99 protein-coding genes, 2 tRNA genes and 1 riboswitch (1 of these 102 running past the window's edge) are annotated in these 115343 nt (G+C 39.2%); of the genes, 83 read left to right on the top strand and 18 right to left on the bottom strand.

Features of this window, described 5'->3' with window-relative positions; translation table 11 throughout:
- Both G592_RS16775 and G592_RS15175 read left to right on the top strand, forming a co-directional pair.
- Positions 1-1266, top strand: the 3' portion of a protein-coding gene (locus tag G592_RS16775; RefSeq protein WP_051194681.1) for a polysaccharide pyruvyl transferase family protein. It extends 954 nt beyond the left edge of the window; only the last 1266 of its 2220 coding nucleotides appear in the window; its start codon lies off the left edge, out of view; the stop codon is at positions 1264-1266.
- Positions 1267-1270: 4 nt separating this feature from the next.
- A complete protein-coding gene (locus G592_RS15175) occupies positions 1271-2716 on the top strand; it encodes a flippase (RefSeq protein ID WP_051194680.1) in 1446 nt (481 codons plus the stop codon).
- Between the two features lie 62 nt (positions 2717-2778).
- On the opposite strand, the gene G592_RS0100500 is transcribed toward G592_RS15175, so the two are convergent.
- The 3 genes from G592_RS0100500 to G592_RS0100490 all read right to left on the bottom strand — a co-directional run bounded on the left by G592_RS0100500 (position 2779) and on the right by G592_RS0100490 (position 8317).
- Positions 2779-4836, bottom strand: a complete 2058-nt coding sequence (locus G592_RS0100500) for a hypothetical protein (RefSeq protein ID WP_028246089.1) — start codon at positions 4834-4836, stop codon at positions 2779-2781.
- Positions 4837-5003: 167 nt separating this feature from the next.
- Positions 5004-6896 carry a hypothetical protein gene (locus tag G592_RS0100495; RefSeq protein ID WP_028246088.1) on the bottom strand — a complete coding sequence of 631 codons (1893 nt, stop codon included), beginning with the start codon at positions 6894-6896 and terminating at the stop codon, positions 5004-5006.
- Between the two features lie 68 nt (positions 6897-6964).
- Positions 6965-8317, bottom strand: a complete 1353-nt coding sequence (locus G592_RS0100490; RefSeq protein WP_028246087.1) for an O-antigen ligase family protein — start codon at positions 8315-8317, stop codon at positions 6965-6967.
- Between the two features lie 467 nt (positions 8318-8784).
- Between G592_RS0100490 and G592_RS0100485 the strand changes: the two genes are divergently transcribed.
- Genes G592_RS0100485 through G592_RS0100460 form a run of 6 tightly spaced genes read left to right on the top strand, consistent with a single transcriptional unit; the run spans position 8785 to position 15454 of the window.
- Positions 8785-9501, top strand: a complete 717-nt coding sequence (locus G592_RS0100485; protein WP_028246086.1) for a Wzz/FepE/Etk N-terminal domain-containing protein — start codon at positions 8785-8787, stop codon at positions 9499-9501.
- Positions 9502-9513: 12 nt separating this feature from the next.
- The gene (locus tag G592_RS0100480) at positions 9514-10212 is read left to right on the top strand and encodes a CpsD/CapB family tyrosine-protein kinase (RefSeq protein WP_028246085.1); all 699 of its coding nucleotides are present in this window, start codon (positions 9514-9516) and stop codon (positions 10210-10212) included.
- A gap of 11 nt (positions 10213-10223) precedes the next feature.
- Positions 10224-11135, top strand: coding sequence for a hypothetical protein (locus tag G592_RS0100475; RefSeq protein WP_028246084.1), 912 nt, complete (start codon positions 10224-10226; stop codon positions 11133-11135).
- Positions 11136-11164: 29 nt separating this feature from the next.
- Positions 11165-12295: a glycosyltransferase family 4 protein gene (locus G592_RS0100470; RefSeq protein WP_036951310.1), complete on the top strand. Its 1131-nt coding sequence runs from the start codon at positions 11165-11167 to the stop codon at positions 12293-12295.
- A 6-nt stretch (positions 12296-12301) separates the two neighbouring features.
- Positions 12302-14401 carry a glycosyltransferase gene (locus tag G592_RS16770; protein ID WP_051194679.1) on the top strand — a complete coding sequence of 700 codons (2100 nt, stop codon included), beginning with the start codon at positions 12302-12304 and terminating at the stop codon, positions 14399-14401.
- 3 nt (positions 14402-14404) lie between these two features.
- Positions 14405-15454, top strand: a complete 1050-nt coding sequence (locus G592_RS0100460; RefSeq protein WP_081660268.1) for a glycosyltransferase family 2 protein — start codon at positions 14405-14407, stop codon at positions 15452-15454.
- On the opposite strand, the gene G592_RS0100455 is transcribed toward G592_RS0100460, so the two are convergent.
- Entirely contained in the window at positions 15441-16370 is a 930-nt protein-coding gene (locus tag G592_RS0100455; RefSeq protein ID WP_028246081.1) for a glycosyltransferase family 2 protein, read from the bottom strand. The genes G592_RS0100460 and G592_RS0100455 overlap by 14 nt on opposite strands.
- A gap of 53 nt (positions 16371-16423) precedes the next feature.
- Between G592_RS0100455 and G592_RS0100450 the strand changes: the two genes are divergently transcribed.
- The 16 genes from G592_RS0100450 (at position 16424) to G592_RS0100375 (ending at position 33518) form a co-directional block, all read left to right on the top strand.
- The gene (locus tag G592_RS0100450; RefSeq protein ID WP_028246080.1) at positions 16424-17188 is read left to right on the top strand and encodes a glycosyltransferase family 32 protein; all 765 of its coding nucleotides are present in this window, start codon (positions 16424-16426) and stop codon (positions 17186-17188) included.
- Position 17189: 1 nt separating this feature from the next.
- Positions 17190-18155, top strand: a complete 966-nt coding sequence (locus G592_RS0100445; protein ID WP_028246079.1) for a glycosyltransferase family 2 protein — start codon at positions 17190-17192, stop codon at positions 18153-18155.
- 20 nt (positions 18156-18175) lie between these two features.
- A complete protein-coding gene (locus G592_RS0100440; protein WP_028246078.1) occupies positions 18176-19261 on the top strand; it encodes a glycosyltransferase family 2 protein in 1086 nt (361 codons plus the stop codon).
- Between the two features lie 12 nt (positions 19262-19273).
- Positions 19274-20173, top strand: a complete 900-nt coding sequence (locus G592_RS0100435; RefSeq protein WP_028246077.1) for a beta-1,6-N-acetylglucosaminyltransferase — start codon at positions 19274-19276, stop codon at positions 20171-20173.
- A 35-nt stretch (positions 20174-20208) separates the two neighbouring features.
- A complete protein-coding gene (locus G592_RS15165) occupies positions 20209-21975 on the top strand; it encodes an ABC transporter ATP-binding protein (RefSeq protein WP_051194678.1) in 1767 nt (588 codons plus the stop codon).
- A 30-nt stretch (positions 21976-22005) separates the two neighbouring features.
- Positions 22006-23115 carry a DegT/DnrJ/EryC1/StrS family aminotransferase gene (locus G592_RS0100425; RefSeq protein ID WP_028246076.1) on the top strand — a complete coding sequence of 370 codons (1110 nt, stop codon included), beginning with the start codon at positions 22006-22008 and terminating at the stop codon, positions 23113-23115.
- Positions 23115-24065, top strand: a complete 951-nt coding sequence (locus G592_RS0100420; protein WP_028246075.1) for an acyltransferase family protein — start codon at positions 23115-23117, stop codon at positions 24063-24065. Before G592_RS0100425 ends, G592_RS0100420 begins: the two co-directional genes overlap by 1 nt.
- A gap of 15 nt (positions 24066-24080) precedes the next feature.
- Positions 24081-24833, top strand: a complete 753-nt coding sequence (locus G592_RS0100415) for a WbqC family protein (RefSeq protein ID WP_028246074.1) — start codon at positions 24081-24083, stop codon at positions 24831-24833.
- Between the two features lie 4 nt (positions 24834-24837).
- Entirely contained in the window at positions 24838-25809 is a 972-nt protein-coding gene (locus tag G592_RS16765; protein ID WP_051194677.1) for a glycosyltransferase family 2 protein, read from the top strand.
- Positions 25810-25842: 33 nt separating this feature from the next.
- A complete protein-coding gene (locus G592_RS0100405; RefSeq protein ID WP_028246073.1) occupies positions 25843-27060 on the top strand; it encodes an ATP-grasp domain-containing protein in 1218 nt (405 codons plus the stop codon).
- A gap of 212 nt (positions 27061-27272) precedes the next feature.
- Positions 27273-28496: a UTP--glucose-1-phosphate uridylyltransferase gene (locus G592_RS0100400; protein WP_028246072.1), complete on the top strand. Its 1224-nt coding sequence runs from the start codon at positions 27273-27275 to the stop codon at positions 28494-28496.
- A 59-nt stretch (positions 28497-28555) separates the two neighbouring features.
- A complete protein-coding gene (locus tag G592_RS0100395; RefSeq protein WP_242830127.1) occupies positions 28556-29929 on the top strand; it encodes a sugar transferase in 1374 nt (457 codons plus the stop codon).
- A 73-nt stretch (positions 29930-30002) separates the two neighbouring features.
- Complete coding sequence (locus G592_RS0100390; RefSeq protein WP_028246070.1) at positions 30003-30887, top strand: glycosyltransferase family 2 protein; 885 nt, start codon at positions 30003-30005, stop codon at positions 30885-30887.
- The gene (locus G592_RS0100385; RefSeq protein WP_028246069.1) at positions 30887-31849 is read left to right on the top strand and encodes a glycosyltransferase family 2 protein; all 963 of its coding nucleotides are present in this window, start codon (positions 30887-30889) and stop codon (positions 31847-31849) included. The genes G592_RS0100390 and G592_RS0100385 overlap by 1 nt, the downstream gene beginning before the upstream one ends.
- Positions 31850-31858: 9 nt before the next feature.
- Positions 31859-32722 (top strand): hypothetical protein, encoded by an 864-nt coding sequence (locus G592_RS0100380; protein WP_028246068.1) that lies wholly within the window; start codon positions 31859-31861, stop codon positions 32720-32722.
- A 1-nt stretch (position 32723) separates the two neighbouring features.
- Positions 32724-33518: a Cof-type HAD-IIB family hydrolase gene (locus G592_RS0100375; RefSeq protein WP_028246067.1), complete on the top strand. Its 795-nt coding sequence runs from the start codon at positions 32724-32726 to the stop codon at positions 33516-33518.
- A 51-nt stretch (positions 33519-33569) separates the two neighbouring features.
- On the opposite strand, the gene G592_RS0100370 is transcribed toward G592_RS0100375, so the two are convergent.
- From G592_RS0100370 to G592_RS0100360, 3 genes are read right to left on the bottom strand one after another with little or no spacing between them, the layout of a single operon-like run.
- Positions 33570-36065: a hypothetical protein gene (locus G592_RS0100370; protein WP_028246066.1), complete on the bottom strand. Its 2496-nt coding sequence runs from the start codon at positions 36063-36065 to the stop codon at positions 33570-33572.
- Positions 36052-36675 carry a hypothetical protein gene (locus G592_RS16760; RefSeq protein ID WP_051194676.1) on the bottom strand — a complete coding sequence of 208 codons (624 nt, stop codon included), beginning with the start codon at positions 36673-36675 and terminating at the stop codon, positions 36052-36054. The genes G592_RS0100370 and G592_RS16760 overlap by 14 nt, the downstream gene beginning before the upstream one ends.
- An 11-nt stretch (positions 36676-36686) precedes the next feature.
- Positions 36687-37439 carry a hypothetical protein gene (locus tag G592_RS0100360; protein ID WP_028246065.1) on the bottom strand — a complete coding sequence of 251 codons (753 nt, stop codon included), beginning with the start codon at positions 37437-37439 and terminating at the stop codon, positions 36687-36689.
- Positions 37440-37945: 506 nt separating this feature from the next.
- Between G592_RS0100360 and G592_RS0100355 the strand changes: the two genes are divergently transcribed.
- From G592_RS0100355 to G592_RS0100295, 13 genes are all read left to right on the top strand, one after another.
- Positions 37946-40594: a valine--tRNA ligase gene (locus G592_RS0100355; RefSeq protein WP_028246064.1), complete on the top strand. Its 2649-nt coding sequence runs from the start codon at positions 37946-37948 to the stop codon at positions 40592-40594.
- 12 nt (positions 40595-40606) lie between these two features.
- A complete protein-coding gene (gene deoC / locus G592_RS0100350; protein WP_028246063.1) occupies positions 40607-41284 on the top strand; it encodes a deoxyribose-phosphate aldolase in 678 nt (225 codons plus the stop codon).
- Positions 41285-41468: 184 nt separating this feature from the next.
- Positions 41469-42878: a DUF342 domain-containing protein gene (locus G592_RS0100345; RefSeq protein ID WP_028246062.1), complete on the top strand. Its 1410-nt coding sequence runs from the start codon at positions 41469-41471 to the stop codon at positions 42876-42878.
- Between the two features lie 5 nt (positions 42879-42883).
- Positions 42884-43030, top strand: a complete 147-nt coding sequence (locus G592_RS17650; protein ID WP_176757666.1) for a hypothetical protein — start codon at positions 42884-42886, stop codon at positions 43028-43030.
- Positions 43031-43069: 39 nt separating this feature from the next.
- On the top strand, positions 43070-44467 hold the full coding sequence (locus G592_RS0100335; RefSeq protein WP_028246061.1) for a tetratricopeptide repeat protein: 1398 nt from the start codon (positions 43070-43072) through the stop codon (positions 44465-44467).
- A 1-nt stretch (position 44468) separates the two neighbouring features.
- Positions 44469-44921: a cytidine deaminase gene (locus G592_RS0100330; RefSeq protein WP_028246060.1), complete on the top strand. Its 453-nt coding sequence runs from the start codon at positions 44469-44471 to the stop codon at positions 44919-44921.
- 98 nt (positions 44922-45019) lie between these two features.
- Positions 45020-46198 (top strand): BMP family lipoprotein, encoded by a 1179-nt coding sequence (locus tag G592_RS0100325; RefSeq protein WP_028246059.1) that lies wholly within the window; start codon positions 45020-45022, stop codon positions 46196-46198.
- Positions 46199-46467: 269 nt separating this feature from the next.
- The gene (locus G592_RS0100320) at positions 46468-48006 is read left to right on the top strand and encodes an ABC transporter ATP-binding protein (RefSeq protein ID WP_028246058.1); all 1539 of its coding nucleotides are present in this window, start codon (positions 46468-46470) and stop codon (positions 48004-48006) included.
- The gene (locus G592_RS0100315; RefSeq protein ID WP_028246057.1) at positions 48006-49151 is read left to right on the top strand and encodes an ABC transporter permease; all 1146 of its coding nucleotides are present in this window, start codon (positions 48006-48008) and stop codon (positions 49149-49151) included. Before G592_RS0100320 ends, G592_RS0100315 begins: the two co-directional genes overlap by 1 nt.
- 3 nt (positions 49152-49154) lie before the next feature.
- Complete coding sequence (locus tag G592_RS0100310) at positions 49155-50099, top strand: ABC transporter permease (RefSeq protein WP_028246056.1); 945 nt, start codon at positions 49155-49157, stop codon at positions 50097-50099.
- 24 nt (positions 50100-50123) lie between these two features.
- Positions 50124-51221, top strand: a complete 1098-nt coding sequence (locus G592_RS0100305; RefSeq protein ID WP_028246055.1) for an HD-GYP domain-containing protein — start codon at positions 50124-50126, stop codon at positions 51219-51221.
- A 160-nt stretch (positions 51222-51381) separates the two neighbouring features.
- Positions 51382-52461, top strand: a complete 1080-nt coding sequence (locus G592_RS0100300; protein ID WP_028246054.1) for an acyltransferase family protein — start codon at positions 51382-51384, stop codon at positions 52459-52461.
- Between the two features lie 35 nt (positions 52462-52496).
- A complete protein-coding gene (locus tag G592_RS0100295; protein ID WP_036951302.1) occupies positions 52497-52733 on the top strand; it encodes an acyl carrier protein in 237 nt (78 codons plus the stop codon).
- 43 nt (positions 52734-52776) lie between these two features.
- Here G592_RS0100295 and G592_RS0100290 read toward each other — a convergent pair whose 3' ends face one another.
- The gene (locus tag G592_RS0100290; protein ID WP_028246052.1) at positions 52777-53451 is read right to left on the bottom strand and encodes a hypothetical protein; all 675 of its coding nucleotides are present in this window, start codon (positions 53449-53451) and stop codon (positions 52777-52779) included.
- A gap of 229 nt (positions 53452-53680) precedes the next feature.
- Here G592_RS0100290 and ispE point away from each other — a divergent pair, with 229 nt between their 5' ends.
- The 5 genes from ispE (at position 53681) to G592_RS0100265 (ending at position 58860) form a co-directional block, all read left to right on the top strand.
- Entirely contained in the window at positions 53681-54553 is an 873-nt protein-coding gene (gene ispE, locus G592_RS0100285) for a 4-(cytidine 5'-diphospho)-2-C-methyl-D-erythritol kinase (RefSeq protein ID WP_028246051.1), read from the top strand.
- A gap of 36 nt (positions 54554-54589) precedes the next feature.
- Positions 54590-55264, top strand: coding sequence for a GntR family transcriptional regulator (locus G592_RS0100280; RefSeq protein ID WP_028246050.1), 675 nt, complete (start codon positions 54590-54592; stop codon positions 55262-55264).
- A 3-nt stretch (positions 55265-55267) separates the two neighbouring features.
- Complete coding sequence (locus G592_RS0100275) at positions 55268-55678, top strand: DUF1934 domain-containing protein (protein ID WP_028246049.1); 411 nt, start codon at positions 55268-55270, stop codon at positions 55676-55678.
- Between the two features lie 203 nt (positions 55679-55881).
- Positions 55882-57306, top strand: coding sequence for a class I adenylate-forming enzyme family protein (locus G592_RS0100270; protein ID WP_028246048.1), 1425 nt, complete (start codon positions 55882-55884; stop codon positions 57304-57306).
- A 99-nt stretch (positions 57307-57405) separates the two neighbouring features.
- A complete protein-coding gene (locus tag G592_RS0100265; protein ID WP_028246047.1) occupies positions 57406-58860 on the top strand; it encodes a class I adenylate-forming enzyme family protein in 1455 nt (484 codons plus the stop codon).
- A gap of 27 nt (positions 58861-58887) precedes the next feature.
- Here G592_RS0100265 and thiT read toward each other — a convergent pair whose 3' ends face one another.
- Positions 58888-59457 carry an energy-coupled thiamine transporter ThiT gene (gene thiT / locus G592_RS0100260; protein ID WP_036951324.1) on the bottom strand — a complete coding sequence of 190 codons (570 nt, stop codon included), beginning with the start codon at positions 59455-59457 and terminating at the stop codon, positions 58888-58890.
- Positions 59458-59493: 36 nt separating this feature from the next.
- Positions 59494-59591, bottom strand: a riboswitch (TPP riboswitch).
- Between the two features lie 94 nt (positions 59592-59685).
- Between thiT and hflX the strand changes: the two genes are divergently transcribed.
- From hflX to G592_RS0100200, 12 genes are all read left to right on the top strand, one after another.
- Positions 59686-60918 carry a GTPase HflX gene (hflX, locus tag G592_RS0100255; RefSeq protein WP_028246045.1) on the top strand — a complete coding sequence of 411 codons (1233 nt, stop codon included), beginning with the start codon at positions 59686-59688 and terminating at the stop codon, positions 60916-60918.
- 146 nt (positions 60919-61064) lie between these two features.
- Positions 61065-62687 (top strand): Na/Pi cotransporter family protein, encoded by a 1623-nt coding sequence (locus G592_RS0100250; RefSeq protein WP_028246044.1) that lies wholly within the window; start codon positions 61065-61067, stop codon positions 62685-62687.
- 131 nt (positions 62688-62818) lie between these two features.
- Positions 62819-63037 (top strand): hypothetical protein, encoded by a 219-nt coding sequence (locus G592_RS0100245; RefSeq protein ID WP_028246043.1) that lies wholly within the window; start codon positions 62819-62821, stop codon positions 63035-63037.
- A 121-nt stretch (positions 63038-63158) separates the two neighbouring features.
- Positions 63159-63863 (top strand): hypothetical protein, encoded by a 705-nt coding sequence (locus G592_RS0100240; RefSeq protein WP_028246042.1) that lies wholly within the window; start codon positions 63159-63161, stop codon positions 63861-63863.
- A gap of 83 nt (positions 63864-63946) precedes the next feature.
- Positions 63947-67465, top strand: a complete 3519-nt coding sequence (locus G592_RS0100235) for a DNA polymerase III subunit alpha (protein ID WP_028246041.1) — start codon at positions 63947-63949, stop codon at positions 67463-67465.
- Between the two features lie 354 nt (positions 67466-67819).
- Positions 67820-68809 carry a 6-phosphofructokinase gene (gene pfkA, locus G592_RS0100230; protein ID WP_028246040.1) on the top strand — a complete coding sequence of 330 codons (990 nt, stop codon included), beginning with the start codon at positions 67820-67822 and terminating at the stop codon, positions 68807-68809.
- Complete coding sequence (locus G592_RS0100225; RefSeq protein ID WP_028246039.1) at positions 68790-69617, top strand: TrmH family RNA methyltransferase; 828 nt, start codon at positions 68790-68792, stop codon at positions 69615-69617. The genes pfkA and G592_RS0100225 overlap by 20 nt, the downstream gene beginning before the upstream one ends.
- 3 nt (positions 69618-69620) lie before the next feature.
- A complete protein-coding gene (locus G592_RS0100220) occupies positions 69621-69884 on the top strand; it encodes a hypothetical protein (protein ID WP_028246038.1) in 264 nt (87 codons plus the stop codon).
- Positions 69885-69890: 6 nt separating this feature from the next.
- Complete coding sequence (locus G592_RS0100215; RefSeq protein WP_028246037.1) at positions 69891-71255, top strand: MATE family efflux transporter; 1365 nt, start codon at positions 69891-69893, stop codon at positions 71253-71255.
- A gap of 97 nt (positions 71256-71352) precedes the next feature.
- The gene (locus G592_RS0100210; protein ID WP_028246036.1) at positions 71353-72039 is read left to right on the top strand and encodes a GTP pyrophosphokinase; all 687 of its coding nucleotides are present in this window, start codon (positions 71353-71355) and stop codon (positions 72037-72039) included.
- 51 nt (positions 72040-72090) lie between these two features.
- On the top strand, positions 72091-72945 hold the full coding sequence (locus tag G592_RS0100205) for an undecaprenyl-diphosphate phosphatase (protein ID WP_028246035.1): 855 nt from the start codon (positions 72091-72093) through the stop codon (positions 72943-72945).
- Between the two features lie 68 nt (positions 72946-73013).
- Entirely contained in the window at positions 73014-74534 is a 1521-nt protein-coding gene (locus G592_RS0100200) for a glucosyltransferase domain-containing protein (RefSeq protein WP_028246034.1), read from the top strand.
- Positions 74535-74570: 36 nt separating this feature from the next.
- Here the strand turns inward: G592_RS0100200 and G592_RS0100195 are convergent, their stop codons facing one another.
- The 5 genes from G592_RS0100195 to G592_RS0100175 are packed head-to-tail and all read right to left on the bottom strand — an operon-like array spanning position 74571 to position 78670.
- Positions 74571-75149: an ATP-binding cassette domain-containing protein gene (locus G592_RS0100195; protein ID WP_028246033.1), complete on the bottom strand. Its 579-nt coding sequence runs from the start codon at positions 75147-75149 to the stop codon at positions 74571-74573.
- Between the two features lies 1 nt (position 75150).
- Positions 75151-75915 (bottom strand): ABC transporter permease, encoded by a 765-nt coding sequence (locus G592_RS0100190; RefSeq protein WP_028246032.1) that lies wholly within the window; start codon positions 75913-75915, stop codon positions 75151-75153.
- Positions 75890-76957: an ABC transporter substrate-binding protein gene (locus tag G592_RS0100185; protein ID WP_028246031.1), complete on the bottom strand. Its 1068-nt coding sequence runs from the start codon at positions 76955-76957 to the stop codon at positions 75890-75892. The genes G592_RS0100190 and G592_RS0100185 overlap by 26 nt, the downstream gene beginning before the upstream one ends.
- 18 nt (positions 76958-76975) lie before the next feature.
- Positions 76976-78013, bottom strand: a complete 1038-nt coding sequence (locus G592_RS0100180) for a M42 family metallopeptidase (RefSeq protein ID WP_028246030.1) — start codon at positions 78011-78013, stop codon at positions 76976-76978.
- A 15-nt stretch (positions 78014-78028) separates the two neighbouring features.
- Complete coding sequence (locus G592_RS0100175; RefSeq protein WP_028246029.1) at positions 78029-78670, bottom strand: viroplasmin family protein; 642 nt, start codon at positions 78668-78670, stop codon at positions 78029-78031.
- Positions 78671-78794: 124 nt separating this feature from the next.
- On the opposite strand from G592_RS0100175, the gene G592_RS0100170 reads away from it, so the two are divergent.
- Positions 78795-79478 (top strand): hypothetical protein, encoded by a 684-nt coding sequence (locus G592_RS0100170; RefSeq protein ID WP_028246028.1) that lies wholly within the window; start codon positions 78795-78797, stop codon positions 79476-79478.
- 87 nt (positions 79479-79565) lie between these two features.
- Here G592_RS0100170 and G592_RS0100165 read toward each other — a convergent pair.
- A tRNA-Thr gene (locus G592_RS0100165) sits at positions 79566-79637 on the bottom strand.
- 101 nt (positions 79638-79738) lie between these two features.
- Between G592_RS0100165 and G592_RS15150 the strand changes: the two genes are divergently transcribed.
- Both G592_RS15150 and G592_RS0100155 read left to right on the top strand, forming a co-directional pair.
- Positions 79739-80425 (top strand): lytic transglycosylase domain-containing protein, encoded by a 687-nt coding sequence (locus tag G592_RS15150; RefSeq protein WP_051194675.1) that lies wholly within the window; start codon positions 79739-79741, stop codon positions 80423-80425.
- Positions 80422-81687: a diaminopimelate decarboxylase gene (locus G592_RS0100155; protein WP_028246027.1), complete on the top strand. Its 1266-nt coding sequence runs from the start codon at positions 80422-80424 to the stop codon at positions 81685-81687. The genes G592_RS15150 and G592_RS0100155 overlap by 4 nt, the downstream gene beginning before the upstream one ends.
- Positions 81688-81740: 53 nt before the next feature.
- On the opposite strand, the gene G592_RS0100150 is transcribed toward G592_RS0100155, so the two are convergent.
- Together G592_RS0100150 and G592_RS16755 are read right to left on the bottom strand one after the other, a co-directional pair.
- A tRNA-Leu gene (locus tag G592_RS0100150) sits at positions 81741-81824 on the bottom strand.
- A 31-nt stretch (positions 81825-81855) separates the two neighbouring features.
- A complete protein-coding gene (locus G592_RS16755) occupies positions 81856-84489 on the bottom strand; it encodes an ATP-binding protein (protein WP_051194674.1) in 2634 nt (877 codons plus the stop codon).
- A 162-nt stretch (positions 84490-84651) separates the two neighbouring features.
- Here G592_RS16755 and G592_RS0100140 point away from each other — a divergent pair, with 162 nt between their 5' ends.
- The 13 genes from G592_RS0100140 (at position 84652) to hypF (ending at position 101505) form a co-directional block, all read left to right on the top strand.
- Positions 84652-85365 carry a LytR/AlgR family response regulator transcription factor gene (locus tag G592_RS0100140; RefSeq protein ID WP_028246026.1) on the top strand — a complete coding sequence of 238 codons (714 nt, stop codon included), beginning with the start codon at positions 84652-84654 and terminating at the stop codon, positions 85363-85365.
- 180 nt (positions 85366-85545) lie between these two features.
- Positions 85546-87528 (top strand): hypothetical protein, encoded by a 1983-nt coding sequence (locus tag G592_RS0100135; protein ID WP_028246025.1) that lies wholly within the window; start codon positions 85546-85548, stop codon positions 87526-87528.
- A gap of 552 nt (positions 87529-88080) precedes the next feature.
- Positions 88081-89145, top strand: a complete 1065-nt coding sequence (gene hydE / locus G592_RS0100125) for a [FeFe] hydrogenase H-cluster radical SAM maturase HydE (protein WP_028246024.1) — start codon at positions 88081-88083, stop codon at positions 89143-89145.
- Positions 89146-89149: 4 nt separating this feature from the next.
- The gene (gene hydG, locus G592_RS0100120; RefSeq protein ID WP_028246023.1) at positions 89150-90592 is read left to right on the top strand and encodes a [FeFe] hydrogenase H-cluster radical SAM maturase HydG; all 1443 of its coding nucleotides are present in this window, start codon (positions 89150-89152) and stop codon (positions 90590-90592) included.
- 57 nt (positions 90593-90649) lie between these two features.
- Positions 90650-91834 (top strand): [FeFe] hydrogenase H-cluster maturation GTPase HydF, encoded by a 1185-nt coding sequence (hydF, locus tag G592_RS0100115; protein WP_028246022.1) that lies wholly within the window; start codon positions 90650-90652, stop codon positions 91832-91834.
- 39 nt (positions 91835-91873) lie between these two features.
- Positions 91874-93352, top strand: coding sequence for a 4Fe-4S dicluster domain-containing protein (locus G592_RS0100110; RefSeq protein ID WP_028246021.1), 1479 nt, complete (start codon positions 91874-91876; stop codon positions 93350-93352).
- A gap of 244 nt (positions 93353-93596) precedes the next feature.
- A complete protein-coding gene (locus G592_RS0100105; protein ID WP_028246020.1) occupies positions 93597-95534 on the top strand; it encodes an NADH-quinone oxidoreductase subunit L in 1938 nt (645 codons plus the stop codon).
- Positions 95534-96421, top strand: a complete 888-nt coding sequence (locus G592_RS0100100) for a complex I subunit 1 family protein (protein ID WP_028246019.1) — start codon at positions 95534-95536, stop codon at positions 96419-96421. The genes G592_RS0100105 and G592_RS0100100 overlap by 1 nt, the downstream gene beginning before the upstream one ends.
- Positions 96418-96858: an NADH-quinone oxidoreductase subunit B family protein gene (locus G592_RS0100095; RefSeq protein ID WP_028246018.1), complete on the top strand. Its 441-nt coding sequence runs from the start codon at positions 96418-96420 to the stop codon at positions 96856-96858. The genes G592_RS0100100 and G592_RS0100095 overlap by 4 nt, the downstream gene beginning before the upstream one ends.
- Positions 96859-96871: 13 nt before the next feature.
- Positions 96872-97234 (top strand): NADH-quinone oxidoreductase subunit C, encoded by a 363-nt coding sequence (locus tag G592_RS0100090; protein WP_036951296.1) that lies wholly within the window; start codon positions 96872-96874, stop codon positions 97232-97234.
- Position 97235: 1 nt separating this feature from the next.
- A complete protein-coding gene (locus G592_RS0100085; RefSeq protein ID WP_028246016.1) occupies positions 97236-98315 on the top strand; it encodes a nickel-dependent hydrogenase large subunit in 1080 nt (359 codons plus the stop codon).
- A gap of 112 nt (positions 98316-98427) precedes the next feature.
- On the top strand, positions 98428-98820 hold the full coding sequence (locus tag G592_RS0100080; protein ID WP_028246015.1) for a 4Fe-4S dicluster domain-containing protein: 393 nt from the start codon (positions 98428-98430) through the stop codon (positions 98818-98820).
- A 351-nt stretch (positions 98821-99171) separates the two neighbouring features.
- On the top strand, positions 99172-101505 hold the full coding sequence (gene hypF, locus G592_RS0100075; RefSeq protein ID WP_028246014.1) for a carbamoyltransferase HypF: 2334 nt from the start codon (positions 99172-99174) through the stop codon (positions 101503-101505).
- A gap of 3 nt (positions 101506-101508) precedes the next feature.
- On the opposite strand, the gene G592_RS0100070 is transcribed toward hypF, so the two are convergent.
- Positions 101509-101850 carry a hydrogenase maturation nickel metallochaperone HypA gene (locus G592_RS0100070; protein WP_028246013.1) on the bottom strand — a complete coding sequence of 114 codons (342 nt, stop codon included), beginning with the start codon at positions 101848-101850 and terminating at the stop codon, positions 101509-101511.
- Between the two features lie 70 nt (positions 101851-101920).
- On the opposite strand from G592_RS0100070, the gene G592_RS0100065 reads away from it, so the two are divergent.
- From G592_RS0100065 to G592_RS0100005, 13 genes are all read left to right on the top strand, one after another.
- Positions 101921-102130 (top strand): HypC/HybG/HupF family hydrogenase formation chaperone, encoded by a 210-nt coding sequence (locus G592_RS0100065; protein ID WP_028246012.1) that lies wholly within the window; start codon positions 101921-101923, stop codon positions 102128-102130.
- On the top strand, positions 102130-103173 hold the full coding sequence (gene hypD / locus G592_RS0100060) for a hydrogenase formation protein HypD (protein WP_028246011.1): 1044 nt from the start codon (positions 102130-102132) through the stop codon (positions 103171-103173). The genes G592_RS0100065 and hypD overlap by 1 nt, the downstream gene beginning before the upstream one ends.
- A gap of 130 nt (positions 103174-103303) precedes the next feature.
- On the top strand, positions 103304-104305 hold the full coding sequence (gene hypE, locus G592_RS0100055) for a hydrogenase expression/formation protein HypE (RefSeq protein WP_028246010.1): 1002 nt from the start codon (positions 103304-103306) through the stop codon (positions 104303-104305).
- 131 nt (positions 104306-104436) lie between these two features.
- Complete coding sequence (locus G592_RS0100050) at positions 104437-104820, top strand: response regulator (protein ID WP_028246009.1); 384 nt, start codon at positions 104437-104439, stop codon at positions 104818-104820.
- 300 nt (positions 104821-105120) lie between these two features.
- The gene (locus G592_RS0100045) at positions 105121-106269 is read left to right on the top strand and encodes a THUMP domain-containing class I SAM-dependent RNA methyltransferase (protein WP_028246008.1); all 1149 of its coding nucleotides are present in this window, start codon (positions 105121-105123) and stop codon (positions 106267-106269) included.
- Between the two features lie 3 nt (positions 106270-106272).
- Positions 106273-108006, top strand: a complete 1734-nt coding sequence (locus tag G592_RS0100040; protein WP_028246007.1) for a lectin like domain-containing protein — start codon at positions 106273-106275, stop codon at positions 108004-108006.
- Between the two features lie 32 nt (positions 108007-108038).
- Positions 108039-109106 (top strand): N-acetylmuramoyl-L-alanine amidase family protein, encoded by a 1068-nt coding sequence (locus G592_RS0100035; protein WP_028246006.1) that lies wholly within the window; start codon positions 108039-108041, stop codon positions 109104-109106.
- A gap of 103 nt (positions 109107-109209) precedes the next feature.
- Positions 109210-109821 (top strand): RdgB/HAM1 family non-canonical purine NTP pyrophosphatase, encoded by a 612-nt coding sequence (rdgB, locus tag G592_RS0100030; RefSeq protein ID WP_028246005.1) that lies wholly within the window; start codon positions 109210-109212, stop codon positions 109819-109821.
- Complete coding sequence (locus G592_RS0100025; RefSeq protein WP_028246004.1) at positions 109802-110305, top strand: metallophosphoesterase family protein; 504 nt, start codon at positions 109802-109804, stop codon at positions 110303-110305. The genes rdgB and G592_RS0100025 overlap by 20 nt, the downstream gene beginning before the upstream one ends.
- Positions 110295-111818, top strand: a complete 1524-nt coding sequence (locus G592_RS0100020; protein ID WP_028246003.1) for an ASKHA domain-containing protein — start codon at positions 110295-110297, stop codon at positions 111816-111818. Before G592_RS0100025 ends, G592_RS0100020 begins: the two co-directional genes overlap by 11 nt.
- Positions 111819-111927: 109 nt before the next feature.
- A complete protein-coding gene (locus G592_RS0100015; protein WP_028246002.1) occupies positions 111928-112515 on the top strand; it encodes an NADH peroxidase in 588 nt (195 codons plus the stop codon).
- A 282-nt stretch (positions 112516-112797) separates the two neighbouring features.
- On the top strand, positions 112798-114678 hold the full coding sequence (locus G592_RS0100010; RefSeq protein ID WP_028246001.1) for an OPT family oligopeptide transporter: 1881 nt from the start codon (positions 112798-112800) through the stop codon (positions 114676-114678).
- Entirely contained in the window at positions 114668-115006 is a 339-nt protein-coding gene (locus tag G592_RS0100005; RefSeq protein ID WP_028246000.1) for a PqqD family protein, read from the top strand. Before G592_RS0100010 ends, G592_RS0100005 begins: the two co-directional genes overlap by 11 nt.
- The last annotated feature ends 337 nt before the right edge of the window (positions 115007-115343 follow it).

Below are 115343 nucleotides of genomic sequence, written 5' to 3'. Positions count from 1 at the left end.
ATAGAACGTTTTGTAGAAGAAAATAATTTCCCTGAAATCTCAAAAATTGACTATTCAGGTGTGGATGAAAGAATTGAGACTGAGAGGATTCGCTCTTTAGATTATTTACGCAAAGCAACAGAAAAAAAAAATAATTCTATAGATTTACCTGAGGATGAATGCGTTGGATGTGGCGCTTGTGCAGCAGCTTGTCCGACCAATGCTATTCATATGGTGGAAGTCGATGGATTTTATTATCCGCAAATATCGAAGGAGTTATGCATTAACTGTGGGAAATGTAAACGCACTTGTCCTCAATATAATGTTGATTCTGAGTCTTTAAAAAATAATATAGTACATAAGGCATATGCTATGGAAAATGCAGATGATGCAATTCGAATGAAATCTTCATCTGGTGGGATTTTTAACGAGTTAGCATCTGAATTTATTGAAAATGGTGGAGTAGTTTTTTCTCCTTATTTTGATGAAACTTTTACACTTGCACATCATGCCGTTACTTCCAAACAGGATTTGAAAAAGGCTTTAGGCTCAAAGTATATTCAAAGTAAGGCATGGCAATCATATCCAGAGGTTAAGGTTGCTTTAGATAATGGGCAAAAGGTTTTGTTCACGGGAACCCCTTGCCAGATATCAGCACTTAAAGCTTATCTTGGAAAAGAATATGAGAATTTATATACTCAGGATTTAATATGCCATGGTGCATCATCAAAGAAATATTTTGATTTATATCGTGAGTACTTAACAAAGAAATATAATAAAACTATTAAGGAGTTTTATTATAGAAACAAGGACAATGGTTGGAGTCCTTTTAGTATAAAAGTGATATTTGAGGATGGCAGCGAAATAACTGAAATATGCAGAGAAAATGTATATTTTAGTTTATTCTTGAGAAATTATATTCTTAGACCTTCTTGTTATGACAATTGCGTTGCACGAAAAGAAGAACGCAAGAGTGATATAACTTTGGCTGATTTTTGGGGTATTAAAGATCATGATAATACTGGTACATCCATGGTTATCACTCATTCCCAAAAGGGAGAAGAGATGCTAGCATCAATAAAATCAAAGATGAGAAGATTTCAAGAAGTTAGCTTTGAAGATGCAATAAAAATAAATTCGTCATACAATCATGGGGTCGACAGACCATTGGACAAAAAGTCTTTTGATAAAGAAAAAAATATAGATTTTGAAAACTTATTTAGGAAGTATGTAGAAGTTAATCTTATCAAAAAGATATATAGAAAAATTCAAAGAATTGTGAAGTGAAAAAATGAAGACTAGTTTAAAGAAAAATTTTATACTACAGGTTTTATATCAGATATTAATAATTATTACCCCGCTATTCACTGCACCATACATTTCGCGTGTTCTGGGACCTGAAAATGTTGGTATCAATAGTTATTCTTACGCGGTCACATCATATTTTGCGATAGTAGCTGCTTTAGGAATAGAAAACTATGGTAGTAGATTAATAGCAAAGACAAAAGATAATAGGGAGGAATTGAATAAGCAATTTTCACAACTATTTACTATTCATTTTTTGTTTGCGGCGATTGTTTATATTATATTTCTACTTTATTGTGTATTTGTAGTTAAAGAAAATAAGCTTGTTTTCTTTATCCAATCGTTTGTTGTACTTGGTGTAGTTTTTGATATAAACTGGTTGTATTTTGGCTTAGAAGAGTTCAAAAAGGTAATTACTAAGAATTCTATTCTAAAACTACTAAATGTTGCTCTTGTATTTCTGTTAGTTAGGGATAAGGCAGATTTACCTATTTATGTTGGAATTATTGCAATTGGTATTTTTGTAAATTATGCCATTTTATGGGTTGGTACCCAAAAATATGTTAAATTACAAAGAGTAAATATTAAGGATTGTCTAGTTCATATTAAGCCATTATTTGTTTTATTTTTACCTGCGATTGCGGTAATGCTTTACAAATATATGGATAAGATTATGCTTATGAATCTAAAAGACAGTTCATCTGTAGGTTTTTATGATTCAGGCGAAAAAATTATTGTTCTTTGTTTAGGACTTATCAATGCATTAGGTGTTGTAATGTTACCTCGAGTATCTAATCTAAAAGCTCAAGGAGACGAAGAATCTATTAACAGGTATTTTGATAAATCATTATTTGTAATTGGATTTATTTCTATTGGATGTGCCTGCGGTGCTTTTGGAGTTGCTTCTGACTTTGTACCTTTATTTTTTGGTAAAGGATATGATCCGAGTATAACAGTTATGAAGGGGTTGGCTATAACTTTACCGTTTTCTGCTTATGCAAATGTAGCTAAAACGCAGTATGTTTTGCCTAATGGTAAAGATACTTTTTTTGCTAGAACTTTGATTGGCGGCGCATTGATTAATTTTGTAATAAATTTTCTATTAATACCAAAATGTGGAGTATTAGGTGCTACTATAGGAACTATATGTACGGAAGTCTTTGTGTGTGTTGTTCAGTTAGTTGCTGCAAATAAAGATATGCATACATTTAAGAAATTGGTGAAGGTATCAGGTTTTCTTGGAATAGGAATTATTATGATTCTCACATTATCGCTTCTAGATGGGATATCTTCGGATTTCCTTAGAATCGTAGTAAAAGTATTTTCAGGAGGATTAACATATCTTATATTATCAGTTTTGTACTGTTGGTTTGTTAATAAACAGATTCTGGTTGAAATATCAGGTACATTGATGAAAAAATTAAGAAAATAAGTAAATTAGGCTATCACAATTATAATATTGTGATAGCCTTTTTTTCAATTTATACAGAATAGTTAATTCTTTACGATGATATCTGAAGCTTTTAAGTTGCCACCATGATACTCGTATAACTTAGCATTTGTAGTAAAGATGTTATTAGAATTCTTCAAGCGAATTTCATCATTTGAAGAAAGGCCAGAACCAACAAATTGAGTTCCATATACAGAAGATGTACATGTGTTATTAGTAAATTCATAATCAACGTCAGCAGAAGAACGTACGACGTTATTTAATTTATTCTCTATAGTATTATTATTTATAATAACTCGACAATCTTCCACTGAATCTAAGGTACTAAGAATATCGGAAGTATTTATATTAGATTCTTCAACTGTAACTTCATTGTCAGAACCATTTAAAACAAATAATCCTGAGGATAATGGCGTGTTAATATTACTTTCAGTTACGTTATAAGTTTTTCCGGCTGTATTAGCTATACTAAGAAATGATCTGTATTTTGTGCCATTTTTTGAATTTACAACACAATTAGATACATCTATATTTGCAGAGCATAGTCCAGGACCCTCAGAATCATCGGCACTTGTGAAGAATACATTTATGTTTCTAGATGATGTATCTGTTATACCGGAATTGAGGTTAAATGTATCATTATCAAATGAAACATCAGAATCACCGGTTAGGCTTGTGACTTTGCAAATAAACTTACAGCCTGAATATAAAGAAAATTTACAATTATCAATATTGGTATTTGTGAAACTACCCTTATATAAAGCGATGACATTATCACAATCCTGTGTAGTGTTAGCAAAAGTACAATTATCAATAGTTAGCTGATCATAATGTCCGCGCCAAATAGCTATTGTTTCGTCACTAACAGTGGAAACGAACTCACAATTTGTAATTGATATATTATTCATTGGTAAGTCAGTTGTATTTGCTGATCCGCATATCCAGATGCAGGCTCCAACCAAATGGTCTCGTGGGCTTCCGACATATGCTTTTCCGGTATAATTTTTAAATATACAATGATCAATGTTTACATTATCGATTCTTGAGCTATGCTTAAACCAAAGTAAATCTATTTTACTGAATGCACCATTTGTTGAAGCTGGATATGCATAAAATCCACAATTTATAATGTCACATCCATCAATCTCTTGAAGTGAAACAAAAATCATTTCTTTATTAATCTGAGAAAATGATTTTGAAACGTTAATAACAAAATCTATATTCTCAAAAGATAAAGAGTAGACACTGTGCAATGAATCTGGATATGTATACATGATTTTATCATCGCCAGTTTGGAAATTTTCACTTACAGAGAGTTTTGTCTTACCAGTACCTATATAATTGAGGGATTTTAGTGAAATAGGTTTATTTAATGTATATGTACCGTCATTAAATCTAACGGTCTGTATTCCATACGACTCAGCTTTTGCTATGAGTTCGTTAAACTTATCGGAAATATAGTCACCACTTTGAATTCCAGCTTGTGCTACATTAATCTCATCATCATAGTCCAGTTCTGCTTTTAAGCCGTTTTTTAGTTCTAGAATAAAAATGTTATCAGCTTTTTTAGTCGTAGAAGAGATAATATATGTTGCGCCGCCACCATCACCAGCGTGGTAATAGCCCTCTGTACGGACATAGCTTCCCTCAGGTAAATTACTACGTTTCAAAGCAATAATATCAGAGAAAACATCAGCAATTTCAATGTCAGGATTGATTGGTTCTTCATCATGCAGGAGTAAGCCTATGACATAAATCTCTCCATCTTCAGTGTAAAGAGTGTTCCATTCAATGTAATCATTATCGCCAATAAGGTCAGAATAATCAGGAGCTGAAGTAATTAGAGCTGAAAGTGATTCAGGATCATCAAATATATCATTTGCTTCAGATACAGTTCCTTCACCAACATATATACAAGAATCTATGTCAATTTCGGCATCAGTATCATTCGGGTCGAATACATAGAAAAAAGCTTCAAAATCATTTCCTGTAGGAGTAATAATATCATCAATTATTCTATGTGTTAGAGTATAGCTAAGCAAAAAACATAAGAACAATGATGTAATTAATACACTAATCAGCTTTTTAGGTGCTTTTGCCATAATCTCTCTCCTTTCTTACGTTTTTTTTGGCTAAATTGTACTAAAAGTATAAGCTTTAAATGTGATACAATTGTCAAATATATGTGGAAGTTGTGTTATTAATAACAAAAAAGGCTTAAGCATTACGCTTAAGCCTTTTTGCTAGTATTTTTCATGTTGATAAAGCGCTATTCCTTAACTAATATATCTGATGCTAATAACCCATTATTGCTATAAAACTCTCTTAGTTTTGAACCGGTAGAAAATGTGTTATCTGCATTATTGTACACAATAGAAGAATTAGATGCAACATCTATACACGTCAATAATGCAGCAGCGGATGTAGATGTACATATATTGTTTCTAAATACATAGTTAATTTTCATATTACCTTTAAATACGGACTTTGGTAAACTGTATATTTCGTTATTCGAAATGCTAACAGTAAAATTAGAGGAATTTTCAATAGTAGATAAATATGTCTGAGTATCAATTTTTGAATCATCCAAGGAGATTGAACTATTATTTCCACTAATTGTAAACACACCATAATCTAACGGGAGAAGCATTTCGCATTTTTTCAATGAATAGTGTTTGTTATTCACATTTGAAAAACCAACTATTGTTCTATAATGAGTGTTTTTTTGAGAAATAAATTTGCAGTCACTAATACCAACTGAACAAGGAATATTTTGAGATGCTCCAGCCATGTCCTCACTAGTGGAAAAGATAGCGACTTGTCGTTTTGAGGAATCAGTACTTCCAGTTGCCAAATTGAATGACGAACCAGAGAAGGTAAAATCTGATTCATTAGCCAAACGTGTGATTTTTACTATATATTGTGCAGGTGCATATATGTTAAATACTGAGTTTGTAATTGATATATTTTTAAATGACCCATTATAAAAAGTGATGGAATTATCACAATCTTGAGTAGCGTTAGTAAAAGTACAATGATCAAAAGAAATATCTTTAAAAGCACCTCTCCATAATGCAATATTTTCATCAGTTACAGTTGAGTAAAAACTACAGTTTGATATTTTAACATTTTCAACAGGGCTGGTATAGGAATTTGATTGACCACAAATCCAAAAACACCCACCACGCAAATGATCTGTCTTTGAACCAGAATATCCATCACCGGTAGTGTTTGAAAATGTACAGTTATTGATAATAACGTCTTTAGTTAAAGAACTATGCTTAAACCATAGAAGGACGACATCCATATAAGTCCCGTTAGTATTATCAGGATAGGCTTTGAAGTTGCAGTTAGTAATTGTACATTTATTTGTTTCTTGCAACGCAACTAATAACATTTCTTTTCCCGATTGAGGATGGTTTTTTACAGCAGGAAACAAGAAATTAAGATTTGAAAAACTTAATGTATATGATGAGTGAGTACTATCAGGTAGTGTGTATAAAATTTTATCTCCAACTGCTTGAAATTTGGTCGACACACAAAGGTTTGTTTTTCCAGTACCAATGTAGTTTAAGGATTTTAAGGCAATTGGTTTATTTATAAGATACAGTCCATCATTAAATTTTATGGTTTTTATACCATAGCTTTCTGCTCTTTTCTGAACAGTATTGATTTTGTCAGATATTACATTATTAGGAAGAATACCAATCTGAGCAACATCTAGTTCACTTCCACAAATAAGCTTAGCCTTTAAACCATTTTTTAGTTGAATAATTAGAAGATTGTCAGCCGCTTCTGAGGTTGAGGTAATATAGTATTTTGCAGCTCCACCATCACCGGAGTTATAGTATCCGTCAGTGTATACGTAGTTTCCTGCAGACAAACCACAATTTTTTAGTGCTATAAGATTAGAATAATGATTTGTGGAAGATGCAGTACCCTTACTCTCCAGTAGATATTGAGAAGAATCAAGTGAATCAGAATCTTCGATTGCGTAATCATAATCATCTATAAATAAATCTAGAGAAACATTATCCTCAACTGAAGATAGATTGATTGATGGAGTGTATTCCTTAGAGGTAATTACTAAATCTTCGTTTGTTGTCGCAAGTGACAATAATGCAATAGTCATTAGAGTAAAAAATGATGACATCTTATTCATATAGTTGTCCTTTCTGTAAAAGTTATATTTGTTGTGAGACTGAACAATTAAATGATAAAAGGTACTTCTTATTCTGGTTTATAGTCCCAATTTATATTTATGGCAATAATGAAAAATAAAAAAGTGAAAAGATTAATTGTACTTATAGTAGTAAGTAAATAAGCAATAAATGACAATAAATAGAATTTACGTTTATGTAAATTTAATGTTATGAAAATCAATAATGAAGCCAAAGCCAACGTTCCAATTATTCCCTCACTACAAAAGATTTCTACTAAACCATTATCAAAGGTATGGATGGTTTGCCATTTTTGATAGAAATAGTATTTTAGGTCATCTCTATTTTGGGCACCTGCACCAAAGCCAAAGATGGGATGATGTAAGGCTGTGTAATATATTCCAGATAACTGTACGATTCTTGGTGTAGAATCTCTTCCAGTCATGGATATTTTCATAGATTCATTTGGGGCACCTTCATTAACATCAAAATTAAAACCAACTTCATTTAAAACTGATTTTGCAGTAGCTGAATAATAAAAATGTAAATTAGTTGGTAAAAATGTATATATAACTAAAAAGCATATTATAACTACTGTAAGCGTTTTGGAAAATTGTATACGTCTATCCCTTTTCTTGATAATAAGAATAAAGTAAATACCCAGTATAGCGATGAAATACAGGACGGATGATCTGCAACCTGAATGAATAATAGCTAAAAAACAAAGTACAGATGAGACAATATATATTTTTTTTCGAGTTATTTCATAAACGTACAGAATCAGCGGAAATAGTAATACACAAACGTTTCCATATATAATGGGCATAAGCATGGTTGTTGTTGCTCTTAATAACCCAAATTTGACCTGAGATTCATTAATTATTCCGCGTGAAACGGTATATAGAATATCAAATGGTTTTATAAAGGTGATACTTTCAAATATTCCAACTAAAAACAGAATGTTGGAAGTCCATACAACAGATTTAAGCAGAGTAATATATTCTTCTTTTGTTGGGGAAAGCAAATAGAAGGCTAACAGTAAGAAAACTTGTTCAATTACAATGCTAAAAATAGTTTTATACGCTTGATTGTAAGTGGTTATGTATCTAAGATTTGAAATAATACGTAAAATAAAATAGGTGAATAAAAAATAGTATTCACTTGGTATTTTTATATGTTTTATATTCTTTATAGTAGAAAAGTTGATAGATCTTCGTTTGTATTTTAAAACATATATGGCGAATAAAATAAGAAAAATTCTAGAAACAGAAATAACTGGCAGAGCATCACTAATATCTATACCATAGTAATCTGGCAAAAAAAGAAAACATGGAATAAAAAAATATAAATAAAGCTTATTTTTAAAGCAATAAATACAGCCGATAAATAAGGCTAAAGTGAAACATAAAACCATTATTTGCATAAAATACCTCCAAAAATATATTGTTTTATATTAGTAGTAAATACTACGAAAATATTTCGAAACTATTGCGAACCAATTAGAACATATTGAAAGATTATAACATAATATTTAAATAAAACAAAATGAAGATTGCAATAAACAACCAAAAGACATATTACAAAACTATTACGCTAAAATCAATAGATAATTGACATGTGAGTATTAAAAAATATAATAATAATTATGTTTCATATTTTAACATAATTGTTATGTTTCATATTTTAACATAATAGTGAAGGCGCAAATAGTTGTATAAAGGCATTTATCAATGTCTATTTTGTGTATTATTTGTGAAAATAGACAAAAAATATAAATTATTGAAATCGTAATCTTTAGTTTTTATCAATATACATGTTTGGATTTGGATGCTATAATTTATAACATTGCAAAATGTATCATTTTATGAACGAAGGAAGGATATTTTAATTATGTTTAAAAATGAGTTAGAAATTGATGTGGGAAGATGTTTCTTAGCACTTCGCAAGAAAAGAAGATTTATAGGTTTACTGACTGTACTCTTCTTTATAGTTGGGTTGGGTCTAACACTTGATGTGGGTGAGGATCAGTACACAGCTACTGCGACAGTTTACGCCCAGGCAGATGGCTCTTATGTAGATGCTGCTAACGCAGTTACAGCGATGAATGCGTATTTAAATGTAGCTAGCTCATACAAGGTTAGTCAGAGAGCTGCTCTTATAATAGGAAGAAATGATGTTTCAGCAACTGATGTTCAGAATGCAGTAGAGGTTAGTTCGTCAGCAAATAAGTCTACATCTTCATCTTCAATTGCAAATTATATGAATATTTCTGCTACAATCATGAATTTTAGTGCTACAACAAACGATCCAGCACTTTCTATGGAAATGGCAGATGCTATGGCTCAGTCTTATGCTATCGAAATGTCAGAAATTTTAAGTACAGATTCTGTTAAAACTCTTGATAATGCATATACTTACGACAAGACACGTGATGCAAATTCATCTGCATGGACAACTAGAATTGCGTTTATGTTAGGTGGATTTTTCATAGCTGCTATAATCGTTGTTGTTTGTGAAATCTTTGATAGAAGAGTACGTACAGTTCGAGAAGCATCAATCAGAGATGATCTTCCTGTAATCGGTATCATTCCAGATTATAAGGAATAAGGAGGTATAGAGTTGAAAAAGTTAGACATATACAGAAATGATAATTATATATTAAATGATGCGTTTGACCAGGCGGTTATGAACCTCCATATTCTTAAAAAGCAGCATGATTATAAGTCTTTTGTTATTTGCGGAAGTGAGGCTGGAAACGGAGCTACTACAGTAGCAATCAACCTTGCAGCAGCTCTTGCAAGTTCAGGTTGGAAGACAGTTTTAATTGATGGAGATATGAGAAAGAAGAATCGCTATAAGAGATTAAATGAGAATGTCTCTGAGGGACTTTCAGATTATCTAATGGATAGAGTTACTCTTGATAGAATTATTTGCGAGACAACTACAGAAAATCTTTCTTATATTCCTTGTGGAGAGCTTATTGATAATCCCGTAAGACTTCTTTGCTCAAACAAAATGAACGTTGTTAGAGATGAGCTTGCAAATACATATGACTTTATTATTTTCGATATGCCTGCTATTAATGCAGCAATGGATGCTAAGGTTATTGCAGTAAATGTTGATGCAGTAATTCTTGTTTCAGCTATCGGCGAGACTACTAAGCGTGGTGTTATCGAGGCGGCTAATGCGCTTAAAGATGTAAAGGCGAACCTAATTGGAACTATCGTTAACAAGCTCACAATGGAAGAATATATTGAGCAGAATGTTGATTATGATTATTTCCAAAATGAAAGATACGCAAAGAAGATTAAAAAGTAGTGGAGGCAGAAATGAGAAATTTAAAAACTATTATTAAGAATATTACAATTTGCCTCGTTGCAGTTGTCTGCATGGTGGCTAATTATACAATGGTTGCTGATGCTACTGAGGTTATTGACGGCTCAGCTGTAGCGATTATCGAGATTGAAAGCTACAATGTAGAAGGTGGTATGATTGAAGCTGGTAAGAATATTACTGTTAATCTTACTCTTCATAACACTTCTAATTCATCTAATGCAACTAGCATTATTATGACAATGTCTAACGCTACTGGTAGTGTTCTTCCGGCATATGGAAATTCTAACCAGGTATATGTAGGTACTATTTCAGCTGGTAAGAAAAAAGAAGTATCTGTTCCACTTACAATTGGTGAGACTTATATGGGCGGTGCAGTTGACTTGTCTTGTCAGTTTGATTACTTAACTAGTGGAGCTAGAATGAATAATGTTGCTACAATTGCAATTCCTGTTTCAGGTGGAAGCACATTAGGTGTTAAGTCAATTGATGTTAACACACATGCAATTGTAAACGGTAAGTCATTACTTTCATGCAGTTATATCAACCAGAGTTCATCAAACATTACTGATGCAAAGCTCATCATCGACGGAAATGTATCTTCTGCTAGTAAGGAGATTTCTCTTGATACAGTATATGCTGGAAAGACATATACCCAGGACTTTTATGTAACATTTAAGGAGCCAGGAAACCAGGCTATCAATGTTACACTTCAGTACACAGATGTTGATGGTAATCTTAAGACTACAGACTTAGGAAAGTTTGAAGTATCTGTAAGCAAGGAAAGTGTATCAGAAGAAAACGCTGATAGTATAAGTGGCGTTATTGGTATTGCGGGCAAGATTGTTGCGCTTATAGTTCTTGTGATAGCTGCAGTTTCAATAGTAACTTTTATAAAGAAAAGATAAATAGGATTTTATAGTAGGGAGATTTAGCAATGAAAATCGCAATGATCGGTCATAAGCGTATTCCTTCCAGAGAGGGTGGAATTGAAATAGTTGTTGAAGAATTAGCTTCAAAGATGGTAGCAGAAGGACATGAGGTATATGCATACAATAGAGCTGGCCATCATGTTTCTGGTGCGGAGAACGACACACAGGTTGGAAAGATGTATAAGGGCATTCACATTATCACTGTTCCAACATCTGAGAAAAAGAGCCTTAATGCAACTATCTACTCAGTTTTGGCTACATTGCATGCTGTATTCCATCATTATGATGTAATTCATTTTCATGCTTCAGGCCCTTGTGCGATGCTTTGGCTTCCACATCTTCTGGGTATTCGTACTGTTGCTACTATTCACGGTATTGACAGCCAGAGAGCTAAGTGGGGCGGTTTCGCTACAAGATATCTTGAGTTTGGCGAAAAATGTGCTGCAAAGTACGCAGATGAGTTAATCGTTCTTTCAGAAGGCAATAAAAAGTTCTTTAAGGAAAAGTACGGCAGAGAAGCTACACTTATTCCTAACGGAATTGGAAAGCCAGAAATCCTTGAGGCTCAGGAGATTACAGAGCAGTTCGGTTTAAAGAAGGATGAATATATTTTATTCCTTGCTCGAATAGTTCCTGAGAAAGGTCTTCACTATTTAATTAAAGCTTACAAGCAGATTCATACAGATAAGAAGCTTGTAATTGTTGGTGGTACTAGTCATAGTAACGATTATGTTTCTAAGATTAAAAAGGCTGCCAGAGAAGATGACAGAATCATGTTACTTGGATTCCAGCAGGGTCAGATTTTAGAGGAGCTTTACTCAAATGCTTATCTCTATGTTCTTCCTAGTGATGTTGAGGGAATGCCTATTTCTCTTCTCGAGGCTATGAGCTACGGTAACTGCTGCCTCGTTAGTGATATTAACGAGACTGCAGGTGTTGTTGCTGATAAAGGTATCACCTTCAAAAAGGGAGATGTTGATGACTTAAAGGAGAAGCTTGTTCAGCTCTTAGATGATAAGAATGAGGTTCATGCTTATAAGGAGCAGGCTGCAGATTATGTACTCAGCAAGTATAACTGGGACGATGTTGTGGCTAGAACTATTAACCTATATAAGTGTGGATTAAAAGCTTTATAATGAGATATGAAAAAGATAGCAATTATTGCACCATGTATTCTTCCAGTCCCGGCTTCTAAAGGCGGGGCTGTTGAAGAATTAATAACATTTATTATCAATCAAAACGAAATATCCCCCAAATATGTGATTGATTTATTCACAATCGCAGATAATTCTTATTCTCAAACGAGATATTCTTATACAAATATTATCCCTATAAATTATAGTGCTTTTACAGCTAAACTGGATAAGGTATGCGATAAGTACTATAGAACTGTAAAAAATAAAAGTGCAAAGCGTGTTTTTGATAAAGAGATAATTTCTATCTTTTTGAACCATGTCCACGAGATGTCTGAGTCTTATTATGCAGTGATAATTGAGAACCAGATGTCATTGGCTGTTGAGCTTTTGAAGGAAATAGGATATTCAAGAGATTATCCTATTTATTTTCATATGCACAATGATGTGGATATCTATCGTTCGTCAGAATATATCAGGACTCTTACTGAAAACGGAGTTCAATTTATTTCCATAAGCAATTATATTACCGGTCAGATTAAAAAATATTCGCCAGACGCTGTTGTACACCTTTTGTATAATGGCATTTCTCTTGATGATTATTCAATGACTACGAGAGTGAATGACGGTAAGATACGTTTTTTATATGCAGGACGCGTAATTCCTACAAAAGGTGTAATGGAGCTTGTTCAAGCATATCTGAAAATGCATGAACATATAGCTCCAGAATATGCAGCAAAAACAGAGTTGGAGATTATTGGTTTTTCCGATAAAAGTACCCAATACGAAAAAAAGATATATGAGCTGGCAAAGAAAAACAGCGATATTATAAAATGTCAAAAACGTTTATCTACAGCAGAAATGGCTAAAAAGTATAATGAATTTGACGTTGTAGTAATGCCTACCATAGATGAGGAGCCGTTTGGATTGGTGGCACTGGAAACCATCGCAAAGGGAATGGCTTTGATTGCTACTAATTCTGGTGCTATCCCAGAGGTGGTGGGTGAAGGTGCCGTTATTGTTGACAAAAATTCAGATTTCATCAGTAATTTGGCCATGCAGATGGCAAAGTTGGCAGTTGATTCTGACTATAGAAATGAACTTGGCAAAAAAGCTTATTCTATGGCAAGAAGAGTAGTAGCGTTTAATATTGATAACTATTATTATAGACTAGTGAATATTTTAGACACAAAATGTTCACAAAATACCATTTCGGTAATTGTTCCTGTATACAATGTTCAGGATCAGTTGAAAAAATGTGTTGATTCATTGATTAATCAGTCATACACCAATCTGGAAATCATTCTTGTTGATGATGGTTCCACAGATAACAGTGGATTGATGTGTGACGAATTTGCTGGGGTAGACCAAAGAATACGAGTTATACACCAAAATAATGGAGGTCTTTCGGCAGCGAGAAATTCAGGCCTTGATATTGCTACAGGAGAATATATTTTCTTTGTAGATAGCGATGATTACCTGGATTTGAGCACATTGGAAAAGCTCATGAATCATATGAGTAGATGCAATGCAGACGTAGTGGCTTGCGGTTTCGCCTATACATATGATGAAAAACCAGAGAGCCCATTCACTAATCCATCTCCTGGAATATGGAGTGGAAAAGAGGCGGTCATACAGATGATGACAAATAACAATCTTTGTACCACTGCCTGGAACAAATTATACAAGGCTTGTTTATGGAAAGATGTTAGATTTCCAAAGGGCCGAGTTCATGAGGATGAAGCCACCACATATAAAGTATTGTATGCGTCAAATACAGTGGCCTATTTGCCAGAATGCCTTTATAAGTACTATCAGCGTGAGAATACTATCATGAAGGGAAATCTGGAAAAGAGATATAAGGATTATCTTATGGCTATCGAAGAGCGCATCCAGTATTTCGCGGGATGTGGGGAACAGAGATTAGTTGATAACAGCATTCTCGTATTACTTGAATATACCAAGTATGTTTACAGGTCAATACAGAGTAAAGAGCGAGGCTGTTTAAAACATCAATACAATAAATATATTAAGGAATATGGTATTCCAAAAAGCATTAGGGCTAGAAAGAAGATAGCTTTGCTTGTGTGGAAATATGTTAAGGCTTAAGGGATGAATGATAAGTTACTATCGGTGGTTATACCGGTCTATAATGCTGAAAATTGTATAAAGGATTGTTTGAATGCTTTAATTAATCAGAGCTATTCTAATTTGGAAATCATCGTAGTTGATGATGGTTCTACAGATAACAGCTTGGATGTATGTAAAAAATATGCAGAGCGGGACTCTAGAATTAAGGTTTTTACACATGCCAACATGGGCGTATCTGCCACAAGAAATGAAGGCATCTACAAGGCTACAGGAGATTATATTTTTTTCTGTGATTCAGATGATTATCCAGAGCCAGAATTGGCTGAGAGATATGTACAGGCCATAGAGAATTGGCAGAATTCAGACGTAAGTTTCATCTGCTGTGGAATGTTCTTCGATAATGTTTTAAATAAAAACGTTAAGAATAAGGAACACATTCTTGAAGCAGATTATGGTTTTGTCAGAGGAGAAGATTATCTGATATCCAGAGCAGCTGCAGCTACACTGGCATGGTTAAAGCTTTTTAACTTTGTCACTAATAAGTGCTATGACTTAAATCTTATAAAATCAAACAATATAAGATTTGATAAAGATATAAATATAGGTGAGGATCTTAAATTCAATTTGGATTATCTAGATATTTCCTCAGGTAATATCGGAGTTATAAATCAGCCTCTTTATCATTATGTGAGAAGAAGGGGAGACAGCCTTTCAATCTCTTATCATATAAATGACTTGGAAGATACAAAGTGCATCTACAAGCGTTTCGTCAACTGGCAGATAAATCAGCATGATTCTACAAGAGAAAATATTCTTGTAGTAAAAGGAATATATATAACAGATTGGGTTAGTCGTCTTACTAGCATGTATGAAGCATATAAAGCTGGTGAGGTCGGAGAGAGTGTTTACAGAAAACTTTCAAAGGATTTGAAGTCAAAAGAGTTTCAGAATACTTTGAAAGAAATACATAGAGGCAAAAAAATAAGCACACTTAGATATGTGTGCTTGAGGACAGGAACATTTAGATTGTTCTATTTCTTCAGAGGAATTTACCAGGTTATGAAGGGCTAAGGTGGCTGAAAATAATCGGAGCGATTATGTAAGCCAGACGCCTTTTAGAGGAATGAGTTGGCTGGATGGTTTTTAGTTCAGCCTGTACACCTCGGATTTGAGGTAACACCTGCTTATTCCCGTTTTTATATTCTTTTAACAGACAGTACATACTATATTCCAAAATGGAATTATAATTGTCGTCAACATAGCTTTTAGATATAAGTTTTCTTATTTCATCAAAAGCAGGTTTATATTTAAATACTGCACCATTAAAAAGATTTAAATTAGTGGTTGCAGAAGAGTTGTTTTGCACATAGTGATACAGCGGAAGATTTACACATGCAAATTTCAAATCAGGGTACTTTGTAAGCAGAGTAGTCTGAAACAGCAAATCTTCGCAGATATGGATATTTGTATTGAGAGAAATATTTTTAATAATCTCTGTTTTAAAAAGACGGGTAACTAAAAATCCTCTCACATTATCATTGGTAAACATTGCTTCAAGTAATGCATCAGAATCCATGATTTCAGCCTGTGGATTGGCATAGGCGGTGGACATACCATTGCTTTCAGTAAAGTATCCGCAAACACTACCAGCAAAAGAATCGTCGGAAACGACGTTGATCATACATTCGTAGAAATTATTTTCTACATAATCGTCTGCATCTAGAAAACTAATCCAATTGGATGTGGCATATTTGACCCCAAGGTTTCTTGCGGTGGATACACCAGAGTGTTCCTGGGTTATACATTTAATAAATGGATACTGATTGGCATAGCTTTCAGCGACAGCCACTGAATTATCAGTGGAACCATCATTGATAAGAAGTATCTCATTAGGCAATACAGTGCCTGCCAGAATGCTATCGAGCATTCCGCAGATAACATTGCCACAGTTGTAAAATGGAATTATTGTTGTAATTGTTTTATTCATATCTCGATTATAAGAGAATTAAACCGTAACTTCAATGAAGAGTGAGGGGCAGAATGAGTGAGTTATTAATACCAAAGACAATACACTATTGCTGGTTTGGTGGAAAACCAAAACCTGAGTCAGTTCAAAAGTGCATAGATAGTTGGAAAAAGTATTGTCCTGATTTTGAAATAAAAGAATGGAACGAAACAAATTACGATGTTCACAAACATCCATATATGGAAAAGGCTTATCAGGAAAAGAAATGGGCCTTCGTTCCAGATTACGCCAGATTGGATATCATGTATAACCATGGCGGAATTTACTTAGATACTGACGTTGAAGTTATTAAAGATCTTACTCCTCTTTGTGAGTTGAAAGCCTTCAAGGGGTTTGAGACATCTCAGGCAGTCAATGATGGTCAGGGATTTGGATGTATGCCAGGTCTTCCAATTTTTAAAGAAATGATTGCATGTTACGATGGAGAAGAGCCATACGAGTTAATCGATGGAAAGCTTCAAAATATTGAAAGCCCAAGACTATGTACAAAAGTTTTACTTAGACATGGACTTAAGTTGGATGGCTCAAGACAGAAGGTAGCAGATGTAGACATTTTTCCAGCTGAGTATTTTTGCCCTAAGAGCTTCACGACAGGAAAAATAAAAATAACAAAGAATACCTATTCTATCCACCACTTTGATGCAAGCTGGAAGGATAAGGGCGAGCAAAAATATATTGCGCTGATGCGCTTCTTGAACAGATTATTTGGCGAAGAAAAGGGTCCAAAGGTTCTTGAAAAGATAATGACTTTGAAGGACAAGATTAAAGGAGAAAAATAAGTTGGAAAATGGTACACAGAATAAATTAATATCGGTCATTGTGCCAGTTTACAATGTGGAGAGTTTTCTTGACCAGTGTGTCACCTCTATTATCAATCAGACATACAGCAACTTTGAGTTGATTTTGGTTGATGATGGGTCAAAGGATTCCAGTGGAGCTATTTGTGATGAATGGTACAAAAAGGATTCCAGAATCAAGGTCATCCATCAGTCAAACGGCGGATTATCCGCAGCTAGAAATTCTGGACTTGATCAGGCTAAAGGTGATTATGTTTGTTTTATAGATTCAGATGATTTTGTTAAAGAAAACTATCTTGAAGCATTCATGATTACTATGAGCAAAACAGATGCAGATATTGCTATTTGTGATATTATATCTGCCAAGCTTGCAGAGCCAGAAAAGCCACTTGATAGAGTAATTCAGTTTACAGCCAAGGAGTGTAGAGCATGGCTTACAAATCCTATCGCACGTGAATATGTGTTGATGGTTGTATCATGGAATAAAATGTACAAAAGGGAGTTATTTAACGAACTTCGTTTTGAAAAAGGAAAATTACACGAAGACGAGTTTATGATAAACAAGCTGCTAAAGATGGTTAACAAGGTTACTTTTGTTCCAGTAAAGAGCTACGTTTATCGTAATAACGAAGAAAGTATCACAGGTAAAAATAATAATAATGATATACGTCATCTTCATGGAATAGATGCCTATGTTGAGAGAATTAAAAGTGTTCTTGAGGACGAAGATGACGACAAAGAATTTGCAGCTATTACATTAAAATGGGCTTTGTTAAAGCTCGCAGATTTCTATAGAAATGGAAATCCTTCTATGCAGAATGCTGTAAAGAAAAAATACGATGCTATTTTTAATGAATATCAGTGGTTGTTAACAGATAAACAGAGATTAAAATATAAAGTGTTTACCGTGACACCAGGACTGTTTTGTAAGAAATTTGTGAAGTTTTAATCGGGGAAATAATCTAAGTTATGAATAATGTTGATAAGCTGGTATCTATTATTATTCCAGCATACAATGTTGAAAACTACATAGATAAATGCTTAGAATCAGTATTGGACCAGACCTATAAGAATATTGAGGTTATTGTGGTTGATGATGGATCTTCAGATGACACATGGTCCCATATTGAAGAATTTAGTAATCGAGATTCCAGAGTAAGAGCTTTTAGAAGAGATAATTCGGGAGTTTCTGCTACAAGGAATTTTGCATTGGACCAGGCCAATGGCTATTACATCCAGTTTGTGGATTCAGATGATTACATCTGCGAAGAAGCCACACATAAGCTGGTTAATGCAATAGAAACAACAAATGCCAGCTGGGTCAACTGTCAGTATAATCGTATTGACGATAATGGCAATCAGCTAGAGGTATTTGATTTCATAAAAGGCATTTACGTCACTGACACAGAAGAGTCTCGTCTTAAATTTATAAGGGATAATCTTTTAGAATACCGAGTTGGATATGAGGTTTGCTTTAAGCTCTTCAAAGCATCAATAATAAAAGAATATAACCTTAGATTTAATGATAAGTGCCGAATAGGTGAAGACTTAGCCTTTAATATATGTTATGGCTTTTATGCGGACTCAATTGTTTGCATTGAAGATAGAATTTACAATTACATAATCAGGTCCAATACCGCAATGGAGAATGCCAAGTCTCTTAAGACTAATTTTGAAGAACGTCTGACTCTTGTGAAGGGTATTGAGCCAACATTTAAAAATGTTTTTAGCGGAAAGACAAAGGACGACTTTTATCAGTTATTTTATAAGCTAATGCTGCTGGGGTGTTGGAAACATACCGCAGAGGAGTCATTACAAATGATAAAGGAAGTAAATGATAAATATTTTGAAGAATATTTATCAGAGTCCTTAAAGCATAAGTCGGAATTCGGGAAGATCTTTCGACCTGACCTGGCGATGCTTTATTACAAGTATGGATTATATATTGATTCATATTTAAATGGGAGAAAATTAAATATTATATATTTGGAAATGTATAATATGTATCGCAGATTGCGAAAACGGGATACCCTAAGAGAGTGGCGTTTATCCTAGAGGAGAATAGTGTTGGAAAATAAACATGCATATCTCATCATGGCTCATAATGATTTCCAATCATTAAAACATCTAATGCAGGCCATTGATGATGAGAGAAATGATATTTATTTACATATAGATAAAAAGACCAGGCTTGTTGATTTCAACGAAATAAAAACATGGGTGAAAAAAGCAGGCTTGTTTTTCGTACCTAGAATAAAAGTATTTTGGGGCGACAAAAGTTTTGTCCAGTGTGAACTCAACTTATTAAAAGCATCGACAGGTAATGGGCACTACCGTTATTATCATTTCTTATCTGGTATTGATTTTCCACTTAAATCCCAGGATGAAATACACGCCTATTTTGAAGATAAAGATTTAGAATATCTGAATTATCATTTCCCAGGTGAGGGTGGTGATGATTTTATATATAAAATTAGATATTACTATCCGTTTATGAGATGGTTGGGCCGATGGGATGCTCATGGCAACAAGCTTAAATCTAAATTCAGGTATCATCTGGATGTGTTTAATAAAAAGCTGTTGGCCAGGCAGGAATCCAAAGGTGTTGATCGAAGAAAGCGATATCCTGATATCACATTTGTTAAAGGTGACAATTGGGTTACCATAACAGATAGTTTTGCAAGGTTTGCATTATCAAAAGAAAGAAAAATAATGAGGATGGCCAGATTTTCGGCTACTCCTGATGAAATATTTTTAGCGACACTTGCATACAATTCATCATATAAGAATAAAATCGCAAATGATATCAAGCGATTGATTGACTGGAATAGAGGCGGTCCATACGAATTTGTGTATGAGGATCTGCCGGAGCTATTAGAAGCAGATGCTTTTTTTGCCAGGAAGATATCCTATAGCAGACAGCCAAAGCTTGTAGAAGCATTGGAAAAACACATAGGTTTACAATAAAACACAGAATTAATTAGCAGAGAATGGAGTAAGTTTTGGGTAAGTACAAAAACAAAGTATTGAATTACAAAGACGGCATAATCATAAGACTTTATCAAAATTTAAAATGGGCTTTCTCATTTTATAAGATGTACATGGGAAGAATTCTCCTTTATGCATTCACTGAGATTTTACGTCTTGGAGTTGATTTCTTCATCACTTATAAGATTGGAAACATTGTAGATTTTGCCATTGAAAAAGACACTGAAAAAGTAATAGCAATGGGACTACTTTATATTGGGTTGTTCATTGCAAACGCTTTTCTCAGCATTTCTTCAAACAGATTGGCAGCATGGAATTACAATACTATGCAGGCTGATATGGTTAAGAAGGTCTTCAATAAAGTTTTAAAGGCAGATTGGGAAGAGCTTACAGCGTTCCATTCAGGAGATTTGATTTCCAGAATGTCTAACGATTCAAAGACTATTTCGCAGAATGTTACAACTTTCCTTACAACAATCATCACACAGTCACTTATGGTGATCGTTTCACTGGCAGTTATTCTTATGAATGACGCCAGCATGATACTTGTTGTTGTAGTAATTGCTCCAATTATTGTGTTCTCATCAAGAATCTTCATGAGAAAGATTTATGATTCTCAGGCAGAGATTCGTCAGATTGAGAGTAGAGAGGTAGCATACAACAAGGAGTCATTCCATAATATTCAAGCTGTCAAGGCCTTTGGTTTGGCGGATGAGTTTTATGACAGAATACAGCAGTTGGAAGCAGACAGATATAAGGCTGACATGAAATCCAACTTATTCTCACTTATGTCTTGGATAGTTACTTATCTTGCAGGTATTTTCTCAGGAATTATCTGTATCGGCTGGGCATTCTACAGAGTGGATTCTGGAGCTATGACATTCGGTGCTCTTACAGTTGTAATCATGATGGCATACAGAATTGCTGTTGCTGGAAAGGCAATCTTACAGCAGATTCCAGTGTCTATTCAGCTTACAGTTGCAATTGAGCGAGTTAGAGAAATTATCAACATTCACAATGAGAAGCTTGTTGAGACTGCAGAATATGAGAAGTTCGCAGTTCAGACATATAAAAATGGTGTAGCAGTTCACGTTGATAACATGAGCTTTGCATATAAAACAGGACGTCAGATTTTCGATAATGTAAATCTTGAAGCTAATCCTGGAGAGATAATTGCTCTTGTAGGTCCTTCCGGTGAAGGAAAGACAACAATGCTTCGTATTCTTCTTGGAATTTTGAAGGCAGGTTCAGGAGATGTATATGCACAGCTTCCTGTAGAAAATGGAGAAAAATATTCATTCTCTACAGAAACAAGATCCCTTATAGCATATGTGCCACAGGGAAACACAATGCTTTCGGGAACTATCAAAGAGAATATGCAGCTCATTGCTCCAGATGCCACTGATGAAGAAATCATCGATGCATTACAGCAGGCATGTGCCTACGATTTTGTTAAGAAACTTCCTGATGGTATTTACCATAATATCGGCGAAAGCGGAGTCGGTTTTTCAGAGGGACAGAATCAGAGACTTGCCATCGCACGAGCAATCCTTAGAAAGACACCAATTCTTCTTATGGACGAGGCAACTTCAGCACTTGATGTTGCTACAGAGAGAAAAGTACTTAGCAATCTTATGAAGAAGGATACAAAGCGTACTTGCATTCTTACTACACACAGACCTAGCGTGTTGTCTGCCTGTGACAGAGTTTACAGAATTAGTGATACTAAGGTTAATGTTATTAATGAAGCTGAGATACAGCAGCTTATGAATGATTTTTAAGGGAATATAGTTAAGAAAAAAGGTAGTGTTATGAATAAGGAAATCTATGTTACAAAACCGGTGTTGCCACCATTTGAGGAGTTTGAAGCCTATCTTAAAGATATTTGGGAAACCCATAATCTTACAAATTTAGGTAAGTACACAAGAGAGTTTATATACAAACTCAAGGACATAATGGATGTGGAATATTGTATTACTTTATGCAATGGCCATATGGCGCTGGAGATGATTCTTCAGGCAATGGAGCTTTCAGGCGAAGTGATTACCACCCCATTCACATTTGCATCTACTACTCATGCTGTCGTGAGAAATGGTTGTACCCCTGTTTTTTGTGACATAAAAGAAAGTGATTGTACAATCGATGTAGATAAGATTGAGTCACTTATCACAGATAAAACAACAGCAATCGTACCAGTTCATGTTTATGGTATGCCTTGCGATATTGAGGGTATTGAGAAAATAGCAAAGAAGCATAATCTTAAGGTTATTTACGATGCCGCTCATGCTTTTGGAGAAACTGTAAATGGTGAAAATATCGCCAAGGCCGGCGATGCTTCAATGTTCAGTTTCCATGCCACAAAAGCATTTAACACAATAGAAGGCGGTTGTGCTGCTATTCATGATATGGATATCATGACACGAATTTATCAGCTTCATAATTTCGGTATTATGAACGAGGAAAATGTGGAATTCGTTGGTGCCAATGCTAAGATGAACGAGTTTGAAGCAATCATGGGCCTCTGCAATCTTAAGCATTTCGAAGAGAACAGACAAAAGAGAAAGGTACTTTTCGATTATTACAGAGAAGCACTTGCTGATATTCCGGGCATTAAGCTTCTTGAATATGATGAGAAGGCAGTTGAACTCAATTATACATACATGCCAATATTCGTAAATGCGGATGAGTATGGTATGAACCGTGATGAACTTACTGATGAGTTATTGAAATATGGAATTCATCCAAGAAAGTATTTCTACCCATTAACAAGTCAGTTTAATTGCTATAAAGATAGTGGATATAAAGCAGATGTACCGGTAGCCGAGAAAATGTCTAAGCAGGTATTAACATTGCCACTTTACACTGATTTGGATATAGAAGATGTAAAGCGTATTTGTGATATTATCAGGGGGACAAGATAATGCTTACCGATTTAATTGCTTTAGCGTTATATCCATTAAGCTCAATTATTGCTTTAGCGCATCCGTATAAAGCTGGTGAATTTGCTGATGAATTTTTCAAAAAACGGCAGACCACAACCATGAAGGGAATCATGATATTGATTGTTTTCTTTCATCATTTTTCTCAGATATGTGCGCCTGAGACACTTACTGAATATGCATATCGAATAGGGCAGCCATGTATCACATTTTTCTTTTTCCTGTCGGGATATACAACATATCTTGGACATTCAAAAATGGAAAAAATTGATTTGAAAAAATTATGGATAGGAAGAGCCTGGCGTTTATATTTGCCAGTAATGATTTTTTCAATTCTATTTAATAACTTTCTTGGCGGACTGTTAGCCTTCTTCGTATTTACGGATTTGGCTTTCATCATATTCAAGAAAGATATACACAGATTAGCGTTCATTACATTCGGAAACTTTTTGTATTTTGTTTTCCTGATTGTTATTGGCGCACCAAACTACTGGTTCGATGATATTCTTACTTACTTTGTAGGTGCTGCATTTGCAATATATAAGAATCAGGCAATAACATTCTTTGAAAGTAATGTTAAATATGCATTGTGTTTAATAGCTTTAATAGTTCTTGCAATTCCATCAGGGTATTTTGGAATCAATTACAGGTACTATGATTTGGCTATAACAGTATTTTCGTTTGTTGGATGTCTCATTGTTGTCTTGTTGATGATGAGATTAAATATAAAATCGAATATCTTCCATTTTATTGGGAATTACACATGGGAGATATTTATGTTCCATCAAATGTTTATAATCTTGTTTAACAAGGTTATTTATAGAAACTCCATTGTATTAATACTATCAGCAGTATCAACACTGGGGCTTTCTGTGGCAGTACACGAAGGTGTAATTGCTATCAGAAAAAGAGTTAATGAAAATAAGAAGTAAAAAGAGGTATTAGAAATGAAGATAGGAATTAATCAGCCATATTTTTTCCCATATATTGGATATTGGCAGTTGATAAATGCAGTTGATGAGTACGTAATTGCGGATAACTTACACTATATTAAGCAGGGTTATATTAACAGAAATAAGATTCAGATTAATATGGAGCCACAGTATTTCAAGCTCCCTGTACATAAGGCTTCTCAGAATAAGCTTATATGTGAATTAGATACAGCTCTTACACAGGAAGAAGTGGATAAGCTTTTACATACTCTTCAGTGTGAGTACAGACATGCTCCAAACTTTGAGCGTGTATATGCTTTGGTAGAAAAAATTTTGACATATGGTCTTACTGAAGAAGGAAAGAATCTTGCAGCATTCCTTGAGAACGCTATTAAACTTACAGCAAAAGAGCTTGGTATCACAACACCAATCGTAAGAGCTTCTAAGGATGTTCCTCTCGATAGAGACTACAAGAGAGAGAACTACGTAGTAGCAACCTGCAAGAAGCTTGGTGCTACAGAGTATGTTAATGCCATTGGTGGTACAAAGCTTTACTTCCAGGATTTCTTCAAAGCGAATGGTTTGGAATTAAAATTTGTACATACAGACAGTGATATTTCATACAAACAGTTTAAGGATGATTTTATTCCTAATTTATCGATTATTGATGCCATGATGTTCTGTAATGACGAGCAGATGGAGGAATTGTTGAATCAGTACGAGCTCGTGGACGGTTATGAGAGTCCAGAAGAGTTAGTGGAGGAATAGTTTTATGGGAAACAAAAAGGTTAGCATTGTAGTTGCTACATACAACCAGGAAAAATATATCGGAAAGACTCTTGAGAGCATTGTTTCTCAAAAAACAAATTTCGAATTTGAAGCAATTGTAGGCGATGACTGTTCTACAGATGGCAACGCTGCAATCATTAAGGAATACGCAGAAAAGTATCCTGATATTATCGTTCCAATTCTTAGAGAGAAGAATCTTGGAATGGCTGGCAACACCATGGATATCATGATGCGTGCCACAGGAGAATATATTGCATTTATCGAGGGTGATGACTACTGGCTTGATGAAAACAAACTTCAAAAGCAGGTAGATTTCCTTGATTCCCATCCTGATTATGTTGCCTGCTTTGGCTTGTGTCAGATTGTTGATGCCAATGGTGTCAGACAGGAAGACTGCGAGCAGTGGAGCAGCTTCATGAAGGAAGGCGGAGAGTATACAGTAGAGATGTTCCAGGATTACATCCTTCCAGGACAGACAGCTACATCAATGTATAGAAGAGTCGCTTACGGCGCTTTACAGCAGAAGCTTATGGAAGCAAAGATTGACGTAAGCAAAATGATTGATCGTTCACAGGTTCTTTGCATGCTTTCTGTAGGAAAGATGTATAACCTTGGTGAGTACCTTGCAGCATATCGTTATGTAATCACAGAGGGAAGCGGTTCATGGTCATCACAGAATGATTTTTACAGTAAAAATAATGTTCTTAAATATCTTCAGGGGATGAAAGATATGGAACACACAGCTGAGGTGCTGGGACTTAAGCTGAATTTTGACGCAAGAAGAGTTTTTGAGCTTAATAAGCTTGAGGATTCAGCTAACCAGTTTTCAAAAGAGGATTATTGTGAAATCTACAACCAGCTTGTAGAGGATTCATATAATAAAAAAGAATTAATAGGCATTCACAGGAAGAGACAGATTAAGAGATTAATTCGCAAAGTAGTAGGGAAGAATTAATAGTAAGGGGATTAAATCAGAAAGGTAAACGTTATGAAAAAATTATTATTTTTAGGAAACAACTGTCACGTAGATGAACTTATTAAGTACGCAAAGGAAAGAGGAGTTTATACAATTGTTACAGACAACCTTCCAGTTGAGCAGTCACCAGTAAAGGCTATGGCTGATGAGGCATGGAATCTCAGTGTACTTGATTTAGATGCCCTTGAGGCAAAGTGCAAAGAAGAGGGCGTTAATGCTGTCCTTTGTGGAGCCAGTGAAGTTTGTATTAAGGCAAACAAGGATCTTTGCGAGAGATTAGGCCTTCCATTCTATGCAAATCAGAAGGCATGGGATATTACAAATGACAAGATTTCTTTTAAGAAGGTATGTGAGGAGTGTGGCCTTCCTGTACCAAAGGAGTTTGCTCTTGATATTGAGTTTAAGGCTGAGGATTTAGCAAAGATTGAGTATCCTGTTGTTGTAAAACCAACAGATGGCTGCTCTAGTATTGGTCTTCATATCTGCAATAATGAAGCAGAGCTTAAGGAAGGCTACAAGGATGCTTACGAGAAGTCAGACGCAAAGAAAGTTGTTGTAGAAGAGTTCGTAGCAGGTGAGCAGGTTGGTCTTATCTATGCAGTTGTAGATGGCAAGCCACATTTAAATGCAGCAGGTGATGACTGTGCATGTAAGGATAACGCTCATCGTCGTGTATTTGGCGCTTCTCCAACAAAGCACATGGCATTATATAACGAGAAGTTAAAGGATGGTATAGATAAACTTTTTGCAGCATTAGAGATTAAGGCTGGTGCAGCAGGTATCCAGGCTATTACAGATGGCGAGAAGATTGCTGTATTAGAGATGAACTACAGATTACCAGGTGGAAAGTTCCCAGGAGAGAAGCTTCTTTGTGAGGTAATGCTTGATAATGCACTTGGTGAGAATACTAATCCACAGCCAGCACCTATGAATGGCCAGCTCTTTAGTTATGCGCTTTGGCTCAACCCAGGAAAAATTGTTGAGATTCAGGGCATTGAGACTTTACAGGCAAGACCACAGGAATTTAATATTCAGCAGTTTAGACATGTTGGCGATGTAGTTGAAGATAACGCAGGAATGCGTCAGGTACTTGGATATATTATGTTCTTCACAGACCTGGCACATCACGAAGAATACATTGAATTAATTAATAACACAGTTAAGGTTATTGATGAAAATGGCAATGATATGGTATGCCACTATAGATTCGAAAAGGGATACGCTGTGTAATAATATACACACACATGGGGTTGGTGTGTCAAATCACTATTATGCCACATAAATTAGTTGTATTTTTATGCACATTTTTTCCCAAAAAGATAGTATTATATATACACTTGTGAAGAAACTGTGAACATTGTAAAATTTGTGGCTAAATATTGGTAGGATTTAGTAGCAAATTGTATCACGGTGAAAATATTTTAGTTGGGAGACAGAGATATATGACAAAGGAACATGCAATTGAGATTCTTGAAAAGGCTGGACAGGGCCATGTAATGAGAGGATTTGATAATCTTACTGCTGAAAAGCAGCAGGCTTTCCTTGCTCAGATTGAGAACATTAACTGGTCAGATTTTGAGCTTATCGGAAACGATTCAAACGAGGCAAGAGGAGAGTTTACAGTTCCTCCAGCAATTGAGCTTTCAGAAATCGCTGAGAGAAAGGCTGAGTTCGAAGCAGCTGGTCTTGAGGCTATCAAGAAGGGTGAAGTAGGTGCAGTTCTTCTTGCAGGTGGTATGGGAACACGTCTTGGTTTCGATTTACCAAAGGGTTGCTATAACGTAGGTCAGACACACGAGTTATTCATTTTCGAGTGCCTTATCAACAACCTTATGGAAGTTGTTAACAAGGCTGGTGCATTCGTACCTCTTTACATCATGACTAGCGAGAAGAATGATGAAGTTACACAGAAGTTCTTCAAGGAGCACAATTTCTTCGGCTACAATCCAGAGTACGTAAAGTTCTTTATTCAGGATATGGCTTGTGCTGTTGATTATGACGGAAAGCTTCTTCTTGAGGAGGAAGGTCGTCTTGCTACATCACCAAACGGAAATGGTGGTTGGTATGCATCAATGATGAAGGCTGGTCTTAAGGGCGACATTCAGGCACGTGGTCTTAAGTGGATTAATGTATTCGCTGTAGATAACGTTCTTCAGAGAATCGCAGATCCATTATTTATCGGAGCTACAATCCTTGGAAACTATGTTTCAGGTTCAAAGGTAGTTCGTAAGGTTGAGCCAGCTGAGAAGATGGGTCTTCTTTGCTTAGAGGATGGCAAGCCAAGCATCGTTGAGTATTATGAGATGTCAAAGGAGATGTCTGAGGCTAAGGCTGAGGACGGAAGCCTTCTTTACAAATATGGCGTTATTCTTAACTACTTATTCTCAGTTGAGAAGCTTGATGAAATCGTTGATAACAATCTTGTTGTACACGTAGTTGAGAAGAAGATTCCATTTGTAAACGAGGCTGGTGAGAAGGTTTCTCCTACAGAGCCAAACGGATACAAGTTCGAGCTTCTCGTTCTTGATATGATTCATATGATGGATAACAATCTTGCATTCGAGGTTGATAGAAATTATGAGTTCGCACCAATCAAGAATCTTCATGGGGTAGATTCAGTAGATAGTGCAAGAGAGTTACTTCAGAAAAACGGCGTTGTATTGTAAAGGGTTGGGTAATGTATAAGAAAAAGAAAAAATTTTGGGCTAAACACTGGGATGTAATTGTGTTAGATACAGTCGCAGCGTTGCTTGCGATGATACTTGCCCTGTTTTTCCGCTTCGACAAAATACTCTTTTTGGATGTAATCCCACATGAGTATATTTATGAAAATATCCTGATTATGATTATCTTTGCCAGCATTTTGAATGCAGCGCTTAGAGATCCATACACAGGAATTGTTCATAGAAATAAGTGGCAGGAGTTAAAGGCAGTCGCAATTCATTCTTTTGTGAATTTATGTGGAATATTAATTTTCCTCTATGCTTTCAGATATTCAAATCGTATTTCACGAGCTGTTATCTTATCATGGTTCGGTCTTATGATTTTTATCATGTTTGCATTCCGTATTGTGTTTAAGCGTATCGTTCGTTTGCGTAAGCATGACGACAGCTTAAAGTCTACAATGCTTGTTATTGCAGATTCCAGCACAATTAATCACTGCCTTAGCCAGTTGGCTAGCTCTGATTATGTAGAGTATAAGGTCGTAGGTTGTGCTATTATCGACAAGGATTGGGTCGGTAAAAAGATTCAGGGTGTTCCTGTAGTCGGCGATTGTGATTCAGTATTTGAATACATTCGTACAAACGTAGTTGATGAGGTGTTCATCGACGGTAAGAACAGATACAGCGAGGAACTTCTTGCTGAGCGTCTTACAGATTTAGGATGTACAGTTCATATTTCTCTTATTCATACAGAGCACTTAATGAAGAACCGTACAATTGAGTACTATGGTGATTACATCACAATGACCACTAGTATGCACATGGCTACAAACCGCGAAGCATTTGCTAAGCGAACACTTGATATCATCGGCAGCTTAGTTGGATTGATTTTATGTGCTATAGCATTTATATTCCTTGCACCAGTGATTAAGATTCAGGCACCAGGTCCTGTATTCTTCTCACAGACACGTATAGGAAAGAATGGTCGTAGATTTAAATTCTACAAGTTCCGAAGCATGTACACAGATGCTGAAGAGCGTAAGAAAGACCTTATGGATCAGAACGAGATGAGCGGTCTTATGTTCAAGATGGAAAACGACCCTCGTATCTTCCCAGCAGGTCACTTCATTAGAAAGTATTCTCTTGATGAACTTCCACAGTTCTGGAACGTACTTATCGGAGATATGTCATTAGTAGGAACCAGACCACCTACAGAAAACGAGTTTGTACAGTACGAGCTTCATCACAAGGCACGTCTTGCCAGCCGTCCAGGTCTTACTGGAATGTGGCAGGTAAGTGGTCGAAGCGACATTACTGATTTCGAAGAGGTTGTGGCTCTTGATACAGAGTACATCAAGAATTGGTCACTTGGCCTTGATTTACAGATTCTCTTTAAGACAGTTGCAGTAGTTTTAAAGGGTTCAGGTTCTAAATAGACTAAATGGACAAACATACCTCGTAAAGGTTATAATAACCTTTACGAGGTTATTTTTTATTGGAGATAATAAAATGAAAATTTCAGTAATTACCCCATTTTATGAGGGTGATAAATATATGGATAATCTGGTAAAAGCTCTTATTGCTAATGAGGAATCATTGGCAAAAGTTGGATACGAGCTTGAGGCCATTCTTGTGAATGATAGTCCTTGGAAAAAGCTTGAAGCACCAGAATCAGAAAGTCAGTTTTTAAAAGTAATTACTAATCCAGAAAATAAAGGTATTCATTATAGTCGTGTGGCAGGCCTGGCAGAAGCCACAGGTGATTACATTATGTTTTTGGATCAGGATGACATTATCACAGATGACGCGCTTGTGAAACTTCTTAAGTCAGCAGTCATATCTAAGTCTGATGTGGAGGTTGCTAACGCATCATTAGAGCAGTCTGATGGAAGCAGATTATTATGGTATCGTAATGCTGCCCACAAGGCTTTAGTAGGAGATTTGACTACGTATTTACGAATTGGCATTCAGATCATCTCACCAGGTCAGTGCCTTATTAAGAAGTCATCTATTCCTGAGTTTTGGAAAGAGCATATCATGACAAAGAATGGTGCAGATGATTATTTCCTCTGGCTGCTTATGTTGGCCAAGGGATTAAAGTTCCATTACTACGATGAGCCATTATATGTTCATAAATATACTGCAGCTAATTTATCTGCTGATACGACTGTCACTGATGAATCAGTTTTTGATTTCATCGATTTATTACATGACTGTGAGTATTTTAAACAGGAAGATATATTTACTCTTCATGAGATGATAAGCTATAAGAATCAGTTTAGAGCCAGCGGTACATTTGGAAAGATTACATGTTCATTGGCAAATCTTAGCTTATTTATTGACAACCTTAAGTTTAAAAAGAAGACAGGAACTGGATACGGGTTTAACAGATAATGAAAGATATTGTGATACTTCTTGCTACCTACAATGGAGAACGTTTCCTGAGGCAGCAGTTTGATAGTCTTTTTGGACAGTCCAATCAGGATTTTCGTTTGGCGGTTCATGATGACGGCTCTACAGACGGCACTGTAGAGATAATAAATGAATATCGAGACAAATACCCAGACAGGATTGAGATATTTTATGGCAATTCCTGCGGTGGTCCAAAGGAGAATTTTCTTTGGATGCTGGGCAGAGTGGAGGCAGATTATTATCTGTTTTGTGATCAGGATGATGTATGGTTTCCGCAGAAGCTCCAGCGTTCTATAGAAGCTTTAACAGAGGCTGAAGGATTGATTCACCATGAAGGTGATGAGATTCAGCCGGTATGTGTTTTCACAGATATGAAGGTAGTTGATGAGGAGCTTAATGTCCTTTCCGATTCCTTCATCAGGTATATTGGCCGTCTTCCATCCAACACAGCATACACTCAGATTCTCATAGACAATCCAGCAGCTGGATGTACAATGTGTTTCAACCGTCAGTTGAGAGACCTGGTAGTTCAGCTGGCACCACAGCTTGATATGAAGAAGATTCCAATGCATGATGTATTGGTACTTGAAACAGCGGCGATTATGGGACAGGTGGTTGCTATTGATGAACCAATGGCATATTATAGACAGACAGGTTTTAACACAATGGGTGCCACAACAGAATCTGAATCGCAGAAAGCTTCCAGAAATCTTGAGGATCTGAAGCAGGGAAGTATCTTTGCAAAGAAGAAAGCTTTTGTGAACGAGGCAAGAGAATTTGCAGGAGAGCTTCTTAAGGCTGATTGGCTCCCAAAGGATAAAAAGAATATACTTCTCCGTTTTTCTAAAATAGGAGAAAAGGGGAAGTTTAGGCGTATGAGTTTTTATTCAAAAAATAATTTCACCAGGGCGCACCATAATCTTTGGTTTCGCCTGTGGGTATAGGAGAATAAAATGAAGAAAATATTGTTATACATGAAAAAGCATGCAGACTTCATAATTCTGGATATGGTCGCGCTTATTATCGGCTATATCGTAGTTGTTCAGTTTAGATATTTAGCAAGACCAGTTCATCATGGAGAGCTGTTCTTTGATTATGGTGTTGTTTTATCAGCGGTATATTTCTTTACTTTGATTATAAGTAAGAACTTATCAGGCGTAATCAAACGAAGCTTTTTCAAGGAATGTCAGACTTTGCTGGCGCAGGTACTTATCAGTTGGGCCTTCTTCACAGTAGCACTTTATGGTGTTAAGAGCGCGCAGAACTTCTCACGAAGTGTTTATGCTGCCGCATTTATTATCTGTTACATTTGCTTATTATTTGAGCGAAGCGCATTAAAATGTTTTATCAGATTTAGCAGATTCCATTCAGCTCTTTGCCCAAAGCTTATTGTTGTTTGTGATAGCAATCATTCACAGGAAGTTATCAAAAGAGTTCTTAAGGGTTCATTTGAGAATGATTATGAAATCATTGGCGTGGCAATGAACAATGAGGGCGTTACAGATTACATTGACCATTTTGATTCTTTGATTGGTCTTGATAAGCTGGAAGAATTTATCGCTGACAAGAAGATTGATGAAGCTTATATTGAGGTGGCTGATGCAGGAGTAGAGACTCATGTAATCAATCTTTTACTTAAGCATAATATTATTGCTCACCGCAGTCTTCGTGAGAGCACTATGAATTACGTGGAGCAGGAGATTGATGAAATCAGTGGCCACTATGTAATTACGATACGTGATACTCAGGTTTCATTTGTAACCAGAGCAGAGCGTCTTGAGACAAAGTTATTTAGAAAGTTGACAAAAAAGGATTAGCATGAAATCAGCAGTATTTTTTGATATAGATGGTACAATTTGGGATTATGACAAGTACATTCCAGAAAGTGCCAAGTTAGCTATAAAAAAGCTTAGAGAGAACGGGCATCTGGCTTTTATTTGTAGTGGTAGAGCCCGTGCATTTATCAATGACCCAGAGCTTCTTGGCCTTGGGTTCGATGGAATAGTTTGTTCCTGTGGATGTCATATTGAGATTGATGGAAAGATTATTTACCAGAATATTATCGATAAGGATGTGGTAAAGAATACTATCGAGATGATTCGTGAATACGGATTCAGACCTATTCTTGAAGGGCCAAAGAACATCTACATGGATGAGTCGGAATTTGGTCTTGATGACCCATTTGGAAATGTCCTTCGCCGTGATGTTGGTGAGAATCTTGTCCCAGTAGGTGGAGATTATTATGGCGACTGGGTAATTAATAAAATGTCCTGTGCCACAGATGTGGAAGCTGAAAAGAGACTGGAGTGCTTTGACAAGCTTTCAGCTCATTATCAGGTTATTGAGCACAATGAAAATGTTTGCGAGCTTGTCCCTGTAGGCCACAACAAAGCAACAGGAATGATTAAGGCCTGTGAACTTGTTGGTATTGATTTGGCAAATACATACGCCATTGGCGATAGTGAAAATGATCTTGATATGCTTCAGGAAGCTCATGTAGGTATTGCCATGGGAAATGGTACAGACAGAGCAAAGGAAGTAGCGGATTATGTTACTACCGATTTTGATAAAGATGGTATTTACAATGCGCTTAAGCATTTCGGATTAATTTAATATTAGATATGCAAAATGCTCCCAGCAATTTAAGTTTGCTGAGAGCATTTTTTAGTATGTGAATTTCATGGATGTAACGCCGATAACAGCTGTTGATGGTGAAGGAATTCCTGCGGTAGCACTTACCACATGTTTTGTCGTAGCCTTTCCGGAAATAGTCACATAGCTATTGTATAAATCAATATCAGAATTAGCGTATAGCACCACTGTGATGGTGTTATTTTTTCTGTCGATAGTATCTGACATGATAGACCCACCTCGTCCAATAACCTGTCCTGAAGGTGAAAGTACAGAAACAATTATTTCCTCTAGTTTTTCAGAAGCCACATAGTTGAATGTGATTTTCTGAACACCAACAGGGATAACACCTGCTTTGACAGAACCTTTTATAGTAGAAGCTGCCTGAGTAATCAACAAGGTGTTCAGATAACCTGAGCTTTGGTGTTCATCAATTATTTGTGTGTTAGTGATACTTTTATAGTAATCAGTGGCAATATCATTTGTTAATGTGACATTAGAAGTAACAGCATTTTCTGATCCACCTGCGCTTACAACTTTAGTATAACTCTCGTTGTACTTTCCAAGAGCTTTATAGGTAATGATACCTGCAGATGTGGAAGCAGTAATGTTTTTGGTACGGATGGTTTTCACATGCTCTTTATCTTTTGTACATGAGTAAGTGATATCGGCATAAGAAAAATCAGGTGCCCAGGAAATAGAGCGTTCGTCGTAGGCATGACCATTTATATCGCAGTCCGGTACTGGGCAGGTGATATAAACAGTTGGCATGGCACCACAGCTGGCATAAGCAACACAAAATCCGTAGTCAGTAGCGTAACAGTAATTTCCTGCAGCTGTATTAATTTGTATATATCCGGTCTTTAACTGTTCTAAGGACAAGTGACTTACGTCAAAAGTGTAGTATCTGTAACTTGTGACATTACCATAAGTGGAAGGTGAAGCTCCAGTGTAATTGAAACTGCTGGTACCTGCTGACGGTGGAATAATTCCAGAACTGCAGTTGAAGCTCAGCTGTCTAGTATATCCGGCACTGTCATTACATTTGTTGTTGTCATTGCTCTTGTAGCTGTAGGCTGCACATTCAGCACCTATCCAAGATGCTTCATACCATACACCTACAGTAACAGTTTTAGGAGCATTGCTTCCAGTTTTAGTCTCTGGATTATAGAGAAGATCCTTGGTGCGGACGATAATTGTTCCATAGGCGCTGCAAGTAGCCATACCTGTACCAGTGTTTCCATCGAAGGAAGAGCTGGCTGCACCTCTGGCAGAACGACCAGATGCTGCATTGATTCCCTTAGATTCTATAGGACCAGAAGCTCCCCATTTTGTGTGTTTTACAGTGTAGCGGTGCCACCATCCTTCAGAGTCATCTTTACTTGTGCCAAAAGATGTATTTGTAGTCTCATTATTTTGAATATAAGCAAGAGCCTTAGGATTTTTGTAAAGAGAGTAAGCAATAATATCGTTGGCTGTGGCTTTTTCGGTACAGTCGTCAGGTTTATAACACTCCCTATTTGTACTGTCGCCACACCAACCGTCGGAAAGTGCAAATACACTTGAAATATCATCCACGCCAGCCATGGCAGGAATATTTATATTGTCGTTAAGATTAAGCCATGCACCTGCACCTTTACCTGACTCTACAACATAATCAAAGAAAGTCTGGCCGTAACCATTTCTGTCGTTGGCAGCATATGAACTTCTTGCTATAAGGTCGTAGAGATTGTCGTTGTTGGAAACCAGATTTTTTAGAAGTTCATTTGTGTTTTTTGTATAGGCATCATATAGTTCTTCCTGATAGCTTTCAATCCATCTAATCTGTGGTTCGGATAAATACTGTTCTCCAACAATGTTAGTTTTACGATATCGAGCAGCAAGAGTGTTGAGCATACAGTAGTCAGCTCTGATACCGTTACAGTAAATGGTCTTTAAATCGTCATTGAGATATGCACCGTCTTTTGTAAGATTAACGATGTTATTCACAAAATAAGAATCGTATTTAGTTGGATCGGATTCATCCAAAAGATATTTACCAATAATGTTTCTAAAAAGGGTAATATCTTCATCTGAGGTGGATAACTTCTGGTAACCATCCAATCCAAGAAGCTGCCCTAAAAATTCTGGGTTGGCCTCAAGGGAGTTACCCAGGAATGCTTCGAAATCGCCTGCAGAAAAAGTAATCTGACCCTCGAGCTTCTTCTGAATACCTCCAAGTCCTATATATTCTGTTGTATTATATTTCTCCCACCATGATCCAAAATTTGGATCATAAAAATTATGGTTTTCATTCCAATTCATTTCCTCGTAAAAGACCTTTGTCCATATGGCCTTAATGGAGTCAGACTGCATGCTGGAATTAGTGGATAAATAAAATGGAATCTGGTCTCTGAAAGGAATGAATATTTTATTTTCTGTTTGGATATTTGCCTCAGCAGCCACTGCTGTAAGTGGTGACGCTGGCATGGCTAGGCAAATGGCCACAGCTATACTCACAAAAGGTTTTATTATATTATTCTTTATCATTAATTTCTTTCTCCTCAGTGTAAGAAACATCAATAGACTCAAAGCTATTATTATCATCCATGTAAAGTGTAATCTCTAAATTTTCAGGGCAATCCTGAGGAAGGTCATTAGCAATAACTGCTTTGTATTCCTCGGAATTGTATTGTGGTGAGAGGATAGATTTTACAGCCTCTCTGGTAGAGATGGCTTCCTGAAATACGCAGGTGTTTTCCAAAGAAGGTATATAGTCTTCAACGAAATTGCCATCTTCATCAAAGCAAGGTGTAAGCTTCATTACTTTGATGGTAAGAGAGCAAGGTGTATCTTCTTCATCTTCGGTTTCTTCATCTTCCTCTTCTTCAGCTTCTTCCTCATCTGATTCGTCCTCGGAATCAATATTATTTTCAGATTCAGCTTCTACATCTTCGTCTGTGCCAGTTTCCTCAGACGCAAGTTCCGATATTTCCTCAACATCTTCTGTTTCCTCAGTCGTAGTCTCTTCCGTGATGGCGTCTTCAGTTTCAGAAGCCTCAGTTAAAAGTAAATTTTCCTCTGCAAAAGCAGTCATAGGAGCGCGGGAAACCAAAAGTGATACTAAAACAGATATAGTTAATAATTTTTTTAATCTCATAATAATCCTCCCTAAAATGGCTTAAAGCCTTCGCCCTCGGCATAGTATCCGTAACAGCCGTTCTCATATCTAAAATCAAATTCGTACATCTTTTCATCGTGTAAATCGCTTGTACGGTTTTGGAGAATTTTAATTTGTTCCCATATCTTGTCGCTGTCATTGCGGTAATCGTTATCAAGGGTCTGAATGCTTGACTTATTCTGCTCCGAGTAAGATTTAAGGTCATTGATTGCCTGAGTGAAGCTTGCTTTGCTGCTTGCGTCAGCGCTTTCATTTGAAGAAAGCAGATTATTCAATTCCTCAATAAGTCTGGTGAGTTCATCGTAATGCGCCAAGTCCTTCGATGAAGCAGCATTTAATTCTGCTTCCAGCTGAAGTTTTGTTTCCTGGAGATATTCTCTGTTTGACTGGTACTTTGCATCGATTAAGCTGTGAACCATGTTCATGTCATCTTCTGTAATGACATTCTTCTCAGCCAAATAATTGTTGATGATGGAATCTAAGGCACTTCGCTGTTCATCTGTAAAACCATTGAGGGAATCGATGTAGTCGTAGATTTCCTCCATAGCTTCTGAGTAAGATAATTCTGATGCACTGGATTTGTTTGCCAGGATAAATCCCTTGAAATTAATCAGTAAAAGAACTATCAAAGCGATAGCAAGCCCCGATAAGAATAGTGCGAACCTGTTAAGGGTATTATCCTCCTTAACATATATTTTCCTAATTTGGGTAGAGAACCCTCTTGTATTCTGTTTTTTATTCATTTCAATACTCCTTATAAACTAAAACTACTAAGGAATATGAAAGTGGTTTAGATTCTGTTAAATTCCTGTGGAAAAAATGTTGAACCAACCTGATATAGCATTTTGAAAAAAGACAAGCGCTACTATAACACGGTGAGAAAATTATTGCAAGAGAAAATTTTGATTTTTCCATGAGAACTATAACATGACTCCTTAATCTGCCTTGACAGATTTCAGAAATACTTATATCATAAGTTAAGTTTTTTAATGCGATGATGAAGAGGAGTACTCAGTGTCGTCCTGTAGAGAGGGTCGCTCACCGGCTGAAAGGTGACCTAGGAGCAGAGCTGACGAAGGTAGCTTCGGAGCAGGTGGTGAACAAAGCGCCCCAGGGCGGACAAGCCATCCGAGTCGTTCCCGTAAGGAATAAGATGAGAGATAAATGCAGGTGGTAACGCGAATCTTCGCCCTGTGTGTCGAATTTACCGACGCACGGGGCTTTTTTAATGCCTAGAAAGGAAGAGAAAATGAAAGAATTAGCTAAGACTTATGATCCTAAGGGTCTTGAAGACAGACTCTATAAAAAGTGGGAGGAAAATGGCTATTTCCACGCTGAGGTAGACCGCAGCAAGAAGCCATTTACAATCGTTATGCCTCCTCCAAATATCACAGGACAGCTCCACATGGGACATGCATTAGATAACACAATGCAGGATATTCTTATTAGATATAAAAGAATGCAGGGCTACTCAGCTCTTTGGCAGCCAGGTACAGACCATGCAGCTATCGCTACAGAGGTAAAGGTTATCGAACACCTTAAGAAGCAGGGTATCGAGAAGGACAGTCTTGGCCGTGAAGGATTCCTTGAGAAGTGCTGGGATTGGAAGGATGAGTACGGAACACGTATCATCAACCAGCTTAAGAAGATGGGTTCTTCAGCTGACTGGGAGCGTGAGAGATTCACAATGGATGAAGGATGCTCTAAGGCTGTTGAGGAAGTATTCGTTAAGCTTTTCAATGAAGGTTACATCTATAAGGGCAACCGCATCATCAACTGGTGTCCAGTTTGCCAGACATCTATTTCAGATGCTGAGGTAGAGCACGAGGAGCAGGCAGGTCACTTCTGGCACATGAAGTACGAAATCGTTGGCGAGCCAGGTCGCTTCGTTACATTCGCTACAACACGTCCAGAGACAATGCTTGGTGATACAGCTGTTGCTGTAAACCCTAAGGATGAGAGATATCAGGATATCATCGGAAAGACTGTAATGCTTCCATTCGTTAACCGTGAGATTCCAGTTGTTGCTGATGAGTATGTTGATATGGAATTCGGTACTGGTGTTGTTAAGATTACTCCAGCACACGACCCTAACGATTTCGAGGTTGGTAAGAGACACGACCTTCCTGTAATCAACGTTCTTAACGACGATGCTACTATCAATGCAAATGGTGGCGAGTTTGAGGGAATGGATAGATATGAGGCTCGTGAAATCATCGTTAAGAAGATGGACGAGATGGGACTTCTCGTTAAGATTGAAGACCACTCTCACAACGTAGGAACACACGACAGATGTAAGACTACTGTAGAGCCTATGGTTAAGCCACAGTGGTTCGTTGCAATGGAAGAGCTTGCTAAGCCAGCTATCGAGGCTATCAAGACAGGTGAGCTTCAGTTCGTTCCTAAGAATTATGACAAGACATATTTACACTGGCTTGAGAACATCCGTGACTGGTGTATTTCACGTCAACTTTGGTGGGGACACAGAATCCCTGCTTACTACTGCGAGAAGTGTGGTGAGACAGTTGTTGCACGTTCTTCAGAGGTACCAACAGTTTGCCCTAAGTGCGGTCACACTCACATGAAGCAGGATGAGGATACACTTGATACATGGTTCTCATCAGCACTTTGGCCATTCTCAACACTTGGTTGGCCAGAGAACACAGAGGAGCTTGATTACTTCTATCCAACAGACGTACTTGTTACTGGATACGACATCATCTTCTTCTGGGTAATCAGAATGGTATTCTCAGGATATGCTCACACAGGAAAGAGCCCATTCCACACAGTACTTATCCACGGTCTCGTTCGTGATTCACAGGGCCGCAAGATGTCTAAGTCCCTTGGAAATGGTATCGATCCACTTGAGATTATTGATAACTACGGTGCAGATGCACTTCGTCTTACACTTATCACAGGTAATGCACCTGGTAACGATATGCGTTTCTACAACGAGCGTGTAGAAAACAGCCGTAACTTTGCAAACAAGGTTTGGAACGCATCACGTTTCATTATGATGAACCTTGCAGATAATGCAGTTACAGAGCCAGCTGAGGCAGACCTTGCAACAGAGGATAAGTGGATTATTTCAGCAGTTAACACTTTAGCTAAAGATGTTACTGAAAATATGGATAAATATGAGCTTGGTATCGCAGTTCAGAAGGTATATGATTTTATTTGGGATCAGTTCTGCGATTGGTATATCGAGATTGTAAAACCTCGTATGTACTCTCAGGAGTATACAGCTAGCAAGAATGCAGCACTTTGGACAGCTAAGTTTGCACTTACAAACGCCCTTAAGATGCTTCACCCATTCATGCCATTCATCACAGAGGAAATCTTCTGTACACTTCAGAGCGAAGAGGAGACAATCATGCTCTCAGCTTGGCCTGAGTATGATGAGGCAAAGAACTTCCCAGTAGAGGAAGCAAAGGTTGAGCGTGCCAAGGATGTAGTTCGTGGTATGAGACAGCTTCGTACAGATATGGATGTTCCACCTTCAAAGAAGGCTGCTATCCACATCGTAGCTGAGGATGCAGAAGTACGTGGTATTTTCGATGAGATTACACCTATCTTTGCAACACTTGCAGGCGCTACAGACGTAATCGTTCAGGCTGACAAGCTTGGAATCGGAAGCGATGCAGTTTCAGCTGTTATCCCAGATGCAACACTTTTCGTTCCACTTGAGGATCTTGTAGACTTCGAAAAGGAAAAGGAGCGTCTCACAAAGGAAAAAGAGAAGCTCGAGAAAGAGCTTGCTCGTTCACGCGGAATGCTTTCAAACGAAAAGTTCATGAGCAAGGCGCCTGAAGCAAAGGTTGCTGAGGAGCGCGAGAAGCTCGCAAAGTATGAGCAGATGATGGCTCAGGTAGAGGCACGTTTAGCCTCAATGAAGTAGGAGGAAAATAAAATGGATGTAAAGAATATTTTAAGCAAATGCGATCACACTCTTTTAGGAGTAGATGCAACATGGAATGACATTAAGGGAATCGTAGATGATGGTATGAAGTATGAGACTGCTTCAGTATGTATCCCAGCAAGCTTTGTAAAGCAGGCTGCTGAGTACGTTAAGGAGCAGGGTGGACACCTTCCAATCTGTACAGTAATCGGTTTCCCAAATGGTTATGCTACAACAGCTTCTAAGTGCTTCATGGCTTCAGATGCTGTAGATAACGGCGCTGAGGAAGTAGATATGGTTATCAATGTAGGTTGGGTTAAGGAAGGACGTTACGATGATGTTCTTGCTGAAATCAACGCTATCAAGGCTGCCTGCAAGGGCAAGCTTCTCAAGGTTATCATCGAGTGCTGCCTTCTTACAGACGAAGAGAAGATTAAGATGTGTGAAGTTGTTTCTAAGTCAGACGCAGATTACATCAAGACTTCTACAGGCTTCTCTACAGGCGGAGCTACATTTGATGACATCAAGCTTATGGCAGACCATATGACAAACGGCAAGCTTATCAAGGCAGCTGGCGGAATCGCTAACCTTGATGATGCTCAGAAGTTTATCGACCTTGGTGCTTCAAGACTTGGAACAAGCCGTGTAGTTAAGGCTGTTAAGGGTCTTCCAAACGACGGAAAGTACTAAGAAATTATAAAAAATGCCTCAATCGTGAAAATTTAATGAAAAATACGCAAAATTTAGTGAACTTTGTGACAAAACATTAGTATTGAAATATAATTAAGCTATTCAGAATAGGCTTATTGTGAGCATATTTTGAGCCGAAATAGTAAGTGAAGGACTAAATTAACTATTTTCACGTGGGGGACTTATGGCATTACCAGCACAAGCGCCAAAAGTACAGGTTTCATCGAATGGTTTGGAGGCCACTATGACCTTCAAGATTCCTGATGGAAAAAACGAGGTACCAAGCTTTACTGCATCACAGTTGCTTGGCTTCTTGAATAATGCCAATGTTACTTTTGGGATTGATCAGGAAATGCTTAAACGTCTGGCAGATAGTCCAATCTACGGCAAACCGGTCAAGGTTGCTGAAGGAACAGCCCAGCAGCAGGGCACCCCAGGATATTTTGAATACACTTTTGAGACAAAATTCAACAGAAAGCCTACCATCAGACCTGATGGTACGGCTGATTATATGAGTATTAAGACCATCGAGACTGTACAGAAGGGTGATGTTATTGCTATCTATCATCCTGCAGTACAGGGTGCTCGTGGTATGTCAGTTCGTGGTCAGATTCTTGAGCCAAAGCCAGTGCGTGACCTGCCTCCTCTCATCGGAAGAGGTTTTGATCGTTCCAATGACAATCTTACCTATACAGCAAAGCTTGATGGAAAGATTGAGGTAAATCAGGGAAAGATTCTTATTTCTCCAGTACACGAGGTGCAGGGAGACGTTGGAATTGAAACTGGTAACATCAGATTTAATGGTGACGTAATCATTCATGGTGGAGTTCGAGATGGTGCAGTTATAGATGCAGCAGGCAACGTTATTATCCATGGTCTTATCGAGGATTGCGATATCAGAGCAGGAAAGGATTTATTCCTTATCTCAGGTGTAAAAGGCAACGAGAAGACTATGATTAAATGTGGCGGTTCGATTACCGCGCAGTTCGTTGAGTATGCAATAATCAACTGTTCAGGTAATATCACAGCTGATTATTTCTTTAAGAGTAAGATTTCCTGTGATGGCAAAATTGAGCTCAGTGGAAATAACGCCTCCATAATTGGCGGTTATGTTTCTGCTGTTCAGGGAATTGATGCCAATGATATTGGAAATTCATTTGGAACAATTACTAATGTTTCTGTGGGCGTTGATGTAGAGCGTACTGCAGAGTTTGAGATGCTTGCCAAGAAAATCGAGGCCCTTAATTCCAACGTTATGAAGATTAAAAAAGGAATTGAGGATTTTGATAAGCTGGGCGAGGAACGAGGAATTAATGTAAAGGAAGACCCTCGACGTATGCAGCTTCTTCGTGTTAGAATTCGAGATGAAGCTATTGTACAGGAAGAGACAAAGCGTCTTGCCAAGATGAAAGAAGTTATTGTGGCTGGCAAGGATGCCTCTATCAAGGTGTACAGGCGTATGTATGCTGGTGCCAATATTTCAATTGACGATCATCATGTTGCTATTACTGATAATCATGAGAGAGTTGAAATTACAAAGACGCCAGAAGGTTTGAAACTTACAAGAATTACTGGTGAACGTGCAAAGGGATAAATAAAATGATTGATTTCGAAGAGGAGTTAAAGAAGTTTGAGCCAGCCATTGAGGTAGAACAGGCGGAAGCTGATATCAAGGCTAGAGATTTAACTGATTTAACAGATTTACTTGTAAATATGTCGGCGCAGCAGACTAATGCGCCAAAATAAAGAGACAGAAAAGTAGCTTTTATTTACGGAGAATAATAAATGCAATGTTTTATGTGTGGTGCCGAAGTTGGTAACGATAAAGTCTGTTACAATTGCGGCGCCGATATTTTGTTATATAAACAAATCATATACACATCTTATGTGTTCTATAATCAAGGCTTGGAAAAAGCCAGGGTTCGAGATTTATCAGGAGCCATTGAGGCACTGAAGTCATCTCTCCAATACTACAAGTACAATACCAGAGCTAGAAATCTTCTCGGATTGTGCTATTACCAGGTTGGAGATACTGTCAGAGCTATTAATGAATGGGTTCTATCCAAGAATCTTCAGGAGGAGGATAATCCTAATGCTGACAGATATCTTGCGGAAATTGAGAATGACCCGGGACTTTTAAGCAGGCTTAATTCCACTATAAAAAAATATAATCAGGCAATTGAATATTGTAAGGCCGGAAGCCGAGACCTGGCTATGATTCAGCTGAAGAAGGTTATCAGCCAGAATCCTAATCTGGTAAAGGCTCATCAGCTTTTGGCTCTTTTGTATATACAGGATGAAAAATACGCTGATGCCAGAAAGATACTTTCAGCAGCAGCTAAAATCGATAGTAATAACACTACAACTATCCGCTATATTCATGAGGTTAAGGAGCTCTTAAAGGAGCAGAACACTGGTAAGCGCAAGAGAAAGAACGATGTGTTTACTTTTAATGATGGAAATGACACCGTCATTATGAATGAGCGTGCCTTAAGAAGCATGCTGGATACCACACGTACCAGTCTTATCAACATTGTGCTTGGCCTTGTAGGTGGATTGCTCATTTGCTTCTTCCTGATTGTTCCTACTGTAAAGGACAATATGGCAGAGGGAAATACAGACACAGTATTAGCCTTAAATGAGGCTCTTTCTGAGTCGAGAACTCAGAATCAGGAACTTCAGGATGAAATAGATGGCCTGAAGTCAAGTCTCTCAGCATATGATGAGACACAGGATATCCCTACATCATATGAAAACCTTCTTGCTGCACAGAATGCTCATATAGCTGGAGATGATGCAGCAGCATCTGAAGCAATTCAGCTTGTTTCAAAGGAGGTACTTGGGGATGCGGGCAAGGCAGCTTATGACAGTCTTTACTCTCAGCTTGCTCCAACTATCATCAAGGGATATTATGACGATGGAAATACATTCTACAGCGACGAAAATTACGAGAGTGCTATCGTAAACTTCCAGACTGTAGTTGAAATTGATGAGACATATAATAATGGTGCGGCTATGTTCCTTTTAGGAGACTGTTACAGATTAACAGGAGATTCAGCCAAGGCCTTAGAATGTTTTAACAAAGTAGTAGAGCTTTACCCAAGCAATCAGTGGGGACGTCAGGCAAAGGTGTACATAGCTGCTGACGACACAGAGCTCAGTGCTACAGAGGTAGGTGACTAATTTGACAGATTTTCAGTTGATTAAGATGGCTTTAGAGGCCAGAGAGATGGCATATACTCCATATTCACACCATAAGGTTGGAGCCGCTCTCCTTTGCGCAGATGGAACAGTAGTTAAGGGCTGTAACATAGAAAATGCAGGATATACTCCTACAAACTGTGCAGAACGTACAGCTGTTTTCAAAGCTGTTAGTGAAGGAAAGAAGGATTTTACAGCAATTGCCATAGTCGGTGGAATGGATAACCTAAAATCATTACCACTTTGCGCACCTTGTGGCGTATGTAGACAGGTGTTGAGAGAGTTTGTAAATCCAGAAAATTTCAAAGTTTTGCTCGCCGAGGTGGATGATGTTACTAATATCCCTTCCCTTAGTGAGTCGAGTGTGAAAATTCAGACAATGAGCCTATCTGAGCTGCTTCCACTAGGCTTTGGACCTGAAAATTTAGTGCTCTAATAGAGTAAATTCCTTGCAAAATAATCTAAATAATTTATAATTTTAGATAGGTGTTTTCAATTATTAAATGGAAACGTAATTAATAGGAGGAATTAAGAATGAAAAAGAAGTTATTAAGCGTACTTCTTGTAGCTTCAATGGTAGCTACTATGTTTGTTGGTTGTGGTTCATCATCATCAAGCGACTCAGCTTCAGATGCAACTGCTACAACAGAAGAGGGGGCTGCAGATGCAGCAGGCAGCGATTACAAGATCGCTATGATTACAGACTCTGGTGACATCACAGATATGTCATTCAACCAGACAACTTACGAGGCTTCAAAGGCATTTGCAGAGAAGAACGGAGTTGATTTCCAGTACTATAAGCCAACAGAGGATTCAGATGATGCTCGTGTCGCTTCATTTGAGAACGCTGTTACAGATGGTTACAACGTAATCGTTGTTCCAGGTTACCTTTTCGCTGGTATGATCGCACAGGTTGCTGCTGATTATCCAAACGTTACAATCATCGCTCTTGACTGTGGTGAGGGTGACTTCTCAGGCGCTGGTATGGATTCACTTCCAGAAAATGTTTGCTCATTCACATATCAGGAAGAGCTTGCTGGTTACATGGCAGGCTACGCAGCTGTTAAGGAAGGCTACAAGAAGCTCGGCTTCTTAGGTGGTATGGCTGTTCCAGCTGTTATCCGTTATGGTTTTGGTTTTGTTCAGGGTGCTGATGCTGCAGCAGTTGAGCTTGGCAACGCTTCAGAAGTAGAAGTTAACTACGTATATGGTGGTCAGTTCTACGGTGATGATGCTGTTACAGCTCAGATGGACACATGGTACTCTAATGGTACAGAAGTAGTATTCGCTTGTGGTGGTGGTATCTACACATCAGCTTGCGAGGCTGCTACAAAGGTAGATGGTAAGGTTATCGGTGTTGACGTTGATCAGTCTGGTACAATCGAGAACGCTTACGGTGTAGAAGGACTTTGCATAACATCAGCTATGAAGGGTCTTGCTGCAACTGTTGATTCAACACTTACAGATCTCTTCGCTGGTAACTGGTCTAAGTACTCAGGAAAGATCGAGAACCTTGGTATCGTTTCAGGAGATGATCCTTCACTTAACTATGTTCAGCTTCCTATGGACACATGGACAATGAAGAACTTCACTGTTGATGATTACAAGGCACTCGTTGCTTCAATGAACGATGGTACAGTTAAGGTTAGCAACTCTACAGATGCTATGCCTAAGACATCAATCAAGGTTACAGAGTTCGATAACATTCACTAAATGCATGTTATTTTGATTCAAGGAATCAAAATGACTTGCCACAGCGCACATCCATTTGCGGAGCAAATTTAAAATATGTGCGCTTTCCCGTTTTGGATAATATAAGGGAAGGTTTAATCGCCTTCCCTTATTTTTAGAATAATGATTTATTCAAAGCTATATAAAACATTATTATCAATGAGGGAAGTATAATGATGTTTTCTATGGTTTTGCAGTTCTAGGGAGAAAGGCATCATCAAATTTTTTTTATATTTAGAAAGGTGTATTCGATGGAAGATTATGTAATTGAGATGTTGCATATTACAAAAGAGTTTCCAGGCATCATTGCAAACGATGATATCACTTTGCAATTAAAGCGTGGCGAGATTCATGCGCTTCTCGGTGAGAACGGAGCTGGAAAGTCCACACTTATGAGTGTATTATTTGGACTTTACACACCGGAAAAGGGAGTTATCAAAAAAGACGGTAAGGAAGTTAAGATTAACAATCCTAACGACGCTACCGACCTTGGTATTGGTATGGTACATCAGCATTTCATGCTGGTTGATATTTTCACAGTATTAGACAATATTATTTTGGGTTCTGAGCCTAGTAAGTTTGGCTTCCTCACAAAGGCAGAGGCTCGTAAGAAGGTTATGGACTTATCAAATAAGTACAACCTCAAGGTAGATCCAGATGCTTTAATCGAGGATATTACTGTTGGTATGCAGCAGCGTGTAGAAATCCTTAAGATGCTTTACAGAGATAATGATATTCTCATTTTCGATGAGCCTACAGCTGTTCTTACACCACAGGAAATCGATGAGCTTATGAAGATTATGAAGGATCTTGCTGCAGAAGGTAAGTCAATCCTCTTCATCACTCACAAGCTTAACGAGATTATGGAAGTTGCAGACAGATGCTCTATCCTTAGAAAGGGTAAGTACATCGGCACAGTTGACGTTGCAAACACTACAAAGGAAGAGCTTTCTTCTATGATGGTAGGACGTAACGTTAAGTTCGCTGTTGATAAGACAGAGGCACAGCCTAAGGACGAAGTTCTTAAGGTTGAGAATGTTTGCGTAAAGAGCAAGCTTCACTCAAATGATTCTGTACACAACGTATCATTCAACGTTCGTGCAGGAGAAATCGTTTGTATCGCTGGTATCGATGGCAACGGTCAGACAGAGTTCGTTGGGGCTCTTACAGGTCTTGATGACATTTCAAGCGGTAAGATTACACTTTGCGGTGAGGACATTACAAAGAAATCTATCCGTTATAAGAATACACACGGTATGAGCCACATCCCTGAGGACAGACATAAGCATGGTCTTGTTCTTGATTACACTCTCGAGGAGAATATGATTCTTCAGAGATACTTTGAGCCTGAGTTCTCAAAGAACGGTATTATCAAGAAGGCAGATATGAGAAAGTACTCAGACAGACTTGCATCTGCATTTGATGTTCGTTCAGGACAGGGAGCAAAGACAATCGTTCGTTCAATGTCAGGTGGTAACCAGCAGAAAGCTATCGTTGCCCGTGAGATGGACAGAAAGCACGAGTTACTTATCGCTGTTCAGCCTACACGTGGTCTCGATGTTGGTGCTATCGAGTATATTCATAAGGAAATTGTAAAAGAGCGAGACAATGGTAAGGCTATTCTTCTTGTTTCTCTTGAATTAGACGAAGTTATGAACCTTTCTGACAGAATTCTTGTTATGTATGAAGGTGAGATAGTAGGTGAGGTTGATCCAAAGACTACTACACTTCAGGAATTAGGATTATACATGTCAGGCGCTAAGCGTGATGACAGAAAGGAGGCTAAGTAATGGAGAAAACAAGCTTTATTAAACGACCAGCAGTGCAGACATTACTTGCTTCAATTCTGTGTGCAGTTTTAGGTATCGTTTTAGGTTATATCATTCTCTGCTTCATGAATGCAGAGCACGCTGGAGAAGGTATGGCAGCTATCCTTACCAACTTCTTCAAGTATCGTATCGCAAGCACAAATACTCTTATGAAGTATATGGGCTCATTTTTAGTTAAGTCAGTACCAGTTATCCTTTGTGCAGAGGCTATCCTCTTTGCATACAAGGCTGGTCTTTTCAACATCGGTGTTGCAGGTCAGTATACAGTTGGTATTATTGCCGCACTTTATACATCACTTGCACTTGGGTGGCATTGGAGCCTTTGCCTCCTTGCAACAATCGTAGCAGGAGCTGTTTGGGGCTTTATCGCAGGATGCTTTAAGGCGTTCTTCAATGTAAACGAAGTTATCGCAGGTATCATGCTCAACTGGATTGGTCTTTACATCTGTAACATCATTCTCGGTGGCGAGAAATGTATGAATCAGAGTAAGTCAGAGACATACGAAATCAGCGATTTAAATCCAGCAGGACTTCTTCCAGGATTTATGCAGGATTTCTTTGGTGGCAACCAGTACATGACTATTGCTATTCCAATTACAGTTATCGTAGCCATTATCATCCTTGTAGTTTTAAACAAGACTACATTTGGTTATGAGCTTAAGGCTACAGGTCACAATAAAGAAGCTGCTAAATACGCAGGTATGAATGCAAAGAGAAACATCATTCTCACACTTGTTATTTCAGGTGCTATTGCAGGTATGGCAGCAGGCTTATATTACCTTACAGGAGTAGAGCACTTTAAGATTGCATCTTCTGTTCCAGGCATGGGCTTCAACGGAATCGCTGTTGCATTCCTTGGTGGTCTTCATCCAATCGGCGCAATTATTGCTGGACTTTTCGTTGAGTACATCACACTTGGTGGTCAGTACCTCAACACAAACTACTACAATCCACAAGTTGCAGATCTTATGATTTCAATCATCATCTACCTCTGCGGATTCGTATTATTCTTCAGAACAATACTTAACAGACCAGGCAAGGTAAAGGTTAACGCCAATGCCGAGCCAGACAATACAGCTAAAAATGCTGAAGAAAAGGAGGTGTAAAGGATGGTATTATTAATTCAGTACACACTTATCTTTTCAGCAGTACTTATTCTTGTAGCTTTGGGCGGTATGTTCTCAGAGCGAAGTGGTATCATCAATCTTGGTCTTGAAGGTATCATGGTATTTGGTGCAATGGCAGGAGCTATGGTAATGGTTCTTCTTCCAGCAGATGCATCAAGATTTACAATTATCGCACTTACACTTTTAGCAGCAGCAGTTGCTGGTATGCTTTCATCACTTTTGATTGCAGTTGCTTGTATCAACTTTAAGGCTGATCAGACACTTATCGGTACAGCTCTTAACATGCTTGCTACAGCATCAGCAACAGTTATCATCAAGGGCTTCAACACAGCACGTTCAGGTGGTACAGATTTCTCTGCAAAGCTTGATTATGTTAGAGGCCACAATGCTTTCATGTTCAACATCGGAAAGCTCCAGCTTAGCTGGTTTATCGTAGTTGCAGCTGTTCTTCTTGTAATTGCTATTGTATTCTTCTACAAGACAAAGCTTGCACTTAGAATCAGAGCATGTGGTGAGCATCCACAAGCAGCTGATTCTGTTGGTATCAATGTTTATGCAATGAGATACATCGGTGTTCTCATGTCAGGTTTCCTTGGAGGACTTGGTGGTATCATCTACATTGCAGCAGCTAACTCAACATGGCATTTTGATTACGGTGTAGCAGGTGCAGGTTTCCTTGCTCTTGCTGTTATGATTTTCGGTCAGTGGAAGCCAGAGCGTATCGCTTGGTCAGCAGTGCTCTTTGCATTGTTCCGCTCACTTTCAAACGTATACATGGGAATCGGATTCCTTCATGCACTTCCTATTTCAGGAACTGTATACAATATGTTCCCATACATCGTTTCACTTATCGTACTTGCATTTACATCACAGAACTCTAGAGCACCTAAGGCAGAAGGTATTCCATACGACAAGGGAGCTCGTTAATAGCTTAGAGGAAGGCTGTTTATTATGAGAGTAATCAATGTAAGCGAAATTAAACCAGGAATGATCCTTGCGGAGGAACTTGTCAGTCCGCGAGGACAGGTCCTTGCTGAGGTAGGTACTTCAATTACCGCTCAGCAGCTTTTGCATGCTTCTTACTACGGCATCCAGCAGGTTGCCATTCAGGATGAAGAAGAGGCCATTGATAAATATGACAATGAGGCTCCTGATGAATTTATTGGAGAGACTCAGTCATGGCGAATATTAAATAGCAAAGAATTTAAAGAGTTTAAACAGGCTTATAACAGATGTACAGATAAGCTTGAAGCGATTATTACAGACTTTGTTGAACGCAAAGTTCCGATTAATAACGACGAAATTATACAAGAGATTCACACAGTGTTTGAAAAACACTCTACGGGTCTTGGAATAATGGCAATGATGCTTAATATTCAGGAGATTGATGCATCTACATTCCAGCATTGTGTTAATGTAGCAATCATATCCCGAGTATGCGGCGGTTGGATTGGTATTAAAGATGAAAAAGAATTAGATGTTCTTACCATGTGTGGTCTGTACCATGATATTGGTAAATCACTGGTTCCTCACAGCATACTTACCAAGACAGATAAGCTTACAGATGAAGAGTTTGCAAGAATGGCAGAGCATCCATTACTTGGCTACAATCTTCTGATGGACGCTGAGCTTGACAGGCGAATAAAGTTGGCAGCACTTCAGCATCACGAGAGAAATAATGGCACTGGTTATCCATATGGTCTTACGAAAGAATTTATCAGTCCATTCTCTAAGATAGTGGCAATAACAGATGTTTATGACGCTATGACTGCTGACAGATGCTACAGAGCTGGTATTTGCCCATTTGAAGTAATTGCTCAGTTCCAACGAGAGGATAAGACAAAATATGATCAGCAAATTCTACAGATATTCCTGGAGAATATTGCAGAATCATACATCAGCACCGGCGTACTTCTCTCAGATGGAAGCCGTGGAATTATCAGTATGATTAATACCAAGGCTTTATCAAGTCCTCTAGTAAAGTTAGATGATGGCTCTTTTGTAGACTTACGTGAAAGGACAGACTTATTCATCAGAGCTTGTATATAGTGAATTATAAAATTTGTAGGTCAGTTCCTATAGGAACTGGCCTATTTTTGTGCAGTTATCCTCTTGAAATTTATATATAATAATGCAGCAACAGTTTATAATGTGTATTTTTGGAATTTGACAATATAAATATTAGGCTGAAATATAAGGAATAAATATAATGAAAAAGGAAAAAATAGTAATAAAAAATACCCTTGGAATGTTTGATTTAATCAAGGGAATTATGTTGCTTATGATGCTTTTAGGGCATTCTACAGTTTTTAATGGAATGTATTCCAATTTAAATGTAGTTACATATTTGATAATTGGAATCATTACTGTATTAGGAGAGGCGGCTATGCCTGCTTTGTTCGTAATCAGTGGTTATGGATTAAGAAAGACAATATTTACAAAATGTGTGAAGAAGCAATTTAAAATATTGATAGTACCATATCTTATTACCGTTGTTGTGACTTCAATCGTAGCTTTCGTTTCAATGGCAATCGAGTATGGAGATATCATCCGTGTGGTTAAGGAAACTGCCAGTCTGTTCTTAGGAAGTCTTTTTGGAATTACCCCTGGTACTGGATATCTTGGTTTTTATTTTACAGCCTGTGGTCCTGTTTGGTTTTTGGTAGCATTGTTCTTTGGAAATATTATTTCCAACCAGTTGCTTAGATATTTTGAAGGCCAGAAGTTGCTTGTGGCAGCTTTTGTTGTTTCACTGGTTGGCTGGGGATTGACTTTCGTCAGACCTCTTCCAGGTGCACTTTCACAATCATTCATTGCACCTTTATATATTTGTTTTGGGTATTATGCAAAGAAGCACAAGCTTTTTGTATCCCAGGATAATGTTGCCAAGAGAAATATAAGCATAGTTTTGGTAATTGCGGTTATCCTTGCACATAAGGCAATGGCAGGTGAGTTCTATATGGCTCATAATGTATATACATATGGACCTTTTTCTATAGTAGTAAACGGACTTGCAGCACTATTATTTATATATTGGTTCCTGCACCTGAATACACTTAATGGCGTTATATCTTCAAACATCAGAAAAATAGGAAGATATTCACTTTATTTACTTTGTATTCATTCGATTTTATATATGGCTATAGGTACAAGAATACAGCAAGTTTTCGCTTCATCATGGCAAGGCTCTCCATGGCTTGGATTTGCAATTGTACTTACAACCCGTTTGGTAGTAGATTTATTCATTACATTTATTTTTGTACGTATTAAAAATTCTCTTACAAAGTAATTAGAGATTATAAAATAGATTTGGAGGAAAATAAGATGGAAGAAATTTTTGAGAAGATTGCTGATATCATCGAGGATGTTGCTGATATCCCAAAGGATGAAATTAGCATGGATAGTTCATTAATTGATGACCTTGATTTAGCTTCTCTTGAAATCATGGCAATTGTTGCAAAGATTGAGAAGCAGTTTTCTATCAAGTTTACAGAGAAAGAGTTATTAGGTCTTTCTACAATCGAAGATTCTGTAAAACTTATTATGGAAAAAGTTGCGTAATCAAAAAAAGACTGTGGCCTTTTGTAGACCACAGTCTTTTATTTTATCCTTCAGTCTTTGCTGCGTTTTCTGCAGCTTCTGTTGTATTCTGAGTTTTACCTGAATTCTTCCAGTCATCAAATTTCTTTAATACTGCATCATAGGTCTTAGAAGAAATATCTGGAAGATCTTTGCCCCATGTGCCAGTTGCCTGCTCGTATCCTTTTTTGAAAGCTGATAATAGTTCATCTGCCTTATCAGGATCGTCACCAGAAAGAGCTTTGGCAAATTCAAGGATTCTGTCAGATGTTTTCTCTACACCCCAATAGCCATCTTCAGAAATATCTTCTTTTGCCTTGGCAATTGTATCAGGGTCTGCAGTAAACTTACCCTCTGCCAGGAATTTCCACATATCATCCTGTGAAGCAATAGCGAATGTACTTCCCTGACCGGCGATAGTCTTTTGTACTATCTCTAAAAGATTATTCATCATCTTTTCCTGATCAGCTTTCAATTGCTGTACAAGTGCTGTTCTGTCGCCTTTTGAATACTTTTCAGATTTAACTGCAGTATCATCACTTGATTTCTCATAAACAGCAGCTTCCTCAGAAAACTTTCCAGCCTTCTCTTCATTTTTTGCAACTTCCTGGGTATCTTTTGTAGATTCTTTAGCCTCTGCAGGCTTGGTGTATGTTGTGGAAACATTAGAAGTAACGCTATTTAGAATATTAGCATCCATAATAAAAACCTCCTTGTACCGTGGCCAAATAACGAACCATATGGAAATCCTTTTCCTATTCTTTTTATCGGCACCTTAATGATAAATTTTCACCTATAGATTGTATTTATTTTAATACAAAATCCTTGTAAATGTGTGGTACCTTTGTTAAAATTTAATAGTATTGAATACAAAAAACAAACAAGTGCAAAATACATAGCAATACAATTTTGCATGGAGGCTCTAATAGATGGATAGTATTGATGTAAAAGCATTAGCTAAAATCAACATCGGACTTGATGTTACAGGAATTCGAGAAGATGGATATCACGAGGTTCGCATGATTATGCAGACAGTGAATCTTTTCGATAAGCTTACAGTGAAGAAGGTTAAGGATGGAACAGTTTCCATGTCCACTAATCTTAAGTTTCTTCCGGTAGATGATGATAACTTATGTATTAAGGCAGCCAAGCTGTTGATAAATGAATTTGGAATTAAAGAGGGTGTGGAAATCTCTTTGGAAAAGCACATCCCGGTAGCAGCAGGTATGGCGGGAGGTTCTACAGATGGTGCAGCAGTTTTATTTGCAGTAAACCGTCTCTTTAATTTGGGACTTTCAAAACAGGATTTAATGGATAGAGGTGTTAAGCTTGGAGCAGATGTACCTTATTGTATAATGCGAGGCACAGCTCTGGCTGAGGGAATAGGAGAAATCCTTAGCCCGCTTCCTCCTATGATAAAGTGCCCGGTGCTTATAGCAAAGCCTGGCATCTCAGTTTCAACAAAGCAGGTATATCAGAGTCTGGATGCCACTTTTGATACAGTAAAGCATCCTGATATTGATCAGCTTATTTCAGATATCGAAGCACAGGACCTTAAGGCTCTGTGTTCACATATGGGAAATGTTTTGGAGGAGGTTACAATACCTATGCACCCAATCATTTCTGATATAAAACAAAACATGATGGACCATGGTGCAATTGGTTCCATGATGAGCGGAAGCGGTCCTACCGTATTCGGATTCTTTGAGGACAACAAGACTGCCAAGGCAGCAAAGGAGGCTCTTACAGAATCAGGAATGGTTAAGCAGTTATATCTTACAACACTGTTTAACAACAGGTAGGGGAGACTTGTTATTGAGGGAGGTTACTAAAAAGCAATGACAGAAAATCTTACATTACAAATGGATGACTATTTACCACTTCGAGATGTGGTATTCAACACATTGAGGGAGGCTATTTTAAAGGGGGAGCTTAAGCCAGGCGAGAGATTAATGGAGATGCACCTTGCCAATAAGCTTGGGGTTAGCCGTACTCCTATCAGAGAAGCAATTAGAATGCTTGAGCAGGAAGGACTTGCAGTTACTATTCCTAGAAAAGGTGCTCAGGTTGCAAAGATGACAGAAAAGGATCTTCAGGATGTTCTTGAGGTGAGAGATGCCCTTGATGCTCTTGCAGTTGTATGTGCCTGTGAGCGCATGACAGACGCACAGTTTGTTGAGCTGAAGGAAGCAATGAAGGCATTTGAGGCTGCCACAAGAAAGGATGATGTTCGTAACATTGTTGAGGCTGATGAAGCATTCCACGATGTTATTTATGCGGCAGCAGCCAATCCAAAGCTTGAGACAATTATCAACTCAGCAAGAGAGCAGATGTATCGTTATCGCTACGAATACGTTAAGAATCCTTCAGTTTATTCACAGCTTATTGAGGAGCACAAGCAGATTATCAACGGTTTTGACAGAAGAGATGTGGATTTCCTTAAGGATATAATGCATACACACTTATCTAACCAGATTAACGCTGTAAGAGAAGTTATTAGAGAGCAGAAATAATATATGGAAAAAAATCATTGTAAAATACGTCTTCAGTCCAGACAGAAAATGGGCGCAGATGATGAGACTACAAACCAGGAATATATAGGAGAGATGGCGGAGAGAGATGACCGCAGATATCTTTCTTATCAGAGGAGCAGCGAGGATGGAGATATCAGCTGTCTTATTTCCTTTGACAGACGCAGCCTTTCAATGACTCAGAAAGGAGCATTGAACTCCAAATTAGAGCTGTTTCCTGGTAAACAGACAGAAAATATCTATAGCACTCCAATGGGAGATTTAAATCTTCCAATTTTCACTAGAAACTATCAGGTTGTGGAATTGGGTAACAAGATTAAGCTTGTATTGGATTACGACATTATTACAGGAGGGGACCCAATCAGAACCTCCATGGATATTGAAATCGAATTTTAGAGAAAGCTTTGGTCAATTTGGCCAAAGCTTTTTTATTTTATATGTCATTAATATCGTATACGTAGGAATTGATAAAAATAGCTGACAACATGGAAAAAAGCTGATACAATAGCCGAGTTGCTTTTTAATGTTATATATTTAACAATATATTCAAAGTTAATACACGATATAACGCAAGGAGAGAATTAGGAGGAAAGATTCCGGTGTTTAAGTATTTAGCCACACTTGAGAAATTTTGCGGGGAGTGTGCATTCAGATTTTTGAATGAGGAGAATACTTTTGAGGTAAGTTATGAACAATATTTAAAAGACATCAGGACTTGTGCTACTAGATTAGAAAAAGTTATTGGAGATTTAAAGGGCAAACATGTTGCGCTCATTGGTTTAAATAACTATGAGTACATTGTTACCATGGCTGCTTTACTTTTTAGCAGAGCAGTTTTTATACCAATTAATTACAGGGAATCTGCCCAGAATATCGAGTTCGCTGTAAAGAATTCAAAGACAGAGATTATTATTACAGACAATCTGGACGAGAATAATTTCGGAGATGAGTTCAAGTATTTTGGATTTGATATAGCCCTTGCAGGCGATGCAGAGGAAAAGGATTTAAAGGATTTCACAGATGAGGAAGAAAACGATCTACTTATGATTGTTTATACATCTGGAACTACAGGTTTATCAAAGGGTGTTGCCCTTTCAGTTGGAAATATCTTTAAGGACGTGAAGGAAACATTTCCTATCAATCATCCAAAGGGATACAAGGCTGTGCCAGGAATAAAGGCATATGTAAACTTCCCGTTCTATCATATTGCGGGTCTTCTTGCCTGGCTTACATGTACAGAGCACGGTGTTACATTTGTACAGAGTGTAAATCCACATAATGTTTTGACAGACCTGGAGAACGAGCAGATAGATTATGCAGGTGTTCATCCAGCTACTATCAAATTATGGCTTAAAACAATTAAGAGAGGTCATATCGAGCGTCTCGGCGGTGTAAAATTGATTATTACAGGTTGTGCACCAATGAGTATTTCGGATATTCAGGATCTTCAGAATAACGGTATTTCCTTTGGTCAGTTTTACGGAATGACTGAGACAGGCGGTAACATTACTGTTAACTACGATATGGAAAATCATATCGGTTCAGTAGGACGCACTTATGAGGATGCTGAGATATCTATTATCGACGGCGAAATTTGCATATCATACTGGGGTAACATGCTTGGTTACTTCGAAAATGAAGAAGAGACTAAAAAGGCTGTAAAAGATGGTATTATCTATACAGGTGATTTAGGATACATCGATGAAGATGGATACTTATATATTACAGGACGAAAGAAGAGTCTGATTATTTTATCAAGCGGTGAAAATGTCAGCCCGGAAGAGTTGGAAAATCTTCTTTATAAATGTGCAGATGTTAAAGAGTGCAAGGCATTCGAAAAGAAAGACAGAATTGCCGTAGCCATCTATGCAGAGGAAGAGTCTCAGGATAACATTCGTGAGTACATTTCAGAACTGAATAAGACATTACCTATATACAAGAGAATCTACGGAATAGAATTCCAGACAGAGGAACTTGAAAAGACAGCAAACGGTAAGATCAAAAGAAGAGAAACTGTTGCATAAATACATAAATAAAAAGCTTTGGTTATTTTGACCAAAGCTTTTTTTATTTTTAACTGATACAATAACAGGGATATGTCTATAAAAAGGAGGTAATGTTATATGTTTTCATATTTGGCAACTTTAGAAAAATATAGCAGTGAATGTGCTTTTAAATTTCTTGATGATGAAAAGACTTTTGAAGTAAGTTATGAACAGTATTTAAAAGATATTAAAACATGTGCTTCAAGATTGGAAAACAATCTTGGTAATTTAAAGGGCAAACATGTTGGTCTTATTGGACTTAACAGTTATGAATATGTGGTAATTATGGCTGCTTTGATTTTTAGTCGTGCAGTTTTCGTTCCTCTTAACTATCGTGAAACATATGAAAATCTTGATTTTGCAGTAAGAAATTCAAAATTAGATTGTATAGTAACTGATGATCCGGAAAATCATACCCTTGGGAAAGATGTTAAATACCTTGGATTTGACGTGGCACTCAAAGGAGAAGCAGAAGAAAAGGATTTAACTGATTTTACTGAAGAAGAAGTAAATAATCTTATGATGATTGTTTACACATCAGGAACTACAAGCCTTTCAAAGGGAGTTGCACTGTCAGCAGGAAACCTGTTTCAGGAAGAACGAATTGCATTGCCTGAGAAATATACAAATGGTTACAGGGCAGTTCCAGGGGTAAAGGTTTACACCAACTTCCCTCTTTATCATGTTGGAGGTCTGCTTACATGGCTTTCATGGTCAGAGCATGGCTGTACACTGGTTCAAAGCGTGAACCCACAGAATATTTTAAGTGATTTGGAAAAGGAAAAAATTGATATCGCATTTGTTATACCGGCTACTATAAAGCTTTGGCTTAAAACAATTCACAGAGGTCACATTGAGCGACTTGGAGGAGTGAAGCTTGCTCTTACAGCTGGTGCGCCAGTAAGTGTTGATGATGTAAAAGAACTTGCTGCTAACAATATCGACTTCGGCCAGTACTACGGAATGACTGAGACTGGTGGTAACGTTACATACAATTTTGATATGGCAAATCATATTTCATCTGTTGGTCGTCCATATGATGATGCTGATGTTAGAATTGTGGATGATGAAATTGTAATTAGGCATTGGGGCAATATGCTTGGTTACTATGAGAATGAAGAAGAGACTCAGAAGATTATAAGAGATGGGGTTATCTATACTGGTGACCTTGGTTATATGGATGATGATGGATATTTATATATCACAGGCAGAAAGAAGAACCTTATCATCTTATCCAGCGGCGAAAATGTCAGCCCTGAAGAGTTGGAAAGACTGCTGTATGAATGCAAGTCTGTCAAGGAGTGCAAGGCATTTGAATCCAATGACAGAATTGCTGTTGAAATCTATGCAGAGGAAGAGGCTCAGGATAATATTCGTGAGTATATTACAGAGCTTAACAAGACATTACCTATATATAAAAGAATTTACGGAATCGAATTCACCACTAAAGAGCTTGAAAAAACAGCAAGCGGTAAGATAAAGAGAATTGATACAGTTGCATTACAGCAAAATGAAAAGAAGCTCGGGTCATAAGACCTGAGCTCCTTTTTTTATGAGGAATTAGTTATTTGACATGTTTTTAAGTCTAATCATAAGGTCTCTTACAGGAGGAAGAAGTAATACTACAATAGTAACTGCTGCCTCTGTGAAGATATAGATTCCATTGTATGCAAGGGAGTATGGTAATGCACTCCATCCTTCAGGTGCATACTCCCCAAAGAAGAGCCAGCCTGATAATACCGCAAAAGCGTAGCGGCCAAGAACTGCTACAATATATCCTTTAATGAGACCATTTTTTGACTTTGCAAAAAATCCTGAAAAACCAAGGGCTCCGAAAGCCAAAATGTAATCTACAATAACCTGGGCTGGAAAAAGAATATATGGATCTACAATAAGATTTAAAAGTCCGTAAGCTACTCCTGTTACGATGCCAATAACTGGTCCAAAGAAGAATCCAGGAAGGCATGCTACCAACATTGAAAGTGGTGTGATAGAACCTCCCATAGGAAGCTTAAGGAGCTTAATGTTTGAAAGAACGAATGCAATTGCCATTGCAACAGCGCAGAATGCAAGCTGCTTTGCTGTAAAACTGATTTTGCTGTTTTCATTTGAAGAAACGTGGTTAATCATAATAAAAAAATCTCCCTTCATACATGATGCTAGGAGATCGTCTAAAAATAGCTTCCTTACGCTGGTATTATCCAGTTCAAGTAATAAGGGTCGGTGAAACACCTCTCAGCACAAATGCGCCCCTAGCAAATAGTTTATTTAATTCAATAGAAAAATAGCATAATTAATACTGTGCGTCAATAGTTTATGTTACAATCAAGGTGAAAATATTAACAGATAGGAAATAGAATGGTAAATACAGAAAAGATTATAGAAAAAGTAATATTGGTTGCAGTAAATGAAGGAGACGAGGCGGAAGCCTGGGATTCCCTCAAGGAGCTGGAAGATCTTTGCGAGACAGCAGGAGCAGAAGTGGTAGGTCAGATTATGCAGAATCTGGACCGCAGAAATCCAGGAACCTACGTTGGAACTGGAAAGGTAGAGGAGATAGCTGACCTTATCTGGGAGACTGGTGCTACAGGAATAGTATGCGATGATGAGCTTACCCCTGCACAGATGAGAAATCTGGCAGATGCACTGGATACAAAGGTAATGGACAGAACTTTGATTATCCTTGATATTTTTGCTGCCCGTGCAGGAACAGCAGAAGGAAAGATTCAGGTAGAGCTGGCCCAGCTTCGCTACGAGATGACAAGACTTACAGGTTTTGGTAAGAACATGTCCCGAGTAGGTGGTACTGCTGCTGGCGGAGGTGGTGCTATTGGTACCCGTGGTCCAGGTGAGAAGAAGTTGGAAATGGACAAGCGTCTCATTGCAGGTCGTATAAGCCAGCTTAAGAAAGAACTTGCAGATGTTGTTTCACACCGTGAGATTACAAGAGCTAAGCGCCAGAGAAACGGCGTGCCTGTAGCTGCGATAGTAGGATATACAAACGCAGGAAAATCATCTCTTTTAAATAAGCTTACAGATGCAAACATCTTGGAGTGGGATGCTTTATTTGCAACTTTGGACCCTACTACAAGGGAGCTCTTGCTTGATAACGACCAGAAGATTCTTCTTACTGACACAGTAGGATTTATAAGAAAGCTTCCTCATCATCTTGTAGATGCCTTCAAGAGTACACTTGAGGAGGCAAAGTACGCTGACTACATTATTCATGTGGTAGATGTGAGCAATCCTCAGATGGACAGACAGATGGAGATTGTTTACCAGACACTTGATAAGCTTGGGGTGTCTGACAAACCTATACTTACAATATTTAATAAGGTTGATAAGGTTGCAGACGAGCATGACTATCACGATTTAAGAGCAGATTACACAGTTCATACTTCAATAAAAACTGGCAAGGGACTTGATAGAGTTCGCGAGATTCTTGCGGAGCTTCTTCGTGATGGAAAAGAATATGTGGAAAAGCTGATTCCATATACAGAGGCTGGAACAATTGCCAAAATTCGTGAAAATGGTGAGCTGATTTCAGAAGAATACCGAGAAGATGGTATTTTTATCAAGGCTTATATGTAGGATGTGCTGAAATTGATTTAATTCTTAGACATTCATCTTCTAATTTGGTATGATAATTTCGGAAGAAAAGCGAAGGATAAAAATTTACTTTTCATGAAGGAAAAGTGCGGTTACTAAGAATGTAAACCGGGTAGAAGGAGAATAAAATGACAATTGCACAAATGATATCACTGTTAGGTGGAGTAGGTCTTTTCCTGTTTGGAATGTCTATCATGTCCACTGGTCTTAAAAATAGCTGCGGTGATAATCTTCAGGTTATCTTAGAGAAGGCTACTACTAATAAGTTTGTAGCTGTCGTTGTCGGACTTGTAATGACAGTCCTCGTTCAGAGCTCTTCAGCTACTGATGTTATGGTTATCGGCTTTGTTAACTCAGGCATGATGACACTGGCTCAGGCTATTGGAGTTATCCTCGGTGCCAATATCGGTACCACTGTCACAGCACAGATTACAGCCTTTAATATTGCTACATTCACACCATTGTTCCTTTTCTCTGGTGCGGTAATGTACCTATTTATTAAGAAGGATTTGGTAAAGCACATTGGTACAGTTATCATGGGCTTTGGTATGCTCTTCCAGGGTATTACTATTATGAAGGCTGCCATCGCACCACTTTCACATTCTGAGATGTTCAAGAACTTCCTCAGTGGTCTTACCAATCCATTCGTAGCATTAGTATTTGGTATTGCATTTACAGCTCTTTTACAGAGTTCATCATCTGCAACAGTTATCTTCCAGGCCTTTGTTGTACAGGGTATTTTGGATTACAATGTTGCGGTATATCTTGTAATCGGTGCAGCCATCGGTTCTGTTACACCAAACTTGCTTGCATCACTTACAGCAAATAGAAACGGTAAGCGTTCAGCTATTTTGAACCTTTTGTTTAATGTAATTAGAGCAGCTATCATTGTTATCATTATAAATGTAACACCACTGCTCAGCTGGATTCAGTCTACATCATCAGATCCAGCCCGTCAGATAGCTAACACACATACGATTTTTGCTATCCTTGCTGTATGTATCATCTTCCCATTTACAGATTTGATTATTAAGCTCACATATATGTTTATCCCTGAGCTTCCAGAGGAGACAAGAGCAGCAGAGGACAGAAAGCTTGTATTCATGACTCAGATGGGCAATGTACCACCAAACATGGCTATTCACCAGGCGCAGCTTGAGGCAGCCAGAATGGGCGCTATTGCAGCTGAGAACTATGAGAAGGCTATCGATTGCTTCTTCGATTACTCACCTGAAAAGGTGGAGGATGTTGAGGAGCGTGAGGAGACAGTCAATATTCTTAATCATGCTATTCAGGATGCCATGGTTAAGCTTCAGACTTTGAACCTTACACCTGCAATGCTTCGTCGTATTTCTGCTATTACAATTGCAGTTACAGATATGGAGCGTATCTCGGATCATGCAGAGAACATCATTGAGTACGCTACCCGCATGAAGAATAAAAAGACAAAGCTTTCAAAGAAGGCTGCCAAGGAATTGAAGGAAATGGCAGAGAACTCAATGGAAGAAGTTGAACTTGCCATTGATATCTTCACTTCTGAAAATTATGATAATCTTTCAAAGATTGAGAAGCTCGAGGCAAAGGTTGATAAGCAGGAGAAGCAGCTCATCAATCATCACGTAGAGCGTCTTATGGAGAACAAATGCGAACCTATCGCAGGCGTCATCTTCTCCGATATGGTTACGGATATTGAGCGATGTGCGGACCATGCTATTAATATCGCGTATGCACTTAAGGATACAAATAAGTAGGTAAAATCCACCCTATTGGGGTGGATTTTTTTGTGTGATACTTCTGTGATACTTTGTGACGTATACTGTGTTCAGAAAATGAAACAGAGAACAAAGTAGACGTTGAGCGCGAGGACGCAGGAGGTATTGAAATGATTTTAATTATCGCATATGTAGCATTCGCAATCGTAGGTATCGCAGTATTCCTTTATACAAGAGACACTGATGAGGAGTTTTATGATGAGCCACCAGTAGAGAATGTAATTGGTGATGCTTATCTCTACAGATTTGTTGAATCTGATTATGAGCGAGTAGAAAAAGAGTTAATGAAGTTCGCAGATGAATTTGCTCTTGGAAAAAGAATCGCCTAGAAGAATTTCTTAGAAGAAATTATTAGAGAACTTAGAAAAAAGACCTTAAAGAAAACAAAAAATACACAACTGTTGATTATAATAATTCACATAAAATACACAAATGGAGGACAGAGGTATAATGAAGAATAAGATTTTGGTATTAGCTTTGGCAGGAGTTATGACACTTTCAATGGTTGCTTGCGGTAGTGCAGCAGCTAACACCGAAACAGAGTCAGCACAGGTAGAGGACGAGGCAGTGCCAACAGCTTCTAATGAAGCAGCACAGGATTTGGATGAAAACTCAATAGACTTTATAAAGCAGGTTTCTAATGAGTGCGCTCCAGAAATTGATTTTAGCGATTGTGATACATTCACAGATATGCTAAACAAAAAGAAGATTACAGCAGGCATGGGATATGCAAATATCACTGTTGGTGATGTAGATGTTTTTGCAGTTACAAGCGGAACATATGACAATATGGATGGTAACATGGCTGGTATCGATGCCACACTTTTCACATATGACGATGGTAATATCGTAGAGCTTGGAAAGATTTGCTCAGGTGGAACAGCTTACCCAATCGCGACAAAAGATGGATATATTTACACAGCTTCAAATCACTGGGTTTGCAAGTATGTAATCGGTGATGATAATTCACTTAAGATTATGGAGAAGGCATCAGTAGTTTATGATGAGAATGGAGATGGAACATACTTCTATGATTCAGAGGATGGTGGAGATTACAGCCAGATGGATCAGGAATATCTTCAGGAAATCATGGATCAGCTTTTCGAAGAAATGAGCAACGCAGAGATTATCAACTTTGATACAGTTGCTGAGTAACATATAGAAAACTTGTTTGCTTTTTAAAGTCTATCACTATAAAATAGTGGTAGACTTTTTTGTTTTTGAAAGAGAGAAATGTTATGAGTTTTGTCCATCTTCACACCCATACGGAGTATTCACTCCTTGATGGTTCCAATAAAATAAAATCATATGTTGCAAAGTGCAAAGAAAACGGCATGACTGCAGCAGCTATTACCGACCATGGCAATATGTACGGCGTCACCAAGTTCTACGACGAGTGCATGGCACAGGGGGTCAAGCCTGTTATCGGTTGTGAGGTGTATGTTGCTCCAGGTTCTCGTTTTGACCGTGAAATGGTAAAAGGTGATGACAGATATTATCACCTTATTTTGCTTGCAGAAAATAATGTTGGCTATCACAACCTTATCAAGATTGTTTCAGCAGGTTATGTGGATGGCTTTTACTATAAGCCTCGTGTAGATTTCGAGATTTTAGAGAAATATCACGAAGGTCTTATTTGTCTGTCTGCCTGTCTGGCAGGAGAGGTGGCCAGAGCTCTTGCCCGAGAGCAGTACGAAGAGGCAAAGGCTATTGCCCTTAAATACAGAGATTTATTTGGCGCTGAAAATTATTTCCTTGAGATGCAGGATCATGGTATCGATTTACAGAAAAATGTAAATCAGGGACTTATGCGTCTATCAAAGGAGATAGGTATTCCACTTGTGGCTACAAATGACTGCCACTACACAGATAAAGAGGATGCCTACAGTCACGATGTTTTGCTTTGTATTCAGACAGGAGCAAAGATGGATGATGTGGATCGTCTGCGTTTTGAAACAGAAGAATTTTATGTTAAGACAGAGGAGGAGATGTTAGATCTTTTCCCATATGCAAAGGAAGCAGTTTTCCGTACACAGGAAATCGCTGACAGATGTAATGTGGAGATCGAATATCACATTGCCGGCCTTCCACCATTTGCAGTGCCAGAAGGCTATGATGCATGGACTTATCTTAACAAAATCTGTTTTGATGGTTTGAAGGAGCGTTATGGAGATGATGCTCATCTTTATGAAGAGCGTCTTACCTACGAGCTTAACACCATCAGGGAAATGGGTTATATTGAGTACTTCCTTATTGTTTGGGATTTCATTAATTATGCGCGTACCCATGATATTCCTGTAGGCCCAGGCCGTGGTTCCGCTGCCGGTTCACTTATCAGTTACACTACAGGAATTACTGATATTGACCCAATGAAATACAATCTGGTTTTCGAGCGATTCCTCAATCCAGAGCGTGTTTCCATGCCTGATATTGATACCGACTTTGACCCAGAGGGCCGTGAGGAGGTTATCGATTACGTTCGTAAAAAGTATGGTGACGATTGTGTTACTCAGATTGTTACCTTCGGTACTCTTAAGCCAAAGAGTGTTGTTCAGGATGTTGGCCGAGTGATGGGACTTCCTATTCCATTTACAAACAGCATTAAAAAGCTTATTCCGGATGTGCTGCCTGATGGTAAAAAAGTTACTATCGCAAATGCGATACAGTACGGATCTGAGCTTAAGGCTATGTATGAATCTGATGATGAGGTACATAAGCTTCTTGATATTTGTAAGAGCTTGGAAGGCCTTCCTAGAAACACCGGTGTACATGCAGCAGGTGTAGTTATTTCTGGAAAGCCTACTGATGAATATATGCCACTTGCCCTTGGAAAAGGTGATGTTATTATCACTCAGTACGAGAAGGAAGTTATCGAGGAAATCGGTCTTTTGAAAATGGATTTCCTTGGCCTTCGAAACCTTACTGTAATCAATGACACACTTAAGCAGGTGGAGAAGAATTACGGTATCAAGCTTGATTTACATGACATTGATTACAACGATAAGGGTGCAATGGAGCTTTTCGCAGCTGGAAAGACGGATGGTGTTTTCCAGTTCGAGTCGGCAGGAATGAAGAGCTTGCTTAAGCAACTGAACCCTACCCAGATTGGCGATTTAATCTTGGCCAATGCAGTATATCGTCCGGGTCCAATGGATTTCATTCCAAACATTATCGAGTGTAAAAATACTGGTAAGGAATCACCATTTATCAAACGATTCCCACTTCTTAACGATGTGCTTGCGGATACATATGGATTCCCAGTTTATCAGGAGCAGGTTATGCAGATTATGACTACCTGTGCTGGATACACACTGGGACGAGCTGACAATGTCAGACGAATGATGAGCAAGAAAAAGAGAGATAAGCTGGCAGCAGAGCGTCCTACATTCGTAAAGGGATGCTTTGACAAGAACGGCATTTCAGCGGAGGAGGCAGACTGGCTCTTTGATCAGCTTATGCCTTTCGCTGAGTACGGATTTAATAAATCACATGCAGCAGCATATTCTTATGTTGCAGTTCAGACAGCATATTTAAAGAAATATTATCCACTTGAATTTATGGCAGCTCTTATGACATCAGTGCTCAACAGCAGTACAAAGATTGCTGAGTACATTGCAGTATGTCGTGAGTCAGGTATCGAATTGCTCCCTCCAGATGTTAATTACGGAGAGGCAGATTTCGCCGTTGATAATGGCAAGATTCGATACGGATTGTCTGCTATCAAATCAGTAGGAAGCAACACTATCGCAGCTATTATTGAGGACAGAAAAATAAACGGGCTCTATCGCGACCTGGAAGATTTCATAAAGAGAGTCTTAAAGTACGATGCCAATAAACGTACAGTAGAAAACCTGATTAAAGCAGGCGCTCTTGATTCATTGGAGGGCAATCGCCGCCAGAAGTGCTGTATCTATGAGGTTATCATGGATTCAGTAAACAAGACCCGAAAGAATGATATCGAAGGTCAGATGTCACTTTTCGATTTTGCCGACGAGGAGCAGAAAGAGTCATTGAAGGTTAACCTTCCTGATTTGGATGAGTTCCCAAGAGAGATTCTTCTTAGCTTTGAGAAGGAGCTTATGGGAATTTATGTTAGTGGTCACCCACTTGATGATTTCCTTCCACTTCTCAGCAAAAATGTCACAGCTCATGCAAGCGAGTTTGACACAGCAAAAGACGAAGGGGAAGAAGTATCATTTGGTGATACAGAAGAAAGTGGAGGAGCTTCAATCAAAGATGGTTCTGAGGTAATCCTTGGTGGAATCATTATGGAAGCTGCTTTGAGATATTCTGCAAAGGGCAATGCCTACTGCAACATAACCCTGGAAGATTTGTCAGGAACAGTGAAGGTTCTTGCATTTGCCAAGACCTACGACAGAGTTCGCTCATTACTTGTGGAAGGAAACAAGGTCTTTATCAAGGGACGTGTTCAGAACGATGGTGAGCGTGAGGCTATTCTTATCTGCGAGGATGTAAAAGCCTTTGACGACTGCAAGCGTGAGGTTTGGATTCAGTTTGAAGACAAGAATCAGTACGAGGCATCAGAATCAACACTGGCTGATTCCATTCGTGCCATGGATGGAAATGACAACATCGTCATCTATCTGAAGGCTGAAAAAGCTAAGAAAGTTATGCCTCCAAGCTGGGGTATTTCCGTAACTGATGATAACATCAAAGCACTTAGTGGAAAATTCGGTGCAGACAACGTCAGGGTTGTGGAAAAAAAGCTTGAGTTTGCAAGGAACGCAAAATACTAGTTACAAATGTCATAAAATTTCTATTACAATACACACTATTTTCATATTCATCTTTTCCTTTAGATTGATGGCAGGTATCGCCGGAGTTGTTGTTGCATCAAGACTATATTCTGGTCAGCCAACATCTGGTGATGGTGCAGAATTCTACAACGACAGATTACAGCATTTTTGAAACGATAGGAGGTCAAAGAAAAATCCTTAAATAATCACAGAAAAAGAATAATTGGATGATAAAATCATGATGGTGATATCGGGGGAAGAACGTTAAAAAAATAACTATTGAAAACGTTTGCAAAAGAGGCTAAAATAGATTGGGATTGTTTGAAAAGGGATACATTTAGGAGGAATAATCAAATGGCAGACAAGATTAAGACTATTGGTGTTCTTACCTCCGGTGGTGATGCACCTGGTATGAATGCGGCTATCCGTGCCGTTGTTCGTCAGGCTATTGCTCATGGTAAGACAGTTAAAGGAATCAGACGAGGATACGCTGGTCTTCTTTCCGGCGAAATTATAGATATGAACGCACACAGTGTTTCTGAGACTATTCAGCGCGGTGGTACTATTCTTCAGACAGCTAGATGTCTTGAGATGCTTCAGCCTGAGTACCAGGAGAAGGCAGCACAGATGTGCCGCGAGCATGGTATTGATGGTCTCGTAGTTATCGGTGGTGACGGTTCATTTAAGGGTGCACAGAAGATTTCTCACTTCGGCATCAACACAATTGGACTTCCAGGTACAATCGATCTTGATATCGCTTGTACAGAATATACAATCGGTTTTGATACAGCTGTAAACACAGCTATGGAAGCTATCGACAAGGTTCGTGATACTTCTACATCACACGAGCGTTGCTCTATCATCGAGGTTATGGGTCGTGGAGCAGGTTACATCGCTCTTTGGTGCGGTATCGCAAACGGCGCTGAGGATGTTCTTCTTCCAGAGAGATATGATTACGACGAGCAGAAGCTTGTAAATCACATCATCGAGGGACGTAAGAAGGGTAAGCAGCACCACATCATTATCAATGCTGAGGGTGTTGGTCATTCTACATCTATGGCAAAGCGTATCGAGGCTGCTACAGGTATCGAGACACGTGCTACTATCCTTGGTCACATGCAGCGTGGTGGTTCACCTACATGTAAGGACCGTGTTTACGCATCTACAATGGGTGCTATGGCAGTTGATCTTCTTTGCGCAGGCAAGACAAACCGTGTAGTTGGTTACCGTCACGGTGAGTTCGTTGATTTCGATATCGACGAGGCACTTGCAATGCACAAGGATGTTGATGAGTATCAGTACAAGATTTGCAATTCTTTGAACAATGATTACAAGTACGAGTAATAATCAAATCAAAAACATAATGACACTTAACAAAAAAGCCAGAGAGCGTAAAGCTCAAAGGCTTTTTGTGGTTGAGGGAATTAGGGCGGTGGCGGAAGTACCAGCGTCTCTTTTGCATGCCATCTATTATGTGGAAGGCTTTAGTTCTTCTGCAGATGGGGCTGCATTTATTTCAGAGATTTCAGCTAAGGCACCATCCGTGCCTATGGAAGAGGTGGCAAAGAAGGTTTTCGATTCCATGAGTGACACAGTTACACCTCAGGGAGTCCTTGCTCTTGTGAAGATGCAGGATTTTACCATGGAGGATGTGTTAGGCAATGGTCGTCCAGCTCATATAGTCATTTTGGAGTCGCTTCAGGATCCTGGAAATATGGGCACTATTATCCGCACAGCAGAAGGTGCAGGTGCCACAGGTATTATCATGAACACTACCACTGTGGATCTTTATTCACCAAAGGTAGTTCGTTCTACAATGGGTAGCATTTTCAGAGTGCCTCATCTTGTGGTTTCTGATTTAGGAGCTACTTTGACTGAGCTGAAGGAGAAGCATGGCGTTTCAGTTTATGCTGCACATCTTAAGGGAGAGAAATTCTACGACGAGTTTGATTACTCAGGCCCTACTGCCTTTATGATTGGAAACGAAGGCAATGGACTTACAGATGAGACAGCAGCTTTAGCTACCAGCTATCTAAAGATTCCTATGGAAGGTCAGCTGGAGTCATTAAATGCATCAGTGGCTGCAAGTATTTTGATGTATGAAGCATCACGCCAGAGAAGATGTGCTTTCCCGTTAAAAACAGAGGTGTAAAAGATGAGAATATGGTTTAAATCGTGGCAGGATAATCATCTGCTTCACGACCTTGTTATAGAAGACAATTCAGAGGAGACTCGCACACATAAGATTTTCAATGCGGTGGATAAAGCTTGCTATGAGTTCGATACCAGCAAGCCAGTCTGGCTGGAATCCACCATCCGTGAGTTTAAGCGTCATGGAAAGGCCAGATTCACTCAGGATAACTTTGTGGACGAGGTTCCGTTTGACTATCTTGAGATACACGTACTTGATGAGGATTAAATTTATATGAACAACAGTAAATCAATTGATTTATTAAATGGGTCTATAGGTAAGGGAATGTTTCAGTTTTGCATTCCTTTATTTATGGGACAGCTTTTGCAGCAGCTCTACAACATAGCTGATGCATGGGTTGTTGGTAATTTCGCTGAAAGTAATGCCTTTGCAGCTATTAGCTCGGGCGGAGCTTTGAGCTTTTTTATTGTAGGTTTCTTTGGGGGAATGGGTGCCGGAGGCGGTATTATCATCAGCCGATACTATGGCGCTGGTGATGATGAGAACATACGCAAGTCTATTCACAGCAATGTTTTATTTGCTTTGATTTGCTGTGTGGTGGCCACATTGATTGGTGTCACTTTTGTACCTGCCATGCTCAGAATAATTGATACACCAGCTGAGGTACTTCCATATTCACTGACCTACTTCAATATTTATTTTGGTGGAATCTCTACCATTGTTTTATACAACGTATTTATGAACATTATGCGCTCGGTGGGAGATAGTTATCACCCATTGTTGTACCTTTTATTCTCATCGGTTCTCAATGTTGTACTTGATGTGATTTTAGTTGCCGGCTTCCACAAGGGAGTTGTAGGTGCAGCAGTTGCCACTGTAGTATCTCAGGGTATTTCAGCATTGTTATGCTTCATCAGATTGATTCGTATAAACGATAATACTGGAATTGTAATTAAAGATATTTTTAAATGGCATCCTAGAATGATGCGAGAGATTCTGGTGCAGGGACTTCCTATGGGACTTCAGAATTCAGTTATCTCTATAGGAAACATTGTGGTTCAGAAGAACATCAATGCTTTTGGTCCTCATGCCATGAACGGAATGGGAGCATATTCAAAGATTGAAGGATTTGTATTCCTTCCAATCACAAGTATCTCCATGGCTATTCCAACATTTATTAGCCAGAATCTTGGTGCCAGAAAATATGACAGAGCAGTTAAGGGTGCCCGCATGAGTGTAATAGCTGGAGTGGTTCTTGCGGAGACTATTGGACTTATTTACTATATCTTCGCTGATACAGCCCTTGGCTGGTTCATTAAGAATCCAGAGGATATCTCTTACGGTCACATGCAGGTAGCAGTGTGCGCATTCTTCTATTGCCTGTTGGCATACTCACACTGTGCAGCCGGTATTATGCGAGGCGCTGGAAAGTCCATTGTGCCTATGGTGACTATGCTTACCTTCTGGTGTGGAGTCCGCATCATCTACGTGACTACAGCCATTCGCTTCATACCGAAGTTCACCACCATCAGCTGGTGCTACCCACTTACCTGGGCATGTTCGTCTATCGTATTTACCATATGGCTTCTTATATCCGACTGGCCACACGCCTATGATACCCAGCACGTTTGGAATTAATAACAAGTTTTAAGAAAGACTTAATAAATACTTGCGGAAAAATGTGGTATAATATATTCGAAGAAATACGGGGAGGTGATTCAGTTTGGATTTGAGTATGTTTCCAGATGATGGTGTGAACTCATGGAACACCGTCATGTTACTTTATGAATCAGCTATAAAAAAAGTTCGTACCAAGGTGGAAATCTTAAATGATGAGTTCCAGCAGGTACATCAATATAATCCAATTGAGTACATCAAGACTAGGGTTAAGACACCGGAGAGTATTGTTAAGAAGCTTAAGAAAAATGGTTATGAAGTTTCTATACCAAGTATGATTGAGCATTGTAATGATATTGCTGGTGTGCGAATCGTTTGTTCATTCACTTCGGATATTTATCAGATAGCCGAGATGATTGGACGCCAGACAGATGTTACTGTAGTTTCAATCAAGGATTATATTAAAAATCCTAAGGAGTCAGGTTATAAGAGCTACCACATGCTTGTAACTATTCCTATCTATCTGTCAGATAAGACAGTAGATACAAAAGTAGAAATCCAGATTCGTACAATCGGAATGGATTTCTGGGCCAGCCTTGAGCACAAGATTTACTATAAGTTCGAAGGTAATGCACCAGATTATATCAGCCGCGATCTTCGTGAATGTTCTGAAATCGTATCCATGATGGATACCAAGATGCTTCAGCTTAACACAGCTATTATGCAGACAAAGAAAGAAGAGGAAGAACGTGAACGCCACGCCAATGGATGGCAAGAAAAGGTTGTGGAAGGAAATACCTTGTAGTATGATAAAAGCTGTCGGAAAAATCCGGCAGCTTTTTTTAGGAGGAAAATCATGTTAGAGATTTTAAAAGCGATTTTATTTGGTATAGTTGAGGGAATCACAGAGTGGCTCCCAATCAGTAGTACAGGTCATATGATTCTTTTGGATGAGATTGTAAAGCTCAATGTTTCAGAAGACTTTTACAGTATGTTCCAGGTGGTTATTCAGCTTGGTGCCATCCTTGCCGTAGTGATCATTTTCTGGAATAAGATTTGGCCATTTGGTAAGAAGGGCAACAGAGCTCCTCTTAGCGAAAACGGTATTGGCGCATGGATCAAGGGAGATATCTTTGTTCTCTGGTTCCATATTTTAGTTTCTTGTGTGCCAGCTGCGATCGTAGGTGTTCTTTGGGATGATTTATTCGAAGAGCTTTTCTACAATCCTACTTGTGTAGCCCTTGCACTTATCGTATTTGGTGTGGCTTTCATCATCGTTGAGACAAAGAAACATGGTCATAATGCAAAGATTAATTCCGTTGCAGATATCACATACACTACAGCATTTATAATTGGTATGTTCCAGCTTATTGCAGCTATCTTCCCAGGTACATCACGTTCTGGAGCTACTATTGTTGGTGCCCTTATCATTGGTGTAGCGCGTACAGTTGCAGCAGAGTACACATTCTACCTTGCTATTCCAGTTATGCTTGGAGCAAGTCTTCTCAAGATTGTAAAGTTTGGTCTTAGCTTCACAGCAATGGAAGCAGTTATCCTTGTTGTAGGTATGGTTGTAGCTTTTGTTGTATCTATGTTTGTAATCAAGTTCCTTATGGATTACATCAAAAAGCACGACTTCAAGGTATTCGGATGGTACAGAATCGTGCTTGGTATCATCGTACTTGTTTGCGGATTTGTAGGATTGATTTAATTTATATTTCTTTAGATTAAAGCTTTTGTTTATAAAAGTAACAGAAATATTTATGGGGATAGAGAATTATGAATATAAAACAGAGTCAGGGTATTAAATTTATTTTTATAAATTGTATTATTGCAGTGCTATGCTATATTCCGTTAATTTCAAATGGATACACTAACTCAAGGGATGGTTTATGGAAGAGTACTATCCATCAGGCAGGTAATTTGGAACTTGAATCAGGTAGATGGGCATGGTTATTCCTGGATAAAATTAGATATGGGTATGCAGGTGATCCGCTGAATTCTATCTTGGCACTTTTATGCATAGCAGGTGCTGCTTTTGTTTTGGTTAATATTTTCACCACGATTTCAGCAAGACATTATGTATTATCATTAGGACTAGTTATAAATACAACTGTATGTTGTTATCTATCATATAGATTTCAATCGCCTTCATTTGGTGTTGCTACTTTGTTACCAGTAATAGCAGGTTGGTTGATGGTTAAAAGTATATACACCGAAAAAGTCAAGCGAACTAATTACGTACTTTCGGTGATATGTCTTGTCTTGACATTGGGATTATATCAGTCCAATCTAGGATGTTTTATCGTTATAATCATAATTTTATTCATGAAATTACTTCTATGTGATGAATCTCAAAAAGCTTATTTGTTACTTAAGAGTAGCATAGTTATAACTATTATAAGTTGTGTATTGTATAAGATATCATGGGATGTTTGCCTTTGGGCTAGAGGTGTTAGTGCTTCAGATTACAATGGTGCAGGTTCTACTAATATCCTAAGTCTGATTATGAATATGCCAATTGATATTGTTAAAGCATATTTTTTGTGGATATCTTATTTTTCATTTGAAAACGGTAATTATGTATTTAAAATTATTCGTCTTTTAATTATAGCGATTTTATTTGTTTTTGTTTTGGCTGTGGGAATTAAGAGATTAAGAAAAGCACCAGCTAAAATGGTTATGTATATAATTGCCTTTATATGTATACCAATGGGAGCAAATATTGCATTACTATTGGCGCCTGGAGCTGATTGGGTTTTATGGGAGCAGATGACAGGTCCGCATCCATTTACATTAGCTCTCTTATTTCTGCTGGTTGATAGTCTAGATTTAAAATATGACAAGGTATTTATAGTTCTTGCAGCCTTGATTCTTTATGGAAATATTTATGCTGTAGGGGTAGATATCGATGCCTTGTCTCAGGGAAATATATCTAAAGATGTCATAATGAACGATATGGTTTCAAATTTAATGCATGAAGAAAAATGCGCAGAAGACACACAGTATGCATTCGTAGGGAATATATGTTATAGCAATCTGTTCAGAAAAAATGAAAACTGGGATAGAGCCAGTAACTATGCAAAGGCAGGTGATTTTGGAAATCTGTCACACTGTGTATTGGATTGCTATAATGGTACTCTTGAGGATATAGGGATTACTTTAAATCTGGTGGATTTAGATACATACAATGAGATACTTGCCAGTGAAGAGTTAAAAAATATGCCGACTTATCCATATGCTGGATCAATCATTCAGAAAGACAATATTGTGATAGTCAAGATATCAGAAGAATACTAAAAAGGTGGCTAGCTGTGTGCTAGCCACCTTTTGTTATTAAAGATTAATAATATTGGCATTAAATGCCTGAGGTTCGCTGTCGTCGTGAGTTGTCATGATGACAGTTTTATTTTGGGTTAATTCTTTTATTATGTCGATGACCTGCTGTTTGGTGTCTTCGTCAAGCCCTTTAAGTGGTTCATCCATGATTAGTAAATCAAAGTCGGCAAGGAGTGCCCGAAGGATAGCTACACGGCGTTTCATGCCACCGCTGAACTCAGAGACTGGCTTTTTTGTTTCATTTCCAAGACCAATTCTATCTAGATAAGTTCGTATTTGCGTATCTGATATTCTGGCGGAATCCTCAATCACCATTTTGATATTAAGCAGCGCTGTAAGATTATTGCACAGTCTGTTTTCCTGAAAAACAACGCTTAGATTTTTATCGTCAACACCCAAAATAGTACCTTCATCAGCCTGTTCTAATCCCATAAGGATAGATAGAAGAGTAGTCTTGCCTACGCCTGATTTACCCATGAGGCAGGTAAATGACTTCTCAGGGAAAGTGACAGAAAGATTATCTAGAACCTTCTGGCCGTCGTATGCTTTTGAAAGATTTTTAATTACAATATCCATTCTATCTACCTTCCAATTTATTCATTAAAAGATTAATGACTGCTGAAAAAGCACGGTTAAAAACGATACTTAAAACAATGATTACGATTGTCCAGGCAAATAACTCTGGAGTGTTTAGATAAATCTTTGCTTCGTAAAGACGTTCTCCAATAGAACCACGAGGCAAGCCAATGATTTCTGCGGCTATGCCAGCCTTAAAGCTTAGTCCGTTGGAAAGATTGGCAGCAGCCCTGTAATAAGGAATCACTTCTGGCACATAGATGAATCGTAGTTTTCGTTTAAAAGGAATCTTAAATACCTGAGCCATCTCAAGCATTTTTCCATCCATCTCAGTAAGACCCTGTAAGATATTGGTGTAGATTACAGGAAAAGCCATGAGGAATGCTATAAATACAGAAAGATTCCTGGATGGAATCCAAATCAGCACCAGGATAATAAAGGATGCTACCGGAGTTGATTTTATTACTGCAACAGGTACGGATATCAACTCTTTGAATGGAGTGTAAACATAAGATATGGCAGCAAAAATAACACCAAGTACATTGGCGATAATCAAACCTGTGAAAATTCGTATAAACGTAAATAAAATGGATTGCCAAAAGGAAATTACCCCCAACATCCCTACAAGGCTCTTTAAAACCTTGATAGGAGATGCAAGGAGAATATCAGAATCTAAATAAATAGACAGGAGCTGCCATACAATTATCCAAAAGATGACAGCCCAAAGTCTTAAGTTTTTCTTATTTTTCGATGTAGTAGAATTCATCTGCTGGTACCTGTCCACCTACAGCTTCAGGGTTCTGGTTGTAAAGTTCTTCCAAGTAGCCACCAAGCTTTTCCTTCATATCTGAGCCTGCAATAAAAGTGATGTTGCAGTAAGGAATAGCCTTCTGTGCTACTGCTGCCTTTATAATATCATATTTCTCAATTAATGCAGAAGCATCCTCTACATTGTCATTTGTGTATTTGATTGAATTCTCATACTGATTCAAGAAAATCTCAACAGCTTCTGGATGAGCGTCAACAAAGACTTTTCTTGCTACAATAACTCCAGTCACAAGTGAAGCTGATGAACCATTTGCCTTTGCAGCTGATTCCCACTCTTTAGTCATATCAAGAGCGATTCTCATGTTCTCGTTCTGCATAAGTGCTGTCGTTGCAAATGGCTGTGGAAGCATTGCTACACCATCTTCGTCATTTACAAGTGCGCTTACACATTCAGCATGCTCAGATTTGTATTCAATAGTAACATCCTTTTGTGGATCAATACCATTTGAAGAAAGCATGTAGTTGAGAGCATATTCAGGAGTAGACCCCTTACCGCTGGCATAAATTGTCTTGCCCTTAAGGTCTTCTACACTGTTGATTGTCTCACCGTTTTCTACAATGTATAAAACGCCAAGCGTATTAATTGCAAGCACCTGCATCTGGCCGTCTGTTTTGTTAAAAAGAACAGAAGCGAGATTGGCTGGAACAGCTGCGATATCGTAGTTGCCCTGAATGAGGTTTGGAGTGATTTCATCAGGTGCAGCAGCGATTGTAAATGTGTAATGGTTTGTAGCTGTTTCGCCATTGTCGCTTTCAGCCATCAGCTTGACCATACCCATAGCAGTAGGTCCCTTTAATGCTGCCACGTTAATATCAACGTCCTCAGCAGCGTGTGCCTCTTCAGCTACTGGTTCGTTTTCCTTTGAAGCCTCAAATTCAGCGGTAGGACCATCCTCGCTTGAGGCTGCACTTCCGCAACCTACGAGGCATGTTGCCATTAAGGCTGTTGCCATTAACAGTGAAATGATTTTCTTTTTCATATTTGCCTTCTTTCTTTGCTACTTTACGTAGTTCACAATTAACTTAAATGTATTTTCAACGCCCTTTTTGTGTGAGCGCTCATAACCGTGACTAGCGTATACACCGGCACCGATAAGACCATGCTTTACATCGTAACCAGCAGCAAGAGCTGCATCTGCATCTGAACCATAGTGTGGGTATACGTCGATGGCAAAATCAATTTTATTTTCTTTAGCAACCTTTACAAGATTAGAAACAACATCATAGTTGTAAGGGCCAGCTGAATCCTTGGCACAGATACTTACCTGTGTCTCCTTACAATCAAGTCCCTCACCGATACAACCCATATCTACAGAAAGAATCTCAGTAACTCCCTCAGGAACAGTACCGCAGGCACCGTGACCAACCTCTTCGTAAACTGTGATGTGGTGGTAAACCTTGCGCTCAGGAGTAATCTTGTTGTCTGCAAGATATTTAGCCTGGCCAAGGAGAATACCAACTGAAAGCTTGTCATCAAGGAAACGGCTCTTGATGTAGCCAGATTCTGTAACACGAGTACGTGGCTCGAAAGCTACGATGTCACCAATCATGATACCAAGCTTTTTTGTATCCTCTGCACTTGAAACTTCCTCATCAATAACAACTTCCATACTCTTGAACTCTCGAGCTGTTGTCTTATAATCATCATTTACGTGAACTGAGGCATCGTTAAGCTGGAATGTACCCTCATATATCTTTCCTTCACGAGTGTAAATGCGGCAGTTTTCAGCCTCACCATTGTTAGGAGAAAATCCGCCAAGTGGAGTAAGAGCAAGATTACCATTACCCTTTATCTGGCAAACCATTCCGCCAAGGGTATCCATATGAGCCTCGATAAGAATGGCATCATCTTCATTCTTACCACCAAGATCTACAAGGACACCGCCCTTTGTAGTCATGACTGGCTTGTAGCCAAGCTTTTCATATTCCTTAATAAGATGTTTTGCAGCGTTGTTTGTGAAGCCTGTAGGGCTGTCGATTCCGAGAATATCCACTGTCTGCTGTACCATGTAGTCTACGTATTTTTTTGTCTGCATAAATTCCTCCAAAATCTATTCTATTCCAACTTCGGCTTTGGCCATTCTATCTGCTGCCTCATTGCCGGGGATACCTGTGTGAGCCTTGACATGAACAAAATTCACCCTCAGTTTATCCTTAAGCTGGTCATATTCTTCAACATAAAACATTGAAATCTTCTTATTTGTCTTCCAGTATCTGAGAGGCCATTTTTCGATTCCCTCATAATCATAGAAGAGTGTCATTTCTGTAAGGCCAAGTTCCACTGCCTTTCGCATGGCTGCCACCGCCCCGTGAACCTCGCCAGCTACGTTTCGTGAAACTGCTTCCTCAGGATCATTTCCATTGCCGCGGATTTCAATATCATCTTCTGTATCGCTGTAGTGAAGAAAGCCTCCGAAACCATACACACCAGTGGCCACATTAAATGAACCATCCGTAAATGCGTATATATCAGGAAGATTGGTTACGCCATCAGCTTCTGAAGTAGCGGATTCATTGCTTGGGGAAGCTATGGTCGCTGTGCCGGACATAAATGCTTCTGCCTCTGCAAGGGTCTCAAATCCCTTAAAGACAGCACCTGGATATCCTGACACATTGGATTGGCATTCAGGCCAGGATTTATATATGCCAGGAGCTTTTCCAACCTTCACAGCATAAAAGTTTTTCTTTGCCATATTATTCTCCTAACTTTTTTCTATTTAATATAGTAAAGATAATGGACAGATTTTTCAAATATTAATCACAGTCTATTGTTATTATAGACTATCATAGTGTTTGCAAATTTATGGGGGATAGAGGATGCACGATGTAATTGTTTCAAATATTAATATTATATTGTGGGTTGTATCTGTAGCTGAGCTGGGGCTTGTCTATGTGTTTGCCAATGAATTGAAGCAGAAGAGAAACCTTATGGTGGTATGTATGCTGGCTGTGGCAGTAGGTTTGACTTTTGATGCATTTGTTGTGGCATTAGGGGGAATAATAGATGAATTTCCAATTATATTTTCCCAGTTAAGATACATTATGCACGGAACTATGGTTCCACTTGTGCTGCCTATATGCGGATATAGTCTGAAGCTAAAGAAAAAAGGCATGTGTCTTGTTTGGATTATAACTGTAATACTGATGATACTTGGACTAGTGCAGTCTTTACATGTGGAACTGGTGGAAACAGTAGTTGGAGCAAACGTCAGAATGGCTACAGGTCCTGGTACTCCTGTATGGGCCAGGGTAATTAGCCGTATACTTTCCTTTGGAACAATCATTCCACTGATTATTTCAGGGGCAATTGTTTGGAAGAAATTTAAGATTTCATATATGTTTACAGGTGGAATATTGATGTTTGTTTTTGCAGCTCTTGGACCAGCTACAGGAAATATGGATTTATTATTCTTAATTTCTATGTTTGGAGAAGTATGTATGCTGGCATGCTATTATTTCTATCTAAAGAGCCTTTACGGAGAGCTATATTCAGAGTCATAGAAATGGGGTTTACATCACTACTTTATTATGGTAAAGTGTAGAGCAAATAAAAATCCCAAGGCAAATCAGCCCTGGGAAAAAGAAAAGAGCTGGTGACGGGAATTGAACCCGTGACCCCTTCCTTACCAAGGAAGTGCTCTACCTCTGAGCCACACCAGCTTGCTTATTCAGCAAGAAAAAGGATATCAAAAGTAGGTGGTGAAGTCAATACTGTAGCGCTATTTTTGTTGTTGTAATCAGGGGTTTAGGGGAAAAAGAGTATGAAAATTTCGGTAGTCTCAACAGGGGCACAAGTGGTCTATGAAGAGTTCATGCAGGCCATCAATCAAAGCTCATCTCAGGGCAGAAACAGTGCCTCAAACATTAGCAAAGCTTTTGCAAAAGCACTGAATACCACCACGGTGGCAGACAGTATTTCCAGTGCAACTTCCTACAAAGACATTTTTATCGAGGCCAGCAGAAAGTATGGAGTAAGCTACGATTTACTTACAGCAATGGCTCAGCAGGAGTCGGGATTTGACCCAGATGCAGTCAGTCGTAGCGGAGCTATGGGAATTATGCAGATTATGCCTGAAACAGCCAGGGAATTAGGGCTGGAGCATCCATTTGATGCATATGAGAATATTATGGCAGGTGCCAAGTATATTGCTCAGAAATTGCAGGAATTTGGTGGCAGTGTAGAAAAGGCTCTTGCAGCCTATAATGCAGGCAGCAGCGTTGTTAAGCAATATGGTGGAGTGCCACCTTATGGAGAGACACAGAGTTACGTGAAGAATATTAAGGCTATTATGAAGCGCGGAGCAGATGTGCCTTATACAAATTATATTTCACGTACAGCTTCCAAAAATCAGCTGGAGGAAGATTTGAAAAAGCTTTTACGCGAACTACCAGACACAGAGGAATATGCAGTACTTAAGCAAACATTAGCGGAGATTAATTATTTATGAAAACCCCATTTGTCACAAAAGAAAAGATTCAAGAGATTACAAAGGAGATTCCTACACCATTTAACATTTATGATGAGAAGGGAATACGCGAAAACGCCCGCAAAGTAAACCAGGCATTCAGCTGGAACAAGGGCTTCAAAGAATATTTTGCTGTAAAAGCAAATCCAAATCCATTTATTTTAAAAATCTTACAGGAAGAAGGCTGCGGTGTAGACTGCGCTTCTTATGTTGAGCTCGCTCTTTCTGATGAAATCGGATTTAAGGGCGATGAAATTATGTTTTCTTCTAACGACACTCCAGCCAGCGAGTTCAAGTATGCTGACGATTTGGGAGTAATCGTTAATCTTGATGATTTCACACACATTGATTTTTATGAAAAAGTAGTGGGACATTTTCCAAAGAAGATGTGCTGCCGTTATAACCCAGGTGGAGTTTACGAGCTTTCAAACGGTATCATGGATAACCCTGGTGACAGCAAGTATGGTATGACTAAGGACCAGATTTTTGAGGCATACCAGATTCTTCGTGACAAGGGTGTTGAGGAGTTCGGTATCCACGCATTCCTTGTTTCAAACACAGTTACTAACGAATACTACCCAGCACTTGCAAAGACTTTATTTGAGCTCATTGTTGAGCTTAAGGAAAAGACTGGAATTTCTATTTCATTCGTAAACCTTTCAGGCGGTGTTGGAATTGCATACAGACCAGACCAGACACCAAACGATATTCTTGCAATCGGAGAGGGAGTTCACAAGGCATTTGATGAAATCCTTGTTCCAGCAGGACTTGGTGATGTGGCCATCCTTACAGAGATGGGACGTTTTATGATGGGACCTTACGGTGGACTTGTGACTACAGCTATCCATGAGAAGCACATATACAAGGAGTACATCGGTGTGGATGCTTGTGCAGTAGATTTGATGCGTCCAGCAGTTTATGGTTCATATCATCACGTGACTGTTCTTGGAAAGGAAAATGCACCTGAGGATCACGTATATGATGTAACAGGTTCCCTTTGCGAAAACTGTGATAAGTTCGCAGTGGACAGACAGCTTCCAAAGATTGATAAGGGAGACATCCTTTTCATTCACGACACAGGAGCTCACGGCTATTCTATGGGCTACAATTACAACGGAAAACTCAAGAGTGCAGAGGTACTTTTGAAGGAGGACGGAAGCTTCAAATTAATCCGTCGACCTGAGACAATTAAGGATTATTTGGCTACATTTGATGGCCTTGGAGTGGTTGACAATTTACTTTAAAATATGACAAATAAAAAAAGTGGCCTAGCTTTGCTAGACCACTTTTTTGCTTATGCCGGCTGCGGGACTTGAACCCGCACGATGTTGCCATCAACAGATTTTGAGTCTGCCTCGTCTGCCAATTCCGACAAGCCGGCGTCCGCAAATTAGTATACTAAATTAGATATTTTAATGCAACGCTTTTTTCATTTTCTCCAACAATTCCCCATACATCTTCATAACTTCCTCATGATGCTCCTCGATATATTCATATCGCTCCTCTTTAACAGCAAACTCAAGTCCTTTTGCAGCTTCAGAAACTTCAGTTGCTCCAATGGTAAGCGAAGTTCCTTTGATGGAGTGAGCTACAATTCTGTAGTTTGCCCAGTCCTTATCCTGGTAGTGTTTATCGAGCTGCTCACGTTTGTCGTCATTCATGTAGGTAGTCAAAATCTGATGATAAAAATCTAAATCTCCGGCAGCAAATTCCAGTCCTGATTTAGTATCGAGGAAATCAAGCTTCGAGGTAAAATCACCTGTATCAGAAGTGATATCAGGAGAAGGTTCCACGTTATTGTCTTCGGTAATACTTGTTATCAGCCTGTCTGGAAGATGTTTAAGTACCATGTTTTCAAGGGCAGAAGGATTGATTGGCTTTGAAAGGTAATCATCAAATCCGTCTTCCAAATACTTTCTGTCAGCGCCCATAAGTGCGTTTGCTGTAAGCATGATAGCTGGAATGTACTGGTTGATACAATCTCTGTCAGCACGTAACAATCTAAGAACCTGAATACCATCCATTTCCGGCATCATATGGTCAAGGAATACGATATCGTAATGCTTTTTGTGAAGAAGATCCAAAGCCTGATAACCATTCTGTGCACAGTCTATCTGTATTCCTGTCTCCTTAAGAAGTCCAACAAATACATCCTGGTTCATCTGAACATCGTCAACTGCAAGTATTCGAGCGTCTTTTGCTTTGAAGCTTACCTTGTATTTTGCGCTTGAACCGGCAGCAAACTGTTCTTTGGTCTTGCCCAGAGGCGAGTGGTCAGAGACAATAAATGGCAATTTGACTGTAAATGTTGATCCTCGGCCGTACACACTTTCAACTGAAATTGTTCCATGTAAAAGTGAAACAAGGTTTTTGGTGATGGCCAAACCAAGTCCGGTACCCTGAACAGTCCTGTTTTTACTAAGCTCGAATCGCTGGAAGTTCTCGAACAGATTTGGGAGATCTTCCGATTTGATACCGATACCATTATCTCTAACTTTTATAGAAAGAAGTATTTGCTGTTCATCAAATTCTTCATAATTTACTATTACATCGATAGTTCCACCATCTGGTGTATATTTTACTGCGTTGGAGATGAGGTTTGAAAGAATCTGCTTCAGACGTACTTCATCACCATGTAAAATGTTAGGCGTATCAGGATCACATTCCAAAGAGAAATTCTGCCTCTTGGTTTGGGCCATACTGAGGAACATATTGTAACTGTCACTTAACGCCATACCAATGTCGAAATCAGTAGAAACAATCTCAATCTTTCCGGACTCAATCTTTGAGAAATCTAATACGTCGTTAACCAGAGATGTAAGATTTCGCGAGGCAACATTTATATTATCAGCATATTTCAAAATATTAGCTTCGTGGCATTCTCTCAGGATAAGTTCGTTCATACCAGTGATTACATTGATAGGAGTACGAATCTCATGGGAAATGTTGCTCAGGAATGTACTCTTTGCAGCGTTTGCAGACTGAGCTTCCTGGATAAGTCTGTTTTCTTCAGTCAGATCAGTCGCTACCAAAATGTAACACATAGGCTGGTTGTTTCTATCCATCTTGCAGGAGAAATTTACCAGTGTAACTTTGCCGGTTACGTTGGCGGTGAGACGATAATCGATGGCAATACCATCCTGAGCTTTATCAAACATTCTCATAGGTTCGCCACTTCTCAAATCAAAAATTTCTCGAAGACGAATACGCTGAGGTTCCTTGTCCAGACCCAGTAGTTTGTTAGCATAATCATTTGAAAGATTCAGATGATAGTTGGTATCAAATACCAAAAGTCCTGTTCCTAAGGTTGAAAAGATATCCTTACTGATACTATTGATGGTGATATAGAAAACCATGTAGTCATTGGCGGATATAAAGAACACCGCAAAAGCTATGGAAACACCAATACAATAGAAAGCATGAAGGAAAGGCACTTCGTGCATGGTAAGGAATAAATCTGGAATAGAAGATGACGCAAAAATAAAGTTTGATAAAAATGCGAATAATACCAGCTGTTTATCACGTCTGTACTTTACGTTGAATGCCCAGACAAAACCTACTGTTAAAAGGCAGATTGCTATCAAAAGCTGATATGAATAATGGAAAAGATGTCTGTAAGGGTCATCTCTAACGTAGATAGTATAGTTGTCCAGTCTGTAAAATTTGTTTGAACCAGGATTTCCATAAATAACCAGATCCAAAAGGGCAGCCAGAGATGTCACCCATATAATGAAAATCTCAGCGGTTTTACTGATGTTCAGACAGCTGGTGATAAGGATGATTTCGGCAATTATATAAATGTCTATACCAAGTAAACCTATAACTCTGAAAACATAGGCGAGAGTCAGGTTTGGACTTAAGGACATGAGAGAATAGCCTAAGGAACAAAGACCACTTCCCAGGGCAAGCAGGAAAACTGAGTATTTAAAAAAGCCCTTGGTATGGCGCTCTCTTCGTAAGAAGCTGACACCCAGATGAACAGAGGTGGTGCCAACGATCAGAATAATAATATTGACATAGAGCATATTTTCTTGAATAAATGTCATGGTTTTTTCCTTTTAATATATAGAAGAAATAAAATATGAATATTCAAGACTATTATATATAAAATACAAACAATTTTCATTATCAACTACACAAATATGTGGTATTATGAATTAAAGTAATGTGTTGCGTGTATTTTTAGCACAATCACTTGGGGAGGGAAGATGAGAGTAGCAGTTATTGATGATGAAAGCATTTTCAGAATGCAGCTCAAAATGATGGTGGAGAAGGTGGCCAGCAAAAGGGCATTAAACCTGGAGGTAGAAGAATTCGAGACAGGTCAGTCCTTTGTTGAGGCATTGACAGAACGTCGTTTTGACATTGTTTTTATGGATATTTTTATGCCGGACATGGATGGCATAGAAACAGCAAAGAAGCTGAGAGAGCTCACTGAAAAAACATTCCTTATTTTCATGACTGCTTCAGAGGGACATTATCCTGATGCATTTTCTCTTCATGCTTTTGATTATGTGACAAAGCCTTTCACTTTGGAAAGAATAGATAACGTAATTGCAGAAATTGTTGATCATACACCAATAGATGCAATCTTTATTAAAATCACAGTTGGTTCTGTAGACGAGAGAATTTATCTTAAGAATATTGTTTCCGTGACTACAGATGGACATTATCTGGAGATTCATAAGGATGACGGAGGCTCATCAAGAGTGCGTCTGACATCGGGAGAATTTCTTAGCATGACTGGTTCTGACAGAAGATTCATTATGATTAACCGAGGTATTATAATCAATATGGATTACATTGACAGAATTGAAGGTGGAGATGTTTATTTAGATGACAGATCCATTTTCCCAATGTCAGCAAAGAAGATTGCAGACATCACTCAAAAAATTAGAGATTACCAGTTCAGTAGCAATTAAAAGTAAATTTAATAACAAATAACCAATTAGAGACGTAGGTTTTTGCCAAAATCAATGCGATTTTGCCAAAGCACTTGCGTCTCTTTATTTATTTGGTAAGGTGGTATTAACGGGAATTATATCCTATAACGTTTTTCTCGGGAGAGTATAAAGAAAAAATAAGAAGGACTAGAAAAGTTTATGAAAAATCGTTCGGTGCAAGCTATAACCATTGGCTTGTCTGCTCTTTCTTTAGTTGCCCCGACTGGCATGACAATGTATGCCCAGGCAGCTGAAGCAGTAAACGATGCAGATACCACCACAGAACAGCAGTTATTTAGCGATTCTGGAGAGAAGGCTATAGCTGAAGAGGTTTCAAATTTATCGGAACAACTCAATACGAACACTACAAGCCAGCTTAGTGAGGCTGCTTCTGCACCAGCGGCAGAGGGGCAGTTTGACCAGGAGGTTTCAGCGGTATTAGAAAACGAAGCTACTGCAAAGGACGCGGTAGGTTCTGTTAGTGCGTCTTTAGATAATATTGTAAAAGCAGGGGAGGCTATCGGCGAAGCCCAGACTCAGGTGCAGGATGCGGTTTCACAGGCAGATAGCGCCATTAAGAATGTTGGAGAAGCTACATCTGCAGCAAATGAACAGGCTCAGGATGCAGTTTCTATTATTAAAGATGAAAACGTTTCCGAAGCTGATGCTGCCACTATTATTGCGGACACAGATAAGACTGTAGAAGAGGCACAGACAGCTTTTGACGAAGCTGAGAATAAATATAATGATGCATTGTTGGCATATAATATTGCCAAGGATGACTACGAAACAGCACTTGTTGCATACAACCTCAATAAAGAAGAGGCCACTGGTAATTTAGCTGGTGCAGAGTCAGCATTGGAGTCTGCTCAGGCACATTTGGATGACCTCCAAAAGCAACTTGAATCTGCACAGAAGGAAATTGCCGATGCTGGAGCAGATGCATTGGTAGCTGCTGAGAATGCAGCAGTTAATGCTTCAGATGAAGATCGAATGACATATGCAAATACATATGTTGCTGCAATACTCCAGTATTATTATCTGCCAAAGGTTGAGGGGCTTTTAGTCGGTCAGACAATCGAAAACTTAAGAATCGAACCTATGGAGGATGACGGTAGTCGCGTCAGTGTTATTTACAGCATTGCCAACGAGGATAAAAAAGTTGTCCGTGAAGTATATGCTATTTATGGATGCATAATAGACAAAGAGACCTGGCAGGTGCAGATTTATAGCAAAAAATACATGGAAATCCAGGTGCCTGTTTCCCCAAAAAAGGAATCAAAGAAACCTCTTTTGATGGGTAGTGCCAAGAAAGCCAACAATAGCTTCGAAGAAAGATATATTAACGTTGGAGATGAAATGTGGATGCAGTTTGTTACTGATTATACTACCTACATTTCAGGCGTTAGAGCAAAAATTGACGCATACAACAGTTTATTGGCATCAGTGGAAATTGCAAAGGCAGATTTTCAGGATGCAAGGGATAAAGTGACTTCTATAAAATTGCAGATAGAAGAGCTGAATAAGGCTACAGATTTAAATTCAGCCGCAGAGATGGCACGTTTGGAAGGTTTACTTGAAAGCGCACAGCTTGAGTATACTGATGCAAAAGAAAACCTTGAAAGTGCCAAGGCTACACTTTCTGATGCAAAGATGTTGTTTAATGAAAAATTCGTCAAGGCAACTCCTGTTTCACAGAATAGTTCCTCAGGCAGTGCCCAGTCATCAGGCACTCTTGCCTCTAATATTGCCAGACTGGAAGCAAGAATCGATCAGGAATTGGTGGAGCTGGAGGAGATTCAGGATGAAGTGACTCCTACCACTGCAGGTAGTGGTGCTGAAGTTTCAGTTATAAATGAAGCAGAAGTAGCTGGTAATACAGGTAAATCTGAAATGGCAGGTGCTGAAAAATCTGCTTCTAAAGATAAGGTTGTTCAGCCACAGGATATTTTGCCTGTTCCAGATGAAATCGTCACAATCGACGAAGAGAATATTCCACTTGCAATCACACTTGCGGGTATGATTCAGCATGCAAAGTGGTTTATCGCTCTCGGTGGAGTTTCACTTGCAGGAGGACTTGTTGGTTTGATTGAAGTGAAGCGTAGAGCTGCAACAAAGGTAATAGATAAGCTTAATCAATAGTGTTGTTGCCAAAAAATCGACGATTTTGCCAATCTATTGTTCAAAGCTCTTTAGAATGGTAAAGTACATATTGTTAGATGACGTTCACATAACCATCACAGATATGACACAGAATAGACGCAATTGAGATAATTGATGAATTATTGAGAACGGCAGTTATAGGGATAAAAATGGTGTCGAGGTGTTGAGAAATATTCACAGCCAGAGCGGCTCGTGGCAGGGGAGGCCACAGCTACTCAAATCGAGATTACATTGGTCGCTGAGAATGAAAGAGAATGGTGAGAGGTATTGTGGTTATGAAAGTGTTTATCCTTAAGATGAAAATGTTTAGGACTATGGTTGAGAATCACAGGACTAGACGTATGCTCAAAAGGCTGGAAATGAAAAAGAGCTAATCATCCACGACGACACGAGAAAGAGGAATCCGAGAGGGTTCCTTTTTTTGTGGGCAAAACATTAATATTGTTCCTAAAAGAAAACAGAATTCCTACAAATAATTGTGATATAGTATACTTTGTGAAAAATTAAACGATAATTTTTTATCAATAAGGTATGGATTCAAAGTTAATAGAAACACTAGACAAATTAAATAGAGAACATTCCCTTGAGCTGGAGGAATATCAGCTTCTTATAGAGAATATTAATCCTGATTTAATGAAACGTGCAGCAGAGTATGCTGTGAAGTATCAGGAACAGTTTTATGGAAAAAAGGTATTCGTAAGAGGTCTGGTAGAATTTACAAATTATTGTAAGAATGACTGCTATTATTGTGGCATCAGAAGAGGTAACAGGGAGTGCGAAAGATATCGTCTCAGAAAGGATGATATCATTGCCTGTGCTAATGAAGGCTACCAGCTTGGATTTAGGACAGTAGTTCTTCAGGGCGGAGAAGATTATACATATAGTGATGAGGATATTTGTGAGATTATCAAAGGAATCAAGCAGTCTCATCCAGATATGGTTATTACTCTTTCCATTGGTGAAAGAGAGCGCTCTAGCTACGAGGCATACTATGAGGCAGGGGCCAGAAGATTCCTGCTTAGACATGAGACTGCCAGTTCAGAGCTTTATGACAAGCTTCATCCTGAGGAGATGAGCTTTGAGCACAGAATGAACTGCCTTCGTGAATTAAAAGATATCGGTTATCAGGTAGGCGCTGGATTTATGGTTCAGTCCCCTGGGCAGACTGCCGCTGATTTGGCAAAGGATTTGAAGTTCATCGAAGAATTCAAGCCAGACATGTGTGGCATCGGGCCATTTATTAGCCATAAGGATACACCTTTTGCAAAGGAAGAAAGCGGCACTATGGAGATGACTCTTTTCTTGTTGTCATTGCTTAGAATCATTTATCCACAGATGCTTATTCCAGCTACAACAGCTCTTGGTACAATTGATCCAAAGGGAAGAGAGAAAGGCATCCTGGCAGGAGCCAATGTTCTCATGCCTAACCTTTCTCCTACATCAGTGCGAAAGATGTACACATTATATGACAACAAAATCTGCACTGGCGAAGAAGCCGCTGAGTGCATTGCATGCCTTAAAGGGCGTGTCTCGTCCATCGGTTATGAGGTCGTTACAGACGCTGGTAACAGGGCGGGTTTTATAGAAAAGAGGTAAAGAAATGTACAACGTAAAATCTATGAAAGCTGATGAGTTCATTGACCATCAGGAAATCCTCGACACAATAGAATATGCCGAAGCAAACAAAAACAATTTTGAGCTTATTGATCAGCTCCTTGAAAAAGCAAGACCAGTAAAGACAGCAGAAGGCTGTGTATGCAGCGGTCTTTCACATCGTGAGGCAGCAGTTCTTCTTGCCTGCGATGATTCAAAATATATCGAGAAGATGTACAGCGTAGCACAGGAGATTAAGGATGCTTTCTACGGTAACCGTATCGTTCTCTTTGCTCCACTTTATCTTTCAAATTACTGTGTAAACGGTTGTGTTTACTGTCCATATCACATTAAGAATAAGCACATCGCACGTAAGAAGCTTACACAGGAAGAGGTTAAGGCTGAGGTTATCGCACTTCAGGATATGGGTCACAAGAGACTTGCCATCGAAGCAGGTGAGGATCCAGTTAACAACCCAATCGAATACATCCTCGAGTGTATCGATACAATTTACAGCATTCACCATAAGAACGGCGATATCAGACGTGTAAATGTTAATATCGCAGCTACAACAGTTGAGAATTATCGCAAGCTCAAGGAAGCAGGAATCGGTACATACATCCTCTTCCAGGAGACATACAATAAAAAGAGCTATGAGGAGCTTCACCCAACAGGACCAAAGCACGATTATGCATACCATACAGAGGCTATGGACCGTGCCATGGAAGGTGGAATCGATGATGTAGGTCTTGGTGTTCTTTTCGGACTTGAGAGCTACAAGTATGAGTTCACAGGACTTCTCATGCATGCAGAGCATCTTGAGGCAGTTCACGGCGTTGGCCCACACACTATTTCAGTTCCACGTGTAAAGCACGCTGATGACATCGACCCAGATGTATTCGACAACTCTATTCCAGACGAGATGTTCACAAAGATTGCAGCCTGCATCAGAATTGCAGTTCCTTACACAGGTATGATTATCTCTACTCGTGAGTCTGAGGAAGTTAGACGTAAGATGCTTCAGGTTGGTATTTCACAGGTTTCTGGTGCCAGCCGTACATCAGTAGGTGGCTACACAGAAGAGGAGAGACCACACGATACAGAGCAGTTTGATGTTTCTGATCAGCGTACTCTCGATGAGGTAGTTAAGTGGCTTATGGAGACAGGTCACATCCCTTCATTCTGTACAGCTTGCTACCGCGCAGGACGTACAGGTGACAGATTCATGTCACTTTGCAAGACAGGTCAGATTATTAACTGCTGTCATCCAAATGCTCTCATGACTCTTACAGAGTACCTTGTAGATTATGCTTCTGAGGAGACAAAGAAGGTTGGCTACAAGATGATTGAGGAAGAATTAAAGAAGATTCCAAAGGAAAATGTTAGAAAGACTGCCGAGGAAAATATAGAGGCTATCAAGAACTCTAACAGAAGAGATTTCCGCTTCTAGTTCTTAGTTTTTTAATAAAATAAACAAAATTTTATTGTATTCTTATAGGAGGCGAGTATGTCCCTTAACAATACAGCCAGTGGCCAGCGTGTCCACATCGGCTTTTTTGGAATCAGAAATGCTGGAAAATCCAGCATCGTAAATAAACTTACAAATCAGGAGATTTCTCTGGTTTCAGCTCACAAAGGCACCACTACTGACCCTGTAAAAAAGGCAATGGAGATTTTGCCAATCGGTCCGGTGGTTATCATCGATACAGCAGGTTTCGATGATGAGGGAGAGCTTGGCGAGCTTAGAAAGAATCGTACATATCGAATCCTGGATGAGATTGATATTGTGGTGATGGTACTTGATGCCAGAGAGAAAGAGCTTTCTGAAGAGGAAGCTGATTTCCTTAAAAATGTTAAGGAGCGCAAAGTTCCTTACATAATAATTGAGAATCACACAGATGAGGCCGAGGCCCATGGCTATCCAGGTCTAGAGGAAGAAAGCCTTATATATGTGGATGCCACATCCGATGATATGTCAAAGGTAAAGGAAGCCTTGATAAAGCTTCTTCCTGATATCAAGGAGCCAGCGCTTGTTGCTGATTTGGTTGAGCCAAAGAGCACAGTGGTTTTGGTTATCCCAATTGATGAGTCGGCACCAAAGGGAAGAGTAATTCTTCCACAGCAGATGGTTCTCAGAGACCTTCTTGATAACAATTGCAAGATTCTTTGCTGCCAGGTAGAAGAGCTGGCAGAGGCACTTGAAGAAGATAAAAATATATCATTGGTAATTACTGATTCACAGGCATTTGAAGAAGTTTCAAAGATTGTTCCTGAGGATACAGCACTTACATCATTCAGTATTCTTATGGCTCGCTACAAGGGCAGCCTGAATACTCAGCTTGAGGGTGTTGCAGCTCTTAAGAAATTAGAGGATGGGGATAAGGTTCTTATTTCAGAGGCCTGCACTCATCACAGACAGTGTAACGACATCGGCACCGTAAAGATGCCAGGATGGGTTAAAAAATACACTGGCAAAGAAATTGATTTTGAATTTTCTTCTGGAAATGATTTTCCTGAAGATTTATCAAAATATAAACTTGTGATTCATTGCGGTGGTTGCATGATAAATGGGGCTGAAATGCAGAATCGCGTTAAACATTGCAAATCCCAGGGGGTTCCAGTAGTTAACTACGGAATGGCCATAGCGGAATTCAATGGCATTTTAGACAGAAGTCTAAGAGTTATTAATTAACAACAAACTGGCAAATAAAAAAAGTAAAAGGAGACAAATATGGTAACTTCAGATCAAAGTATTGTACGTTTGAAGCATGACATTATGGAGCAGGTTTGTAAGCTTGCTTGGAATGGTGAGCTTGATGCAGAGCACAAAGAGGCTGTTTGCTACGAAATCATCCCTGGTCCAAGACCAACATATCGTTGTTGTGTTTACAAGGAGAGAGAAATCGTAAGACAGAGAATTATTCTTTCTTGCGCAGAGAACCTTCCTACTAACCCGGATTCAAAGAACGTTGTACAGGTTATCCAGCCAGCATGTGATGACTGTTCAATCGCTTCATATTCAGTAACAGATAACTGCCGTTTCTGTCTTGGAAAGGCATGTCTTAACTCTTGTAAGTTCGGTGCTATCACTCCAGGTGAGAGAAGAATGCACATCGATCCTACAAAGTGTAAGGAGTGCGGTATGTGTGCTAAGGAGTGTCCTTACCAGGCTATCGTTCACCTTGAGAGACCATGTAAGAAGGCTTGCCCAGTTGGCGCTATTTCTTACGATGAGTACGGTCACTGTGTAATTGACGATGAGAAGTGTATCTCATGCGGTCACTGTATCCACAGCTGTCCATTCGGTGCTATCGGTTCTAAGACATATCTTGTACATATCATCAAGGCTATCCTTGAGGGTAAGAAGGTTTACGCTATGTGCGCACCTGCTACAGAGGGACAGTTCGGTGAGGACATCTCAATGGCAGCAGTTAAGGCAGCTTGCAAGAAGCTTGGTTTCACAGATATGATCGAGGTTGGTCTCGGTGGAGATATGACAGCAGCTTACGAGTCTGCTGAGTGGTTCGAAGCTAAGGAAGAGGGACGTCAGATGACAACATCTTGCTGCCCAGCTTTCATCAACATGCTTAGAAAGCACTTCCCAGAGCAGTTCGAGAACAACATGTCTTCAACTGTATCTCCAATGTGCGCTATCTCTCGTTTCCTTAAGGCTACAGAGGGTGATGACGTTGTAACAGTATTCGTTGGACCATGTATCGCTAAGAAGTCTGAGGCTGCTGACGAGACAGTACCAGGAAATGCAGATTACGTTATCACATTTGGTGAGCTTCGTGCAATGATGCGTTCTAAGGGCGTTGAGTTCGAACCAGTTGCTGAGGATTACCAGGAGTCATCTACATTTGGTAAGCACTTCGCTTCTTCAGGCGGTGTTGCTAAGGCTGTTATCGAGTGCATGCAGGAGCGTGGACAGAATACAGATGATATTAAGCTTATGCAGTGTGCTGGTGGTGCTGAGTGTAAGAAGGCACTTATGCTCCTTAAGAGCGGAAAGCTTGATGCAGACTTCGTAGAAGGTATGATTTGCGAGGGCGGTTGCGTTGGTGGCCCATCTAAGCATAGAGCTGAGAGAGAAATCCTTAAGGCTAGAACAAGCCTTATCGGAAAGGCTGATGGACGTAAGATTCTTGCAAACCTTGAGAACTACCCAATGGATAAGTTCTCTATGTACCGTGATGGTCATATGGAATAAGCAAATTAAAAAGGCCTACCTCAATGAGGTGGGTCTTTTTTGTTTGCCACAGCGCGCCCCCATTGCCGGAGGCAATCTTTAATGGGCGCTGCTTTCCCGCTTTATTCAAAATTGCCAAAAAATAGCAATAATTAGCAACTATTTTGTGGAATATATGCTATACTAGTATAGCTGAATGCTATTGGGGATAGGAAAAACATTCAGTATTTAATAATGTATTTAACTTAATAAGGAGGGGGAAATAATGGAAACATTAGTGACAGCATTGATTTGCTTTCCATTTCTCTGGGCGATTTTGCCTGCGGTGATTCATAATTCAAAACGCAGAGCATTCTTCGTCTATCTGGGCTGCGGAATAGTTATGGTTCTGTCAGTCTTCACTGCGGTTCGGTGGTATCTTGATGGGGGTCAGACACTGAATTTCAGATTGCCTTATCAGGAGATGTTTGGGCACATCTTTTTGGTAGGCGACGTATTCCTGATGTGTTTTATCACATATCTCGCATATAAGTATAAAAAATTAATAATATCTGTACTTACTATAGTATCTACAGTGATCCCATCAGCATTTGAGTTGGTTGGTCCAAAGCTTCCAAACAACTACACAATGCGTTTTGACTGGCTCACATTCATAATGATTTTAATCATTGGTGTGATTGGTTCACTGATTGGTGTCTATGCAGTAGGTTATATGCATGGATATCACATTCATCACCATAAGGAGCTACCAGACAGACGAAGCTTCTTTTTGGCAATGATATTTGTATTTTTCGGTGCTATGTTTGGACTTGTATTTTCTGCTAATCTCTTAAGCTTGTATTTCTTCTGGGAGATTACATCTGTTACATCTTTCCTTCTAATAGGATACACTCACACAGATGAGGCAATAAATAATTCCTTCAAGGCACTGTGGATGAACCTTTTAGGTGGCTGCGGTATGGCAGTGGCTATTTCAGTTGGATATTTGTGGTTCAACACAGTAAATCTTTTCGATTTCATCGATTTAGCTAAAGCTTCACCAGATAACATGAGGTATTTGCTTCCAATAGCAATGCTTGCTTTTGCAGCGCTTACTAAGTCTGCACAGTTCCCATTTTCGGGATGGCTTCTTGGTGCCATGGTTGCACCTACACCATCGTCAGCACTTCTTCACAGTGCCACAATGGTAAAGGCTGGAGTATATCTTCTTATTAGATTAACAACAGCTATGGCAGACAACTATGTAGGAAACATGGTAGCTCTTATCGGTGGATTCACATTCCTTGCAGCTTCTTGTCTTGCAATCTCAGTTTCAGATGGCAAGAAGGTTTTGGCATATTCTACTATTTCAAACCTTGGACTTATTGTTGCATGTACAGGCTGTGGTTACGAAGAAACAATTTGGGCAGCAGTATTCCTTGTAATCTTCCATGCTGTTTCAAAGTCTATGCTTTTCCAGTGCGTAGGTGCTATTGAAAACACAATCGGAAGCCGTGATGTAGAGGATATGCAGGGACTGATGTCAATCTTCCCTAAGCTTGCATTCATTCTCATGATTGGTATTGCTGGAATGTTCCTTGCTCCATTTGGAATGCTTATTTCAAAGTGGGCAGCACTGAAGGCATTTATTGATACTCGTTCAGTATATGTATCATCACTTATGGTTCTCTTCATTTGCTTTGGTTCAGCTACAACAATGTTTTACTGGACAAAGTGGATGTCAAAGATTCTTGGCGCAGCAACGCGTGAGAAATCAAGAGACCTTACAAAGTGGAACGAGTACACATCAATGTTCTTCCATGCAGTTTTGCTTGTTGCACTTATACTTGGATTCCCATGGTTATCAGAGCATGTGCTTAAGCCACTTTCAAATGATATGTTTGGTGTGGTTAAGCAGGTTATTTCATATCAGAATATCATCATCATGATTGTTCTTCTGGTAGGTGTATTTGTAATTCCATATGTAAATTACCTGATGACAAAAAATACAAAGGCTAAGCAGGTAATCACATACATGGGTGGTGCAAATGCCGGCGACAATATGAACTTTATTTCATCAACAGGTGAAGCTAAGGAAATGCATGTGGCTAACTTCTATATGGAAGAGCTTATGGGAGAGAAGAGACTCTTTACTCCAGCCATTATGATCTCTACCTTCATAATAATTGTTTATCAGATTATTGTAATAGGAGGTGCGTTCTAATGGATGTAAGTACACGTATGATTTTGGCTGGATGTTATATTATCTTTGCACCTTTTATTATCGGTTTGCTTGAAGGCTGCGACAGAAAAATTTCAGCACGTATGCAGGGACGTAGAGGTCCTTCAGTGCTTCAGCCATTTTATGATTTAAAGAAATTATTTGAAAAGGAATTTTTAACAGCAAACAAGATGCAGCTTTTTATGATACGTTCATATCTTTGCTTCATCATCCTGTCAGGAATCCTTTTCTTCGGAGGCTTTGATTTACTTCTTGTAGTATTTGCCCTTTCAACATCAGCAATGTTTTTGATTCTGGCATCTACTACAACACATTCTCCATTCAGCTCACAGGGTACACACAGAGAGCTTGTACAGATTATGGCATGCGAGCCAATGGAGCTTTTGGTGGCAGTTGGTTTTTACCTTGCCACAGCAACATTTAATGTATCAGACATTGTAATGAATAGTGATTTTGCAAGAGTAATCATGTTGCCAGGATTTTTCGTGGGATTTGTATTTATCCTTACAATCAAATTCAGAAAATCACCATTTGATATTTCTACATCTCACCATGCACACCAGGAAGTAGTAAAGGGTGTTACATCAGAGATGGTAGGTAAGGAATATGGAATGGTAACACTGGCTGAGTGGTATGAAAATGCAATCCTTTATGGAATAGTTGCATTGTTCTTCCTGAACAGTAATCCATTGTCAGTAATATGGGCAATTGTTGCAATATTAGCAGTATGGTTCCTTGAAATTCTCATCGACAACACATCTGCAAGAGTTAAATGGCAGCTGATGTTAAAGCTTGCCTGGGGCGTAACAATTATTGCAGCAGGAATGAATTTATTCTTACTTGAGATTATTAGGGGGAACTTAAGATGAGTACAATACATAAATCGCCATGGCTGCTCCACTATGATGGCAGCAGCTGCAATGGCTGTGATATAGAGGTTTTGGCATGCACCACACCTGTTTATGATGTAGAGCGTTTTGGAGTCATCAACACAGGTAACCCAATGCATGCAGATATTTTCCTCATTACTGGTGGTATCAACTCTCAGAATGAAGCTGTAGTTAAGCAGATTTATGACCAGATGCCACAGCCAAAGGTTGTTATAGCAGTAGGTACCTGCGCCTGCACAGGTGGCATTTTCAAGGAATGCTACAACATTAAGGGCGGTGCAGACACAGTTATTCCTGTGGATATTTACGTGCCTGGCTGCGCGGCTCGCCCAGAGTCAATTATTGATGGTGTAGTAAAGGGCATAGGACTTTTCAAGGAAAAGGCAGAGGCTCTTGCAGCATCGCAGAAGGCTTAAGTAGGAGGAAATTATGCAAGAGTTAAAGAAAGACTTATATTTAATAGATAAGGCAGAGCTCCTTCAGGTAATCATGGAGAAGAAGAATGCTCTCTGGAGACTTTGCCAGATTTGCTGCTCTTATCCAAAGGCAGAAAAACATTACGAGATAACATATTCATTTGCCAATGGCTATGAATTTGCAAATTACAGATTAGTTGTGGAGCGTGAGGAAGAGGTTCCATCCATTTCCCGTGTATATAAATCAGCTATCTATTATGAGAATGAAATGCACGAGCTCTGGGGACTTAATGTAGACAACATCAAGGTGGACATGCACGACAAATTATATCGTATAGACGTAGAGACACCATTTTTAGAGAAGGAGGGTGAGTAAGATGGGAAACAGAAGTATAGTACCTTACGGCCCTCAGCATCCGGTACTTCCTGAGCCGATTCATCTTGATCTGGTTCTTGAAGATGAGAAGGTTTTGGCAGCAATTCCTTCTATCGGATTTATCCACAGAGGACTTGAGAGCCTCACAAGCAAGAAAGATTTCAACGAGATGGTATATGTTGCAGAGCGTATTTGCGGTATTTGCTCATACATGCATGGTATGGGATACTGTATGGCTCTCGAAGAGATTATGGGAGTAGAGGTTCCACGCCGTGCCGATTACCTACGTACAATCTGGTGTGAAATGAGCCGTCTCCACAGCCACTTATTATGGCTTGGACTTCTTGCTGATGGCTTTGGATTCGAGTCACTTTTCATGCACTCATGGAGACTTCGCGAGAAAATTCTTGATATGTTTGAGGAATCAACAGGTGGACGCGTTATCTTTTCTGTAAATACTATCGGTGGCGTTCTCAAGGACATGCCGGCTGATATGCTTAAGGATTTTGTTCGTCAGCTTAATGAGATGGAAAAGGAAATCCGTGAGACAACAAGTATTTTCATGGATGACTATACAGTAAAGAGCCGTCTTGTAGATATTGGAATTATCACTGGTGAGGATGCAATTCGTCGTGGTGCCGTTGGACCAATGATGCGTGCATCTGGTATCAATGTTGATATGAGAAAGAATGGATATGCAGCTTACAATGATATTGATTTCGAGGTAATCACTAGCAACAAGTGCGATTCATATGCCCGCTGCGAGGTGCGTATTGGAGAAATCTTCCAGTCAATCGATATCATCAGACAGTGTGTGGAAAAGATTCCTGACACAGAAATAAATACAAAGGTTACAGGCATGCCAAACGGAGAAGCTTTCATCCGCGTGGAGCAGCCTAGAGGAGAGGCATTCTATCATGTTCGTGCCAACGGAACCAAGTTCCTTGACCGATTCAGAGTTCGCACTCCTACCTTCGCCAACATCCCAGCATTGACACAGACTCTTCAGGGATGCCAGTACGGCGACGTACCACTTTTGATATTAACTATCGACCCTTGTATCAGTTGTACTGAGAGGTAATTTAATGAGCTAGTAGGTAACAAGCTCTTAGATTTCTTAAGCGAATCGTGTTAGATGAGCGGAGAAATACTAAGGCTTGTTACTGTAACTAGCGGATTGGAGGAATTATAAATTGGGACAGTTTTTACCATTTACAAAACAAGTAATCAAGAACCTCTTTTCTGAGCCTGCTACAACTCAGTACCCTTTTGTACCACGAGAGTATCCAGAGCGCACAAGAGGTCATGTGGATATCAATAAAGATAATTGCATCCTTTGTGGAATGTGCATGCGCAGCTGCCCACCAGGAGCAATTACAGTTGACAGAGTTGGCAAGACCTGGAGCATCAACCGCTTCGACTGCGTACAGTGTGGCTACTGTGTAGAAAAGTGCCCTAAGAAGTGCCTTTCTATCACACCAGGCTACCAGGAACCAGGTCCAGAAAAATTCGCATATACGGTAGAGGTGCCTTATGAGCCACCGAAACCTGCTGCCAAGCCTGCAACACCTGCTATGGCTAAATAAAAAGAGGCGTTTTGGGTTAGCCAAGGAGTATGATTATCACAAATTAATGATAAGACGGGCGCTGTGGAGCCTCTTGTGATAAATTTATCTGGATTTTTTATCTGATTTATCACATGAGGCTTTTTAAACGGCATGTATTCGTTTTGATGTGATAAACATAATGCACAGTAGGAGAATAATTGTGTAAAATTAGCTGAAATTATATCGCAAGGCAGATCTTAAATGGCATTGAACCGCTATTTTGCGATAATAGAATTTTTTATAGAAGGAAATTCTTAGTATTTGAGGGAATACCGATAATGATAATATACTAAGATTTTCGATTAGTAATACTGGAACACATATTGAGAAATGACAAGAAAATATATTATTAAAGGTTTGGTACAAGGGATAGGCTATAGACCTTGGGTTGCTAAACTTGCAGATGAACTAAATATAGATGGGTATGTGAGAAACACAGGTGGCATAGTGACTGTGGTTGCGTCTGGCGAAAGTGAGCGATTGACTCAGTTTTGCAACAGGCTTTCTTCAGATGTGCCAACTGGTGGCTTTATTACTTCAATAGAAGAGGAAGACCTGGAGGGCCAGAAGATTGAGCCAGGTTTTAAAATCATAAAATCAGATAAAGATGCCGAGAAGAATCTTCCTTTGATTCCAGCAGACATTGCAACATGCGACGAGTGTAAGCGGGAGCTGTTTGATCCTAAGAATCGAAGATACAGACATCCTTTTATCAGCTGTACAGTCTGCGGGCCAAGGTATTCTATTATAGAGAAGCTTCCATATGACAGGGACACTATCACTATGAAAGATTTTGAAATGTGCCCTGATTGCCAGGCAGAATACACAGGTAAAAAAGACAGAAGAAGACATGCCCAGACCATTGCTTGCAAGTCATGTGGGCCTCGTCTGAAATTTACCTATTTAAAGTATAAAAATGCTGACAATATTACGGATGAAAACACTGTTGATAACTATGTGGAAAACTATAACGAAAACGATGTAGATGGCGAAATTACGGCATCTTTATCGTTGATAAATCATGGTGGAATTTTGGCAATCAAAGATATTGGCGGATATCATTTAGCATGTAGTCCATTTAACGAAAAGGCAGTTTCGGCCCTGAGAAATTTAAAACACCGAGAGGCAAAAGCTTTTGCTGTAATGTTTGAAGATGTGGAACAGGTAAAAGAGTTCTGCAAGGTAAATCAGCAGGAGGCAAAGTTGCTTGAGGATCCCGCAAGACCAATAGTGCTAGTAAGAAGAAAGAAACATATTAGTGCAGGCAAAAAGCACATAGCTGAAAATGTTTACCTCACCAGCCCTGATATTGGAGCAATGCTTCCATGTAATCCAGTGCAGATGATGCTGGTGAAAGAATGCGGCCCACTTATTATGACCAGTGGAAATGCCAGCGGCGATGTGCTTGAGATAGATAATAAGAAGATGCTCCAGTGGCTTAAGGAGCGAGTTGCCTCAGGCGAAATAGATGGTACACCTATTGCCATGTTAAGCCATGACAGGAAAATTCTCCGTCCTATGGATGATTCTGTTATGAAGGTGGTGAAAGGGCGTCAGCAGTTTATACGCCGTGGAAGAGGACATGTTCCAAATCCTATCCCTGTGGATATTGATGGAGAAATATTTGCAGCAGGTGGAGATCTTAAATCCAGCTTCTGTTATGTAAAAAATGGACTGGCATATGTAAGCCAGTATTTAGGAGATTTGGAATCTGTAAGCTGCCAGAAGTTTTATAGAAATGAAATGGCTGCTATGGAAAAAATCTTTGGTTTTAAACCGAAGGAAGTAGTGACTGATTTACACCCTGGATACTTTAGCGGTCAGGTGGGCCATGAGTATGCCCAGAAAAAGAACCTGCCAATTCACAAAGTACAGCATCACAAAGCCCATGTTTTATCTGTAATCGCAGAACATAAACTAAAAGGTCCAGTTCTCGGATTTGCATTTGACGGGACAGGATATGGCGAGGATGGAACCGTCTGGGGTAGCGAAGTATTTCTATGGGATGGGAAGTCTGGTATAGGAAGAGTTGCGGATTTGCGCCCATCCAGATTAATCGGAGGAGACGAGGGAGCAAAGAACTGCGACACTATTTTAGTGGGAATTCTTCATGAAAATGGTCATGATGAACTGATTGAAAATGAAAATGCAAAGATTATCAGAACTGCTATCGATAGCGATATAAATGTGGTGACATCTACATCAATGGGACGTCTCTTTGATGCGGTCTCTGCCATGCTTGATATATGCCATTACAATACATACGAGGGCCAGGCCCCTATAGAATTAGAAAACATGGCAGCCCGAACAGAGGAAGTTTATCCATTGTGCTTTGGCGAAAATGGCTCAACAGAAGAAATCTTCTTAGAGATAGCAAATGCAATCACTCATGACGTGCCAAAAGAATCCATAGCAAGAGGATTTATCTACGCTGTAGCAGATTACATTTTGGAGATAGCGACAATTTATTCCGAAAGACTTGGAAAAGAAAAAAAGATAGTCTTGTCAGGAGGTACCTTCCTGAACAGGATACTGTTAGAACGTACAATAGAGTTGCTTGAAGCTGATGGTTTTAAAGTATATATCTCAGAGCAGCTTCCACCAGGAGATGGTGGAATATGCTTAGGTCAGGCTATGGCATCCCGCCTATTGGAGAGATGCTAAAGCCTAGGATACTTCGATATTTTTTACAATAAAATCAGTGCACCTATTCAGCTTTAAATTTTCACTGCCACATTTAGGGCAGACATCCTTAAACTCGTGACGGGTGAATTCACTACCGCAGTCAAGACATTTGACCATGGATTCCTTTACAGTGGCATCCACTTTCACACCTTCAAGGGATGTGCCCTCACTCATTACCTGAAGATATTCTTCGATTATCTCAGGTACATAGTCGCACTGATCACCAAGTAGTAAATGGATTTTATCTACATGGCTGACGCCTGCTGCATCAGCCTGTTTTTTTACCAGGTTAAAAACGTATTCTGTTACCGCTAATTCGTGCATTTTATCCTCCCAAAACATCCAAAAAGTAGTACAATTATACCATATGTTATAAGGTTAGGAGAATAATGTAATGTGTGTTGCAATACCAGGTTTAGTTAAGAAATTAAAGGACGGTAAGGTCACTGTAGATTTCAACGGAAATGAAGTGGAAGCCTACGCCGGACTTGTGAATGTAAAAGAGGGGGATTACGCTTTAGTTCACGCGGGGTGCGTGATTCAAACATTGAAGAAAGATGAAGCAGAAGAAATCATGGAGCTGATGGGAGGCCTTGAGGCGTAATGGAGATTCAGCAGCTTGTTGATTTTTTGAGAGATTATGACGGTGAGAGAATCCGTTTAATGGAGGTGTGTGGCAGTCATACACATGCCATCGCCACCAATGGAATCAGGGATATTCTCTCACCTAAGATAGAGTTATTGTCAGGGCCAGGCTGCCCTGTTTGTGTTACACCTACAGCCTACATAGATAAGCTGATTGAGCTTTGTCTGCAGCCGGACACTACAGTGGTTACCTTTGGTGATTTGTTAAGAGTGCCAGGTTCAAAAGAAAGCCTGAACGAGGCAAAGGGTCGTGGCGGAAGCGTGGAGATGGTGTATTCTCCAATGGATGTGCTTGCCCTTGCGACAGCTAATCCATATCGTAAATACGTATTTGCCGCCGTGGGATTTGAGACTACTGCACCGGTTTACACTTTGCTTTTGGATAATGCCATAGCTCAGGGGCTAAACAACATCCAGCTTCTTACAGCACTTAAAACCATGCCGGGAGCCATCTCATATCTTTGTGACAATGGAGCAGAGATTGACGGATTCATCGCACCAGGCCATGTATGCGCTGTAACAGGTGCTGATTATTTTAATGATTTAGCTGAAAAATATCAGATACCATTTGGTGTATCTGGTTTTGGGGCAAAAGAGCTTGTAATTGCCATCTATGGACTTGTTCAGATGGTGTTAAATAAAGAAAATACAGTTAAGAATTTCTACACCTCAGTAGTGGCTCAGGATAAAAATCCTATCATTGAAAATCAACTGGATAAATATTTTGAGCCTGCTGATGTGGCTTGGCGCGGTATGGGTATCATCCCAAGATCAGGCTTACTACTCAGGGAAGAATATAAACAGTTTGATGCAGGTAGTAAGGGCCTTGATGTGGATAACAAGAAGAATAAAGCCTGCAAATGTGGAGAAATTCTTATGGGCAAGGCAAAACCTACCGACTGCCCATTATTCGGAAAAGTCTGCACGCCTATGTCACCACAGGGGGCATGTATGGTGTCAGAGGAAGGAAGTTGTTTTAACGACTATCTGAACAAGAATTAATAGAACGATTAAAAATATAAATGAACAAATTCCAATTAACAATCTATTAGAACTTTGAACGAGACATGTTAGTCGGGTGAGAAGTTACTAATGATTGTTAATGTAGGGATTTGTGGATTAGGATTAAATTATGGAGAAGATAATTATGGAGCATGGCTCAGGGGGCCGTGCCACCGGTGAACTTATAAGAGAGATTTTTGAATCCCAGTTTAACAGCGATGTACTTTCAGAGATGGAGGATGCGGCAGTCGTTCCAGGTGATGGCACTATTGCCATGACCACTGACAGCTTTGTGGTAACACCGCTTGAATTTCCAGGAGGAGATATAGGTCGCCTGTGCATTTGCGGTACGGTAAATGACCTATGTATGAGAGGTGCCGTTCCAAAATACATCACCTGCGGATTTATCTTAGAGGAAGGTGCCGATGTTGCTACTCTCAGAAGAATTGTAAAATCCATGGCAGAGACTGCTGAGGAAGCTGGTGTAAAAATCGTTGCTGGAGATACGAAGGTTATAGAGGGTGATGGTGGAATTTACATTAACACTGCCGGAGTGGGATTTGTCCCAAAGGGCATCGACATTAAGGCAAAGAATGCCAGTCAAGATGACGTTATCATCGTTTCGGGAAATGTGGGAGATCACCATGCCACAGTCCTTAGCCAGCGCATGGGCATCAAAAATACTATCGTAAGTGACAACGCACCTCTTCAGGAGATGGTTGGGAAATTAATCGAAAATAAGATTCCTGTTCATGTCCTTAGAGATGTGACAAGAGGCGGCCTTGCCACAGTTTTAAAAGAATTAGCCCTGGCTAGTGGCCTGAGATTTGATATTTTACAGGAAAAACTTCCAGTGGACCCACAGGTAAAATCATTCTGCGGCCTTCTTGGACTTGATCCATTATATATGGGAAATGAAGGTAAGCTTGTGGCCATTGTCCCAAAGGAATACGGCGTAGATGCTGTAGAAATCATAAAGGGATGCCAGTATGGAGAGAATGCCTGCATGATAGGTTCTGTGAACGAGCCATCTGATGAATCAGAAAGGGGTGCCCTTATAATGAAGACAGAAATAGGCGGAAGACGCTTCCTCGACATCCTTCAGGGGGAGGGTTTGCCTCGCATCTGTTAAGTAATACCAATAGAAGATAAACCCCAACGTCACCAATAGTTAACATAAAGTTCATAACTAGTTTGGGGGTTAGTATGCTATAATATAACTACACATCCTAATTAACAACCATAATAAGGAGGATGCTTGCTGTGGGCAAAACAGTTTTGATAGTTGATGACTCCCGATTTATGCGTGCGGTAGTCAGAAATGAATGCGAAAGAAATGGCTGTACTGTTGTAGCCGAAGCTGACTGTAGTGACGGAGCAGTGGAAAAATACAAAGAGTTCAAGCCTGACATAGTAACTATGGACATCACGATGACTGTCGATGGACACACTGTAGGTCGTAGTTCTAATGGAATCGATGCTATTAAGCAGATTAAGGAATATGATCCTGAAGCCAAGATTCTTGTAGTAAGTGCTATGGGCCAGAAATGTTACGTTATTGAAGCCATCGAAGCTGGGGCCAAAGATTTTGTTATTAAGCCTTTTGACGAGACTAGATTTGCAGAGGCATTATCTCATTTCATGTAAATATTTAATATTGATTTCTAAGGGTTACGTTTTGTAGCCCTTTTTAATTGGATGCAACGGAAACTCGGGTTTTTGGTGCGTAAAAGACACCTGTGTATAAACTAGATGATCCAAAAGAAAAAGACCGAGTTTTCGGTCTTTTTGAGGGGAGTATAAATAATTAATAAGGGTATGATAAGGAAACTCCTTATCATGGTTGTGATTATAATATAGTTAATCGACTAATGCAAGGAAAAGTTGAAAAAAGATAACATCTAGTCTAAGATATTTTTAGTTAGTTAAGTAATAGGAGATTTAGAATTGCCAAAAACATTTACCATTAGCTGCCCATGTCACTTTGGACTTGAGGCACCATTAAAAAGAGAAATTTATGATTTAGGCTACGACATTACAGAAGTTACTGATGGAAGAGTGACTTTCACAGGTGATGCCGAGGCTGTTTGTCGCGCAAATATCCATCTGCGCACAGCGGAAAGAGTCCTTGTAGAAGTGGGCCGTTTTCACGCTACCACATTCGAGGAGCTTTTCCAGGGAATCAAGGCTCTCCCATGGGAAGAGTACATTCCAGAGAATGGTAAATTCTGGGTTACAAAGGCTACATCTGTAAAGAGTAAGCTTTTTTCCCTTACAGATATTCAGTCCATTGCGAAAAAAGCAATGGTTGAGCGCATGAAGACATATTATGACGTTCAGTGGTTTAAAGAGGACGGAGCAGACTATCCTGTTCGTATCTTCTTATTAAAGGATGATGTGGTAGTTACACTTGATTCTACAGGTACACCACTTCACAAGAGAGGTTACCGTACTTACACCAGCAAGGCTCCACTTTCAGAGACTATGGCTGCAGCACTTATTCAGCTGACACCATGGCGTGCTGACAGAATTTTGGTGGATCCATTCTGCGGTTCAGGTACATTTTTGATTGAGGCAGCCATGATTGCCGCAAATATCGCACCAGGCCTCAATAGAGATTTCACTTCTATGGACTGGACAAACCTTATCTCGCCAAAGCTTTGGAATGAGCTTTTGGATGAGGCAAGAGAAGAGGTTGATACATCAGTTGATTGCGACCTTCAGGGATTTGATATTGATCCTGATATGGTAAAGATTGCCCGCCTTAATGCAAAGCAGGCAGGCGTTGACCATATGATTCATTTCCAGGTGAGAGATGTTGGTGCCCTTAGCCATCCAAAGAAATATGGATTTATCCTGACAAATCCTCCATACGGAGAGCGTCTTGAAGATAAGAAAGATTTACCAGAGATTTATGGTAAGCTTGGAAAAGCCTATGCAGCGCTTGATAGCTGGTCTATGTATGTAATCACCAGCTACGAAGATGCACCAAAGTCAATTGGAAGAAAAGCAGATAAAAACCGCAAGATATATAACGGAATGATAAAGACTTATTTTTATCAGTTCCTAGGACCAAAGCCTAAGAAAAAGGACTAGAAGATGAGACTTTCCAAAAGATTTACGGTGTTTTTCTTAATAATAGCAATCACCGTATTTGGAAAATTAAATAATTGGAACGACAGGTATGCAGCCGTCGAATCATTTAGAGGAGCAGCTTTAAATGAGGACGTGCTGTATCCTTTAATGTCTAAAAATTTAAATGACTCAGGAAAACTGAGGCTTTACATAAATAATATTCTTTATACCAGTTACGAGCAGGATGCCATTTTAGATGACAGGCTTAATCCTGTAGGATCTTTGGAGTTTATCCGCAGCGTTTTAAGAGGGTCAGCTTTTATGGAAGATGACGGCTGTGCGGTAGTTCAGATTTCCAATAACATCTATGAATTTCTTGTAGATAATAAGACTGCCACTGCAAATGGTGAGGATATGGATTTGGCCATCAAGCCATCTATGCATATGGGCAGATTGTATGTGGGACTAAAGGATTTATGTGATATTTTCGGTTATGAATATTCTTATGACCGCTCAACATATACTGCACACATTAAAATCAGCAAGATTCCAAAGCTTCCTCTCACCTATGATTTGAGAGATATGGACAGAGTAAGCTTCATTAGAAACCAGGGCTCTAACGCCACTTGCTGGGCGTGTGCATCTTTAGAGGCACTGGAGTCATCTCTGTTGCCTGCATCACAGTACAAATTCTCTGTTGATTCAATGATTAATAACAACAGCTTTAATTTGGATGAGTCTGCCGGTGGAGAGTACACCATGGCGTTGGCCTATCTGCTTTCATGGCAGGGTCCGGTTGAAGATGAAAATGAAGGCGGTCTTATTCAGGAGCTTACAGGTGAGACCACACCACCTTCAATACATTTGCAGGAAGCTCATTTCTATGACTCGGAAAATCTGGATGACATAAAGTGGGCAGTTTACAAATATGGTGGTGTTTCCACATCTATTTATGCAAGTGTTAATACAGCTAATTTGAATGGGTCAAGCTGCTACAACCGCAGCACTAACTCATATTGTTATACAGGAAATGCAAAGCCAAATCATGACGTGGTAATCATCGGCTGGGACGACAACTATCCAGCGGAGAATTTTAGCACTGAAGTGCCTCGCAGCGGAGCTTTCATTTGCCAAAACAGTTGGGGAAGTGGTTTTGGAGATGACGGTGTATTTTACATTTCCTATTATGATTCAAATATTGGAAATCAGGCGGTTTCTTACGTAAAGGTAGATACCAACAATACATATAACTACATTTACCAAAGTGATTTATGCGGCTGGGTTGGTCAGATTGGTTACAGTAAGGAATGGGCATACGGCTGCAACACATTTACAGCTGAGGCAAATCAGCAGATAGAGGCAGCAGGCTTCTATGCATTGGGAAAAGATACAAGTTATCAGATATATTTTGTGCCAGATTATAAAAACACCAGCACACTTTCTTCAAAGGAAATTGTTGCTTCAGGAACAGTAGACCAGGCGGGGTATTATACTGTAAAATTTAATCAGGCGAAAACAGTGGAAAAGGGAGAAAACTTCGCTATTATTCTCTACATAAACACACCAGACACCAAGCGTCCACTTGCAGTAGAGTACGTCAGTGATTCAATGACAGCTAATGTTGACATCACAGACGGCAAAGGTTTTATCAGCAACAATGGATTGGACTGGGAAAATGTAGAGGATGTTGCAAAGGCAAATCTTTGTATCAAAGCCTATGCAAACGATGTCGTTGAGGTATTCGAGGACGACAAATAATTTTTCCCGTAAGGGAGCGGAGAGATAATGTAATGGAAAATAAGGTTTTGGGGGCCTTCACGGCTATCATCCTGGCGGTGGTAATTGCCATGAGCTGTCTGCTTATTTATGTACCAAACATGCATATCATTGCACTGAAGGTACAGGACAGCAAGGTGTCAGGGGGACGTGTATCCGTAATGGATATGCTTCGTGCTTCTGATGAAGAATTGCAGGAAGACTCTGAGGAGATTGTACAGGATGTTTTAAAGGGACATCAGATACGATTAACATTGCCTCAGAATGTTACCAGCGCAGGGGTTTCAATTATTAATGATTATGTAAATCGAAATATCGCAATTACGATAAATGGAATTGGAAAGGATTACTTTTCCAAATATCCTATGCGTGGAAATGCAGATAATATCGTGGATGTTATCTACGACAGCGAGAATTTGATTGGCGTTATAGAGATTGCCCTCGATGATGTTAAAGAGGTACAGATGACCTCTGAGGGCGAATACATTTATCTGGATTTTCTTGACCCACACGACGTATATGATTATGTTGTGGTTGTGGATGCTGGCCATGGAGGAAATGTGCCAGGTGCCACAAAGATGGGTGTTAACGAAAAGGATTTGGATTTACAGTTTGTTCTCCAGCTGAAGAGACTGTTCGATCAGAGTGGAAAGAATATTGGTGTTTACTACACTAGAACTGACGATAGCAATCCATCCTTTGAATCCAGAGTTGGTTTGGCAAATGATTCTGATGCGGATCTATTCCTATCAATACACAACAATTCTACCGCTTCTGGTAGAATGTCTTCCATCAATGGAACAGAGGTTATGTACAAGGGCGCCGATACCACAGGCAATTCAAAGCGCTTTGCTTCATTATGCCTTGATAACCTGCTTAATGCTTTAGGCTCAAAGTCAAAGGGCACAGTAGTGGGAGACGAGGTATACATTATCAGAATGTCTCAGGCTCCGGTGGCGCTGGTAGAGGTAGGCTTTATGACCAACACAAAAGAGCTTGAAAAGCTTCAGGACAATGAGTATCAGAAGAAGACTGCGGGGGCGCTGTATGATGCCATCGTAGCGTATCTTTATGAAAAATAAGTGAGCCAGTAGCTATCAATCTCTGAGTGTTGCTGAAAGGAACATCTAGTGACTGAAAGCAATATCTCAGGATTGAGAGAGTAACTGGCGGAGGGAATTATTTATGAAAACTAGAATTATTTTTGCAACAGGAAACAAAAACAAGCTTCGCGAAATCAAAGAAATTCTTGGTGAAGAAAAATATGAGATTCTTACCATGAAGGAAGCAGGAATCGACATTGATATTGTTGAGGATGGTAAAACATTCGAAGAGAATTCTTTGATTAAGTCCCGCTCTATAGCAGAACACGCTAAAGATGCAATTGTTCTTGCCGATGACAGCGGACTGGAGATTGATGCTTTAAATAAAGAGCCAGGTATCTATTCAGCCAGATATATGGGTGAGGATACTTCTTACGATATTAAGAATGCAAATCTTATTGAGAGACTTGAGGGAGTTGAAAAGCAGGATAGAAGCGCACGATTTGTATGTGCCGTTTCAGCAGTTTTCCCAGATGGTAAAGAGGCAGTAGTCCGCGGAACAATCGAGGGCTATATCGGCTGGGAGCCAATGGGAACAAACGGCTTTGGCTACGACCCAATCTTCTATCTTTGGGATAAGGATGTGAGCACAGCAAGCATCAGCCCTGAGGAGAAGAATGCAATCAGCCACAGAGGCCAGGCTCTTAGAATGATAAAGGAAGAAATTATTAAGCATGAAAATATTAGTTGTTAGTGATACACATGGCAGATCAGAAAATTTGAGGGATGCCATTCATATAGAAAAACCTGATATGATTTACCACCTGGGGGATGGTCAGGGGGTAGAGGACAATCTCTGGATGATGTCCGAGGCACCTGCAGAATGTGTCTGCGGAAACTGTGACTGGGGCGGTAGTTTACCAAATGAGCTTGTTCTTGAAGCAGGCAATCATCATATCCTCATTACTCATGGCCATTATTATGGTGTTAGCTATGGATATGATAAGATTGCTGAGGCTGCAAAGGCAAAGGGCTGTGACATAGCTTTATATGGTCATACCCACGTTCCAACTATCGATCACTATCAGGATTTAATTATCGCAAACCCTGGAAGTATAGCATTTCCAAGACAGGAATCACGTGAACACACTTATATGACAATTTTAGTAGATAATAGTGGTGAGCTGACAATGGAACTGCATTCACTCGAGGAATACGATAGAACACATGGAAATTAAAGTTGTAATTGAAGATGTTGTTCCTGAGAAGGAATATATATTGATGACTAAGCCAAATGAGTCCATTACCTTTGTAGAGGCGATGGACCGTTTGGGTTTCAAATATTACAGACCTTGCGGAGGCTTTGGTAAGTGCCTTAGCTGTGCTGTAAGGTTTGTGTATGGCGCGCCAGAAATGACCGCCGACGATGAACGAGCACTTGAATTTTGGGAAATGCGAAATGGTTGGAGACTGGGATGTAAATGCGTCATCACTAAAGACTGTAAAATTCAGGTGCCAAAGAGACTTGTATCTGAAATAAATTCTATAGGAGTTCCTCAAACTACGGAGGAGCTTCCTCTTGATAAGACCAACATAGCTATCGCTGTGGATGTTGGCACCACTACACTTGCCGCTACGGCAATAGATCTTAATACTGGAAAAGTTTTACGGCAGCATACTTGGACAAACGGCCAGACTAAATATGGAATGGATGTTATGAGCCGAATTAAGGCTGCTATAGATGGTCATGGTGAGGAGCTTCAGCAGTTAGTTATTGGTGATTTAATGAAAATGGGTGTAAAAATCATTGGTGAAGATTTTCTTACCCATAAAGTGGTTATGTCCGGAAATACGGTAATGACGCATTTGCTTTTAAATTATCCTGTGGATGGAATGGCAAAGTATCCATTTGTTCCATACACTTTGGATGCAGTTAAATTTAGGGAAGAGCGAAGAGATATCTTTTTCATGCCTTCTATCAGTGCCTTTGTTGGAGGCGATATAGTATCAGGTCTGTTTTATATAAAAGAACAGGCAAAGGCTCGAAAAGAGGAAGACGATACTTTCCTGATGGTAGATATGGGAACAAATGCGGAGCTTGTTTTGTTTGATGGAGAAAAATACTGGTGCTCATCTGCATCAGCAGGGCCTGCCTTAGAGGGCGCCAGTCTGAAATGTGGAGTGGCATCTGTCCGCGGTGCCATCAATCATCTTTCAATCCATGGAAGAGAAGTAAAATATACAACTATCGGCGGAGAGAAGGCAATCGGTCTTTGTGGAAGTGGTATTATCGATTTGATTCACGAGCTGCGCCGTAACAATATTATTGATGATGGCGGTCTTTTAATTGATGAATATTCTGAGACAGGATTTCCTGTGGCAGAAGATATAGTGATTTCTGGAGAGGATATCCAACAGGTGATTCTTGCAAAGGCAGCTATACGAGCTGGTATTGAAATGCTTCTTGATGCTGCCAAGCTTAGTTTGGAGCATATCGATCATCTTTATGTGGCAGGAGGACTTGGCTCATCAGTAAGTATTTGGGCGGCAGCGGGAATAGGTCTTTTTCCAAAGGAACTGATTCCGAAATTTGAATCAGTAGGCAATGCTTCTCTTCATGGTGATATCGCATTTATCATGAATCCAGATGAAGATGCGTTGAAAGAAATAAAGGAAAATTCGCAAATTGTAATACTTGCAACGGACCCAAAATTCGAAAAGCTTTTCCTTGAAAACTTGAATTTATCATAACTGTGAATTAATTGAGAACAATTAGTGTATTTACACAGGGGACGACATATGTATGTTAAGATGACCTTATACACCTGTAAATTAGGTGAATATAGAAAGGAGTCTAGTTATGGCAAAGTATGTATGTCCTGTTTGTGGTTACATTCATGAAGGTGACAATCCACCTGATGAGTGTCCAGTATGTCATGTGAGTGGTGATAAGTTCAAAAAGGTTGAGGGTGAGATTACCCTTGCGGCTGAGCATGTATTTGGCGTTTATGGCGCTACAGTAAAGAACAATCCTGATATTACTGACGAAGATAAAAAGTACATCTTCGAGCAGCTCAAGGCTAATTTTGAAGGTGAGTGCTCAGAAGTTGGAATGTATCTTTGTATGGCTCGCGTGGCGCACAGAGAGGGCTACCCAGAGATTGGTCTCTATTGGGAAAAGGCAGCTTGGGAAGAGGCTGAGCATGCTTGCAAGTTTGCAGAGCTCCTTGGCTCTGACTTAGAGTCAAACATGACTGATTCTACAAAGAAGAATCTTGCTTGGCGTGTTGACTGCGAGTTCGGAGCTACACAGGGTAAGGTTGATTTGGCAACCTGCGCAAAGAAGAATAATCTGGATGCCATCCACGACACAGTTCATGAGATGGCTCGCGACGAAGCCCGCCACGGAAAGGCGTTGGAAGGCTTCCTCAACCGTTACTTTAAATAGTGATAAATGTATTTTTATTTAGGACACCTGCATAATGTAGGTGTCCTATTTATATTTAGCCAGTAGGCATCAAGCTCTAATATTTCTTAAGCGAAGCCTTTTGTGGCTGAGCGTAGAAATAATTTGGCTTGTAGCCGTAACTGGCTAGTAAGTGTAACAGATGCTAATTTAATGTAGATTATACTTTAATTCTTTATCACTTTAGTACTTCGATTTGCATCCACTTTAAAGTGTGTATATAATAAAAAAACTTGGTTCAATAGAAGGAGAGATATATTTATTATGAAAGAACAATTTAAACCTTACATTCCAGCGGATAAGGTTACTCCAGAGATGACTCCTACATCTATTATTATGGGTCTTCTTCTTGCGGTAATCTTTGGCGCTGCTAACGCATATCTTGGTCTTAGAGTTGGTATGACAGTATCTGCATCTATTCCAGCCGCAGTTATTTCAATGGCTGTTATCCGCGTTATCATGAAAAAGGATTCAATCCTTGAAAGCAATATGGTTCAGACAATCGGTTCTGCAGGTGAAAGCCTTGCAGCAGGTGCTATCTTTACAATGCCAGCACTTTTCATCTGGGCTAAGGAAGGTGTTATGGACAAGCCTTCACTTATTACAATTACAGTAATCGCACTTTTTGGTGGTCTCCTTGGTGTATTCTTCATGGTTCCACTTCGTAGTGCACTTATCGTTCAGGAGCACGGTGTGCTTCCATATCCAGAGGGAACAGCTTGCGCAGAGGTTCTTCTTGCAGGTGAGGAAGGTGGTTCATCTGCTAAGTCTGTATTTGTTGGTATGGGTATTGGTGCAGCTGTAAAGTTCATCGTTGATGGTCTTTGCGCAATCCAGGGCGTATTCACAATTAAGCTTCAGTCTCTTAAGACAGAGTTTTCTGCTCAGGTATATCCAGCACTTGTTTCTGTTGGTTACATCTGTGGCCCACGTATCTCTGCATATATGTTTGCAGGTGGTGTACTTGGATGGTTCGTACTTATTCCAGCTATTGTTGCTTTTGGTGGCGACATGGTTATGTACCCAGCTAGCGCTTCTGTTGCAGAGCTTTATGCAGCACATGGTGCATCAGCTATCTGGTCAAACTACATCAAGTATATTGGTGCAGGTGCCGTAGCTTCAGCTGGTATCATTTCACTTATAAAGACACTTCCACTTATCGTTAGAACATTTGTGGATTCAATCAAGAGCATCAAGACTGCAGGTTCTACATCTACAGAGCGTACAGCACGTGATATGGACATTCGTTTTGTACTTGGCTCTATCGTAGTTCTTATTCTTGCAATTTGGCTTGTACCAGCAGTACCTGTTACACTTCTTGGCGCAATCATCATCGTTGTATTCGGTTTCTTCTTTAGTGCCGTTTCTTCACGTATGGTTGGTCTTGTAGGTAGCTCAAACAACCCTGTTTCAGGTATGACAATCGCTACTATCCTTATCGCAACAATCTGTCTTAAGGCTATGGGTGATACAGGCGTACACGGAATGACAGGTGCTATCGCAATCGGTTCAGTTATTTGTATCGCAGCTTGTATGGCTGGTGATACTTCACAGGATTTAAAGACAGGTTATATCCTTGGTGCTACACCAGTTAAGCAGCAGATTGGTGAAATTATCGGTACTGTTGCAGCAGCACTTGCAATTGGTGGCGTTATGGTACTTCTTGATTCAGCATACGGATTTGGTTCAGACAAGCTTGCAGCTCCACAGGCTACAATGATGAAGATGGTTATCGAAGGTGTTATGGATGGAAATCTTCCTTGGACACTTATTTTCATCGGTGCTTTCATCTCTATCACAATCGAGATCCTTGGCATTGCAGCGCTTCCAGTTTCTATTGGTCTTTACCTTCCACTTGAGCTTTCTGCTACAATTATGATTGGTGGCCTTATTAGAAAGTTTGCAGATGCAAAATTCGGCAACAAGGAAGACGAGTCAGGAAAGGGTATCCTCTTCTGCTCAGGACTTATCGCTGGTGAAGGTATCATAGGTGTACTTCTTGCTATTCTTAAAGTAGCTGGTATTACTGATAAGATGGATCTTAGCTCAGTAATTCCAACAGGTAATGCACCAGCACTTATTCTTATCGTGTTAATCGCAGCTGCAGTATATAAGGCAGCCATGGGAAAGAAGAATGACAAATAAAGAAAACTATTTAGATTTCGTATATGCGATAAATTCTGACCTCATCTGGACTCTTTCCGAGTCCGGAGAGGTCATTGTTGAAATGGAAAATAAAGGATTTACAAACCGCGTGGCTCAGAAGTTTTTTAAGAAACCTGCAGTCAGCAAAATTACCCTGGAGGGCATGGGTTCCTTTATCTGGACCTGCATCGATGGAAAGCGTAGCGTCTTTGATATCGGTGGGCTTGTACATGACAAATATGGTGATGAAGCCGAGCCCCTCTACGAGCGCCTCAGTGTTTATATGAAGCACCTTGAGCAGTTTGGGTTTGTGAAAAGAGTAAAATAAAGATGAGTTTATCTCAGAGGTTTAGTCTATGGCTAAACCTCTTTTTATTTGAGCTTTGTCCATTCTATCTGCCAAGAGCCCCAGTCAAGTGCAAGGCCTGGCGGCTCGGCTTCGCCGCCTCTTGACAGCGACTCTTTTGGCAGATACTAGGCAAACAAGCTCAAAAAAAATAGGACTGTGGCGAAGCCCTTTGTCAAAAGATAACGAGAATATGCAATTTATAAGAATGGCTCTGACAAAAATTTGCCTGCAAGTTTCTTATTTTGTCACTGGACAACGAAGGTATGCGACTTACAGAACGCTTCCTGACAAAAAATGACTATTATTAAAGTTTTTT

It is taken from the genome of Pseudobutyrivibrio ruminis CF1b (genome assembly GCF_000424005.1).
In the GTDB taxonomy this organism is placed as follows: domain Bacteria; phylum Bacillota; class Clostridia; order Lachnospirales; family Lachnospiraceae; genus Pseudobutyrivibrio; species Pseudobutyrivibrio ruminis_C.
Note: the sequence above shows the minus strand (reverse complement) of the source record. Positions and strands in the feature narration are given on the sequence as shown.

What these genes read in the sequence shown, in the direction of transcription:
- G592_RS15175 (WP_051194680.1), top strand. Translation starts at nt 1,271, where the DNA reads ATGAAGACTAGTTTAAAGAAAAATTTTATACTACAGGTTTTATATCAG.
- G592_RS0100500 (WP_028246089.1), bottom strand. Translation starts at nt 4,836, where the DNA reads ATGGCAAAAGCACCTAAAAAGCTGATTAGTGTATTAATTACATCATTG.
- G592_RS0100495 (WP_028246088.1), bottom strand. Translation starts at nt 6,896, where the DNA reads ATGAATAAGATGTCATCATTTTTTACTCTAATGACTATTGCATTATTG.
- G592_RS0100490 (WP_028246087.1), bottom strand. Translation starts at nt 8,317, where the DNA reads ATGCAAATAATGGTTTTATGTTTCACTTTAGCCTTATTTATCGGCTGT.
- G592_RS0100485 (WP_028246086.1), top strand. Translation starts at nt 8,785, where the DNA reads ATGTTTAAAAATGAGTTAGAAATTGATGTGGGAAGATGTTTCTTAGCA.
- G592_RS0100475 (WP_028246084.1), top strand. Translation starts at nt 10,224, where the DNA reads ATGAGAAATTTAAAAACTATTATTAAGAATATTACAATTTGCCTCGTT.
- G592_RS0100470 (WP_036951310.1), top strand. Translation starts at nt 11,165, where the DNA reads ATGAAAATCGCAATGATCGGTCATAAGCGTATTCCTTCCAGAGAGGGT.
- G592_RS16770 (WP_051194679.1), top strand. Translation starts at nt 12,302, where the DNA reads ATGAAAAAGATAGCAATTATTGCACCATGTATTCTTCCAGTCCCGGCT.
- G592_RS0100460 (WP_081660268.1), top strand. Translation starts at nt 14,405, where the DNA reads ATGAATGATAAGTTACTATCGGTGGTTATACCGGTCTATAATGCTGAA.
- G592_RS0100455 (WP_028246081.1), bottom strand. Translation starts at nt 16,370, where the DNA reads ATGAATAAAACAATTACAACAATAATTCCATTTTACAACTGTGGCAAT.
- G592_RS0100450 (WP_028246080.1), top strand. Translation starts at nt 16,424, where the DNA reads ATGAGTGAGTTATTAATACCAAAGACAATACACTATTGCTGGTTTGGT.
- G592_RS0100440 (WP_028246078.1), top strand. Translation starts at nt 18,176, where the DNA reads ATGAATAATGTTGATAAGCTGGTATCTATTATTATTCCAGCATACAAT.
- G592_RS0100425 (WP_028246076.1), top strand. Translation starts at nt 22,006, where the DNA reads ATGAATAAGGAAATCTATGTTACAAAACCGGTGTTGCCACCATTTGAG.
- G592_RS0100420 (WP_028246075.1), top strand. Translation starts at nt 23,115, where the DNA reads ATGCTTACCGATTTAATTGCTTTAGCGTTATATCCATTAAGCTCAATT.
- G592_RS0100415 (WP_028246074.1), top strand. Translation starts at nt 24,081, where the DNA reads ATGAAGATAGGAATTAATCAGCCATATTTTTTCCCATATATTGGATAT.
- G592_RS16765 (WP_051194677.1), top strand. Translation starts at nt 24,838, where the DNA reads ATGGGAAACAAAAAGGTTAGCATTGTAGTTGCTACATACAACCAGGAA.
- G592_RS0100405 (WP_028246073.1), top strand. Translation starts at nt 25,843, where the DNA reads ATGAAAAAATTATTATTTTTAGGAAACAACTGTCACGTAGATGAACTT.
- G592_RS0100400 (WP_028246072.1), top strand. Translation starts at nt 27,273, where the DNA reads ATGACAAAGGAACATGCAATTGAGATTCTTGAAAAGGCTGGACAGGGC.
- G592_RS0100390 (WP_028246070.1), top strand. Translation starts at nt 30,003, where the DNA reads ATGAAAATTTCAGTAATTACCCCATTTTATGAGGGTGATAAATATATG.
- G592_RS0100385 (WP_028246069.1), top strand. Translation starts at nt 30,887, where the DNA reads ATGAAAGATATTGTGATACTTCTTGCTACCTACAATGGAGAACGTTTC.
- G592_RS0100380 (WP_028246068.1), top strand. Translation starts at nt 31,859, where the DNA reads ATGAAGAAAATATTGTTATACATGAAAAAGCATGCAGACTTCATAATT.
- G592_RS0100375 (WP_028246067.1), top strand. Translation starts at nt 32,724, where the DNA reads ATGAAATCAGCAGTATTTTTTGATATAGATGGTACAATTTGGGATTAT.
- G592_RS0100370 (WP_028246066.1), bottom strand. Translation starts at nt 36,065, where the DNA reads ATGATAAAGAATAATATAATAAAACCTTTTGTGAGTATAGCTGTGGCC.
- G592_RS16760 (WP_051194676.1), bottom strand. Translation starts at nt 36,675, where the DNA reads ATGAGATTAAAAAAATTATTAACTATATCTGTTTTAGTATCACTTTTG.
- G592_RS0100360 (WP_028246065.1), bottom strand. Translation starts at nt 37,439, where the DNA reads ATGAATAAAAAACAGAATACAAGAGGGTTCTCTACCCAAATTAGGAAA.
- G592_RS0100355 (WP_028246064.1), top strand. Translation starts at nt 37,946, where the DNA reads ATGAAAGAATTAGCTAAGACTTATGATCCTAAGGGTCTTGAAGACAGA.
- deoC (WP_028246063.1), top strand. Translation starts at nt 40,607, where the DNA reads ATGGATGTAAAGAATATTTTAAGCAAATGCGATCACACTCTTTTAGGA.
- G592_RS0100345 (WP_028246062.1), top strand. Translation starts at nt 41,469, where the DNA reads ATGGCATTACCAGCACAAGCGCCAAAAGTACAGGTTTCATCGAATGGT.
- G592_RS17650 (WP_176757666.1), top strand. Translation starts at nt 42,884, where the DNA reads ATGATTGATTTCGAAGAGGAGTTAAAGAAGTTTGAGCCAGCCATTGAG.
- G592_RS0100335 (WP_028246061.1), top strand. Translation starts at nt 43,070, where the DNA reads ATGCAATGTTTTATGTGTGGTGCCGAAGTTGGTAACGATAAAGTCTGT.
- G592_RS0100325 (WP_028246059.1), top strand. Translation starts at nt 45,020, where the DNA reads ATGAAAAAGAAGTTATTAAGCGTACTTCTTGTAGCTTCAATGGTAGCT.
- G592_RS0100320 (WP_028246058.1), top strand. Translation starts at nt 46,468, where the DNA reads ATGGAAGATTATGTAATTGAGATGTTGCATATTACAAAAGAGTTTCCA.
- G592_RS0100315 (WP_028246057.1), top strand. Translation starts at nt 48,006, where the DNA reads ATGGAGAAAACAAGCTTTATTAAACGACCAGCAGTGCAGACATTACTT.
- G592_RS0100310 (WP_028246056.1), top strand. Translation starts at nt 49,155, where the DNA reads ATGGTATTATTAATTCAGTACACACTTATCTTTTCAGCAGTACTTATT.
- G592_RS0100305 (WP_028246055.1), top strand. Translation starts at nt 50,124, where the DNA reads ATGAGAGTAATCAATGTAAGCGAAATTAAACCAGGAATGATCCTTGCG.
- G592_RS0100300 (WP_028246054.1), top strand. Translation starts at nt 51,382, where the DNA reads ATGAAAAAGGAAAAAATAGTAATAAAAAATACCCTTGGAATGTTTGAT.
- G592_RS0100295 (WP_036951302.1), top strand. Translation starts at nt 52,497, where the DNA reads ATGGAAGAAATTTTTGAGAAGATTGCTGATATCATCGAGGATGTTGCT.
- G592_RS0100290 (WP_028246052.1), bottom strand. Translation starts at nt 53,451, where the DNA reads ATGGATGCTAATATTCTAAATAGCGTTACTTCTAATGTTTCCACAACA.
- ispE (WP_028246051.1), top strand. Translation starts at nt 53,681, where the DNA reads ATGGATAGTATTGATGTAAAAGCATTAGCTAAAATCAACATCGGACTT.
- G592_RS0100280 (WP_028246050.1), top strand. Translation starts at nt 54,590, where the DNA reads ATGACAGAAAATCTTACATTACAAATGGATGACTATTTACCACTTCGA.
- G592_RS0100275 (WP_028246049.1), top strand. Translation starts at nt 55,268, where the DNA reads ATGGAAAAAAATCATTGTAAAATACGTCTTCAGTCCAGACAGAAAATG.
- G592_RS0100265 (WP_028246047.1), top strand. Translation starts at nt 57,406, where the DNA reads ATGTTTTCATATTTGGCAACTTTAGAAAAATATAGCAGTGAATGTGCT.
- thiT (WP_036951324.1), bottom strand. Translation starts at nt 59,457, where the DNA reads ATGATTAACCACGTTTCTTCAAATGAAAACAGCAAAATCAGTTTTACA.
- hflX (WP_028246045.1), top strand. Translation starts at nt 59,686, where the DNA reads ATGGTAAATACAGAAAAGATTATAGAAAAAGTAATATTGGTTGCAGTA.
- G592_RS0100250 (WP_028246044.1), top strand. Translation starts at nt 61,065, where the DNA reads ATGACAATTGCACAAATGATATCACTGTTAGGTGGAGTAGGTCTTTTC.
- G592_RS0100245 (WP_028246043.1), top strand. Translation starts at nt 62,819, where the DNA reads ATGATTTTAATTATCGCATATGTAGCATTCGCAATCGTAGGTATCGCA.
- G592_RS0100240 (WP_028246042.1), top strand. Translation starts at nt 63,159, where the DNA reads ATGAAGAATAAGATTTTGGTATTAGCTTTGGCAGGAGTTATGACACTT.
- G592_RS0100235 (WP_028246041.1), top strand. Translation starts at nt 63,947, where the DNA reads ATGAGTTTTGTCCATCTTCACACCCATACGGAGTATTCACTCCTTGAT.
- pfkA (WP_028246040.1), top strand. Translation starts at nt 67,820, where the DNA reads ATGGCAGACAAGATTAAGACTATTGGTGTTCTTACCTCCGGTGGTGAT.
- G592_RS0100225 (WP_028246039.1), top strand. Translation starts at nt 68,790, where the DNA reads ATGATTACAAGTACGAGTAATAATCAAATCAAAAACATAATGACACTT.
- G592_RS0100220 (WP_028246038.1), top strand. Translation starts at nt 69,621, where the DNA reads ATGAGAATATGGTTTAAATCGTGGCAGGATAATCATCTGCTTCACGAC.
- G592_RS0100215 (WP_028246037.1), top strand. Translation starts at nt 69,891, where the DNA reads ATGAACAACAGTAAATCAATTGATTTATTAAATGGGTCTATAGGTAAG.
- G592_RS0100210 (WP_028246036.1), top strand. Translation starts at nt 71,353, where the DNA reads ATGTTTCCAGATGATGGTGTGAACTCATGGAACACCGTCATGTTACTT.
- G592_RS0100205 (WP_028246035.1), top strand. Translation starts at nt 72,091, where the DNA reads ATGTTAGAGATTTTAAAAGCGATTTTATTTGGTATAGTTGAGGGAATC.
- G592_RS0100200 (WP_028246034.1), top strand. Translation starts at nt 73,014, where the DNA reads ATGAATATAAAACAGAGTCAGGGTATTAAATTTATTTTTATAAATTGT.
- G592_RS0100195 (WP_028246033.1), bottom strand. Translation starts at nt 75,149, where the DNA reads ATGGATATTGTAATTAAAAATCTTTCAAAAGCATACGACGGCCAGAAG.
- G592_RS0100190 (WP_028246032.1), bottom strand. Translation starts at nt 75,915, where the DNA reads ATGAATTCTACTACATCGAAAAATAAGAAAAACTTAAGACTTTGGGCT.
- G592_RS0100185 (WP_028246031.1), bottom strand. Translation starts at nt 76,957, where the DNA reads ATGAAAAAGAAAATCATTTCACTGTTAATGGCAACAGCCTTAATGGCA.
- G592_RS0100180 (WP_028246030.1), bottom strand. Translation starts at nt 78,013, where the DNA reads ATGCAGACAAAAAAATACGTAGACTACATGGTACAGCAGACAGTGGAT.
- G592_RS0100175 (WP_028246029.1), bottom strand. Translation starts at nt 78,670, where the DNA reads ATGGCAAAGAAAAACTTTTATGCTGTGAAGGTTGGAAAAGCTCCTGGC.
- G592_RS0100170 (WP_028246028.1), top strand. Translation starts at nt 78,795, where the DNA reads ATGCACGATGTAATTGTTTCAAATATTAATATTATATTGTGGGTTGTA.
- G592_RS15150 (WP_051194675.1), top strand. Translation starts at nt 79,739, where the DNA reads ATGAAAATTTCGGTAGTCTCAACAGGGGCACAAGTGGTCTATGAAGAG.
- G592_RS0100155 (WP_028246027.1), top strand. Translation starts at nt 80,422, where the DNA reads ATGAAAACCCCATTTGTCACAAAAGAAAAGATTCAAGAGATTACAAAG.
- G592_RS16755 (WP_051194674.1), bottom strand. Translation starts at nt 84,489, where the DNA reads ATGACATTTATTCAAGAAAATATGCTCTATGTCAATATTATTATTCTG.
- G592_RS0100140 (WP_028246026.1), top strand. Translation starts at nt 84,652, where the DNA reads ATGAGAGTAGCAGTTATTGATGATGAAAGCATTTTCAGAATGCAGCTC.
- G592_RS0100135 (WP_028246025.1), top strand. Translation starts at nt 85,546, where the DNA reads ATGAAAAATCGTTCGGTGCAAGCTATAACCATTGGCTTGTCTGCTCTT.
- hydE (WP_028246024.1), top strand. Translation starts at nt 88,081, where the DNA reads ATGGATTCAAAGTTAATAGAAACACTAGACAAATTAAATAGAGAACAT.
- hydG (WP_028246023.1), top strand. Translation starts at nt 89,150, where the DNA reads ATGTACAACGTAAAATCTATGAAAGCTGATGAGTTCATTGACCATCAG.
- hydF (WP_028246022.1), top strand. Translation starts at nt 90,650, where the DNA reads ATGTCCCTTAACAATACAGCCAGTGGCCAGCGTGTCCACATCGGCTTT.
- G592_RS0100110 (WP_028246021.1), top strand. Translation starts at nt 91,874, where the DNA reads ATGGTAACTTCAGATCAAAGTATTGTACGTTTGAAGCATGACATTATG.
- G592_RS0100105 (WP_028246020.1), top strand. Translation starts at nt 93,597, where the DNA reads ATGGAAACATTAGTGACAGCATTGATTTGCTTTCCATTTCTCTGGGCG.
- G592_RS0100100 (WP_028246019.1), top strand. Translation starts at nt 95,534, where the DNA reads ATGGATGTAAGTACACGTATGATTTTGGCTGGATGTTATATTATCTTT.
- G592_RS0100095 (WP_028246018.1), top strand. Translation starts at nt 96,418, where the DNA reads ATGAGTACAATACATAAATCGCCATGGCTGCTCCACTATGATGGCAGC.
- G592_RS0100090 (WP_036951296.1), top strand. Translation starts at nt 96,872, where the DNA reads ATGCAAGAGTTAAAGAAAGACTTATATTTAATAGATAAGGCAGAGCTC.
- G592_RS0100085 (WP_028246016.1), top strand. Translation starts at nt 97,236, where the DNA reads ATGGGAAACAGAAGTATAGTACCTTACGGCCCTCAGCATCCGGTACTT.
- hypF (WP_028246014.1), top strand. Translation starts at nt 99,172, where the DNA reads ATGACAAGAAAATATATTATTAAAGGTTTGGTACAAGGGATAGGCTAT.
- G592_RS0100070 (WP_028246013.1), bottom strand. Translation starts at nt 101,850, where the DNA reads ATGCACGAATTAGCGGTAACAGAATACGTTTTTAACCTGGTAAAAAAA.
- G592_RS0100065 (WP_028246012.1), top strand. Translation starts at nt 101,921, where the DNA reads ATGTGTGTTGCAATACCAGGTTTAGTTAAGAAATTAAAGGACGGTAAG.
- hypD (WP_028246011.1), top strand. Translation starts at nt 102,130, where the DNA reads ATGGAGATTCAGCAGCTTGTTGATTTTTTGAGAGATTATGACGGTGAG.
- hypE (WP_028246010.1), top strand. Translation starts at nt 103,304, where the DNA reads ATGGAGAAGATAATTATGGAGCATGGCTCAGGGGGCCGTGCCACCGGT.
- G592_RS0100040 (WP_028246007.1), top strand. Translation starts at nt 106,273, where the DNA reads ATGAGACTTTCCAAAAGATTTACGGTGTTTTTCTTAATAATAGCAATC.
- G592_RS0100035 (WP_028246006.1), top strand. Translation starts at nt 108,039, where the DNA reads ATGGAAAATAAGGTTTTGGGGGCCTTCACGGCTATCATCCTGGCGGTG.
- rdgB (WP_028246005.1), top strand. Translation starts at nt 109,210, where the DNA reads ATGAAAACTAGAATTATTTTTGCAACAGGAAACAAAAACAAGCTTCGC.
- G592_RS0100025 (WP_028246004.1), top strand. Translation starts at nt 109,802, where the DNA reads ATGAAAATATTAGTTGTTAGTGATACACATGGCAGATCAGAAAATTTG.
- G592_RS0100020 (WP_028246003.1), top strand. Translation starts at nt 110,295, where the DNA reads ATGGAAATTAAAGTTGTAATTGAAGATGTTGTTCCTGAGAAGGAATAT.
- G592_RS0100015 (WP_028246002.1), top strand. Translation starts at nt 111,928, where the DNA reads ATGGCAAAGTATGTATGTCCTGTTTGTGGTTACATTCATGAAGGTGAC.
- G592_RS0100010 (WP_028246001.1), top strand. Translation starts at nt 112,798, where the DNA reads ATGAAAGAACAATTTAAACCTTACATTCCAGCGGATAAGGTTACTCCA.
- G592_RS0100005 (WP_028246000.1), top strand. Translation starts at nt 114,668, where the DNA reads ATGACAAATAAAGAAAACTATTTAGATTTCGTATATGCGATAAATTCT.